The organism is Peribacillus sp. B65 (genome assembly GCF_058513295.1).
In genome coordinates this window covers 3,381,358-3,496,700 of sequence record NZ_CP195840.1, presented here as the reverse complement: position 1 = coordinate 3,496,700, position 115,343 = coordinate 3,381,358, and the positions used below count along the sequence as shown (strand labels likewise).

Sequence of the window (115,343 nt, the reverse complement as noted above, 5' to 3'; positions counted from 1 at the left end):
AAATGCTAAGTATTCACTAATAATGGCTTCTGCACTATTAAGCTCCCTGACAACATGCTCTATATATTGTTCTTTTACTCCCTGAGTAAGATCAGGAGTCTTCAGCAGTTGAACAAATCCTTTCACAACCGTTAAAGGATTTCTAACTTCATGTGAGATGCTAGCTGCAAGCTGACTGACTACCTCCATTTTTTCAAGCCTTATCATTTGCGTCCGGATTAAAATGGCATCTTTTAAAATTTCCATTATATATACAGCTAAACCGATAATGAAAGGAGGGAGGATGATAAAGTAAAATAAATACGCCTCCGTTATTCGAAAGTAATCAGACATAGCGAGTGAAATAAAGCTGGTTAGGATTCCTAGAAACAATATTAATAGTATGGAGCTATTTAGCTTATTTTTTCGATTGAAATTTTTGAATTTGGAAGAAAATAGAGCCGTTATAATATAGATAACGATATATACAATTAACGTAAGTAAATTGAAACCATAAAAAGCAAACCTAAAAGATAATATGATGACTAACAGGGCAGCGCCTACAGGCCAGCCACCATAAAGGGTTCCTATTATAAAAGGGATTTGCCGGAGATCATGGACACAATATTCATCAATATAAATAGGAAACTTCATACATAATATAATAGGAAAGCTCATGCATGCAGTGATAAGGGTCTTGCCATATTGACTTAACTTTTTGCCATGATCTAATAAAATGTAATAAATCAAAATGCTTACTAAGATATAAAAGAGATTATCTAATATGTTTTGATTAATATAAATAAAATTCATAGGATTCTCCTAAAAAAGTAACCGTTTGGTTTATTATACAAGAATAACACTAAAAAAGAGAGTCTTAATAAAGTAATTTTTTTACAGAACGTCATTTAAATTCAAAATTGATGTTGTTTAAAGTGCCTCTTTAAGAAAATTTATTTATTTAGAGAGTATAGTCGATTAGATGACTTATGGGGATTTGTGAAGTGGGTGATTAGACCTGGTATTAGCGGTATATGACGAAAATAATGATTATGGGGGAATCATGAAAGAACTCATGCGACAAGTAATGAGCGCTTTTTATTAGGAAGAAAAATTGCTAGAATTAAGGCCTTAAAATATAAAAATAGGAAAAAAGTTCTTGATTAGTTGAATATTGACTTCGAGAAAAAGTTTGTAAAAAAATGTCTACACCAATAAATTATAATATCGTCCATATTAAAATTCGCCAATAGTCTTTTAAACCTAAAGATATGCCTCCAAAGCAATCACTCGAAAAGATTTAAATAACTGGTTAGTTTCATATTAAGGTTTGAAGTCTCAAGGAACATCTTTATTCTAGGGGAGTTGATCCGTTGCTTTGCAAAAACATAAGAAAATACAAAAAAACAAATTTCGGTAGCTTTAGAAGAAATTAAAAGCAATAGGGGATGGGCTTATGACAAACCTAACTGATGATTTTGATAATAATTATAAGAAATTGCTCCATTTTTTGACTATCAAGATGTTAGAATATTTAATGAAATAAACATAAATCATTATGATTTTAATGAAATTTTAATTTTTTCGGGGATTTACTCGAATACCCAATTTGCGAATTAATAAATAATTCTAACTATAGAGAGACGGGTGAATTGTTCAGAAGTGTAATTAATCATTTTAAAATTTTTTCAAATTGGGAAGTATAAAAAAATCCATACTACTAAGTTTAGTAAAATTAAGGAGCATCAAAAGTAAAACTATCCCCCCAGATAACATATCGTTTTGGATGAATAAGAAATAAAGCCCGAAATTATATCAACCAAAGTTTACCCTTCTTTAAGAATGTGAAAATTTTTAACTTATACTATCAGTTTCATCCAGGAGAATAATACACTTTTTCTTTTCAGCGTTCTAGTTGCTTACGGGTAGGTTAATTGAATTAGAACTTTAGTGCAATAAATGAAGGTCAAGGGAGTCATTGCTGGAGTTAGTATAGATTCACAATGCATGATGCTTGCTCGTTATGCGTGGGATTAGACATCGAAAAACATGAAATAAAACGTAATAAATAATGTAAAATACCTTAGCCTAGTTTAAGCAGACTTTGGAATTATTGATCGTTATCCACTAAGTGGGGCAAAAAGGAACATGGTATCAATTAAATTGGTTGCGTGCACACTTCTCAAGATCTCGAATTTGATTTTCGAAGGTTAGAAATTAGTTGAGGTGAAAGTTGTTTGAGCCGCTGGTTTGATTATCTTCGTAGTAAGGAGTTGTATGTGTGACTTTATATATTCATTCTACAAAAAAAATAGAGCCGCTCGATTAAAATGAGCGGCTCTATTTTTATTGTTTATGCAAGGTGTTCTTCAAAGCTTCATATACTCCATTAATACCGGCACTAGTACCAGTAAATACAAATTTATTCTTTTCAGGAATGTAGCTACCCCCATAACCTTCCCATATAAAACTACTATGAGACCAATCGATCGTGCCTAATTTTTCAATTTCATTTTGCCAATCAACGTTATTTTGATTATAAATCACTTCGTTTAAGTATTTACCGATTCCTTGTAGCGTAGCCGCAGTACCGATAATGTACTTTTCACGATTAGAAGCATCTTCTGGTAATACTTCGAATAGTAAATTGAGGATTTCATCAAGTGTATGGTGGGTATCATTGTAATTTTCGATATTTAATTTACTATCTTTATCCTTATTAGCGCCTGTAATGATATAGCATAACATATTTCTTAATGTAGAAAGAACCATAATTTGATTGTTATTGCCACGAATTTGAGTTTTTTCAGTTTCGACTTTTAATCTTAATAATTGCTCGTTGTTTTTAGCTAAATCTTTAGCTAATGTACTGTACAGATCACTTGAATCAAAGTTTAATGCAATAGATTTGTTAGGTTTACCAGCTAATAGATTTAAATCGTGAAATAATTGTTGTTCTCCTTTTTGATCAATTTCAGTGAAAATCACCACTGGAATAGTCATGTTTTCTAAGATGTTAAGTTTATCTGTAAGGTTTTCTCTCTCGTTATAACTACTTGAGTTATTTTTAGCCTCTTTTAATGTCATAATGGCTAATTTAATAGCTTCAGACCGATGTTGTCCATCGTTGATAGAGAAAACAGTGCTAATATCGACATCAATAGTAGATTCTTCTTCATTATATTCAATTTCATTTTTACAAGTCACTGTAATAGCACTTAAAAATGTCATTCTTTTCTTATCGATACCATCTAAGATATACTTCGCGATTGATTTAACGCGTGGCTTACTTAGTTTGCGTTGAACTTCTGGAAAAACTTTAAAGAAACTTTCAAGTTTATTGAAAGGGATCATTGTTACGTATGTATCTCTTCCAAACTGATTTCCCTTTGAACCTTTAAATGAAATTTTAATTGAATTTGCTATAGTCATTTTACCACCCCAAAATTATTATACATTAAACTTATCACTATTACGGATTTATTTCAATTTATATTTTAACTTTTTTAGAAAAAATAATAAGCCGCTCAAAAAAATATTCTTGGATTTATTAGTTTAAATTTAACTTGAGCCGCTCTGTGTAGTTTGTTCGTTTAATCGGAATCAAATAAAAGCCGCTAAAAATAATTGTGATTTTTACTTCTTTTTTTAAAAAAAGTTTGACGAATCAACTAACATGTTGTTTAATTATCGGTATGAGCCGCTCGGGTAACAGAGGAGGGTGAATTAATGTAATTACTGTAAAGATATGAATCCTATATTAAATGAGGTAAAATTAGTTTGTTATTTTGAAAGAACTCAAGAAGTAATTTCCTTAAGGGCTATTGAAACGACGATAGGTATGGAGATATTAGGTGACACTGAAAATAATTACTCTAGTGTTGGAAATCTGCAAAGGCATCCGGGCTCTTCAATTGTCGAAAGGGGTTGTAAATGCATTTGATGCATAATTCTGGTAAAGAGATGCGAATTGATTTGTGCAATATTGTAGACCGAGCTAAGACTAAAGAAAATATAGTACATAAGTATTGAATTAAATTATTTGATTAAGAAATTGGCGTCTTGAAAGCGATATTAGTTTAAACACATATATGGAACAGGTCAACGTTTCCCTATGTACTGTAGTGGTAATATGCGTTGGGATGCCTTCTTATATATCTCCTTGACGAGAATCAGCAAAGTAGTTAAAAACCACTGCAAATACATTTTTAGTTACTTGTGTTCTAAATTCACGGAACTCAAAAAAATAACAAGCATCGTCTTTTACATAGTACAGGAGTAATTTTCTGTTTAAATGGCAAACGCATGCAATGCTTATAAGGATATTTATACACGTAAGGGACTTAATTTAATTGAAATAAAAGATAATGCATTAACAATTGTTAATTGCAGTCATTTAACCAATGCAGCAATTTAAAAAAGGTTCATGGACAGTCGTGATCGATTAGTGGATTCTCTATTGCCGTAAAGAAGGAACTGCCAGAATAAATACTATCGTCACCAGAAATATCAATTCCTAAATCTAACAAATGGTTTAATACTTTTGTATTCTTTACGACGATCTAATGCGAAATACTATTTATAATCATTTCTTCAATATGGGCAAATAAGGAAGGGGAAGGAAAAATCGAAATACTGGTGGAGTAGAAGACTGTTTAATAAAGAGCACGAACCTAAAAAATTTTAGTGAGAAAAAAGTAGAGGTGTTTTATATGGAATTAGTTGGCGAAATAGAAAGTAAGTGGAAATTTTCTCCGATACCGAATATCGAAGAATCTAATTTTAATAAAATATTAGAGCGTTTCTATGGATTAGGTGTAAAAGGTTTAACGAAAGAAAATATACAAAACTCGTTAGATGGGCGATTAGCTAATAGCACTACACCGGTTATTGTGAAAATAAATATCGGTACGATTAATAATAGTGACATACCAGGAATTGATGATGTCATTAATCGTATTAAGTGCCTAGAAGGTAGGAATAGTTACACGAAAGAAACGATTAGCCATATGCTCAAAAAAGTGGATCAGGAAGAAGTACGCTATATTTCCTTTGAAGATATAAATACTAGAGGTCTAACTGGAGCGAAAAATGGACAAAGCCATTCCAAGAAAGATACTTGGGGTATTTATGCATATAACAAAGGTGTACATTTTGAGGAAAGTGATCAATCTATTGAAACTACACGTGGTGGCTCGCATGGTGTAGGGAAAATTGCATCAAATGCCGCATCGGATCTTCATTTAATGTATTTCGCAAACTGTGATGAGCAAGGGGACCAGCATTTAGGAGGCACTGCTCAATTAATTGAGCATATGTTTAATCAACAATGCTACCGTTCAACTGGTTATTTTGCTGATCTAAAAGTAGAAAATGATACATCAAAGTTTTATCCTTATGAAAATGAATTTCATTCTGTTTTTGAAAAGAAAACTAGAGGTTTAAAAATTATAATTCCGTACTTACGTGCAGAGTTTGATAATGAAGATGAAATTATTAAAACGGTATGCGATAGCTTCTTTGTCTCTATTTTAGATGGTAGATTAGAAGTTCATGTGAACGATCATGTAATTAATACAGATACAATTGAACGTTATTTAAACGATAGCCAGTATTACATTCAAGAAATTTCAGATATGAAGAAAGTATTTACACCACTTTATGTAAAAACGTATAAAAATGAAAAACCAAGAGATATTGTAATTTCAAATGGTGATAAGTACTTTGATTTTAAGCTTTATTTTAAATATGATGAATCTATTTCAAAAGGCCGGGTAGCCATTGTTCGTACGATTGGTATGAAAATTGAAGATTTTTCAGTCAAATCGAATGCGACAAAACCTTATAACGCTGTTTTAATTGGTGGTTTAGAAGAAGATGGTTATTTGAAATCTCTAGAAAATGAATCCCATACAAAGATCTCATCAGAGGATATTAAAGATCCAAGGCTTAAATCACAAGCTAAACGCTTTATAAATAATCTTTCAAGTGTAATCGCAGGCATCATTGATGAGGAAATGATGAAAAATAATCCTACAGATGGTTTGATGGATACTAAAGATCTTTTATATATTATAGAATCCGAATTCAAGCAAGATTTATCAAATGCTTATGGAGCGGTGAAGATTAATAAAGGCAATCTAGTTGTAAAAGCAACAGATGGTACTCCAAATAAAAAGCCTAAGAAAAAAGGAACGAAAAAAGGTACCGTAGAGCCTAAAAATACAGGCATTAAACGTACTCGTAGTAACAATCCTACTGGTACTACAGATGAATTGCAGGAATCCAACACTGAAACATATAGTGTAAGTCCAAATATAGTAGAACGTTTAATTGTGAAAAATACTGAATTTATTCAATTCAATTTCAAAGATATTTCAGAAATGAAAAATACGACTTCTTGTAATCTCTCATTTAACATTATTGATGGAATGGGAGAAGAATATAAGAATGAGTTTAAATTAAAAGAGAACTACGCAACTGTAATTGATAACAGTAGAGGATCAAAATGTGAAATCGATAATGAATCTATTAAGAATGTTTCGATAAAAGATGGTATTGTAAAATTAAAACTGGACCTTAAGCCTAATTATAATCGAGCATTGAAATTTATATACTATGTAGAGGTGTAAAATGATCTATAAAAAAGATGCAAATTTTCCATATCCCGTTTTGACGAATACATCAACAAGCTATGAAAATAGTTCTTTTTTGTTAGACGTTAAATTAGAGGAAAATACGAATGATTATCGATTTGAAATAGAATACGAAATTAGTTCAGCCTTTATAAAAGAGCTAATTGCAAAAGGGGATGCAGTACCTATCTTAATTATCCAATCAAAGGATAATAAGTTTTATAGGCTTGAGCAAAATCAAAAAGCAATTGAAGTGCCTAAGAAAAGGGTTTCTTTAAGTAAACGTACCTCAATTCAATTGCATATTCAATCAACAAAAGAAATCAATTTTAGTGAAAATGGTGATTTAAGTTCATTTTATGACGCGTTCAAGGATGAAATTATTGTACCCAAAAATTCATTATTAGGTTTCTCTAAGATTGTTGTATTTGAAGGCAGTATTCAAAAACCATTGGTGCTATTTGAAAAGAAATTAGATGAAAACTTATCTTCAGATATTAAAGTTGAACTTGGACCTGAAACTATCATTATTCATTATCGAAAAGAGGAGTTCCAATTCAATGGAGTGGGGTCTAGTCAAGCATTTAATAATCCCTATATTTATACAGGTCTTCGTACGGCTCTGCAACGCTTTATTAGTCAGTATAGTGAGCAGGGGGAGGATTATGTTGATTTAACACAAATTACTCAGCCTGAAAACCTACTTGATTTTAAGCTGTATCAGTTAATGACTAAAAAAATGATTGATGAAATTTCAATTGATAATATTGATGAGGTTATCTCTTTAATATCTGATAAAATTATTGAAAAATATGCAGGGGCAGTTAAGGGGCTTATTAATCATGGAAATTAGACTATTAAAAAAGGGCTATAAAAGTAATGAGCAATTTTATCAAGATTTTTTAGATGATAAAATCAATAGTAATGAGGACTATTTTTCTAATAAATTTGTAACAATTGCAGATGCGCCAGATTTTCCAATATATATGGGACGTGGATCAGAGGAAGAGAAGAAGCAAGCCTTCCAGCGGGCATTTGAAATAATTGCTGCCTCTTATATCCATTCAGATCGTGATCTTCATTTAGAAGAGATATTTTGGCATTCATTACTAGTTACGAAAAAGCGTGAATTTATTCTTGAAAACTACCCGATCGTAAGTACAGGTATTAAAGATTTCGAAAGAGTTGTAATCAAACCGTTCGATTGGGAAAATTATATTTATAAATGTGTCCTTGCAGCTGAATATATTGAAGATTTAGATATAAATGTTGAAGAGAAGAAGCATTATTATAATTTAGTTTTGGAAAATTTAGACGTATATAACTATATTATTAAATATGCCATTTTTCGAAACTCAGAGTTTTTAATTAAAATATTAACAATTATTGATGAGCTACAAATTTCAAATATTATGAAGTCAAATATTAAGGATCGACCGGATCTAGGAAAGGACGAACGTTACGGCAGACGTGTCATTTTTGAATTGAATAAAAAATATCCAGTCGTTATGTCACCGTTATTAGATATCGAAACGTTAAAAAATGAAGTTATTCAAGCATTAAGCTATTATTATGATGTATCAGATATAAGTATGAGTACCCAATTAACAGGGGCTTTTGTTGAATAGGGATTCCACGGCGGCGGTCTCTTCAAAAGTAACAGTGTAGCATCTTTTAGACAATAAAAAATAGCCTCCTAAGTTGGAATAGCAGGAATAGCAATGATAATTTCTCTTCTAGTATGTTAGAGGTAAAGTTGATGTTTTCTTTGCCAAAATATCCAATGATAAATATTTACTAAATGGAAGTTTTCTTCTTCAACTAGCGATGGGTTGGTTGAAGAAGAAAAGGCCCCACTCATAGAGATGGGGTTTGTACATTATTTCATCTTAATTTGTTCTCTTTTGTCTCCGATGTTTTATATCGTATTTACTATATTTAAGTCATGCTTTTTAAAATAATTCCCCCTATCTCTTAACTGTTCATGATTTATCAGTTGAGAATTTGGTTTTACATAATAAAGGAAATATAATATAGGTAGAGGTAATTTTCATTGAAAAAATGGACAAGGGAAATAGAAATAAACGCCCCAATTGAACAGGTATGGAAGTTTCTTGATGGTTCTGTAGAAAATATGTAAAAAATCATGCCTCAAGTAGTTGAACAAAAGCCCGTTAAAATAACGGAAGAAGTGGTTGGAAGTGTATATCGCCAAAAATATAGAGAAGGAAAACGAACAGAAGAGTATGATATAGAAACATTGGAATATTTGAATGAGACTAATGAGAAAAAGCTTAAAGTAGGATTTATACTTGCTAAAATGTTTGAAATTACAGCTTTTTACGAACTAAATAAAATCAATGACAATAGAACTTCCTTTACATATACAGTCACCAGTCGCCCGTTAAAGTGGTTTTTAAAAATATTATTATTATTTGCTACCGATAAAGTGGTCGTTGAATTTTTAGACCGTGTCAAAGAGGTTGCTGAAGCCGAAACGGGTAACAATTAACTCCTCTTCGATAAAGCCAGAAAAATCTTCCCAGCCGTGCACGATTGTGGAGGAATACAGATAGAAAATGATCAATCTATTTTTGTGAAATTGTGACGTTCATTTCCACTCCAGGCACTCGCTTTCCGCGGGCGGTCCGGGAGCCTCCTCGGCGCTTTTGCGCCTGTGGGGTCTCCCCTTGGACGCGTATTTCCCGCAGGAGTCTCGTACCTTCCGTTTCAATCAACTCTGCGTGAAAACAACGTCGACACAGCAACACAGGTAGAAAAGAAGCCATCTTTTTTCAAGATGGATTTTTTTATTTGTCGTAAAATATAGGGTCTGAGGAGGAGTTTTTGACTGGTGCTTAATCCAAATAGGGAGTTGCTTGAGGTTATTTTTCTAAAGTTACGGTATCGGAGTAGGAGTAAAGGCAGGATTAGAAGATGATAAGTAATTCTAAAAAACAGTGGTTAAAACAAAATTAAAATTAGGTGGTGAATTTTGATATTGATGTCTACAAATAAAGAGAATTATAAAAAGGCTTTAAATTTCGGATTATTATTTTATGCGATATTCGTGGGGTTAAGTGGAACAATTTCCTTTGCAGTTCTATTATTTTGGGTTGTTCCAAAAGATCAAATATCAACAATATTAGTACCTTTACTTTTCTTAGCTTTATTTCTCTATGGTACTTGTGCTTTATCTATACTTATTCGTTCAAAAATCAATAAAAAATGAGTGATTATTAGTTGAAACTTTTACCAATATAAAAGGTAATTGATGGTGGCTAAATTTGATTATATAAAAAATAGTAATCATAGTTTTTTTCTTCAATGCATCTGATAACACATGAGTATTTGGTTTAATTAATATTATTAAATATTCCATATATGAAAATCCTGAATTCAATTTTGGGATCTTTTAATCTGAGATTTTGGTTATTATGCCATTATGATAGACCGTCTTATACCGCTGCTTATAAGAAATACTAACAGGAGGAGGAGGGGGAAAAAATGGGTAAGAAAAAAGTTCGGTTACTTGCTTCACTATTATTTATAGTTAGTCTTTCTTTGATAGTTTCAGCTTGTTCTAATTCCAAGAAAGATGTAAATTCGGAGGATAAAAAGAATCTAAAGGTAATTCAAATGGATGGTACTTTTGCTGTAGATGTGGATGATCCAAATGAAACTGTAGGTGATGCAGATTACGTTTTTATAGGCCGAGTCGATGAAGATGTTGACACTCTATACAAAGACCCTGTAACAATTGAAACTAGTGACAGTGCTAAAGAGGTTTCAACACCGTATACAAATTACCAAGTTACTGTCCTGCAAAATATAAAGGGTGATCTAGTTACAGATACTTCCATACCTATTCAAAAGGCTGGAGGGATAAATGAAGATGGCTCTTCTGTTGTTTTGTATGAAGATGATACATTACCGGAAGAAGGAAAATCATATGTGTTTTTAGCGTATGCACAAGATGATGGTTCATTATTAGTATCAGGTCCCAATTCGAATGAATACGTTGAAGGTATTAAGCAAGATGTGAATAGCGGACAAATGGGGAAAGGTAAAGCTTCTTTGAACGAGGAAGCCACAGAGGTAGTTTCTGAGTATTAAAATGCATATAAAAATGAAATACCTACAGATAGAGACCGTTCAGAATCTGAATTTGATGCTGAGCAATAAAAATTTAAATGCAGGTGCATTATGGGTAGCAGGTAAGGTAGCTAATGATAACACAAAAAATAAGAGGTATGTGCATTATGAAGCAATGAGAACTTCAAACTCTAAGGGGTTATGGGTTGGTCCAGGTAGATCTAAATCGAAAGCAATTTCAAGATTAAAAAGTGGATTAGATACTTGGAGTATTGGCTCATCAAATGCACTCAGTATAGCAAAAGGTGCTTCACCAACTGGACGATAAAGATTTGATTCAGCACATACTGCTGGTAAAGGAAAAGGTACATTTGCACATTATCATCCTCATGAATATGGTACTCACTCATTCTACGGAGGAGGTAAGCTCTGGTAATTTATCAAATTTATTTATAAAGGAAGTATTCTATGGAAAAAAAGCACGACTTCGCAAGGTTATTCCCTCCTAAAAGAATTGAGGAAGTAGCCTATATTTTAGGGCATGATTTAGAGGGAATAGAGATTCCTAAAGAAGATGAACGTATAAAATATATACTGGCTGATCCTTATGCTCCAGAAATGAAGCTGACTAAAGGAGTATATATAATCTATAATAAAACGATACTAGAATTACTCACAGGAAAAATTCATTCTATTAATAGCTATGAATTTAAATACCCTAAGAAAAAGAATAGAAAGATTTCAGATACAGACATAGAATATGCACTGGACATGGCAACAATTGTACTACTTGCAAGCACAAATAATAAAATACTCACGACCTATTTTATTAGTGGTTCTGCTGAAAAACTAAACAGTATATTAAACTTATGTATTGGCTACTCCAAAGATTTAGAATGCAATGAATATAAAGCTAGTTTACAAAATTTTAAAAATGATATTGAAATAGTTAGTCAGATGGGATTATTAGAGAAAATAATTGGAAATGATTCTGGCGTAAGTTAAGTAATTAAAGATTTCTGTATATTAAATAGTTAAACACATCTATTGCCTTACAATCCTAAACCAACTGTTGTTGGCAGGGGTACGGTTAAAGCTAAAACTAAAACATTTGGTAAGTATTCTACAGCAATTGATGAAGTAAAAGTGATTGAAAAAGTTAGCAGTGATGCTGTATGTAGCAATGGATGAAAATCATGCGTCTGTAGTGCCGACCGCCATGAGCATTCCGTACCATTCGCCGATAAATAAAGAAAAACAAGCCGCCGAGACTTGGTGAACATCACCATTCTTTGCGGCTATTTTAATGATTAACGATCCATCGTTTCTATTTTTTCAATGCCAAATAACCGACGAAGCGACTTAATGAAGTAGTTGAAAAGAATAGGTTTTCATGAGTTTCTTCTGGATTTAACTCAAATAATAGACCGCAGCTTCTGTTATACCTCAATCTCTATCCCGATGTTCCGTTCTTTCGATTGACAGTAAACACCTTTTGCGACAGCGAGGTCAAAGTAAGCAGCACCGACAGATTTAAAGAAGGTAATTTCCTCTTCATTTTCCCTGCCTGTTTTGGTCCGCATTACAAGTTCATAAAGCTCCCCATGGATATCATTAAACGACCAATCTCCCCGATCGGCTGCATGTATGAGTTCTCCTGCTTCATCCTTCACGCCCGCAAAATCGTCGACGATAATTTTAGCAGCGCGTGAAACCGTGGTATTATCCACTTCTTTCATATCCGGCAAATAAGAACCGACCCCGTTAATGTGTGTGCCCGGCTTTAAATCCAGCCCATTAAATACAGGCTCGTTCGAGCGGGTTGCACAGCAAATTATATCTGCTTGACGAACAGCTGCTGAAACATCTTCGAAAACTTCAAAAGGAACGGTTACTCCGAATGCCCGCAGCTTTTCACCGAACTTCTCCGCTTTCTCTCGTGTGCGATTTACTAATAATATACGCTCAATGTCCCTTACGGCTAACACACCAATTGCTTGTTCAAATCCCATAGCTCCTGTTCCAATAATCGTGAGAACCCTAGCGTCTTTACGAGCAAGAAAGTCTGTGGCAATGCCGCTCAATGCCCCCGTTCTGAGACGTGTTAAATAGGAGGCATTCAACAATGCTAAATGTTCACCATTTTCTGCATCTGACAGCAAGATGACTCCCTGTGTCGTTGCCATCCCCCTTGAAGGATTCTTTGGAAAAATGGTAACGACTTTGACCGCCGAAACTTCTTCAGATAAATCAGCGCTTGGCATGTAAAGTGCCGATGCCTCGTGTTGAGGGAAAGCAAGAACGGTGCGATGAGGGTTGTCTATTTTTCTAGCACCATGTGCACGTAATACGGCCTTTACATCCGATATTGCGTCCTTCATTCCATATGATTGTTGAATTTCCTTCTCATTTATTACCAACATTCAATTGTCCTCCTTGAAGTAAAAGAACCATGGATTACATGGCACTAGTATTATGCGTTTCGTCTAATTTCTGATTGCTGCGATCCTTAACTGCCCAAATCGCCGCTAGGGAAAGGACAGAGGCAAAAATAATATAGATGGCGACAGGAACATAGGAGTTATTAAACTTATTAAGTAAAGCAGTTGCAACTAGCGGCGCTGTACCTCCTGCCAGAGCTGCCCCGATTTGATATCCAAGCGTGATGCCGGTATAACGAATCCTTGCATCGAAAATTTCCGAGAACATCGTTCCAAGAACAGCTGTGATGGGAGCCCAAATTACCCCTAAACCTATCACTGTTGCAATGATTAATAGGAGTACCGACTTTTGCTGCAGCAACCAGAAGTATGGGAATGCAAACAGTGCCATCCCAATCGTTCCGCCTATAAACAGCTTTTTGCGGCCCATTTTATCAGAAAGCATCCCCATGAATGGTATTAATATTGTCGTTATAATTGTTGCAATCATGACTGCAGTCAATGTAGCTGTCCTTGAGAAACCGAGATTCGAAGTAGCATATGATACGACAAATGTGCTGAAAATATAAAATGGCGCTGTTTCTACCACCTTGGCTCCCACGGCGATAAGCACTTCACGCCAATAATTTTTAAGAGTTTCTACAATCGGTAGCTTTGGAACTTCTCCAGATTCCTTTACTTTTTTGAAAGACGGTGTTTCATCGATTCCTTTACGAATCCATAGGCCAAAAAATACAAGGAAAGCACTAAAAATAAATGGTAAACGCCATCCCCAAGTCATGAATGCGCTTTCAGGAAGCAGTGTCATAATAGATAAGGCAATGGTGCCAAGCAGCATTCCTATTGTAACACCCATCTGGGGAATAGCTCCGAACAAGCCCCGTTTTTCAGCGGGAGCATATTCAACGGCCAATAAAAGCGCGCCTCCCCATTCACCGCCAATTCCCAGACCTTGAACTAAGCGCAACGTGATTAATAAAATCGGCGCCCAAATACCAACGGCTTGATACGTAGGAAGAAGGCCCATCCCAAATGTTGCGACTCCCATTAAACTAAGTGTTATAACAAGTGTTTTCTTTCTCCCGATGCGATCGCCAATATGACTAAAGATCACTCCGCCAAAAGGGCGGATGAAGAATGCTAACGCAAAGGATGCATAGGAAAGCAACAGCCCTATTGTCGGATCCTCATTCACGAAGAATAGCTGGTTAAACACGAGAGCTGCAACGGTTCCATATAAAAAATAGTCAAACCACTCAATCGAACTTCCTACTAAACTCGCGATTAATATTCGCCGCATTTGTTTCTTTTCCATCATGAGTCACCCCTCCAAAATTGAAGTGTCACTTCAATTTATTATTTCCTTTATTGTAAATAATTTTAAATTTTCTGTCAATTATTTTATTAATGACGGAACATTCATCAAAATTTGTACTGTATAATGTAGCTAGATACTATGTAAAAAAAGGGGGCATCTCTATGCCTTTTGATTCAATCGGGGAAAAAATGAAGTCATTGAGGAAAGAACGAAAACTAACATTAAAGAGCCTTGCTGAACAAACAGGAGTTTCGATCAGCTTTTTATCACAAGTAGAACGGGGTAAATCAAGCGTCACATTAGAGTCATTAAAAAAAATCGCCGATACATTAGATGTCAGCCCAAGCTTCTTTTTTTCTGAGGACCGCTCCCAAGAAAATTCAGATTACAATCATGAACAATTTCATTATCAGAATTTATCCAGCGGCATTCGTGATGCTGTTTTTTCGCCTATTCTAGTCACGTTAAAGCCAGGGGAGAATAAAGGAAGCGCTTTTTCTCATAGCGGACATGAATTCTTATTCATTATCGAAGGGAAGTTAACAGTGGAAATAGAGGGGGAAAGAATAGAACTCCATGAACAGCAGTCGTTCATGTTCGATGCTAGAAAAGCCCATTACTGGTTTAACTTCTCGGATCAAATTGTCCGGTTTTTGGTGGTGTCGTCGAAATAACGTCACGGTATATAAATGGAAGGAAGGCGTATAATTCAGGCAGCGTAAATCGCATTTATCCTCTTGGTTTTTTAGAGGTAAGCACCCAGTTTGTTTAAAAAAAGAAGTATCAAAGAACAACTAATGTTCTTGATACTTCTTTCTCCATTTTATTTGAAGGATTAACTGTAATCTCGTTTATTATGCCATGAAATGATGAGGTTACAAAGGAAGCATACCAAAGTGTTCTTAGCTTTCTCTTATGCTGCTTTCTTTTGTTTTTGGTCTAAGCGATAACTTAGGAATGTTAGAAGACTTGCACAGATTGCAACCAGCCCACCGACCCATGTCACATTAAGCAAATTTCCCTGATGGTAAACAACTCCGCCCAGTGCGGAACCAAAGGCGATACCGACATTGCTTGCTACTGGCATCAGTGAAGCAGCTAGCCCTGTAGCTTTTGGTTGATAAATACCGGCAAGGTCTATCAAATAAAGCTGGGTGGATGTTGTTAAAAGGATGGCCATTAACGACATCAAGCCAATGTTAATCAATCCAAAGATAAAATGATTTGTCGTCCAATATAAACTGATCAGAACGATTGCCTGCACGAGGAAAACAAACCGGAGGCGTCCGATAGCATTGTAGCTGGCAATTTTACCAGCAAGTATGTTGCTGAAAATGGAAATGAATCCGTAGCCAAACAAGATCAAACTGATTGAACTGCCTGGTGCTTCCATTCCTTTCAGCATTGGAACAAGATACGTATAAACGGCATACGTCGCTCCAAACCCAAGAGATGGAATGAAAAAAGCCATTAAAATTCGCGGGTGTGTTAACAAAGAAAATTGATCACGCATCGAACTGCGAATTGTACTTTGCAAAGTAGGCAATACGAAGAAAGATGCCAAAAACGCAATAGCTCCGAGAAAAGTCGTTAACAGGAAGGATGCATTCCAGTCGTACCATTCAGCGATGACAGTGCCTATTGGTACTCCAATCACGTTTGCAAGCGTAAAGCCACCGAAAACGAATGAAATAGCAAGTCCGCGTTTAGCGATCGGCATGGTTTCACTTGCAACAACCATGGCAAGGGAAATTAAAACCCCTGTTACAATCGCAGTCAGCATCCGAAGTGCAAGGAGCATGATGTAGCTCGTCGAAATCACGCACAAAGCATTCAGGACGATGAACGAACCTATCAGAAACAACATCCATTTACGCTTTGGAAAATGACTCGTTGCCGACATCACGAGCGGTGTGGCAACGGCAAACGTAAGCGCAAACGCAGAAACGAGTGTGCCTGCTTTGGCATTTGTGATATGGAGACTCGAGGAAATATCGGTTAAGATCCCGACGATAACAAATTCGCTTGTCCCGAGAACAAATGTTAATAAAGTAAGTGTTAAGATGAGCAACCAATGTCGCTTGGTTAATTCTGTGGCGTGCATAAATACCTCTTTTCTTAGATGAATGTAAATGTGTCACAGGGTAGATAAACAATTTAACTATCATACCACAAAACATTTTTACGAGGAAAACCCTTGCTTGGTTATCGTTTGTTATTTCTTGCTAGAAAGCTTGTAGCTGAATCATTCACTAATTTTACCGTAACAGAACGAGCATGAGGTTACGCTGCATGCTGATTGCGATCATTGTATCGATCAAAGGCTTTTGATCACTGTTGGAAGTATGAAGGGTTTATGGTAGAGGATGCAAGGTTCTATATGCCATGCTGAATAGACTATCATTAAAGGAATTAGCAGTTGAGCTGTATGTTTCGCCAATAGATAAGGACCTTTGAAAAAGCAGTCCCCAAGACTGGAGGAAATTATCATTCTTGGGGGCTATTGTGATGCAATCGATAAGGCCAATTAACGATCCAACTTTTCGTTTTTAGTTTCTCTGCCATATAACCAACGAAGTGACTGAATGAAGTAGTTAGTAAAGAATAGGTCATCATGAGTTCCTTCTGGATCTGAGGCAAATAATAGATTAGATTCCAAATAGCCTTCCTTGATAAATTCTAGGTGGGCTTTCTTCGTGTAGTCAACCATATGCTTTTGTATCGTTTCTTTATAAATTCCCTCTAATTCCCCGACATATAAATAGAGCTGATGGCTTTGACGATTCACTGATGGTTTTAGATGGATATTTCCTTGTCGTTCAATCTTTTCTCCTTGAAGATAGCGAAGAACGTCCTCGTACCAACAGGAAGCAGATAATGAGATAAATTGATGGAATACCTCTGGATAATAATAGGAGGCGAAAATCGAAACAAGTCCTCCAAGTGAGCAGCCGGAAATAGCTGTATGTGAAGGCTCGGGATTGGTAGCATAATGGGCATCTATATATGGCTTTATTTCGGTTACGACAGTATGTAAATAAACCTGCGCTCGTCCTTCAAAGGTGGAAGCATGCGGTGCAAGTGATGGTGCTTCCCATGGCGTATAGTCATTTTTGCGATCAATGGGTTCAATTCCAATAACGATAAGTGGTTCAATTTGCCCTGAAAGAATTAAATGATCGATATAGTTTGCAGCTTGCTTGGCAGTTTCACCGCCATCATGCATATAGATCGTTCGGTATGTCTTGGTTTGATCGTAACCTGAGGGCAAGATGACACATACCTCATAGTTGGCAATTTTCTCATCAAGGTACTGAATCATGTATTTTCTCCCCGTCCTTTAAGAATAATCATATTTTGAAGATTAGAAAACAACATTTGATAATGATAACCATTATCAATTATAATGTACACTCTAATATTTTGAAAGGAATAATCCGATTAATAGAAAAATCTAGTCATAAGGATGATAATAGGGTTGGAAGTCTTTAACTGTTAATTTGTGTCTTTGCATTAGGTCCTCATTAGTTGATAAAATGATTTATCAGCTGTGTTTCTTTGAAGAAACGATAATGTGGAGCGGTATGCTTACCTTTCAACAAATAGAAAGTGGGATTTTATGATTAACCTGGATCAAGTGAGTAAAAAATTTTCACAGTTTCAGGCAATTAAGTCTGTTACTTTAACAATACCTAAAGGTGAAATCCATGGAATAATCGGAGCAAGCGGAGCAGGGAAATCAACGCTGCTGCGGCTAATGAATTTGTTGGAGACCCCAGATGCGGGCGAAGTGGAGGTAAACGGCCAAAGACTGACAACATTGAACAATAAAGCACTCCGAGGGGCACGGAAGTCGATTGGCATGATTTTTCAGCATTTTAATCTTGTGGCAAATAAAACGGTTTATGACAATGTGGCAGCCTCTTTAGAGCTGGCAAATTACCCAAAGAAAGAACGTCGGAGCCGTGTTGTAGAGTGTCTTCAATTTGTCGGATTGGAGGGTGAGATGGAGAGATATCCTGTACAATTAAGCGGGGGACAAAAGCAGCGTGTTGCCATTGCAAGGGCATTGGCAAATAACCCGCAAGTGTTGTTATGTGATGAACCGACTTCCTCCCTTGATCCAAATACAACGGCTGAAATATTAGACGTGCTAGAGAACATAAACAAACGCTTCGGTGTGACGATTGTCATTGTTAGTCATGAGCTGGATGTCATTAAAAGTATATGCAATCGTGTTACGATAATGGCAGATGGAGAGATTTATGACACGGTCTTAATCGAACCAACTGGGATTGAAAAAAGGGATAATCGTCCAGAATACTTTATCGAACAATTAGCAGAGAATGGTGGGCTAGGCCATGCCTGAGATTTTAGTTCAATATGAGGCAGAAATTTGGCAGTCAATTGGAGAAACCATTACCATGGTTGGTGTGTCCATTTTAGCTGCGATTTTGATTGGATTGCCTGTCGGGACCTTGCTATTTCTTTGTAGGAAGGGTCATTTGCTTGAAAATCCGTGGGCCTTCTCGATTTTGAATTTATTTGTCAATATTATTCGTTCTTTCCCATTTTTGTTATTGGTTGTTTTTTTAATCCCGTTTACAAGACTCATAATCGGCACAGCCATTGGGACAGCATCTGCTTGCGTTCCATTAGCGATCATTGCCATTGCCCATTATTCGCGATTAGTTGAGCAATCTTTATTGGACGTGCCAAAGGGTGTGATCGAGGCAGCCATTTCCATGGGGGCTTCCGTTAAGGATGTCATATTTAAATTCCTTTACGTGGAGGCTCGTTCAGGGCTTGTCCTCGGACTAACAACATCGATCATCAGCTTTATTTCCTATTCAACGATCATGGGAGTGGTCGGAGGCGGCGGTATCGGCGACTTTGCCATCAGGTATGGCTACCAGCAGTTTAAAACAGAGCTAATGATTTATATGATTATCATTATGATTATTCTAGTACAGCTTATCCAATTCATTGGCACGGCAGTAGCCAGAATGATTGATAAAAGATAAATAATGGAGGGAAACATCATGAAAAAAATACTCTTTCTCATGGCAGCAATTATGTTGTTTTTAGTAGGATGTGGAAAGACGAATGAAGTAAAAGAGAAAGAAAATGCGCAGAATCAGGAGAAGGAAGAGGTAACATTGAAAGTGGCCTCACTCATTCCCCCAATGACGGAAATTCTTGAGCTTGTTAAACCAAAGCTGGCAGAGGAGGGCATTAACCTGGAAATGGTTGTATTAGGTGATAATGTGCAGCCTAACACCGCACTAGCGGCAGGAGAAGTAGATGTGAACTTCTTCCAACACGTTCCATATATGGAGGAATTCAATCGAAACAAAAATGCCGAGCTTGTACCGGTGAAACCAATTTATTTTGCCAATTATGGGGTGTATTCCAAAGAATACGATTCAATGGATAAATTGCCAGAGGGCGCCGTCATTGCCATTGCAAATGATGTGTCCAATATCGATCGTTCATTGGCATTGCTGGCACAGCATAAAGTTATCACTTTAAAGGAAAAAAAGGGTCCATACTATACAATGTCTGATATCACTGAGAACCCTAAAAACTATAAGTTTAAAGAAGTCGATTTATTAATGCTAGCGAGAACGTATGATGAAGCAGATGCGATCGTGATAACACCTGCTTACGCTGCACCGCTTGGTTTGACACCAAAAAATGACGCTCTTCTCACAGAAGGTGTTGAAAATGACTTTGCGATTACATTAGTGGCACGCAAGGATAACGTGGATTCTGAGCCAGTCCAAAAGTTGGCCAAGGCCATGACAAGCCCAGAGGTACGCAAATTTTTAGAAGAGAAATATAGTGAAACGGCCATTCCGGCATTTTAATTTTGATACAAAGAAAGGGGCTATTCCTTTTGATTTTTCAACAGGAATAGCCCTTTTTTACGTATCAGTTTAACTTTGCCAATTTTGTGGCTCCTGGACAGCCCATTTTTGTACAATATTACAAAGCTTAAAGAAATATACTATTAGCCCCCATACCGTAATGACCGATACATCACGAGTAAAGCCACTTACTAACGTGGACAACTGAAGAACTCGCAATGAGGTCAGTAAAATTGTTTTTGAAAAACAAATGTTTAATGACCCTTCCATGGGAACGTGCCCATTATATGTAAGTATATTAATCTTCAACCCTTGGTACTTTTAGTGTCAGGGGTTTTTAATTTGTGAGGAAAAAGGTATCACAAAGAGGTGGTTTACAGCTTTTTTACCTATCTAATATGTGAGTGGACGGAAAGAAGGTAAATATTCCATTTGTGAAAATCCTAATTTCATTTTTGGAATCAATCAATCTTATTTTTTTGCTAATGTTAAATTATAGAAAAAATAAAAAAGGAGAAGAAAATGAAAAAACTAGTATTGGTTATAGGTAGTTTATGTGCTTTACTGAGTATGTTTAAATTGAATGCTGTATTTGCAGAGGCAAATATAAGTGAAGATGTAAAAGAAAGTATAGAAGTAAACGGAAATATGGATGATTTGCCTATAGATTTACTTAAGGATGTCGAAGTGGCTCCTTACGAAGAAAATAAGGATAGAATATTTACTAATGAAAAAGATTTTGCTGCTGAAATTAATTTAGAAGAAAATAAAATTAATTTTTCTGACTCAGAAGGAAATGAAATTACTGTTTTAGTAGATGATCCTGATTTGAAATTTGAAAACAATGAGGATGGAACAATTATATTTACAAACGCAGAAGAAGATTACAGTGTTGAGAATCAAATTTTAGATGGTGGCTTTAGACAAATATTTTCCATTGATTCTAAGGAAGCCCCAAAGGAATTTAAAATCGATATAGAAATGAAAGAAGACTATAGTTTAGTAGAGGAAGAAGGCATGTTCTACATAAAAGATTCTTATGGTAACAATATATATAATATAGGTAAAGCCTGGGCAGTAGACAGTTTAGGTAATTTTGTTGAAACAAAGTATGAGGTGAAAAATCAATCTCTATATCAAACAGTCAATTATTCTGGTGATAATTATCCAGTGAAAGCAGATCCTTTATTTTGTTCTGATACAATTGACAATACAAGCACTAAATGGGATAAGAATTATAGTAGTGGAAAAGGGACTTTTTCAGTATATACCAGAACCTGTACTAAAGCTTATATTACTGCTCATTGGGCTCTGGGTCCGTCTAGTATGACTGGTCTTTCTCAAGCAAAAATTATGTTGGATATGTGGAGTGAAGTGACGGCTGATGCTGATTTCAAGAAGTATATTAGTAGCTCAAAGGCAGGTAGAATTAAAGACCAGTTTATATGTCATGCAGCTAATCCTCTTACTATTTATAAAAGTTCTTGGAACTTAGAACCGTGGCGACCTGATAAAACTTTGGCTGGTACTTATATTAATATTTGTAATCCAGAATAAGTAATGGTTAGAAGGGGGTATAAGATGCTAATTGAAAGTATGAGTGACTATTTTTATGAGCCATTTTACATACCGATTTTATTGCTGCTGCTTGGATTGTTATATTTAGGTATTTTAATACATAGTTTTACAATAATTAAGTTTAATTTCATAGGCTATGGTTTAATAGGAATATCTATAATAACGTATCTTCTTGTTGGCTTGTATATGACCGGAAAAGGATATTATTCAGACGGACACGCTCCAGATCTATTTCTTTTTGGAAGTATGGGTTTTTTAGAGCTTACTTTATTAACTTATCCTTATATATTTCTTACTTTGGCGGTGGTACTCGGTAAAAAAGGCGAGTAATTCAAGGGAGAAATCAAAGCTTTATCTGGTGTTTAATAGAAAATAAACATCTAGAATTAACCATAATCTGGTCAGAGAAAAATTAATTTATTTTTGGATTGAGGGCGCTTATAAGCGCTCTTTTGTGTTTTTAGTGATTTTGGAACAAAAAAGCCACCTATCCGGTTATTTCTTGAATAAATATAGAAACTCTTCTAAAATATATTTAGTCCATAATTTTACAGTTAATAAAAATATTACTTAGAAATGAATAAGAAAAGAAGTTGAAAGGACTTTCCATTATGTCGATGATTTACGAATCTCAAACACTAGTTTCTGCCATGCAAACGCGTGTCGGACAATATAAGGACCTGAAAGAACAGCTAACGGAATTGAAAAAAGGATTTGAGAGTATCGTTCATTTGGATGATGAGCTGCAGGGGCAAGGCGCAGAGGCTATTAAAGGGTTTTACAAAGCACAGATCGATGTCGTGGATTCTTGGCTGCGTCTGATCAATCGGCATGTTGCCTTTTTAAGTGGTATTCAAGGAGATACAATCGAAGCGAACCTTAGTGAAACCATAGTTACGGTTCCTTTTTTAGAGGAAGAGCTGACAATTGCCACTCGAAATTCCAAGGAAATGGTCACAGCCCAAAAAGATGATCTGAAAAAAATATTTGCTGGAATTGATGATATCATTCAGTTAGAGCCCTTTTCTGACGATGCGTTCTTTGAAAATATCGAGAAAGCTGACAAGGAACGGACCCAAACGATAGACAAAGTAAACGAAATCGATCATAAGTGGACGACTGAATATGCCAAATCCGAAGCGGACCAAGCGGCAGTGACGGCACTCATGGAGCAATTGAAAGTATCCAGTACAAGGGGAGGAGTAGTATCCCCGCTCTATTTTAATGCAACAGCTTATAAAAATAGTGAAGCTTATAAAAACCTAGAAGTCAGGAAAAAAGAAACCGCGGAATATCTGAAGGTTAAGAAAGAAGAAGCGGAGAATCGCCGGATCAAAGACTTGAAGGCACAACTCGATCATGTCACAGATCCGAATGAGTTTCTCAAAATCGCCAAGCAGATCGGGTACGAAAACTTAGCGCCCACCCAGCAGCAATATGTCATGCAGCTAGAATCGGCTAAGCAAACAGCAGACATTGCAAAAGGAATCGGCGTAGGCTTATTTGATGTAGGTAAAGACTTCGTGACAGGAGTTTGGGACTTTGTCACAAATCCTGGGGAAACGGTTGAAGGTGTAGCCAATTCAATCATGCACCCGATAAAAACCTATAAATATATATCCAAATCTATCTCGGACTCATATGAACGGGATATGGTTAATGGTGATGCCTATTCGCGGTCTCATTGGGTAACTTATGCCCTCGGAACAGTCGTCACATCAGTAGTAGGAACAAAAGGAGCAGGAGCTGTAACGAAGACTGGGGTAGCGACCACAAAAGCGGCTGCAGTAAAAGGCGTTACGAAGGCAAAAGAACTAGTCTCTATCCCTAACCTATTGCCATACAATCCTAAAAACCAACTGTCGTTGGCAGGGGGAGTACCTTATAATGTGGTTAATGGTGTTGGGTTAAAGGACCAGTTGATGTCTATGGCGAGAGTGGAGTCTGAGATTAGTGGTAGGGGTAGGTTAAAAGTAGAAGATGTCACTAAAGAGATTTTGAAGACTAAACCAATGAACTCTCCTATACCTGAAAAGTGGTATAAAAAGGGTGGGAAAATCTCCATCGATGATAATGGCATTTGGACTTATACTAACAAGTCTGGAATATCAGTAAGTTATCCAAATGGTTATCCTGATTTTACACCCTATGTACATCCAAATGTTGAGCCGGTTAAAATCGAGGTACATTCGCCTAAGAATAATCCAAAAGACTTTGAAAATGCAAATATAGCGGCTAAACTTACAAAAGATACTGATCCTCCAATTTCCGACATAAGGAGACCTCCTTTAGGATACACTTGGCATCATCATCAAGATGGAGAAACAATGCTGCTTGTAGAAAAAGATATTCATGATGAATTTAAGCACATAGGTGGACAATCAAAAGTTAATGGTAAAAATAGTAAATGAGGAGTGAGAGTATGGTAAATATTGAAAAGATCCATGACAATCTATCTATCGGAAACTTAGAGAGCTTTGAGCAAAATCAAAATATAACCCTGCCAAAAGATTATAGAGATTTTTTATTAGAATATAATGGTGGATATCCCAATCCAGGTATTTATAAAATATCTGATGAGTTGGGAGAAAGTATATTAAATATTTTTTATGGAATTGGTAGTATGTATGATAATTTAGAGAAGAAGATTGATATTTTTGATGAAATATTAGAAATAGGATTTATTCCAATAGCAGATGACCCAAGTGGAAATCAAATATGCATTGGAATAAATAAAGAGTATTTTGGACAAATATTTCATTGGGCTCATGATGAGGAACATGATGAAATGGAAAATATGTACTTTTTATCAAACAACTTTAATGAATTTCTTGACAGGTTATACGAGGAACAATAATTTTTTAGCAAGCAAGAAAATAGTTTTTATTAGTAACTGAAAGGTAACTTTAATAAGTTGAGTCGTGGATTAAGAGGCAACAATTATACTCATACCTTGAATTGGCTATGGCCATTCAAGGTTTTTCTTTTGTATGAAGCTTCCTAGTGCCGAGTAACCAGCTTTTTATACAGAGAATAAGAATAAATCGCTTTAATCCCTATATGATGTTTTACCAAATAATATAGTACCTACAACAACTATAATGATTCTTCTTCTGATTTTTGGAAGAAAAGAGCGTTAACTTGGACCGAAAGGGACAATGAATACTTAATAAGAGGAGAGGTTCCTAGCAAGTTTATAATAATTTCTCCAAAGGAGTGAGGTTATGTTCTTATATTTCCGTTAAGAATGCTTGGGTGAAATACAGAATGATAATAAAGAAGGCGTGTGGTTTTATGGATCTATCATAGCCAATGAAAATATAATAAATATAAAGATTTTCTAGCGGCTCTTGTTAATGAGGAGAAAGAATTCAAGGAAGGTAGTTTTAATGAAGATTGGCTGAACGATGATTATTGATGAGCATCAAAATAAAAAGGGAATATATTTACCGGCAATACATGAAGATGGGGAGATAAATTGGCGGTATAGATAAGTTACAATCATGCCTTGAAAGCGTAGGTCTTTCAAGGCTTTTCTGATAATAATTTAAGGTAACTAAACAGCTATCAAATATCAAATATCAAATATAATGCACAGATTCTCAAATGACTAAATTCTAGAACAAAAGACCTGATTTATCTAATTTATACTATAATTGAATTAAATAATAATTTTGACTTTGCGTTTTTTTTTGATGATGGACACCATGTATTCGGTTTTATTGTTTGACTTATTTTATATATAAAACAATTGAAAGGCTGCCTTACAATAATAGTTTTTGATTTTAGTAAATGGAGCTATAATTAAGAAACCATTGATTGGAGTGATTCATCTCGTTTTTTATAGCAAATTATTCGAAAAAAAAGAATTTGTTTTTATATTAATATTAAAGTATAAATTTTATTTCTATTTTTGTTAAAAATAGTAAATTGACTATCCGGAATTATTACTTCTTAACAATAATCTATTATAATATATAGTAAATAAAATGATGGAGTGTTCACATGAAACATAAATATTTAATTGACCGAGTGAATATAGAGTGGATTTATCAAATTTTCACCTTACTATCTGGTAAAATGTCGGTGGAAGAGATTGTCGAGATGGCGAGAGAAGAAGGAGTAGAGTTTGGGGAACGCCGTGATGTCTTTAATCGGCTCGTTGATCTAGGTATTTTGAGCAAACAACGAGAAAAAAACGGTACATTTGTGGAATTCACTCCTTTTGGCGAGTCCGTACAGCTTCTTTATATCAAGAATCCTGACAAAATTCCATTCCTTTTACACATGCTACATATATTAAAATCATATGAAAACAATAGCCCTAGATATTTTATCACCTATCGTTTTGTCATTGATACGGTTTTAGAAGAAAAGAATGTGGCGTCCGATCAATACAATCGGGTTGTAAAAATGCTTGAAGAAACCTATAACGATGACGTATCTATTACAGGAATGGATTCGACAACCATTGGTAAAGGCGTTGTATTCATTCAAGAAATTGTCAATGGTAAATTTGATCTGCTTGAATTTGTCGATCCGAATTTATTTACATATGGACTGCAAAAGTATATTGATAAGAAAACAAGACAAGAAAATGGAAGCCTGCTAATTACAGATAAAGAAAAACAGGAGTTATCCATTTTATTTCTATTAGAAAAAGCGAAAATCGAAGAAATGGTGAATAAATCGATTCGATATAAAAAAGCGTTTACGATTCGCTATGCACCAAGAGGGATGGTTCTGCAAGCGATAAAAACTGTTCCATTACAATAGCACGAGGGGGAATCATGAATGTCTGCCATTTTCAATGAACTAGGGGAATTAGAGAAAATCCTAAAAAAAGATCCGATTATCAGTACGGCTACATGGGAAGAGTTGACGGCATCACCTGAAAGCGTTGAAAGAAACTATCGCAAGCATGCGATGACCCATATGTCTTTAGGGGATGCACAGGACTACGAAAGTAAAATGGTGAAACGTATTGTCGATCAGCATAAAGTGTTTTCCGGACTAGTTACGGGAGATTTTGGTCTGGGAAAAACGAGTATGCTTGTTTATCTCTGGCATAAAGCCGAGGAAAAAGGAATGATCGCGGTTCCTCCTTTTAGCTGGAGAAGCTTGGACGAGCTGTTTTCTGGAATCCAAGCATGGGTGTCATACATATTAGAGAAAAAAAATCTTTCTGAAAAAGAAGAATTTGAGGAAATTGTTTCCCAATTTCAGAAGCGTGGTATGAAGAGTGAAATCAAGTTTTTAATCTCCAGCGGGATGACGGAAGAAAAAGCCCAAGCCTTTATTGAGAAAAAAATCAAGGAAGGGAACTATCGTTTAGAACGTACTATCGCAGAGTTTCTTCAATATTGTGATAAGATCACGAATTTCTTAGTCAATGAATGCGGCTATTCTGGATTAATGGTTTTCACCGATGAGCTGCAAATTACGTTGAATGAACTAGCTCCGGAAAAAGTGTTCCAATATTTATTTGAACTTTCCAACAGTACATTGAATCGTGAAGGCCGTTACGGAATTATGATCGGTTTGCCGTTGAACTCGTTTGTCCAAATGCAACAAGTAAAATCAGACGCACTCGACCGTTTCCAAGCACAAAAAATGCTGATCGATTTATCAAAGATTTATACGTCTGAATTTGCGGTACAACTGTGGGATCGTTATGCCTCTTACTTTGGTTTTAAAGCGTATAAGGATCAAATTATCGATGCCTATGCAATCAAAGCACTTGGACAGCTGACCGACAGCTCACGGAAGGATATCGGAAACGGACCACGTTCTGTAATCTCTGCTTTCAATGCGATTGTGAAGCATTATCAAGAAACGAATCAAACTTACACAGTCCTTGATCTCGTCGAAGATTGTATGAACGAAGAGATCTTACTAGGAGAGCGTTCTCATTTTATTGCGACCGTTCAATCCCTGATCGAAAAGGTCGGAAGGGATGAGGACTATGTAAAGCTCATTTATGCACTAGCTGCCTTTCCGCAAGGATGTAAGCCGGAGGTATTGTCGGACTATCAATTGCTGAATGAAAAAGCGGAAACCCTGTTAAAAGAATGGATTGGCGTGGAAATCCGTCAAAGTTTGATTGAAGGGTATAAATTAGTCGCTCTAGATCAAGTGCAAACGGCTCCACAAAGCTTTCTTGATCAGGCTATCAAAGACTTTTTGCGTTATTATCAGGCGAATGACAAGGATTCGCAAGAAAATGCAGTTCAGTCTTTTAATCAGGTGATTGTACCTGAGTTATTAACCGATCGGAATGAACTAGACTGGATATGTATGTTTGATCAAATAACCGAAGACCCTATTGAGTTTAAACCATATGCAAGCGGTGTGTTTACCACGGATATTGGCGGTACGTACTATAAGGTGAAGAATCGTTTCCCAAATCGCCATCTGCAAATTGTAACGACGAGCCGCCTTTCTGAAAAAAAACTGCCAAAATCGTTGGAATACAAACCTGAATTTGTGTATACGGGTAAGTGGATTTTCCTTTTAGATATGGAAGATAAAAGTGGAAATAAAGTTGTAAGGCAGTCTAGTGATCCATTTGCTTACGCGTTTAATTTGAATCTTAAGACGATGATCAATGTTGAAATACCGCTACTGTCGGAGTTAATTCCATTTGAAAAAACAGATGTACAGCTGCTGTTAAATCTGCTTCACTATCTGAACAAAACGGGAAATATTCCAACAAGTGAACAGGAAGATTTGAACTTTGTCATGAGTGAAATCATCAATGAGACAATTGCTGCTTTATTTGATGTAGAAATGAAAAACGTACATGGATCTGAATGGGAATTACGGAATCATGGAAAAAGCATCCTCATTGAATTATTTGAAAAAATGTGTGAGGAACGTTTTCCAGAATATAAAACGATAATGGTCGGTCGTTGGAAGCCGAAAATGGCCTATTTTAAAGCTGTGTTGGAAAGTGAAAAAATACCGCTTTCACAAAAAAGAGGCATTGAGCCGTTAGCTAAACAGTATCCAAGATTGACGGGGAAACAAAAGAAAGACATTGCTGCGATGTTTACATTGGGCAGTGTGGCACCATTTGAAACCTTAATGACCGATTTTCCTAGCTTACTCAGTATTCACGATGATGATCACTTATATTTAAATACTCACCCAGCCGAACGAAAAGTGGTCGAACTGATTGAGGAAAGTGCGGAAGAGATTACCATCACGAGAAAGGAAGCAAAAGCAGTTGATTTTACGGTAGTATCTGAACAATTATTTGAACTAGGCTATGCAATACAAGAACGAGAGCAGCTGTTTGAATTTGCTGCCATACGAAAGCTCTTTTTCAGAAGTCCAAACAAAGAAAAATTCTATATGAAGCCCCTCACGATTGAAGAATGGCGTGCCAATTTGGAAGGACAAGTTCAATACATCGAAAGCTTGAAAACAGAACTTGAATTGCAAGGGCAAAAGGTGTCGATAACGACAGAGCCGATTATTGCTCAAATTGAAAGGCTTCAGGATGAAGAAACCTATGAAAAGCTTTCAGGCGTGTTAAAAGATGTCCTACATACGCTTCAAAAGGATATGAGTCTTTTTGTGAATAGGTCGATTGATGTAATTGAAGATAAGCTTAAAAAGTCAGGAAGGGTGCTTTCTACATTAGATCATACTCTTTCAGCAGTCGAAGCCGTGGAAGAACCTGAAAAAGCTCACTGGTTCCAATACAAGGAAAAGCTTGACAATGGGTTAAAAGAGCTACAGGATCAATACGCCGCGATTACAACGGAAAAGGCAGAACTGCAAAAAACATCGATTCAAAACTTTAGTGAAGTAAATGACGGGGTCAACTTTTTCATTGATATCACGTCTAATATCGAGAGTGTAGATCGCCAATGGGACGAGCTTAAGCCGAAACGAAAAGAATTAGAAGCAGAAGTGGCTGAATGGTCGACATGGGAAGCCTATTACAATGATAGAAAATCTCTAAGTGATTTATTAGACCGCTTGAAGACGATGGGTCTGACCCATCTCATTGAAAAAGTACAACAAGTGGATACTAATATTGAAAAGGAGTGGGAAGGCGAAGGGTTGCCGTCTTACAAGCACTGGATCAATCGCTTAAAAGAAGTTCGCGAAGAAATCATGCAAGAGCTTCAAAAGTCGCGTAAGCAATTTGAAGAAGAAAAGAAAAAGTATCAGCAGCTATTAAACGAACTTTCGATCCGCGGTCAGCTCCATACGCAATTCAAAGAAGACGAACAATCGAAGAGCTATCAGGAATTGCAAACGGAATTTGAATCCATGATTGTAAACCAAGTCGATCATTGGCTTGAGCTAACGGATACTTTAGACCAACGACTTCGTTATTATACCGATGTACTGGAGATGGATGTAGAGGAAATTGAAACGGAAGTCTTCGATATTTCCTCACAATTGTTTATGCTCAAAACAAAGTTTGAAGATCAAATCAAAGAAGAGGATGTAAAAGGCTTGAAGTCGATTCCAACTCGTATCTCAAAAGCTAGTAACCTCGTAGCCAATGCTGCAAAAAAAGGGGAATTGACGGAGAAGGAAGCAGAGGTCCTACTGGCGATAGAAGGTAAGTCCTGCACATTGGAAGATTTGATTTTAAAAATTGCGGACCAAACCGATAAATTTGAATTAGAAGAAGTCTTACGAGTAGCAACGAATTTGTTTAAGAAAAACCATATCAACATCCGAATCGAAAAAGGGGGAGAATAGTCTATGGCCATTGTCCACCGCGTTGGACAGCCTGCATCAGAAGGAGAGCGCCTATTAATTAGAGAGCTTCAATCGACGCTCTCTAATGATTTTATTATTTATCATAATTTTGAAATCCCTTCAGGTAATGGACAGTTTTTTGAATATGACATTGTCGTTGTAGCTCCTCACGCGATTTATGTGATTGAAGACAAGTACTGGCATGGGGAAATCAAAGGGAACGATAGTAGAATCGTCTTAAGCAATAAAACCGAGAGCAATCCTTTACAACAGGTGTCCCGACAAGCGAAAGTATTAAAGAATTATCTGCAAAGTAAAAATCCGCTCTTAAGACAAGTCTGGATTGAAGATGTCATTAACTTCAGCGGCCGCGATGTTCAAATCTCCGTTAAAGGAAACAGTCGCAGCAAAATGACAACGTTAAAAACGATTTCCCATTTTATTCAAGAAAATCGGGTTCATACCGATCAATCGAGAATGAGAATTTCGTTTGATCAATTAAAGCCTCTTGTACTGGAAGAAATGAAAACCTTTCAACCGATTCCAAAGAAAAATCGATGCTTTCATCATTATGAAGAAGTCTATTTGGAAAAACAGACCGAACTTTATAATGAATACATAGTGGTAAATAAAGATACAGGCAGTGATAAGCAGTATGTGTTAAAAGAATTCTTTATGGAGCCATATCTTTCACGAGAAGAGCAAAAGCAGCAAATGCACCTCTTACGTAATGATAATAAAAAGCTCGAAGGTATGAGTGATGTTAGAGGGGTTGTTAAGCCGATTACTGCTTTTATTCCAGATGGAGATGAAAGCCGCTTTTGCGTGGTATACCAAAAGGTTGACGGCAAATCTTTGATGGAATATTTCCTTGAAGAGAAGAAGCTATCTGAAGAAAAAATTAAGGATATCTTTTTGAAGACCGTCAAAATAATGAAAGAGGTTCATCATGAGGGAATTATTCATCGTAATTTAACACCAAGTAATATTCTGATTGATCAGAGGGAACAGGTGATTCTGCAAAATTTTGAGTTTTCAAGATTGGTAGACGCATCAAGTCAGACGACGATCATGACAGAGGCTTTATCAGAAGGGCTTGATACCCGCTATACACCAGGGAGAGTACTATCCTCTCATAACTTAGCATCACCTGCGAGCGACCTTTATTCAGTAGGGAGAATTTTTTACGACCTATTAGTGGGTAAAGATCAAAATAATCTGGAGCGTGAAAATGGAAAATTACCAGCCATTCAAGGGGTAGCGGATGAAGAATTGATGAATGTCATCATCAAGATGTCGCACCATCATTATAAAGAATGGTACCAGTCTGCAGACGAGATTTTGGAGATTTTCGAAGAAGAATCAGAAGAACAGGCTGCGGAAGAGAATCCGGTAGAAACGCCAGAAGTCTATGAAGAAGGTAGTGAAATTGATTCACGCTATAAGATCTTGAAACGCCTTGGTCAAGGTGGAACAAGCAACGTCTATAAGGCTTTTTATGTGCCGACGGAAGAAACCTTTGCGATTAAGGTGATGAAGAACAGTCAGATTAGTAATATTAATGTCGTTCGTAAAGAATACCATCGTCTTCGATCGATCAATCATCCATATATTGCAAAGGGATACGATGTAGATTCGGTTCATCAAGGGAATCAATACTTTCTGAAAATGGAATTTATTGAAGGGAAATCGATGCAGCAATTGTTAGATGAACAGAATAGCTTTTCGATTCTCCAAGTCATCAAATGGGCAAGAGAACTGCTGGATGCTCTTATTTACTTGCAGAGCCTAGAAGTACCAATTATTCATGCGGATATTAAACCTGCGAACATTATGGTTCGGGATGGGAAAACGCTTCTGATTGATTTTAATATTAGCCGCGATGCCGATCAAAGTACGATTATCGGAGGAACGAAGCGTTACCTGGCACCCGATGTACATGAGATCGGGGCGAAGCCGAGTCTCGATACATTTTCCTTAGGTATCGTTTTATACGAATTGTTAAGTAACGGCGAATATCCATTTGAAGATTATATGCCGGAATTGGGAGAGGAATCAAAGCCTTTAAAGACTTATCGCCCAACGGTATCTTCTGAATTAGCGAGCTGGGTTGAAAAAGCTTGTCATCCATACCATAACGAGCGTTTCCGAACACCGCAAGACATGTTGGAAGCACTGGATGACATTGCATCGTATTACAGTGAAATCAAAGTAAAGTTGCCTGAAAATGATTTTTCAGAAATAGAACCTTACCCAGAAACGATCAACAATCAATATGATAATTATTTAATCCCATATTTCCAAAGTCTATACAGTCAAAGTCCAATCAGTAATAAAGGTACTAGAGGCTTAGATCCATTTGCAAAGAGCAACTATGTCGAGACGAAACTCGAAAAAACGCTGCTGCAAAAGATCGCAGATGGAGCTTTTCAATTGGTTGTCATTACAGGAAATGCCGGTGACGGGAAAACGGCTTTTATTCAAAATCTCGAAAATCAGCTTCTTGATGTGGATGGAAAATTAGTAGAGGACGGAAGCAACGGAAAAGTGATTGACTTTAGAGGCATTCGCTTGATTACTAATTATGATGGTTCACAGGATGAAGGCGACAAGCTGAACGAAGACGTTTTGGATGAGTTTTTTAATGTCTTTGCAGGCGATGTTCCATTTTCTCACAAACCTGATGAACGTAAAGAAGTCCGCTTAATCGCTATAAATGAAGGGCGACTAATGGAATTTTTAAGCTCTCATGATGAAAAATATGGCAAGCTATTCCAACACGTCGAGTCCTATTTGCGTTTACGTGAGAACCGGGAAACCAAATTTTCTCTTGTGAATTTAAACTGGAGAAGCATTGTGGCACAAGATGAAAACACCCCTTCGATTCTTAAAAAGCTAATCGATAAATTTACGGATCCTCGAATCACAGAGCTTTGCGATAACTGCAAAGTGAAGGATGCTTGTCCGATTTATTATAATGTAACATCCATCCAGGATGAGGCCGTTGGACCACAAATTAAAGAAAATATCCGAAATGTCGTCGAAACGGTTCATTTACGGAAAAAGCTCCATATTACTATGAGGGATATTCGTTCTGCACTTTCTTATATTTTATATGGAACGAAGAACTGCCGCGAGATCGAAAGGCTGGCACGCTATTCTTCTTTAGCGAACAGCGAAGCCTTATTAACTGGTTTCTACTATAATTCGGTCTTCAACATGGGCCAAAGTGTGGACCGATTAATGCAGGAATTAGGCAAAGTCGATGTTTCCGAGGTGTCCGTGCCACATATTGAAAATACACTGGCCAGTCAGCCAAGTAGTGATCAGGAACTTTATGCGATCAAAGATTTGTCCTATAAACCAAAAGAAACAAAGTTGTTGGATCTATTTTACGAACATCGTCCAATCCATTCGAATGAATTGATGGAAGTGGAGAAAGTGGAAGCTTTTAAAACATTTGTTTCCATTAGTAAACGCAAGTATTATTTTGAAAGCTTGGATAATGATCCGTATATTCTCCTTCCATATCCTTCGTTAAAGCAGTTTAGCAGTATCCTAAACGGGGATAAGGATATACAACAAGAGCTGACTGAGGTCCTTAAAGCGATTTCGTATTCCGAAGGGGTCCATCATCCATTTACAAAAGATAAATTGGCGTTAAAAGAAAGCACGTGGAAGACAACGGAATTCGTTAGTCTACGCATTTTCCCAAGGGAAAATTTCGAACTGCTTGTCCAGGATTTGGGTCAAGAAACGCAATTTATTGAGTATTCACCAGATGCGATCCAGCTGCGATATCAGTCGGGTGACCAAGGGAAACGTATCATGCTTGATTTAACGCTTGATCTGTATGAATTGCTGCAAAAAGTGAAAAGTGGTTATGTGCCTTCGACCTATGAATTACGAGGCAGTTTTATGAATTTGACCATTTTTAAAACCCAGTTATTAAGTCAATCGTATAATCAACTGCTATTAATCGAAAAAAATAAGGATCTTTATATGGTAGAGAAAAAAGATGGGAAGTTAAGTCTATCTGTATTGGAAGAAGGAGAGTAAATTGGTAAATTCCGAGAAAAATCACAAAGAATATACGGTACGAAAAGCTCTCCGTGTCCAGGCAAAGACGATTGCAAAAGACCGTGTTCTGATTAACTTTTTACCCCTTATCAAATTCAATGGCCATCGGCCGCCGAAGCCGTCTGTTGATTGTTTAAAGGGAATCTGGGACATCGTGTTCCAGCATGAGAATCATTTTGAGGGCTTTGGTGATCATCAATCCCTTGTGAAAAAGTGGATTCAGAACGATTATATCGATATGCTTTATAAAAACAGTCCGAATAAGGTACCCAAGTTTGCTTCGCTCTTACCCTTATCATTGAATGCCTATAAAGCAAGTGAAAAAGATAATATCAATGATTATCAAGCTAGCGAGCAGATCTGGCATTTGCTTGTTAAAGCTGATGAAGCACGGATAAATGATGGGAAACCAGCAATCATTGATAAGTTAAGACGTTTTCTTGCCTATAATTATAATGAACAATTGGACACCGTCATTTATTCGGATGATTTGGAGCTGTCCACCTGGTTGGTCGCCAGTATCACGAACCATATTCCAAATGACCGTGATGAAAAGGGAAGTCAAGTCGATACGTCTGATCAGTTAGTGAGCGTTGATCAGGCCTTGCTGTTAGCGGATGATGTGGAGCGGATTCTTGCTTATGAGCATTACATGTCTCGCTCCTCGATTCTTGAAGCGCTCAGTCAAATTTTTATGCTTCATTTAGGATTGTATGTGTTACGGGTAGCCAAACTACTTCCTGAAATGATCAATCGAAAAACGATGGAGATCGATTATGAAGAGGATTCCAAACCCGTTTTTCAAATTGATTTAAAGCAAGGTTTTAGTGATCCTTTAGCAAAGCTTTCAGGACGAAATGTCTTATTGCATGAGCAACAGCTTTCGGTGCTGGTTGAATCCTTATATTATGTACGGAAGAAAATCGATTTCATGGTGGAAGAAGGCTTGTTAGATCGGAATAATTATACGTTGGAGCAGGTGATTACGTTTGATGAGAAAGATCCAAGCATCAAGCAAAAAGTCGATGATTATTTTACGGAAAAACTAAGTGAACTATCGGGTTATGTTCCTGTAAATGAGGACGAGATCGAAGAACCGTTTGAAGAATATATTGAGCTGTTGAACAAATCATACAACCAATTCATTTTGGATTTCTATAGGCGACTTCTTTCTTCTGCTTTTTCAAAAAATACGGAGACCGGCATCCTACAACAAGCGGCTCGCTATAAAAAGTATAGTCTTGGATCCAAGCTGTTAGATACGTTGATTCATTTAGCGATGCTAAAGCGAGGAAAGAACGGAAACTATGAAACCAAGGTTCTACGCCTCGATCAATTTATGGAATGGATGAGAGATCGGTATGGGTTTTATATCAATCAACTCATTCCAGGGTTTGATAATGATGATGCGTACCAAGCCTTTCGCAATAATGAACGATATTTCTCGAATAAACTGCAGGAAATTGGCTATTATCAGGCATTGAGTGATGCTTATAATACCCAGTGGTTAATTGCTAGATATGAAGTAAAGGGGGAGGAATGATGAAAATCATCGAACGGGATGATCTTGATCAGAAGGTGGGCTCCTATGTCGCCACGATATTGATTGAGAAACTGATTAATAAAGAGCCCGGACATTGCGCACAAGTAACCGATCTCTCTCCCCATGTCATGGAAAAAGCATGTAATGATATCTTGGTGAATGGGGCGGGGAAATTTGAAGCCTATGTTCTGACTTCAAATGATAATCGCCACCGTAAGCCATTTGAAATTCACGCGACGAAATTAGTAGAAAGACGAAACCTAGAACAAAAGGTCATCGTGTTATTTATTCCCCCAAATTTACGCACTGCTGCGGAAGATTCATTTGATATTGCAACCTTTGAGTGGATTTCGTTTGATCACGTGTATCAGGAAATGAAAGAGCGATTAAAGATTGAAGCCGAACAAGCCATCTTGAATCAGAATCAAATTTTGTCCATTGAAAATATGACGAAATTGATTGAGAAGAACTGGAAATTTCCAGGTGCGATTGATTGGTGCCTTTTCTATCTTTCGATTACTGAAAATGCTGGTATTGCGGAGAGTATTGGGAACAGACTTCCATACCTTTATCTTTTGCCGGATGAAGATGTCCTGACAGCTACGAATCAAAATATTCGGATCACAGAAAACATTAAAGCAATAGAAACGCTGCGTAATGTAACAAAGTCGATTCAAAACCGAGTCGATGAATTACATACAAAGGATAAAGCAATCAAGAAGAAACTGTTAAGTTTATTAAGAAGCTATTCTCACCGTGTTGATTTTGATCAATGGGTAAAAGAAACGTTAAAGGATGAATCCTTACGGAATACACTCGATTTTAAGCGATGGGGCGTTGAAAAGGTAATGGACAATCTCGAAGAATTAACCATTGATAAGATAAAAGGCTCTGCCCTTGTACGCGGACAAAATGGATTGGAGTTGTTACTGGACGGGAAAAAGGATTTTAAAATCCATTACCGAAGTGTCCCGACACCCCCATTATGTGAAGACTGGGAACGGGTCCATGTCCATCTTATTGATGCAGAAGCGGAAGAAAATTATACGATTGTCCAAACCATTTCGACTTCGAAAAAGAAGTCAGCCAATAAAGTAGCTCAAACGCAAAATGTTACGGCTACTCAACTATTTAGATTATCCGATATTGAACCCGGCCGTTATACAATTGGGATCCAAGCAATTTCTCATGATGACTTTATTTTGAAAGAATCAGTGGCTCTTGAAGTTTTTTACATTCAAGGAAAACCTGACAGTGAAGACGAACCCGAGGAGAAGAAAGAAATCGTTGGGTCAAGTCAGGAGGTCTTTCGTGCCGCTCGTATAGCAACGATGAAAGAGGACGAGTATTTTCAATTTGATCCAAACGAGTTTGAATTGACCTGGAGAGTGCAGGAAGAACAGCCTGTTCCGATCCATCAACAGCTTTCTCTGTATAGCAAACAGCAAAATACGATTTTTCATCTTTCAACGAATTATTTGCTCCATAGATGTCATGGCATGTGGCTCGAACATCCTGAATTTCTCGGTACGTTGCAGTTGAAAAATGCAGCGGATGTTTCACACGAAGAACTAAAGGACTGTCTTCAATTTGAACAGCAATATGATGAAATCAAATACGATTCATACACATATAAGCAATTTCTTCGTCAAAGGAAACGCTTCTTTAAGGCGATTACGGACCTTGGTCCCTATCATTGGGAACAGATTTTAAGCTTTGAAGAAAGCTTTTTAGTAGAAAAAGCGGAGAAATATCTGAATACGTACGAAGCGTTGCTGACAGAGCTGATGGAACAAAATACAGAAGAAACGCAGCTACTGATGAATCGCCTTCGTATGACCGATTTGATTGAAGTCCAAATAGCGGATGCTGTCTTTTATCTAATGACGCCCTCGCATCCATTAAAATTGGCTTGGTCTTTACAATATGAAGAGACCAGCGATAAGTGGATGAATGAGGTGGGCAGACTATCTGACAGAGATCGTCGTCTTCGCGGTATTTCAACGCTATTGTCAGAACAGACGAGTATTTATTATCCATTCATGGTGAAGGACCGCCATAATTCTTGGTATGTGAATGTAGATACGATTGGAAACAATTGGGGTATTTTTGTTCCCATCTCGAAGATGACCGACGATGCTTTTCTGGAAAGTATCAATGAGACTTTCCGGATCAATCGAAACTACAAGCGTAAAAGTAAATTTCCTTATCAACGAATGAAGGAAAAGGTTTTACAATATCTAGAAAAGCGTCCGTATATATCGGTTCTCACGATTAATGTGTTTGAACCGGACGATGGATCCGAGATACTGGCTCTCTTTAAGCAGTTATTTAAATCCTTCCAGGAGGATAAATATCGGATTTTCCAAAACCTGCGGATCAACTTGAGACTGTTCACCGAGCATGAAGAAATGCTCGATGGATTAGGAAACGCGATTGATGATTTGATGACTTCTGGAGAAGGGAAAATGGTGGATGATTTCCAAGCGAGAATTACGATGGAAACCGAAAATCCATTATTCCCGATGTTCTCTTATTCCAAGCATTTAACCAGAGACTTTAAAGAGGACCCGAATCAATTTGAGGCTAATCTTTCCATCCTAAGTCAACTGTTAAAAGCAGAGGTAGGATTTATCAATGAACAAGAAGCCAAACAATATCGCTCTTCCTATTTCAATGGCTTGAGCTATGAGTTAGTTTCTCATACAAGCGGGAAAAATGAGAACGATCAAATGTCATATTGGAAAAAGTTTGTCTCAACAAAAGGAAAACCATTTGGCAACCAAAAGGCTGAAGGAATGCTGTCACTGCTTGAAAACTATTCTTCCCTGATGATGTTTGATGAAACGGACGAGATCGATAATCTGCCAGGATTGATGATTAACATGGATGCCGATTTGAAAAAACATCTAGAAGGGATTCATCAGGCCTCCGACTGGTTGATCATCATTGATGAATACTTAGGGGTTGATTTCCTTGATCGTCCAGCATCAGGCAGGGATCGTTATCACTTGATCGACTTTGCGCCTGATGACAGCTTAGAGCGAAATCAAGTCTATGTATCGACCAATAAGGTGTCCGAGATTGAAAACATCGTGAAGCCGGTCGCTCAGTCGATTGGATTAAATCTAGGTGAACATGCAGAAAGTGCCGTGATAGACAGTTTAAATGCTATCTCTGGTCAGCTTGTGATGAAGCTTACGTCAAGTCCTTCGCAAGTAAAAGGTGCACTTGGTATGGCATTAGCTCGATTGTATTTTAGAGAATTCAATCAATCGAATGAAGAACTTCAGCTCATTGTGATTCCTTTAGATGCCCATAAAAATTGGTTTGTTAAAGAACGGAAATCTTTGGTGAGTCAAAAAATGACCGACATTTTAACCGTTGCCTGTAAACCATCGAAAAAGGAAATTGCGTTTAATCTTATTGAAGTGAAGTGGCGAAACACGCTTCCAGGTGGAAATATTGTCAGCGCGACTGATTTTCGTGAAAATATCGTCGAGCAGCTGGAAAACAGCGAGCAGCTTTTGAGGAAGAAATTTGTGAGTGAAGAACAAAGCGAGCCTGTTTTTCTGCAACAATCAAAGGAACTAGCCAATATTCTATTTTATTATCTTGATCGTTCGTATCGCTTTAAAAGTGTCACAAGCGATGCTTATTTTAAAACGAAATCGTTCCTTTTAAAAATGGATGATGTGAAGGAACCTTATAATCTGTCGTTTAAGAAACATGCCTTCATTTTCGCGATGGATCAAAAAGGCATTGATAGCCGAACCTTAGATGGAGTCGGTTATCATGTAGTCGGAAAAGACAAGGTAGAACAGTATTTCCGATCGGCAGAAGCAGAGTTTGATCAAGAAACCGAGTATTTTGGTGAATTGTCACGAGAAGAGTTGCAACGTCGTGCCTCATTCTTCTTTACAGATCTTGAGTTGGAGCGAATCACCGAAGAGAGAAGAAAAGCAAAAACGGATGAGCCTTCTTTGGGTTTAGATGAACAGGAAGAGATTCAGCAGCCTGAAGAGGAAAGTCCATATCGTGAAGAGGTGCAATCCGAAGCGGAAGAGGCAATGCCTTCCGACTTGGATTTAGATACAGATATTGTGGATGAGGAAGATTCCGAGACCCTTAAAGATGATGATCCAAATGGATTGCTCGATTTAGAGTTAGAGGATGGAGACGAGGAGGAAGAGCCCCATACCTCAGTCCCTGAAGAAGCGGAAAATTGTTCGCCCCCAACGATTTGCCTTGGTGATCACCATGTGAGCAATCAGTTTGGAATTCTAGGAAAACTGGCGACAAATGGGGACACCATTGGCATTGATTTAGACGGAACCTTAACGATTAGTTTATTTGGTGTTCAAGGCAGTGGAAAAAGCTACACCGTTGGGTCAATTCTAGAAATGGCAACAAAGCACTTTACCAATGCGAACAAACTCCCAGCACCGCTTGGCAGTGTGGTCTTCCATTATAGCCGTTCCGATGCCTATGAACCGGAATTCACTTCGATTCGAGAGCCGAACAGCAATGAACGAGAAGTGGAAAGACTTCGAGCGGAATACGGAATTGAACCAGAGGGCATTGAAGATGTCGTTATTATCACGCCTGTGGATCGCGTGGAAGAACGAATGCGCGACTATCCTTCGTTTGAAGTGTTACCACTGCAATTTAGTACAGATGAATTGAATGTGGAGGATTGGCAATTCCTTATGAACTCGGAAGGCAATTCTGCAATGTATCTGAGACAGTTGAAATCCGTTCTTCGTCTTTACCGAAGAAATTTAACGCTTGAGAATATTCGCCGCGGAATTGAAGAAGAGGACCTTGATGATCGTTCTAGAAAGCTGCTGGAGAGAAGACTTCGATTTGTAGAGGATTATATTAACGAAGGAGTCCGAATCGGAGAAACGTTAAAACCAGGCAGAGTCGTTATTGTTGATATTCGTGACGAATTTATTGAAGAGAATGAAGCGCTTGGATTGTTCATGGTTCTGCTTCGAGTGTTCTCCGATGTGAAGTACCATGACCGTCCATTCAACAAGATGATTGTATTTGATGAAGCGCACAAATACATGGACGATCCAGCCCTAATGAAAAATGTGGTTGAAGTAATTCGAGAAATGCGACATAAAGGCGTGTCGATGATCATCGCTTCGCAAAACCCTCCATCAGTTCCAAATGAAATTATCGAATTATCGAATCTAGTGGTGCTGCACAAATTCAATGCACCATTATGGTTAAAGCATATTCAAAAGACGTTAACGGCCACAGCTGAATTGATGCCTGCGAAACTGAATCAGTTAAAAGCAGGGGAAGCGTACATTTGGGCTAGTAAGTCGACGCATTCAATTTTTGAAAAAGAACCTCAAAAGGTATTGTTAAGGCCTCGGATTACATTGCATGGTGGGGCTACAAAGAGGGCGACAGATTGAGTAACAACCAATTATTTGGTGAAATAGACCTTGTAGGTTCTCTATGAGGTCTATTTTACTTTTCTTAATTAACGAACAAAGTTACAGGAGATGTGATGGATTTGAAGGTAGTAACATAAATATAATGTAGCCGTTTCTAATGAAGATGCTTGTGTAGTAAAGTAAGTGGATTTAGATTTCTTTTAGGAGTAAAAACCTCACTTTGATAAATCACAGTGAACAGTGCCATAAGTAAATGAGGTTTTCTAAGTTAAAAGAAAAATATAAAAATTATTATTACCATTCGACTTATCAGCATAACCCTAAAATTCCAATTCACAATAAATCGAACTTTTGTTGCTAGGGGGAAAAATTTAGAAATGCACCTCAAAATAGATTATTTGATATGACTATGTTTATTATGCACTTTGAAGGAATAATCTATTGATTATTTTTTCCTTATTATAACAGAGCTTTTAGGTGATATAGATATCACTGGTTCTATGTTAGAATAGAACATATAGTCTTATTTTAAATAAACTTAAAGAGGGCGAGATTATGAATGAAAAAAAATTAAATATTGTTGAATTATTCTCCGGTCCAGGTGGTTTAGGGTTAGGATTTCACCTGCAGGGATTTAATACAGTAGCTGCTTTTGAATATGAAGATGATTGCATAGATACTTATTCAGCTAATTTTCCTGAGGCGAAAGTTATCAAAAAGGATTTATCCAATTTTACTGACGAAGACATGGCTGAATTAAAAAAAACTGTTCTTGAAAAAACAGGCAGAGAAGATGTTGACATAGTAGTGGGGGGGCCACCATGTCGAAGTTTCTCTTCTGCTAATCCTAAGAAAAAGAAAGGGGACCCGAGAGATGTTCTCTATCGTCCTTTAATTAAAGTTGCCAGTGAATTAAATGCCAAGTACTTTGTAATGGAGAACGTTGCTGATATAAATAACAAGGCGTCTAATGATGTTCATGAGAAAAAAGTTTTTCATGTAATTTTAGAAGAGCTTGTTGAAGAGGGATTTAAGTATATTAATTGTAATTTACTGAATTCTGCGGATTATGGTACTCCTCAAACAAGAGAAAGGTTGATAGTAATAGCAACAAAAGATGAGAATCTACCTCTTACCTTTCCACAACCATTGTATTTTCAAAATCAAGAACCAACATGGGTAACCGTTGAGGAAGCATTTCAGGATTTACCGAAGGTGACGGCTCCTAAAGATACTATTTTTGGAGCACAGCAGGAGCTTGTTAAAAGAGATGGTAATATGTACATCAGTAATGAGTATGGTGATTCTCCTAAGAATGATTTCACAAAATTTTGTCGAGGAGAGCTCATTAATTACGGATATGTACAAAAGAAATTAGTGCAAGGTACTGTTAATAAACTTACTAACTTTATTATCCCTAATCATACAGATCGGATAATTGAAAGGTATAGTTTATTACAAGAGGATGAAAGCCAAGGGTTGTTAAGAGATAGGTTAGAAAGAGAATTAGCTGTGGAAGACTTACAACAGTTAATAACAAGAAAGGTTATTTCAGCAGGAACTTTTAGACAAAAAAACAGGAGACTTCCTCTCAAACGACCTTCTAGGACTGTTACTTCACACGTTAGAGAAGAGTTGGTCCATCCAGAGTTTAATCGTAACTTAACTGCAAGAGAAGCAGCGAGGTTACAAGGCTTCCCTGATTGGTATATTTTAAAAGGAATAAACCAAAAGCCTTACAAAGGCACTAGTGAAGATATCGGGAATGGTCGTGATTATTATCAGCAAGTAGGTGATGCAGTTCCTCCATTATTGTCTGCAGCGCTAGCATATGAATTAAAGAAAAACATATTACAAAAAAATCAACCCGCCATTTGTAAGAATGAAAGAGAGGTTTTAATTAAATGGATTATTAAAGAAGGAGTAACATTGCAAGAAATAAAGAAAAATCAGATATCTCCATTGACGACAATTGGAGAGGCATTATCAGGTACAGTCGAATTCGATTTGGAATTTATAACCCCACTAATGCCTGTATAAAAAATGGGGTAACCATAGTTTCCTTGGTTACCTCATTTTCTTAGTTATTCCTTGGTCTCCAAAGTGGATGAATACTTTGGGTATTCATGATAAGAGATTCAATTACTTGATTACAATGATTACTTATGGCTTGTTGAATTTTAAAAAGATTCCCATAAAAGATACTTCCATCTACTTCTTGTTTATTATCCAACACATAGAAACCATTCCAAGATGCTTTAGCTCCTCTATTGTATTGTCCACTTCTCGTAAAACCATCTGAATCCATCGCAATGACTATAGACCACAAATTTTTACTCATAGCTTCTTCACTTGATTTCATATTTATTTTTATTCTATCCCTTATGGAAGTTTTACATTGTATCAATCCAAAGAGCCTCCATTGCTTAGTGAAAGGAACGTAATAGACTAAAAATAAGTCAAAGTTTTTATCGTCCAAAATTTTCATAAGGAACTCTTCATACTCCAACTGTGATTTCTCGTCTTGAGTAGGTATTGCTAAACTGATAGACTTGCCATCATTATTTTTCAAGGGCGCACCTTGAAGAAGTAATTTCATTTCTACTGGGGTTAAAATTCTTATCTCAACATCTTCAGTGGAAAGAAATAAGTTAGATTTAATAAATTCTTCCCATGCTACACCTGATGCCCTTTTCCAGCTCTGTCCTGCACTATTAAATACAGAAAGTGTATCCCCATTCAACAAATAAGAGATTACCTCTGAAGCATCTAACGAAGTATTAGGAAGAGTAACACTACCACTAACATAATTAGTTACGTGAGCCTTCTCAATATTCTTCCAAATTAGAGAAGGCTCTATATCTGGATAGTCCTTCACTAACGTTCCCATTGTTTTTGATATAGTTTGGGTTCTATACCTACTAATAGTGGAAACTCGAGTAGCAGGGTTTTGCCGGTCAAAACCACAAAGGTTAAATAATTGGTTGTCATAAACTTCCTGTGTAATTTTTAATAAGTTCAATTGATACATCCTTGTCTGGTAATTTATAGATTAAAGTGTACCACTATTGTTAAAAATATGTCAATAATAACTGGTTATTTTTGGAAGTATATATATTTTAAGCTTCAAATATATATTATTTCGTTGAAAATTCAAACCTGGCTGAACGGCCTGATTTATTAAGCTGGCATGGCATTACCGGACCTGCCGCAATGATGGGAACTCCTTGGGAAGCGCGTTGGCCTGGGCAGTCATCATGGGCTTGGTCTGGGGCATCGTCATTGCAGTGAGTCCATGGCAAAGCAGCCGATACTTGATGGCAAGAAATGAACACGTAGCCATCCGGGCCGCGTATGGGCAACCATATCCATTTTGACCGTTTATTTGTTTCTCCATATCAGCATATCGACAATCACTACCATTAAAAGCGATATCGCCCCGACGGAAAAGGTATTCATTTGGGCAGCGATGAATATAGTTCCGACATGGCTTGGGGTCATCATCGTTAGCGGCATCATGGCTGCGGCATTATCCTCCCTGTTCGAGCTTCTTGCAAATAATAGGAAGCAGCATAACACGGGATATCATGGAACAATCACGGAAAAAGGAATACACAGATCACCATCTATTACGGGCCAGCCGCATTTCCATGGTTGTGATCAGCTTGATCATTCTATTGATTGGATTGTTCCAGCCGCCTGCTGTCATGTGGATCGGCTACTTTGCAGCTACATTATTTGCCGCATCATGGGGACCGATTGCCATATCAAGCGTATTTTCAAAGAAGGTAACGAAAGAAGGAGCCTTTTGGAGCATCGTATTCGGTTTTTTTGGCGTGATTCTCGGAGAAAGCCTCAGCATGTTCGGAATTAGCCTTCCTGTATACTTTAATCCTGTCATCATCGGTTTAATCTTAAGCATAGGCGCACTTATCATTGGCTCGAAGTATGGAACGATAACCATCGAAGAAAGGGAGTTTCAAGCAAATATCCTTCAAACCCCGATTGAAATAGACGAGCAAAAAGAAATGAACATCACCCGAAGATACCCAACCTATTTAATGATCAGCGGCGTCATGATCATCATGGTTACACTAGTGTTTTATTATTGGCCGATAAATATGAATTGATAGAAATGGCAGGGGAGATCCCTGCCTTTTTTATATAAAACAAAAAATATTGACTATTGGAAATATCCTGGTTAGAATAGGGGCAAGATTTTGAAAGGAGCGATAAACGTGGCATTTTTACAACTATACTGATATACACACATATTATGGAAAAAACCACTTTGCATAAGAGGTTATTTGCTGTGTGTATAGGATGGATATGTTGTAGGAGTTTTGTCGTTCTACCGGATATCTATGCCGATTTTTTTAGTACACAGAGCCTTCTGTGTACTTTTTGTTTTGGAGGAATTTTTACATGAAGATGTTATTTTTCTATTGATACGAGTTTGGAAGATAAGCTTATTTCGATTACTTGTCATTTATCGGTGACTTTGAAGATGGGAGGAATGAAAATTGCAATTCTTATTATTCTTTTGATGCGGGCTTGAAATAGAAGCTCGTATCGATCCAAGCTATCGATACGAAATCACAAATTTCGGAGGTAGCGAATATGGAACAAATATGCTTTGAATTAGAAAATGTCGAAGTGACTTATTTAGATAAAGAGATATTGAAGATTGATCGATTGGCTGTACATCAATTTGACCGCATCGGCATCGTCGGGAAAAATGGTACAGGGAAAAGTACGTTATTGAAGTTACTTGCTGGTGAAATTCAACCAACAAGCGGAAAGGTAAAGGGTTACGTTGATCGTGGCTATTTTGAGCAAGTTGAAGCGCCTGTTGTTGCAGAAGCTGATCCAGCGTTACTGGGAAAATTGGCAGTTCCGCGAAATTCTGCGTCACTAAGCGGCGGTGAGAAACGAGGCTGAAGCTTGCCCAATTGTTTACCCACTATAATGAAGCGTTGCTTATCGATGAGCCGGCAACCCACTTGGATCAAGACGGCCTTTCGTTTTTACTTGATGAATTACGCTATTACTATGGTGCGCTTGTCTTGATTAGTCATGACAGGGCTGTACTGGATGAACTCGTCACAACGATTTGGGAAGTGCATGAAGGCGAGGTACATGTATATTCAGGGAATTACAGCGAGTACATGGCACAGAAGCAGTTAAAACTTGAACAACAGACGCAGGCTCATGAACAATTCATTAAAGAAAAGAGCCGGCTTGAAAAAGCGGCGCAGGAAAAAATGAAAAAGGCTGAAAAAATCGCTCAGGCTGGAAGATTGTCAAAAAAAGAGGCGAATGCAAAGCCGAATAAGTCGTTTATGACGAAATCGAAAGGCACAAGCCAAAAATCCGCACAACGCGCAGCGAAGGCAATTGAGAATCGAGTGGAAAAACTTCAGGAAGTGGAAGCTGTACAAGAGGAAAGGCAAATCGTATTTCGCCAGTCAAAGCAATTGGAATTGCATAATAAGTTCCCGATAATGGCGGACCGATTGACTCTTCAAGTGAAGGAGAAAGTATTATTGGATGAGGTGAGTTTCCAGCTGCCGCTCGGTAAAAAAATAGCCATCACAGGCAGCAACGGCAGCGGTAAAAGTACTTTGCTTCACCATATTGCGAATAATGGAGCCGATTTAACGGTTTCTCCAAAAGCAAAAATTGGTTACTTCCGTCAAATGAGCTATAGATTTGCCAGGGATGAAACGGTTCTGCAATTCCTGGAGAATCGCTCAGAATATGATGAAGGATTTTTAAGAAGCGTCCTGCATTCGATGCAGTTTACTGGGACGGATATACTGAAAAGCGTTCAGTCCTTAAGTGGCGGAGAAGCAATTCGCCTCCAGCTTTGTCAGTTGTTCTTAGGAGAATACAACATTCTGTTATTGGATGAACCGACCAACTTTATGGATATTACTGCCATTGAAGCATTGGAACGATTCATAGCTGGATATGAAGGGACGATAATATTTGTATCCCATGATCAAGCGTTCATAAAGCATGTTGCCGATATTCAGTATCAATTTCAGGCGGAAAAATTGGTTCAAGTGTGATTTTTAAGATTATGGCAAAATAAGCCGATGGAATATTTCCGTCGGCTTATTTATATAAGAGTAAATAAACACATTAAGGATGAATCGTAACCGGTGTCCCGATTGGAACAATTCTTGATAATTCCTCCACGTCCCGATTATGCATGCGAATACAGCCTTTTGAGACGGCTTTACCAATCGAGCTGGGGTCATTCGTTCCATGAATGCCGTAGTGCTCCTTGGATAGACTCATCCACATTGTACCGAATGGGCCTCCGGGGTTGGGGGCTTTATTGATAATGATGAACTGTCCTACTGGTGTACCGAACAGCATTCTTCCAACGGCGATTGGATATTGTTTCTGCAATACTCCATTTTTTAGCAGTCTTAGCTTACGGTTGTTAACGGACACATCGATCTGAAATGGAATGGTATCAGCAGGAGGAAAACCAGGGATCATGATGGGTTGACCAGGATAAATGACATTTGGGTTTATTGTCGGGTTAGCAGCGATGATTGCCGATAGCGGTTTCCGGTAGTCCCTGGATATCTGTGTCAGTGTTTCACCTGGTTTAACTGTATGAATCAGTCTGAACACCTCCATAGGTTATAGTTGTCATGTTTCATTCTATGTGATTTTTCAAAAGTGTTTCGTAACTCGTCGTAAGCTGTTATCTATTTTTAATAAAACTTATATGTTAAGTAACTAAGCCGAAAAGAAACCGAAATGAACATTTGATAAAATAAATTTTTATGGAGATGGATTTTTGTTAGTTAAAGAGGGGGAATAAAGGTGGAGGAACATGTGAAAAAGGCTTTAGTAGAATGGAATGAAGAAATTAGTGATGTGTTAAATGGGATAGAAAAAGAGTATGATGAAGTTAAGCGTGAACTTCAGGTTTATTCCTATAAATTCAATATTACCAAACAGGTTGTACAATCCACTATTAATGATGAAATTATTCGAAGCATCCGCGAGCTCTATCATAAACCTTTTGAACAAAAATTGAACGAATTGAAAGAATCGATAAAAGAGCTGGAAGAAAAGAGAAAAGTTTTTCAAATGTTTGTCGATAAAATCGAAAAGGTTAGTGAAAGAGAAGAAGGAAAACCGCAAATATCAGTCATATAAGGCAGCGAGGAGCAGGATACTCTACCATTCTATACACAAAAACCATGGCAGCGAATATAACTGCTTTTTTTTGCTGGAATTGCCAAAAGCGCCCCCTTGTTTACCCTAACATCAACCCGGGTACACTATCCTATAAAAAGGAAATGGGGGAGTTCTATGTGGAATGCGGTCTTTTGGGGAGGGGTTTCGGGTTCTGCCGTCCTGCTTGGCGCACTTGCCGCAATCTTCATACCGATCAAGAAAAACATCATTGGCTATATCATGGCTTTTGGTACGGGTGTATTGATTGGTGCCGCGGCATATGAGCTGCTTGCTGATTCGGTGAGTGATGGTGGAATCTGGGCGACGGGGATCGGATTCATAGCAGGGGCCGGCGTGTTTACTGCCTTGGATTTTCTTATTTCCAAAAAAGGTGCGGATAAAAGGAAACGATCCAATAATAGCTCTTCGAAGGAAGCGGGCCTAGCCATTTTCATCGGAACCGTGATGGATGCCATACCGGAGTCGATAATGATCGGCGCAAGCTTAATAAGCGGTGGCTCGGTAAGCTGGCTATTGGTCATTGCCATCTTCATCAGTAATATTCCAGAGGGGCTCTCAAGTACAACAGGTTTGCTCAAAAGTGATTACTCCAAGAAGAAAATCATGCTGCTGTGGTTTTCCGTCCTGATTATTTCGGCATTATCCTCGATGTCGGGCTATCTATTCCTCGATCATGCCCCGGACTATGTCCTGGCAGCGATGGCAGCCTTTGCAGGCGGGGGAATCATCGCCATGATCGCCTCAACGATGATGCCTGAAGCATATGAAGACGGAGGGCCGATCACGGGCATATTCACCGCTGCTGGCCTGCTTATATCTTTGGTTCTGGATTCGATGTGAGATTGTCCCCTTGGAAGGAAGGGGGCAATTTTTTTTGTGAAAATTCTATCATAGAAGGAAATGCACAAGGAATCTATCTCGAAAAAAGAATTGTTGGTGTTAAAATATCATTTCAAATCATACACTCTTCATATAGATTTTTAGACATTGAGGAGCTGTTAGAAATGAACTTCGAGATGCAAATAGCGAATATGTTAGCTGATAATTTAAAAGGGTTCATTACATTTGTCCGGGAAAATCATGAAAATGAAAACAACTGCTTTTGTTTAAATAAAGATAAATTGTATCAATTGAAGCTTCTTGTTGACGAGTTTAAATTTCAAGTATTGGCAGATGAACTTAAACGAATCAATCGGTTTACCTGGGATGAAAACTACACGCATTTATTAGTTGATAGATTCAGAAAAGGGATGGGGATCATTGAAGAGTACGTTGAAAATAACTACAGCGATTTATTCATTTTCACCGCTAGACTTTACACATTGAATAGTCTCAGCTTAACCTTTTGCAAGGAGGAAGAATCAATAGTCTGCTAATTTGGGCATCCGCGAATAAAAGAAGAGCACATATTATCGTATATAATATGTGCTCTTCTTTTATTTTTTTATAGGGATAGGTGACCAAAAAGATTCTAATTCTTATATATGCTCCGAGCCCGCTCTTATTTGCTTGGCATCGTAGAGATATATTTTTTAACCACTTCATACACATATTCTTGATTGGCTGCTGCTGTATTAGGGTTATATTTACCGCCGTTCACTTTATTATTGGATAGCACTCGTATACCTAAGAAGGGCACATCGTAAGCTTTGGCGATTTGTGCTGCCGAAGCTCCTTCCATTTCTTCCACGGATGTACCATATTTCGTATGGAACCACTTAATCCGATCCACTTCATTATTCCAAACGTCTGCAGAACCGATAGTACCATCGACAATCTTACCTTTTGTGTAGGTATCCTTAACTGCATGAGCAGCTGCGAGTAAATCCTTATCTCCCTCGAAGAAGCGTGGTTTTTCAGCATTAGGATCTTCTCCTGCACTTCCTTCAGAAGCCATTAGGTCCATTGGTTTCCATATGGTTGGATCGATTCCTTCGTTTTCAGCTTTATCTGCCGTTTTTAATGAACCTAGGTTTACAGTTCTTTCTCCTAAAACAATATCAAAAACGTTTAAGCTTGGGTCATGTCCACCTGATGTCCCTTGATTGATGATGGCAATAGGGTTATTTCTTTCAATTGCCACTGCTGTAGCGGCAGCTGTATTTTCCATCCCTTTACCTGTTTTGGCAACGATTACAGGATAATTGTCTAAAGTTCCAATATAAAATACAAAATCTCCTGATTTTTCTTCTTTAACATTTTTTAACCTTTTCGCGAAATTTTCAGCTTCAATTGGCATTGGACCTTGAATCATGATAGGCCTTTGAGTCTTTTTTTCGACCGTTTCATTTTTGGAAGCAGAACTGCATGCTGCAATTACCGACACGAAAAGTAAAGCAATGATTGCTAATATAGTATACTTTTTTAACATGTTTTTTCTCTCCTTAAAAACAAATTATCCGATTGTTTGAAACACTCGCAAATATGGTCCAAAGAAAAAGGTCCAGAACGGCAGAATGATTACTGCCTTCTAGACCTACGATAGTCAAAGTATAGATAATCAAGCAAAAATGAAGCGAATGCTAAATCATTAGCTGCTCAAGAAAGCGGGCAGCTGAATATACTTTAACTCGTAGTCTAGTTCTTTCACTGGGAACCAGGTAGAAACGCTCAGACCATATTTCCGAGCATATACGAGTAAATTACGATTATTACTTTGCTAATATAACAAACAAATGATAGATAATCAATAAAAAAGTGAACATTAAAATATAAATATAATTTAATGTTCGTGTTTAGGGGGTGTAATTCGATAATAACATTGATTTCCACTCCAGGCACTCGCTTTCCGCGGGCGGTCGTGGAGCCTCCTCGGCGCTCGGGCTGAATGGCTTCTTAATAGTTTTTTTATGGCTCCCTTAATGGATGGAAGAAATTTGCGACACTCCTGCCGAATAACTGGCTGGCCGAGACCCCACAGACGCTTGCGTCGAGGAGGCTTGGCAGACAGTCGGCGGAAAGGGAGCGGATTTCTGAAATCAACTGGAACGTTTTTTAAATAAAAAAATATAGTCAAACTGACTTTTTCTCTAGTTTGACTATAGTCTGGAGAGGGGGGGGAATGGCCTCATCCCGAACCATATAGGGATGAGGCCAAAAAGCTTCTAATTCTTTATTAAAATAGTTAACCTTTGAAAGGTACTTTCCCTATGAAAGTATTCATTTGAATATCATAATGATTTTCAATATCCCTCCCAAGCCTGTTTGTAAGTTGGGTTAGCTTTTGTACTATATAGCTTAATTCAAAAACATTGTATAATTTATTCACTTCCCAAATGAATGCTAGTCTTGCGCTATTTCCAAAAGGAAGTAAAGAAATTATTGCTTCATCTTCATCAAATTCCAAAGAATAATATTTGAATTCTTGTACGTCTCTACCTTTTTTGTTTGTTTGTACCCATTTTAGTAAATAGAGATAAAATTCTAACAATGCAATATCCGCTTGGAAATATATATCATTATTTATTTTAATTGTAAGTATCCCCTCAACCCTTAATGCAACGGCAGGAGAATGCCTTAAATCAAAGGGAATAGAGTCTTTATCAGTTGTAAACTCATATTCAAATTCTACGCTATTGGATAACTTGTCCAAATTTTACCATCATGTCCTATCACCTTTTTATTTTTACATGGAAGCTAAGGTTATGCTTACCATGCTATATTAAAACAATTAAAAATAAAAGAGATTTATAGTTAATAATACCTAGAAAGTGTTAATTAATATTTAGGGTTAAATGCAAAAACTCCTACGGAAAAATCCATAGGAGTATGAGGTAAGGTTTTCCGATTATCGGAAAAATGAAACATTGGTTATAAAAAGTTCTTAAAAAGCGGCGGTGTACAAAGCGCTATCAGCGCTTATCATCATCAACCAAAGTTATCACGACATTTCCCTTTTTATGTCCTAGTTCTACGTATCTATGAGCCTCGGGTATCTGTTCCAGCGGGTAGCGTTTATCAATGACCGATTTTATCTTTTCAGTTTCGATTAGCTCCTTGAGAAATAGTAAATCTTCCGTAAGTACCTTTGCTATTCCTTGCCCTTCAACGGACACGTATCGCCCGTTCGGGGTTAGTGCTTTTTTGCATGTGGCTTTTGAGCTTTTCCCGACTGCATCAAAGATGATGTCATATCGCTCTTGTCTTTCCGTGAAATCCTCTTCTGTGTAATCAATCACTTTATCGGCTCCCAATGATCTCACCAAATCAAAATTAGCGGCACTGCATACTCCGGTAACTTCTGTTCCAAAGTATTTGGCAAGCTGTACCGCGGAAGTCCCTACAGAACCGGATGCACCGTATATGAGGACTTTATGTCCGTCCTGGATATTGGCTTTTCTAAAAAAATGCAGAGCTGTCGTTCCCCCAAAAGAAACGGCGGCGGCTTCCTCATAGGTCACATTGACGGGCTTTATTGCGATTGCCCCGTCTTCAGGTAAGCATGTGTATTCGGCATGAGCCCCAAAATTCATTCCAGTCATGGCAAAAATCCGGTCGCCTTTTTTGAATTTTTTCACATTGCTCCCTGTTTCCTCTATCTCCCCGGCTAGCTCCACTCCGAGTATCGGTTTTCGCGGTTTTCTAAGCCCCAGAAAGATCCGCATCGGCAGCCATAATAAGAAGGGGCTCTTGAAGCTCCGGACTCTTATGTCCCCTGAAGCGACTGTTGCCGCATGAACCTTCACCAGAACTTCGTTGTCCTTGGGAGTTGGTTTTGCTACCTCCTTGAGTTCCAGTACTTCGGGCGAACCGTATTTTGTGCATACCATTGCTTTCATCGCAAGTCTCCTTTAGTTTTTGATTCAGTCTTTTAATACTATGATTTAAGCTGAACTATAAAACTACATGTAAACGAAACTGAAGAAACTTCTGATGAAACGCTAAAAAGCAGTGAGATTTCACCTCCGAAATCCACTGCTTCAGTTTGTAGACAAAAGGGGTTCTGAATGCACGTATTCCTAACCCCCTATTGGATCTTTTTTAGCTCATAGTTTTTACCGAACTAGATAATTAGGGACTTTATCATAAAAACCATAACCAACGAAAGCTTGACGTATCGGGCGAATGCCAAATGTATATGTAATGTAGGGACGTTTTAACAAAATGACAGGTTTAAACTTTGGCGCCCAACATCGGAATACGCATCTTTGACCATATAAAAAAATGAAAGGGCAATCAATAACTACCGGACTAAATGATGTTAGGAACCAATTGCTCCAAAGGACCACTTTCATCATCTCAGGTATAATTTCTATCTAAATTTTAAAACAAAGTTGATTGGAACGGAAGGTGCGAGACTCCTGCGGGAAAAGCGGGTCCAGGGGAGACCCCGAGGGTGCAAGAGCGCCGAGGGCGGACCGCCCGCGGAAAGCGAGTGCCCTACGTTCCAATCAACGTTCAAATTATTTTACAAACCTAAAAAAAATGTAGGCAATCTTATTTTCATTTATTGATTTATGTCATTTTGCACTAGACCAACACCTTCATTCAGCATCTTCAATAATTCTTTCAGGGCGAAGGAATGGTAGGCGTCTTTTTTGGTGATGATCCCGAGTTTCCAGTGGAGGTTCGAGTTTTTTAACGGGATGATTTTAACATTTTCGTTGGTTTGTTTATGATAAATCGATCTGGGCAGGAGGGTGATGCCCAGTTTGGATGAGACGAGTTCGATGATCAGGTCCCATTGTGAGCTTTGGTATGAGATGTCAGGGGTGAATCCGTCTTTTACGCATGCCTGGATAATGTAATCATGTAAAGTGAAGTCTTCTGAAAAAAGGATGAATTTCTCGTCTTTCAATTCAGTTAAGGTGACGGCTGAATGGCTGGCTAGTCTGTGCTCTTCATGAAGAAATAAAACGAATTCGTCTTCAATGAAGCGGTAAATATTGAAATTAGCTTCGCTGGCAGGCAATACGACGATGCCGAGATCGATTTCGCCTTCTTCGACAAGCTTTTCAATCAGCTTTGCGCCCAGTTCGACCAACTCGAGGGAAACTTTCGGATAACGTTCCTGAAAGCTGCGGGCAATTTCCGGGAAAAACAGCGTGCCAATCAACGGAGGGATGCCGATTTTCACAACGCCTGTTGTTATGTCCCTGAGGTCATCCAAAAGTACGTTCAATTCGGATAATGCGGCGAAGGCCTTTTGGCCCTGCTGATACACGATTTGTCCGGCATCCGTCAGGCGCAGGTGCCTCGTTGAGCGGTCGAAGAGTTCCACACGCAGCTCTTCTTCGAGTTTTTTGACGGCTTTACTTAAGGAAGGCTGTGTTAAGTAAGAATTGGCGGCGGCATTCGTAAAACTTTTATGTTGGGCCACTTCCATGAATGATTTTAAATCTCGTAATTCCATATCTGTCTCCTATTTATTCGTAATTAGCATAAAGTGTATTCTTATTATTCATTTTACTTATAAATTAAGGAGATGTAAACTATATGAGGATTAAAAAGCAAGTATATATAACCCTATTTTAATAAAATATTCTTTACTGTAAAAGTATAAGGAGAAGGGCTTTAGTAGGAGCTGTATTTATGATGTTTATATTAATGAATATATTTCCATCCTATCAATCAGCTTATTCACCTTTCTCGGAAATGCGGACAAGGTAGGTTTATGAAGTTATTTTAAGATAACAAAAAAGAGGATGTTCTCGTATCCGCTTTTTTAGGGGTGAAGCTGTAAGACAAGGATTTTGAAATCTGCAGCATAACGGATTTACACATCAAGGGGGAAGCGTGATGGAAAGCAAAACTATTTACATCACCTTGGAAAGAGGTGATTTCGAGTGTTAAGTATAATTGTAGGCTTAGTATTGCTGATGGCTTTGGCCTATTTGGGATGGTCCATCATTTGGGTGGCCCCGCTGGTGGCTGGAGTAGTAGCATTGATGAGCGGATTGGATGTATTTGATACGTATACCGGAACGTATATGACCGGATTGGTCGGGTTCGTTCAGAAGTGGTTCCCAATCTTCCTGCTAGGAGCGATTTTCGGAAAGCTGATGGAAGAAACGGGTGCAGCGAAATCCGTTGCCAAGAAGGTAACGCAGATCATTGGTAAAAAGAGGGCGATTCTAGGGGTACTGATCGCTTCCGCTTTATTGACATATGGCGGAGTCAGTTTATTTGTGGTCGTGTTTGCGGTTTATCCGATCGCGCTTGCGTTATTTAAAGAAGCAAACGTTACGAGAAGGCTGCTTGTTCCCACTTTTGCGCTTGGGGCATTCACTTTCACGATGACGGCCATACCGGGTACACCGCAAATCCAAAACCTGATACCGATGGAGTATTTCCATACGACACCCACTTCAGGCATGATCATCGGTATCGTCACTTCATTGATAATGGCAGTTGGCGGGTATTTCTGGTTATCCTACAGAGAAAGATCTCTTTCTGCTAAAGGAGAAGGATTCATCGAATCGGATGATGCGGTTACCGGTTCTGAGCAAGATGAAAAAGTACCGAATTGGTTATTGTCATTAGTTCCGCTTCTTATTGTTGTCCTATTGCTTAACGTTGTGAAATTAGAACCTATCTATGCATTATTATTAGGGGTTCTGAGCATTATGGTCATCAATATCAAGGATTACAAAAAGTTCATTTTCTCTGTTAATGAGGGAGCGAAAGGATCAGTGATGGCCATCCTGAATACTAGTGCCGCTGTTGGATTCGGAGCTGTCATTGCGGTTATACCTGCATTTGATAACATCACTTCTTGGCTGCTTAATATTTCGAGCAATCCGCTCGTTGCTGAATCTCTTGCCGTACAAATCATGGCAATCATCACTGGTTCCGCTTCAGGCGGTATGGGTATTGCGCTTAATGCACTTGGCGATACCTTTTACAGCTTGTCACAATCGACGGGAATCAGCCCGGATGTATTCCACAGAATGGCGGCAGTCGCTTCAGGTGCATCCATTTTCCCTAATAATGGTGCTCTATTAACACTATTGGCGGTTACAGGATTGACTCATAAAGAAACATATAAAGATGTTTTCGTGGTTGCGTTCATCATCCCGACCATTGCCATGATCGTCGGCATCATAATGGGTGCCATCGGTATCGTTTAATAAATATCTATACATTAATTAATCTACTCTAGGAGGAATTCATAATGGTTGAAAATAAAGTCGTTATTATTACAGGTTCTGCTCGCGGTATTGGATTTGAAATTGGTAAGCATTTCGCTGAAAGTGGAGCCAAAGTGGTTCTTTCCGACATTAATGAAGAATCGGTGAAGGATGCTGCGGAATCATTGAAAAAACTTGGTTTCGATTCAATTGGAATCAAAGCCGATGTTACAAAAGAAGAAGATATCGTAAATATGGTGAAGGAAGCTAAAGAAACATACGGTTCGGTTGACATCGTGATTAACAATGCCGGGCTGCAGCATGTATCACCAATCGAGGATTTCCCGACTGCTAAATACGAATTGATGATAAAAATCATGCTGACAGCGCCGTTCATTCTAACTAAAGCCGTGTTCCCAATCATGAAAGAACAAGGTTTCGGCCGCATCATTAACGTCTCTTCCATTAACGGTGTTATCGGATTCGCAGGTAAAGCGGCTTACAACAGCGCAAAACACGGAGTGATCGGTTTAACGAAAGTTGCTGCTTTGGAAGGTGCAGAACACGGTATTACTGTTAATGCTTTATGCCCTGGATATGTCGATACTCCGCTTGTTCGCGGACAAATGGCAGACTTGGCGAAAACACGTAATGTTCCGATTGAAGATGTATTGGCAGAAGTCCTTCTTCCATTAGTGCCTCAAAAACGTTTATTGGATGTTAGTGAAATTGCTGATTATGCATTGTTCCTGGCAAGCGATAAAGCGAAAAGCGTAACAGGTCAAGCTGTTGTCATTGACGGTGGCTATACAGCTCAATAATCAATAACTATAAAAAAAATAAAGGTGAACCTTTCTGACAAATTTAATTTGTCAGAGAGGTTCACTTTTGGCGTATTTTTAACTAGTTTGGGGAAATTATTCAAACTTGGAATATATGTTTAAGGGGGACTTTCATGGACTTAATGATTATATTGCTGGCGCTGGGGCTATTGATGTTTGCAGCCTACCGCGGCTATTCTGTCATTTTATTTGCACCTATCTTTGCACTTTTACCGGTCTTCTTCATCGATCCGGGTAATGTTTTGCCATTCTATTCCGGCGTATTCATGGAAAAGATGGTCATTTTCATTAAAAACTATTTTCCCGTCTTTTTATTAGGGGCCATTTTCGGGAAGATCATCGAAATGTCGGGAATCGCCGAATCGATTGCAAAGACGATAGTCCGCTTGATCGGTGCCAAACAAGCGATGCTGACGATTGTCCTTTTGGGTGCGATTTTAACCTATAGCGGCGTGAGTTTATTTGTTGCGGTTTTCGCCATTTATCCTTTTGCCGTTCAATTGTTCAAGCAAGCCGACATACCTAAAAGGCTTATGCCGGCTACCATCGCACTTGGGGCATTCACGTTCACGATGGATGCTTTGCCGGGAACTCCCCAAATTCAAAATGTCATTCCTACGTCCTTCTTTGGTACAAACATTTATGCGGCTCCAATCCTTGGAATCATAGGCGCCATCTTTGTCTTATCGGTTGGATTGGCCTACTTGGAAAGCAGAAAAAGGCGAGCCAAAAAAGCAGGGGAAGGATATTATGGGCTTGCTGCGGAAAATGCCGCTGGTCCTGAACAGGAAAAAGGGGAGCCAGTCCCTGATTTACACTCAAACCAATCTGTATTACGGCAGATATTAGCATTCGTTCCGCTTGGATTGGTTGCGATCATGAATAATTATCTGTCTAAAGCCATACCAAACTGGTATCCTGATGGATTTGATTTTTCCGCAATGGGATTAGAAGATTATTCTGTTGATGTAGCGGCAAATGCTGCAATCTGGTCGGTGGAGATTGCACTGATCGTCGGGATCATCACAGCACTTGCCTATGATTGGAAACGAGTGACGAAAAACATGAAAGAAGGGCTGAATAACAGTATTGGCGGCTCCCTGCTTGCCGTCATGAACACTGGTTCGGAATATGGTTTCGGCGGAGTCATCGCTGCCCTTCCAGGATTTGCGAAGATCAGTGACGGGATATCCGGTGTGTTCTCGAATCCGCTTGTCAACGGTGCTGTCACCACTAGTGCATTGGCAGGCATAACAGGGTCTGCCTCCGGGGGGATGGGAATTGCATTAAGCGCAATGGCTGATAAATACAATCAAGCAATCGCCGCAGCCAATATCTCACCTGAAGTGATGCACCGTGTAGTCGCAATGGCATCAGGCGGCATGGATACACTTCCTCATAACGGAGCCGTCATCACCCTGCTTGCCGTCACAGGATTAACGCATAGACAATCGTATGGAAGCATATTCATGATCACCATCATAAAATCATTGGCTGTATTTGTCATCATTGCCCTCTATACTTGGTTTGGCATTATATAAAATGGTGAATTCACGATATCGACGAAAACAACAGGTTTATCTCCGAATATAGAGATATATCGACGTTACTTGCAGGTATATCTCCGAAAATGTAGATATATCGACGAAAACTACAGGTTTATCTCCGAAAAAGTAGATATATCGACGAAAACTGCAGGTATATCTCCGAAAAAGTAGATATATCGACGAAAATTGCAGGTATATCTCCGAAAATGGAGATATACGAGTAAATCCCCAAAACTTTAGAGTAAAACCCTAAATAAGGTTATTGAGGTATCCAAACTTGATGTTTGGATATCTTTTTTTATACATATTGCAATTTATAAAATATAAAATGTAATATATATGTTGCAAAAAGTTAAATAAATCATATAATAAGGGAAAGCGATGGAATTATTGGAGGTCGATCAGAGATGAATCTATTCAAACGAACGAAAAAGATCACGGATGAGCGGGTTGAGAATGTTAGAAATAAAATTTATAAAGAAATGTATTACGTCATTTTGGCCATTTGCCTGGTGAGTGGACTTTTCAAACTATATAAATATGGTGCAGGCAGCGGGGAGTTATATCTGGAGTTCGCGATCCTTGTTGCAGGAGGGCTGTATTACTTAGCTCGTTCCATTTTCTTAGGTGTATTCTGGGATGAGGTGGAGATGCATGACCGCACAAGCAAAACACCGATGAGCAGGAAGACGATTCTTGGGACGGTTGCTTTAGCACTCATCATCGCTATATTCATGGGAGTGAATAGTGCTGTATCCTATGCCGATAGCAGTTCCCAGGGCGTATGGTATTTTGTATTGGTATCGTTTGTATCCGTTATGATCTATTTGCCGATTTTACTTCTGTTTTTTGGTGGTATATACTTGCTGGCGAAGAAAATCGGAATGAAGAATAGATAAGATAATAAGAAATAGTAGGTGCTTTCCCTTGAAAAATATAAAACTGAAGCTTGCGAGAGTAGAAAAGGACTTGTCACAAGAAGAACTGGCCAAGATTGTCGGGGTATCCAGGCAAACGATAGGATTGATTGAATCCGGAAAGTATAATCCCTCATTAAGTTTATGTGTCGGAATTTGTAAAGCATTATCCCGCACATTGGATGATTTATTTTGGGAGGAAGACTGATTAGGGTATCCATTGACTTGGATATCTTTTTTTTAGGAATTTATCATCAAAAAATGGGGGAAGGTATAGCATGTAAGCAAAAATCTAACATTCGAGAGGGATGGTTTGATGGATCGTACGATTGGCTACTTACGTGAGATATTGTCTAACTATACGGACCAATATCCTGAAGCGCAGGAAATTTATAATAAAATCAAAAGCGGACATTTTCATTCTGAAGAAGAACTCGTCAATAAACTATCCGGTAAAGAAGCCAGTCTCCTTAACCATATTCTTCCTCAGGAAATTAAACATGCGAAGGAAGCTAGTGATACGGAACGGGTCACGCAATTATCAGAGGTATATGAACTGATTATTATATGATAAAACCTTGTCCATGATGATCATGGACAAGGTTTTATTGGTTTTATTCCATTTCACTAAGTGAATCCATATGACTGGCTATCATGGCGATGATCGTGCTTGCTTCTTCTTTGCTGAAAATGAAATTCGTTTCATCCTTTATCAGGTCATCATCAGCTGTCCGAATCCGATTGATCCGTTTCAGTACACCATCACCTGTTTCCTGGACGATACCGAATTGATAGGTGACCTCGACTTCATTATCCTGGATATAGGCAGTCACTTCAGGCGTTTCCCAATCTACATCGATTTCGTATATTTCGGAATCGTTGCCGTCTGGATCATACAAATCATCATTATCATCATCCATATCATATTCGTAATCATCATCTTCCTCTTCCAAATAGTTATGGAAGCTCTCATGGACAGCATCGACGATATCTTCAATGTCCGAAAGGATGACCTTGCTGATCTGCCCTAAATCAGGCTCGAACGATTCCATATAAAATTCTTCATTGTACGGATCAAAAAACAGCGTGGCAAAATAATCCCGCTCATTGTCATCCAGCTCTGTATAAAACTCGATGCGTGGATGCTTAGACCCGCGCTCCACGATCAAACTGCCATTGCGGTCGTATTTTTCACAAATTGATTTAAGATGATCCTGCAATTCCCCGCTTACTCTGTCAAACCATTCTAATGACATCAACATCCACTTCCTTTCGTGATTATTATTTCCCAGAAAAGGTGAATTTGACGTGCCATTTAAAGCCAACTGCTATTTATCTTCGCATCAAAAAGGTCAGTTATAAAAAATAATTTAAAGGGAAAATTAGATGAAAAGCAAGAGCGATATCCAGGATTTATGAAACAAGCAACCAGGGCAGGATAAGGCTAGGATCTCTGCAGGAACAGAGTTAAGAGTTTATTATTTAGTAAAGCAAAAGTTCAAAGGTAAAACGTTAGGAACTCTCTTCATCATTTTAGAAGGGAATTTTTATTAAGCTTCCGATACCTTTCAATAATAAAGTCAATAAAATACCTGCTTGCTATTGGCAATACCCTTTTATCCTTGTATGCCAAAGTAATTGTTCGGATAATAGAAGGAGAGATGGCTTTCGTTACAATATTATAGGGACATTTATTTAAGAGCAGCTTCGGTAAAATCGAAATGCCAAGCTTTTGTTCAATCATGGACATAATCGCATAAGGATCATATACCCGGTATTGTGTATCAGGTTCAAAATTGTACTGTTTAAAAATTATTAATGGTTCATGTATAACTCCCTCATCCAACAGGATATAAGGATCTTTTAGCAAGAGACTTCTGTGGATGATGCTAAAGGGTGATCTACTGGCATTACAGCCACCATTTCATCTTCTTGCAAGGGAATCGTAGTTAAATCCGTAACATTTGAATTCACAAAGCCAAAGTCTACGCTGCCTTCTTTAATCCAGTTTGAGATTTCCGAATAATTTCCTTGATGTAATTCAAAATGAACAGTCGGGTAAAGTTCCTTGAAATCCTTGATCAATCCCGGTATCCAATGACATGTAACACTGGAAAAGGTGCCAATTCGAATAAGGCCGCTTTGCAGTCCTTCCATCTCTTTATGCTTTTCAGTCAGTTCCCTATGTGAATTACAAATCTTCCGGATATATGGCAAAAATTCCTTGCCATCTGGTGTCAGAGTAATACCCTTTCGAGAACGTAAAATAAGAGTGGTGGAAAGCTCTTCCTCTAATGAATGCACCATTTGGCTAATGGCGGACTGCGTATAGCCAAGTTCTTCAGCAGCTTTTGTAAAACTGCCTGTTTCTATGGTTTTGATAAATGCATAATAAGAATTCAATCTGACTAACCCCTTTGCATTAGTAATTCTAATAGACCTATTATAAAAATTGGTTTTACTAATGTAAATGGAAGAAATAAAATATAGTTGGGAACAGAACAACAGAAAATTAAAAATATCAAGGAACCTAAAATTAGATCAGGAGTTGAAGTAGAAAAATAATGAATATTAACGTTAAATACAGAAATATTATTTATGCATTTTTAATGGCATTTAGTATGTCCTTTTTTATTTCATTTATATTAGTCTCAATAAATAGGGGTTATGATCATCTATTCCTAGCTACTTGGTTAAAAACTTGGTCACAGGCTTTTATCTGTGCTTTCTTTGGAGCTTACTTTTTCCCGAGAGTAATACAACAAATAATGAGAAGAATTGATTTTGTAGAAAAACCGTTAATAATTGAGAAAGATTTTTTAGTGAGAGAAGAAGACAAATGATAATTGCCAGTAGATAATTAAAATGTGGTTTTAAAGGATTTCCTTAAAAACAGTAAAGAATATGGATTTTAAAAAATACTGATATAGAGCTGCCCAAATGATGGGGAGCTTTTTATGCGTTTTCCTGAAAAAGTTCCAAGACCAGGCTACTTTCATCCTGTAAAAGTTTATATAGAGTGTGAAAGGGGGTGAGTGATATGGCAAGTCAAATTCCAGTATCAAGTACGTTGCGGATCGATTTTGAGACGGGGTTAAATGAAAAAGGGGCCCTCGTTTTCAAGCGGAGGACATTTTCAAACATCAAGTTCGAGGCGACGGCGGACCAGTTGTTTTCGACGGCAGTTGCAATCGCAAGTGTACAGGATTATCCAATGGGTGAAGTGACCCGGGTGGATACGTATTCTTTGATTGGCTAATCGGTTTTCGAAAGATGTCGGAAGAGGGGGAGGTGATTTGAAATGGCTAAAGTATTGGAATTGATTTTCGTTACAGCGGAAGGAAAGTCAGCGACGATTTCCGTTGATAATCCGAAGGATCCGGTCGGAGTAAACACGGTTAAACAGGCAATGGAAAAAATCATTGCGGGGAATGTGTTCGTTACATCCTCCGGGAATTTCGTCGATTTGAAGGCGGCGCGCCTTGTCGAGCGGAATGTGGAGGAAGTGGAACTTATTTAACGAACGGGAGGTTACACACTTGAAGTGAGGTGAATAAAAAGTGGATCAAATTCTGCCATTTGTCAGTGATATTGGGTTCCCGATCATTGTTACCCTCTATTTGCTTCATAGAATTGAAACGAAATTGGATACTTTGAATGAAACCCTTGTAGAGCTGCCAAATCGCTTGCGAGAAGGGATTCCGAAGTAGGTTAGGAAGCATCATGAGTGATATCATTCATGATGCTTTTCCTTTTGAAATTTTAATAGATTCTAGTTTTATATCAAAACTATCGGGTATACATAAAACTGTAGCTAGTTCTTAAAAAATCCAAATAATAAGGAGGAGTTTTAATGACTAACAACAATGAAAAAATGAGCAGGGAAGAAGCTGGCCGCAAAGGCGGGGAAGCGACAGCAAAAAATCATGATAAGGAATTTTTCCAAGAGATTGGTCAAAAAGGTGGAGAGGCCACTTCCGAAAATCATGATAAGGACTTCTATCAGGAAATTGGCAAAAAAGGCGGAGAGGCTAGAGCCAATCAACGTGATGGTTCCGATGATTGAAAAATGAGCAGGGAAAAGCAGAACTTAATGGCGAGGGAAAAAGTCGCCGCTAAAAAAAACGACCTGAAGTTATTAGCTTAATCCAGTTTTATAGCTGTTCAAGCGGGTACATGCCATATGTAGCTAGTACATGAAAAATCCAAATAATAAGGAGGAATTTTTAATGGCTAACAACAATGAGAAAATGAGTCGTGAAGAAGCAGGACGTAAAGGTGGAGAAACAACAGCAAAAAATCATGATAAGGAATTCTATCAAGAGATTGGCCAAAAAGGCGGAGAAGCAACATCCGAAAATCATGATAAGGAATTCTATCAGGAGATTGGCCAAAAGGGCGGAGAAGCGACATCCGAAAATCATGATAAGGAATTCTATCAAGAGATTGGCCAAAAGGGCGGAGAAGCGACATCCGAAAATCATGATAAGGACTTCTATCAGGAGATTGGTAAAAAAGGCGGAGAAGCGACATCCGACAGTCATGGCAAGGAATTCTATCAGGAAATCGGCGAAAAAGGCGGAGAGGCACGGGCCAATCAACGTGATGATTCCGATGATGGAAAAATGAGCCGTGAAGAAGCAGGACGCAAAGGCGGGGAAAAAAGCCGCCGTTAAAATATAATCCAGTGAAACTTATAAATGACCGAGGGAGTAACCATTCCCTCGGTTTTGTTATGCCCAGCACAGCACATTGCAAAGTGTGCTTGGAGATTAAAGTGGGTAAAGAATAACACCTAGAAAAGGAAGAGGTGATGAAGAAGTTGATTGCTCATTATTCATTTCCCCGTTTAAAAGTAGGCGGAGTTACATTCACTGCACGGCATTCATTGCTTGCTCTTGGTCTTGCGGGATTCGCTTATCTGGTCTCCAATAAGAGGAAGCATCAAGCGGTATTCAAAACGGCTTCATTGATGTGCAAGATCGAACGGAAAGAAGATTCCATAAAACTTATTTGGCCGGATGAAGGCGGTTTCTATCGGGTATTCAGGGGGAAAGAGCTGATTTACAGCGGCTCGGAGCCAAAGATTGCAGATCGGGGTCTGACTCCAGGAACCATCTATACGTACACGATAGATAGTTTGAATGAAAAAGAACAGGCAGTAAACAGGATGAAAATACAGACATCAACGACCGCCGAGAATAAAAAAGAAGATAATATCCTTTTGGATTTGGTATTCACCACGATTGTCGCAAAAGGCCAAGCCACCCTGGAATGGGAGCCCATCAAAGGAATAAAAGAGTATACGATTTACCGAAACGGCGTGGCTATTGGGAAAGTGGATGGATGTTCCTTCAGTGATCGAAGTATTAGTGAAGATCAGGAATACACATATACCATTAAAGCAAAGCGGCCCCTTCCGCGTTCGGAGCAGGAGTCCTATGCCGTGAAATCCCTTCTAGCGAGTATTGTCGGAGCCGTAAAAAAAGGTTCATCCCAAGCAAAGGCAGCGATCGAGGAAATAACGAATACGAAAAAGATTGGGCCTATAAAAAAGCTTTTACAGCCAGTTGAAAACGATGTGGACGGTAAAAAGAAAAGAAATTGGCAGCTGCGCTATACCACCTTTTTACCGGAAGAGTGGCTGAAAAACCCCAATCTTGCATCGAAGGTTCCCATTTTTAAAGGTGACAATCGCGGGTTTGATCCTGAATCACCCCGTTTCCGGACTAGAGTCGATGTGTATATTCACGAAAAGGAACGAAAGGCCGAGATTGAATTTTCCAAAGCGGTCGGGAAAAGTGAAGCCTACAATCATGATGGCGATTTCCTTGAGGAAGGAGTGGCCTCGGATGAAGACATTGTAGTGAAGCGCGTATTATCCAATCATGAAAAAGCGACAATTCAGCTGACACACTCTGTAGGCAACCCAATCATCATTTCTCCTGCCGTGGATTATAAAGTGATTGGGACCTTTTACCGAAATGGCGAAATCAATATAGCAGGCTATCATGATCAGGCACCGCATCACGAAGTCTACCTCAAGGAGGCAGATGACCCAGACTGGGCACCCCTGCACCTGGCGGAAAACAAAGGGCTCGAAATGATGGCGCATCCTACGGCCAATCATTTATGGAGATACTCCACATTTACACAATGAAAAGGACGAAAAGCCGTGAGCGCTGATCGTCCTTTTTTTGTTGATACTAGAAAGTTGACCATTTCCAATCCAAACAAATACATTTTCTTTATAAAAATCGCTTTCGAACACTTGGCGACGGCAGCATACAGCTTGCTTCTTTCTTTCCGAACCATTTGTAACGGTTTCTGGCAATGAAATCATAAACGAAGTTCCGGATGAAGCTTGGAACGATGATGAAGCCGTAAAGCAGTTTCCATGCCCCTTGTAAGCGACGGCAAATCCTCAAGGCTGCAGACGATTTATAGTAGGCCTTATCCCTTTCAATCAGGACCATGCTATCTATATCTGCTGGAACATCATACTTCTTCAGCAACTCTTGTCCCGCCTCACTTTGAAGCGAAGCGTAATGAAAAAGCCCCTGCGGATCCCGCTTTATAATGAACTGGACACTCGAATCGCAAAAGTTGCATTCACCATCAAATAATATGATTGGATTCATGAACATTCCTCCTATAGAGAGACGTTATCATCCTCATGCTTATATAATACACTACCCGTTCTGCTAAGGCGAAAACGTCTGGAACTGCTTGGGATTTGATTTTGAAAGTGATTGTCCGTTCCGGCAAGTCATTAACGGGTGCGATAGCGCCGTAAGCCAATTGGCAGGTGGAGTTTTTTGTTTAAGTCTCTGTTATCAAACTGTTATTTTCCATTAACTATACTGTAAACAAGCTATGATATGGTAGATACTCCAATGAATTTTCCTTAAGTAAAAAGCCGGCAATCCTATATTAGGGGAACGCCGGCTTTTTCATTCAAACCATAATTGAGGATCAGAAGATATAACTAGCAGTTTCTTTATAGGGGGTAAGATTTCATGAAGCGTGATCCGTATTTTGATAATGCGAAAGCTGTTTTAATCGTACTAGTTGTTTTGGGACACACATTAGCTAGAATGGTGGAAGAAAACGAATGGATTTTAACAATTTATTTGTTTATTTTTTCATTCCATATGCCAGCTTTTATTTTAGTATCCGGCTATTTTTCAAGAAAGATAAAAAGTAAAAAGGACCTCTGGGGGCTAATTAAGAAAATATTAATTCCCTATGTAATATTCCAGGTGATTTATACCTTCTATTATCAGAAGTTATTTGATGAGCCAATTGAATTCACAATTTTGACTCCAAGATGGGCATTATGGTTCTTAATAAGCTTATTCTGCTGGAATATATTATTGTTTATATTTTCCTCGAGGAAATATGGAATCGTTTTTTCAATAATTGTCTCGCTAATAATCGGTTACTTTGGTGAAGTGAATGAATGGTTAAGTTTGTCGAGAACGTTCTTTTTCTTTCCTTTCTTTTTAATTGGTCATTTTTTAGAAAAAAATCATTTTGAATGGGTTAAAAAGAAAAGTAATGCCCTAATAGGCTGGGCTGTACTAGGTTTAATCTTTATCGGTATTTATTTCTATGGGGAAATGACTTGGAGGGAATGGTTTTATGGCCGTTTAGGTTATAAGGAATTAATGGAAGGCCCCATTGCCCTCGGTTTTATATATAAGTTTCTCGTTTATTTAATTATGGGAGCAGCAACTTATTGTTTTTTATGTATTGTTCCTAAAAAACATACTTTTTTTACTGAAATAGGATCAATTACATTAGGTATTTATCTTTTTCATATGTTTTTTCTGGAATATGTTTATAACTCATTTATATATGATTGGATCAAAGAAAGTGGCCAGTACTATGTTTTATTAGTCATACCTGTAACCATTATATTTATATTATCAAGAAAACCGATAGTAAAAGTGGAATGTGTGTTAATAGGAATGAAAATGAAAACATAACAGAATTTTAACTCATATAAAGTAACTAGCCCATTTGTTTGAAGGGCTCAGGCTGTAGACAATCTCGATGAAGAACAAGTTAGTCTCAATTTTCATTTAGGTTTATTAAACCTGGAACGTCGATTTCCACTTCAGGCACTCGCTTTCCGCGGTCGGTCGGGGAGCCTCCTCGGCGCTTTTGCGCCTGTTGGGTCTCCCCTCGACGCGCTTTTCCCGCAGGAGTCTCGCACCTTTCGTTCCAATCAACTCTGTTTTGAAATTTAGATAAAGCCCCTTTTGTTTACAGTTTTTATGAGGGTTTATTAAACCTGGAACGTCGATTTCCACTCCAGGTACTCGCTTTCCGCGGGCGGTCGGGAACGGTCTCATCTCGAACTATGATTTTAATACAAGACTAGATTATCCTTCATGTTTTTTTACTGTAATCCTTATTGGATTGAAGAAATTTGCGACACTCCTGCCGAATTACTGGCTAGCCGAGACACCGCAGCCGCTTGCTTTGATGCGGCTTGGCAGACAGTCGGCGGAAAGGGAGCGGATTTCTGAAATCATCTGGAACGTTTTTTAAATAAAAAAACTGCAGTCAAGCTGGCTTTTCTTAGATTTTATCTACAGACAGAATCCCTTCAGTTTGAAGGGTTTTTTTCATGAAAAGAAATTGCCAGATATTTAGTGATCTACAAAAAAATCTATTTAATGGAGATTAAATGGAGGCTCCACTAAAAGGGTTACAACCCTTATAAAGTTATTTCAGGAAAGAAAATGAAGTTCATTACCCGAAATGTTTCCAAAATTATTAAGGGGTAATTACTTTTGTATTTCACTTTCAATAAATCAACTCTAAACATTCAGATTTATTTTATTATGACTATATAGGATTTTAATATCATCAAAGGAGCGGCATATGAAAAAGTTTTTCTTCATCTTCATTTTGGCTTTAATCCCCTTCGCCTCTACAACTGTAAGTGCAGAATCTGACTTACCCCTCAATAGTGAAGCCGGTATCATTATTGATGCGAAAAGTGGAAAAGTATTATACGAAAAAAACATGAATAAAAGTATGTATCCAGCCAGTCTAACGAAAGTTGCCACTGCTATTTATGCTATAGAACACGGCGATATGAACGAACTTGTGACTGTCAGCAAAAAAGCAGCGGCGGCAGACGGGTCTTCGGTATTTATTGAACCTGGGGAGGAAATAGAGCTTTCCAAATTAATTGCAGGAATGCTAATCAACTCCGGAAATGATGCAGCCATCGCAATTGCCGAGCATATGTCTGGCAGTGAAAAACTGTTTATGGAAGATTTGAATGAGTTTTTAAGAAAAGAAGTAAACGTCACCGATACTCATTTTACGAACCCCCATGGATTGTTTGACAAAGACCATGTAACTACAGCCAGTGACCTTGCGAAAATTACCCAATATGCAATGAAAAATGAAACTTTCCGTGATTATTTTGGGAAGAAGGATTTACCATGGGAAGTGGAAACATGGGACACGACTCTAATTACCCATCATAAAATGTTAAAAGGCGAACTTCCCTATAAGGGAATAACCGGCGGGAAAACCGGTTTCGTCAGTCAATCCGGCTACACCCTGATTTCCACTGCCACCAGAGGAGAACAGGAAATGATTGCTGTCACTCTAAAAGCTCCTTCAGACAAGGTTGCCTACGCTGATACGAAGCTTTTATTCAACTATGGCTTTGATAACTTTATATCAGGCAAAATTGATAAAAAAAGCAAACTTTATTCAGCGGACTACTCTCATTCCTACACGCTGAACGAAGACTTATACTATACTCATTCAAGCAGTGATCAACCTAGTCTAAAAACGGGTAATGATGGAATTCTCTCAATCATGAACCAAGAGGGGGAAGCAATAGAATCCTTTGACCTTAAAACGGTCGCTGATGTTAGGAACACAGTATTGCCTGCCCCGATTAAAAAAGAAACAACCAATGATAAGCTAATTAAATTATCTGTCCCATCCCTAGGATTGGGAGGGTTTTAGAACTCGTTACTATACATACCCCAGTTTATAAATAATAAAAACAATAAAAGAGTGCCCTTATCATGTATCACTGATAGGTGTACTCTTTTATTTTTATTGATGATTCGAACACAGGAATATTCTTATCTACTGCAAAACGATCTTGTTTTTAGATAGGACAACTTTATTATGTGAAATAAGATCATATTCCTGAATTCGGTATATTCCCTAAAATAATCAACCGAATTGGAAATGGAGTATATGACCATAATAGTATTAAAAAAACTATTAGGGATGATTTCATGATGTATATCTATAATGATTATGGGGGTACACATACCACGTCTATGGCTGCCGCATATCATTTAAAACAATTACCTCAATCGGAAAGAAAACTAACAAAGGAAGAAATATTAAATGTAAAATATTTCAATAAATTAACGAAAAAAGAGTTTGGAAAGCTGATTTTTCGCGGGACCGATGAAGATGGCAACTCGGTTTATACAATTGGACATAAAAGAGAAAAGCTTGTGGTTCCAGCATTAAAAGAATTGACATTACTGCTAGAAGAGAAATTTCATTTTAACGAAAAAATAGTATTCTCCAATACATCACCAACGGTACCTATTGCTATGTCTATAGGGGGTTACCTATCAAGAGCATTAAAAATTGATTTTATAGGTGTCCCATTATTAGTTATAGGTGCAAAACAATGCTGTGATAATATTTTTCGGTTGGTTGAAAATACGAAACAAATAGGAAAAGCAGCGAATGGGGAAAAAGTGATTATATTAGAGAATGAAATATATAAGTAATATTAATTATTGTAAAAGATTGCTTAGCCCATCGAAATTCGTTTTTGAAAGTGCAGTTTGTAACTTTATTAGGAATTAAAGTCAACGATTGATGTTGGCTTTTTTTTAGCTTCTGGGAGAATATACGTCTATATAGACGTGGTGCTTGTTCAATGAACTTAATCGAACAATAAACCACCACCCGAAAGTGGAGGTCTATTATTGAATCGAGGAAATTACTGCTCCTTTAAGCTGGTTACAGAAACACTTTGTTTTTTATTTGGATCATCAAGGGGATGGATTGTAGCTGTTCCATTTTGTTCATCGACGTGCTCGATATAGATGCTTTCCTCATTATAGGTTACATTAACCATATTTGGTGAAGAAGCAATTTCTTCTGCTCGTTGTGCTTTCATTTTAGCCACCTCCTTTGATTTTGCAACATGTATAATATTTGTTTCGGGTTACTTAGTTATACTTGTTGTATTAAAATTCTTCCAAGAATTCCTTAAACCTTACTTAAGATCGAGTTATATTTAAGGCAGCTTTTAACATTTCGGCAGGTTAGTTCAGAAGATTAAAATCAGTGATTTGGTATAATTACAGAAAATTAAAAAAGGTCAGGGGGATGTAAAATGAATATTAAAGGGTTTTCGATTTCCACTAATAAAAAGCATTTAGATGTGGATTTAATACATAATTTTTTGAATCAGGAAGCTTACTGGTCAAAGGGAATACCCAAGGAAACAGTAATAAAGTCAATTGAAAATACGACCTTATGTTTTGGGGTTTATAAAGGTGAAATAGGAAATGAAGATATTGAACAAGTTGGATTTGCAAGGGTAATAACCGATTTAGCAACCCATGCGTACCTTTGCGATGTGTTTATATTACCTGACTATCGTAAATTAGGATTATCAAAATTGTTAATGGAGGTTATCACCAACCATTCCGAACTAGAAGGGGTTCGCAGGTTTATGTTAGCTACTAATGATGCACATTCATTATATAAAAAATATGGTTTTAACCAGATTGATAATCCAGAGCTATTTATGCAAAAAGTCCGTAAATCCCCATCTTAACAATAAGAGTATTTTCATTAACAGGTGCGAAAGTTCTCTAAGGGGCAGTGACGAATTGCTCTTTTCTTATAGAGCAAAAGGGGCATTAGCTGAAGTAGGAATTCTGACTTATATGCAGGAATAGAGTAAATTTACGAAAAGATATGAGGAATTAAAATGGAAAAATTTAATTTGATCAAGCAAAATCATAATGTAGTTCCAAATTATAAAGTAAATGATAAGGAAGTTTCTTTTGAAATATACATTAGTCCCAAACAAGAGGTCTGCATTATTGGGAAATTAGATAATAACTATATATGCTGGTGTTCTATAACTCCTATTTCTGACTATGAAAATAATTCTGCTATTTTTCAATATGTATCGAATCTCCAAACCAAAACGATATCAAATGATTATAAAGCTTTGGGAGATCGGTATAAAGAAGTGAAAAATTGGCATAGAATGCAGATTAGTAAGAGACCTTATCAAGATCAGTATCTTTATTATTCTCCAGTAACTTCTTCCTTCTTTACGGAAGGTAAATTTTTCGGAAGAGAAATCTATACATTTTATAAACAAGAGAGAGCCAAATGTGATTACAGGTTAATTGACGATGCTTATATAACTATTTTAAAAAGATATAAAAGCATTTTAAATAAAGAAAATCAAGAAGATAGTTATTATCATGAAATGAACCCACTAATTAAGATAATAAAAGATGAAAGTTACATAAAACTATGTCCAATATCAGAAATCAGACAATTATATTTAGAATGCCTTGAAAAATGTGATGATTTATATAACCGATATATGACAGAGGTTCGTTAAAAAATATTTTGCGGATTGGTTTTGAGGGTAGTCCTTTATAAAAATTAGAAATAATAAAATGACTTACAGAGTGTTAGTTTTCATTACTTTTGTAAAAGGAAGTAATTGCATTTTCATTGAAAGTCTATAAGAAATCGTGAAGGTTTGTAATTAAACTAACGGAAAAGTTTATATCCTGCATAATCGTGCACAGAATGTCGGATGATTAGTTTCAACTCCTGCTATTCTGTTGATATAAGGGAGGTCATTGAATGGATTTGCTCAAAAATATGAATGGTGCCATTAAATTCATTGAAGAAAATCTTACGAACGAAATTGACTTTAAAGAGGTTGCAAGGATAGCTTATTGCTCGGAATATCATTTTAAAAGGATGTTTTCCTTCCTTGCAGGTATTTCACTATCCGAGTATATCCGCCGAAGACGGCTTACACTTGCAGCGTTTGAGCTTAAAGATAACAACATGAAGGTCATTGATATAGCGATAAAGTACGGGTACAGCTCACCGGACTCTTTTGCGAGAGCGTTTCAACATTTGCATGGCATCACACCATCTGAAGCGAGAAGTAATGGCCATTCACTTAAAGCCTATCCACCGATGTCCTTCCAATTATCCATTAAAGGAGGCAGTGAAATGAACTATCGAATTGAAGAAAAAGAGGCGTTTCACATAATTGGAATTAAAAAAAGAGTTCCAATCATTTTTAACGGGGTTAATCCAGAGATTGCATCGATGTGGAAAAGTTTAGACGAGAAAACGATAAATGAACTTAAACACCTATCGAATGTCGAGCCATTAGGACTGCTTAGTGCATCTGCGAACTTTTCCGAAGGCAGGTTGGAGGAAAAAGGGGAGCTTGATCATTATATCGGCGCAGCAACAACGAGGGAATGTCCAGAAAACTTAACACAGCTGAAAGTGGATGCATCTACATGGGCGGTATTCGAAGCAGTCGGACCCTTTCCTGAAACACTGCAAAATGTATGGGGCAGGATTTATTCCGAATGGTTTCCATCCTCTAACTATGAACAAAGAGAAGGGCCGGAAATCCTTTGGAACGAAAATAAAGATATAACCTCACCAACATTTAGAAGTGAAATATGGATCCCCGTTATGAAAAAGTAAATATAGGCAAAAGATTTATTCGAAGAGCTGTCTTAAGGCAGCTTTTTTTCTCGTGGAAAAAAAAGGAAGGTTAATGAGGGAGAGCTAGGTAATATTTGCTTTAACGAGCTATAATGATAGAAAGTGCTTATATAAGGAGATTGAAAAATGCCTGTTATTGAGTATCAACAATTTATTAAAGCACCAGTTGAATTATGTTTTGACCTAGCGAGGAGTGTGGATATCCATACTAAAACGACAGCGAAAACAAAGGAAATTGTTGTTGATGGTGTGACAGAAGGGCTTTTAGAAAAGGGAGATACTGTTACTTGGGAAGCCATTCACTTTGGTATTAAACAAAGGCTGAAAGCCAAAGTGACATTAATGGAAAAACCAAATAAGTTTGTAGATATTATGGTGAAGGGTGCCTTCCATTCATTCATACACACACATCAGTTTATAGAAGAACAGGGCGGAACTATAATGATGGATAAATTTCAATATAAGTCACCGTTCGGTCCGATTGGAGTTTTAGCTGATAAGTTGTTTTTAGAGAAGTATATGAGAGCATTTATCGTTTCTCGTGCAAAGGCACTGAAAAAGATTGCCGAGAATATGAACTAGGTTAGTGGCAGGTCAGTTCATAAAGAAAGCAGGTAGAAGCAAGAAATGTTGAATTTGACCAAACTATCACACTTAATAATTATGACATTTGTGACATTGAACTACATGAGAAAACACTACTGGTAAGTAGTTATAGAACTAATGGGTGCTTTAGCTGAAGTTCGTAGCTGTCTCTTTATCACCGGCACCCTGAACATTAGCAATTGGCTCGGCTCAGCGGTACAACCGTGTTAGGCCCGCGGATACAACCGGCCTTTATTTATAATTACGGATCAAATCGTTTGGCTGCGATTTGATCTTTTTATTTGTTTTTATAAGAATAACACAGGTAGAACAAATGTTCCAGTATAAAAGTGTAAAATTATTACTTTTTTTGAAAAATCAGCTCTGATAAAAAGTATTGTTGATTTTCTTAAAGACTAAAGGGGCAGGTTAGCTAGGGAGCCGTAGTGTTTTCCAACTTTGTAAGAGTCATATGATATAATTATCCAAAAAAGGATAATTTTATTTGAGCGCACTAATTATCTCTATATATTTAACTATTACACTTGTATCGCTTACTTTCGCTGGACCTTATTCTCCATTGGTGGGACTTGCAGTTGGATTGCCATTACATATTCTAATATTACTTACACAAATATATAAAGAATTAAAAGTGATATCTAAAAAACTATACGAATAATTTTGTCAACTCTACGTTCTGTGCAGTAGACATGAGTTATGGTTAAACCAAAAAAGGAAAGGGGTGAAGTTCTTTGAGTTACAATATCGGTGATATGGTATATCAACTTATTATGTTTGTTTTGTTGATTGGGGTGATTTTCGCTGTTTACTTTTTTGTTCGTTCTCTTCTTACAAGGTCAAAACAAACCAATAAAATAGAACAAAAACTTGATAGAGTAATTGAGATGCTTGAAAAGGATAAAAGAGATTAATTTCTTTTAATCCTTTTCTTTTTTTGTTCCACACAGGCCACTCTATCGGCGCAGGTTAGTCCAATAAGAAGCCGAATATACTCTAGTTATTTCATCTAATGCAAAAAAGATTATTGAGCAAATAACCGCAAAGATAAAGAAACCTCCTGGGTCAATAAAGTATGTAGCCAATCCAAAACTAATATGTATTACTCCAGATAACCAGAAACGAATATTGAAATACTTCATTGAAATAAATTCAGCAATGAGTGAGACTGGTAAGCCATAAAAGAAATTTCCCATTAAACTATAAAAAAGTACAATAAGAATAATCTGAAAGAAATCTCCATCTAATTTAAAGGATGGTTCTTCAAAAATCGAGACAAGAAATAAACCAATAGTAAAGGTTAATGATGAGTAGAATGCCACTTTAATTTTTCTGAAATGGTCTTTAAACAGAAGCTTTCTAATCACAGGTAATAAAAACGCAATCGTTATTAAGGCAAGTAAAGTTTTAATTATGATCGGTGTAGTTGAAACTAGTACTATTGTCAACAGAACAAGCATGGAGAAAACAAGAATATAAGAATTTCCTTTTATCATAAATACCTCGAACCTTTTTACCTTCATTGTACAATAAGCTGAAGTTAGTAGGATATTACAAACCAATTATCATCTTAACAGAGATAAATCCTTTTTGAATGTTCGTATTATTAGTGATAAGTGTCCGGCAGTTCGACGCTGTGTCAGGTGAAGGTGTATGAAATTTCAAAACAGTAAAAATACGCTGTTAAACTGTTTTATTTCGGATCAACAGGGTGGTTAAAAAAGTTTTCGGTGATTTTGTGTCAATATCCTAATTAGAACATATGTTGAATTAACCCATTTAATTTTTTCCTCCTAAAACAAATAAGGAGATGTTTCTATTGTCAAATTGTGGTCATGAATCAAATTGCGGTTGCGGTAACGATGTTGGTGGATTTGGTGGCGGTTTCGCTTTTATAGTCGTTTTGTTTATCCTTTTAATCATCGTTGGAGCTGCTTGTTTCGGCGGCGGCGATGGAGGTAACGGTGGCTGTTATCCCGTTCAAGGATATGGCGGTTTCTGCTAACAAATGTATAAAGAAAAGCCGACCTTTATTGGTCGGCTTCTTTATTGCTGATTTTATACTATCGCGAAGTAAGCTTTATGACTGAGTCGATAATTTCATCCCAGTCTTCACTATGAATCTCATGCCCTGATCCATCAAGAGTCACTAATTCAGCATGAGGGATGGCTTTCGCAAGAGCAAGTCCGTGCTCGTATGGCAGGGCTGGATCTTCTGTGCCGTGAATGATGAGGACAGGTACGGAAATCTCACCCATTCGATCGAAATATTCGTCTCCGCCAGCAAGCATGGCATGATTGAATCTGCTCGGTAGCTGTTTGGCACGGTCAGCCTCTCTTTTTGCCAGTTTATGCATTCTTTCCTGCTCATAAGGTTTGGAACCGGCTAAAGTTTTCCATCCATCCGCAAGATAAGCGATGACCGTCTCCCGATTTGACCAATCAATGGAAGCACTTTTTGCATGATGATCCAATATGCTCTGATCCATTGGAGGCAGTTTTTCCATTACTGTCCCGAACACGCTTGATGCAATTAGCGTAAGCGTATTTACGCGTTCCGGATATCTTAAGGCAAGAATCTGGCCGACCATACCGCCTAGGGACATTCCAACGATAGAAGCCCGCCCTATGGAATAAGCGTCCAGGACACCAGCGGCATCGTCAGCCAAATCCGTTATTGTATAGTTGGAGGTACCGGGTTCATATACGGTAGACCGGCCCAGATCCCGATGATCGTAGCGAATGACAAATCTCCCCGAATCGGCAAGGCGGAGACAGAAGTCATCATCCCACCAGTCTAATGAAGACATCGCTCCCATGATCAAAAGCACGGCAGGGTCCTTATGGTTTCCAAAACTTTCAGTACATATATCCACTTTATTTATTTTCAGTATCTGTTCACTCATGTTTTTTACCTCCGTATTAAATATTATCCAATAGCCGTTACCATGGCGCAGATCAATATATACTTTCCGGAGCATGATGATTGGCCTGCGCTTTTAATTATCGCAGTCTAACCCACTTAATAATCATGACGCGGCCTCCTTTTAATAGTTGTAAAAATGGGAGGTATCCCTATATTACTTTAACATGGGGGATTTCTTTGTGCCACCAAATTTTCCCACGTTTCCATGCAGACAGAAAACCCCGAATACAGAGCACCTTTTTTGGTGTCCTTTATTCGGGGTTTTTTAAAATGCATTTTCGTTTTATTGAGCTGTATATCCGCCATCTAACACGACTGCCTGGCCTGTGACGCCCCTTGCTTTGTCGCTTGCGAGGAAAATGGCGTAGTCGGCAATTTCACTTACATCGAGTAAGCGGTTTTGTGGGACAAGTGGATAGATGACCTCTTCCAAAACGCTTTCCAGTGGAACTTGTCTTGTTTTCGCCAGGTCCTCCAGTTGACCGCGGACGAGAGGTGTGTCCACGTATCCTGGGCAAAGGGCATTGACGGTTATGCCAAAAGAGGCGCTTTCCAAGGCGGCGACTTTCGTCAATCCGATTACACCGTGTTTGGCACTGTTGTACGCTGCTTTGTTGGCGAATCCAATCAGACCGTTAATGGAAGAGATGTTGATTATCCTGCCGAAGCCCTGTTCTTTCATGATAGGCAAAACGTTCTTAATTGAAATGAACGGCGCGGTCAGCATGATTTTGATCATCAGTTCGAATTTTTCAGTTGGAAACTCTTCAATTGGTGCAACATGCTGAAGGCCGGCGTTATTGATGAAAATATCTATTCGTCCGTATTTGTCTTTAGCTTGTTTGATTAGTTGGATAATATCATCTTCACTTGTTACGTCAGCTTTTAAGCCGATAACCTCCAAGCCGTTGTTCCTAAGGTCTTGAGCAGCTTTTTCAACTGTGTTTTGATCAAGGTCGGACAAAACGACCTTTGCACCATTTTCAGCAAATATCTTTCCAATCTCAAAGCCGATCCCTCTAGCGGATCCGGTAATTATCGCCACTTTATCTTTAACCATATTACATTCCTCCAATAAAAAATGTAATGGTCCAGGTCTGTCATTTTATGTCGTAAACAGGGAATATTTCACAGAGTAAGCTCCATTGGAAATATAAAGGGAAGGTTATTAAAAATATGATTTAGGTTAATGAGTAAGAGTCTATCATGATTTTCTTGATAACAAAAGAATTTTATTTCCCCTTATCGTTGGCATGGATATTGCATATATAAAAAGGCGAGTAAATAAAGGTAATTGAAACGGAAAGGGGAAGCTGGATGATTAAAAAAATAGCCATTATCGGTTCTGGTGTAATGGGGAGTGGAATCGCTCAGTCTTTTGCAGTTAGCGGGTATTTCGTCACCATTAACGATATTAAGGATGAGTTGCTACACCGTGCCCAAAATCGAATTTCTGAGAATCTATCATTGCTCATCGAGGAAGGGGTTTTGACTGATCAGGAAAAGCAAGTAGCTTTAGCCCATATTACATATAGCGTGGATTTGGAAGGGGCAGTAAGAGATGCTGATTTTATCATTGAGGCCATTCCGGAAGTCATCGAGCTGAAGTTGAATCTATATGAGCAAATGGAGGAAATAATCAAACCGGATGCCATTGTTGCCTCCAATACATCGACCTTTCCAATTTCTCAATTGATGGAGAAGGCATCGTTTGCGGACCGAATGATCATCACGCATTTCTTTAATCCTGGCCATTTGGTTCCATTGGTTGAAATTGTTAAGCATGACGAAACAAAGCCGGAAATCGTAAAGACAACAATGGATTTGATGCGTAAAATCGGCAAGTCTCCGATTCTCTTGAAAAAAGAAATAGCAGGATTCATTGCCAATCGGCTCCAGACTGCCTTGATGCGGGAAGCCTTTTATCTATTAAAAGAGGGCGTTGCCAATGCTGAGGATATCGATACAGCGATAACGGCTGGACCAGGTTTTCGATGGGCATTCACCGGACCGATCGAGATTGCTGACTTTGGCGGTCTGGACACTTGGCAGCGTGTTTTCGATAATGTTTCACCGGCATTGGATCAGAGTAAGGAAGCCCCTGATTTGATTCGTGATTTGGTGGCCGAGGGAAAGCTTGGGACGAAGTCGGGAGAAGGGATTTTTACGTATGAAGAATCTACCGTTTCCCAGAAAATCAATGAGCGGGACCGTAATTTTATTAAACTGGGAAAATTAAAAATGGAGAAGGAGGAAGTGTTATGAGAGAAGTAGTGATTGTAGGGGCAGCAAGAACACCAGTTGGTGCGTTTGGAGGCAGTCTTGCCAATGTTTCAGCGGTCGACTTGGGAGTCGTGGCAGCTAAGGAAGCGATTAAGCGGGCAAATATCTCGGCTGATTTGATCGATGAAGTATTGGTTGGGAATATTCTCTCTGCTGGATTAGGGCAAAATGTGGCACGTCAGGTTGCGATTCATGCAGGGATTCCGGAAACAACGCCGGCCATGGCCATTAATAAACTTTGCGGATCTGGCCTTCGTACAGTCATAATGGGAGCGCAATTCATTGCCCTTGGAGATGCTGATGTGATTCTTGCCGGGGGTATCGAAAGCATGAGCAATGCTCCGTATTTACTTCCAAATTATCGTTTTGGGCAGAAAATGGGTAATGCCGAAGCGGTGGATTCAATGACTTATGACGCCTTAACGGATGTATTTAATCAATATCATATGGGTGTGACTGCAGAGAATATTGCCGAGCAATGGGAAATCAGCCGTGAAAAGCAGGATGAATTTGCTTTAGATAGTCAAATGAAGGCTGAAAAGGCGCAGCTTGAAGGACGATTTGCAGATGAAATCGTACCTGTTGAATATAAACGCAGAGGAAAGACGATCTTGGTGGACCAAGATGAACACCCGCGTCATGGGCTGACGATAGACCAACTTACGAAGCTGCGTCCTGCTTTTAAGGAAAATGGAACGGTTACGGCAGGAAATGCATCCGGAATCAATGATGGGGGTGCGATGTTGGTCCTGATGTCTAGAGAAAAAGCAGACGAGCTGGGATTGGAGGCATTAGCAACCATCAAGTCATATGCAAACGCCGCGCTTGATCCGAAAATCATGGGATACGGTCCAGTTCCTGCGACAAGGAAAGCTTTGGCAAAAGCGGGATTGACAATAGAAGATATTGATTTGATGGAAGTGAATGAAGCCTTTGCGGCACAGTCACTCGCCGTGCTTAAGGACCTTGAACTGAAGCCGGAGAAAGTGAATGTGAATGGAGGGGCGATTGCCCTGGGTCATCCGGTAGGCGCTTCCGGTGCCCGCATCTTAGTGACTTTATTGTATGAAATGAAGCGCAGGGATGCAAAAACCGGCCTTGCCACCTTATGTATCGGTGGCGGGCAAGGAACTGCGCTGATTGTGGAGCGGTAATGACTTGGCCTCATTTTCCTATGATATAATGGAGGAAACTTCAGACGGGTTAAGGAGAATAGGAATGGTCAGCGATAATAAAACTATTCAATTGGAATTAGTGAAAGCGATATTGGAAGAATTGCCTTTTGGTGTTTTGGTGACGAAAAACGAAAAAGAAATCGTTCTAAGCAATCGCGTATTATCTGAGGCTTTTGCTGAGAATCAATTTGAGATGCAAATAAAATTGATTTTAGAAAAAAACCTTGTACCAGCTGTAAATACTCCGATCCGCTTGAATGATAATAATGGGATTGTCAGAAAAGCCATCATTCAAATGGGTGATGAGGAGTATCAGATTTACCTCCTATTGTTTACAAATAATAAAAGTGATTTTCTTAATATCGATAATCATGAAGAACTTCTGTTTAAGGATATTATCGAGTTTGCTTATGACGGCTTGGTGATGGTTGATACGGAAGGGTATGTCCAAATGCTGAGCCACGCTTATGCGGATTTTCTTGGGGTCGATCAGGAAAGCTCGATAGGGAAACATGTAACGGAGGTCATTGAAAACACCCGTATGCATGTGGTCGCCAAAACTGGCAAGCAAGAGGTCGCTGAATTACAAAAAATTAAAGATAATTATATTATTGCGACCCGCTCCCCGATACGGAAACAAGATAAATTAATAGGAGCGGTCGGAAAGATCCTTTTTAAGAATGTCGGGCAATTTACCGCTCTTTCCAAGCGGATAAATTCACTTGAAGTAGAGCTGAAAAAGTACAAAGGCGATTTTCGCGAGAGAAATAAGGCCTCATATACGTTTGATCATTTGATGGGAAGAAGTCCTGCTTTCATGGAAGTGAAAGGTCAAGCCAAAATTGCAGCTAAAAGCGACTCGAATGTGTTGATTTTGGGCGAAAGCGGAACAGGTAAGGAGCTGTTTGCCCATTCCATTCATAATGATAGCAGACGGGCCATGGGCGTGTTTGTCAAAGTGAACTGTGCCGCCATCCCGGCAGAGCTGCTGGAGTCAGAGCTTTTTGGTTATGAAGAGGGTTCTTTCACTGGTGCAAAAAAAGGCGGAAAAGCAGGTAAGTTCGAAGCGGCTGAAGGCGGAACGATTTTTCTCGATGAAATCGGTGAGCTCCCACTGCATATGCAGGTGAAGCTGCTCCGTGTTTTACAAGAAAAAGAGATTGAGAGAGTAGGTTCTACGGGAAGTATTCCGATTGATGTACGGGTAATCGCTGCAACGAACCGTAATCTGGAGGAAATGGTCTCGAAAGGGGAATTCCGGCTTGATATGTATTACCGGTTGAAGGTCTTGCAAATCCAGGTTCCTTCCTTAAGGGAGCGACCGGAGGACATTGAAATACTGGGAAATCATTTTGTTGAAAAGTATCAGAACCTTATGAAAAAACGCGTAATGGGAATGAGTGATCAAGCATTACGGCTGCTTCGTCTTTATAAATGGCCGGGGAATATTCGTGAGTTGGAGAATATCATTGAACGCGCAATGAATATTGTTGAAGAAGGGGAAATGATACGTTCCAAGCATCTCCCTAAAGAAATAACGGGTCATAAAGAATCAGTATCGATCCGTACCTTAGCTGAAGTAATGGATGAAACGGAACGGGCTGCAATCGTTTCATGCTTGGAAATGACCTCAGGCAATAAATCAGAAACGGCAAAGAGACTCGGAGTTAGTCGAACAACGCTGTATGAAAAAATGAATAAATATGGTTTATGACTGCAGAAAGTGCCCTTTAGCCCAAGGGCACTTTTTTATACTTTTTAACCCCCTCTTAAGAATAGATACACATTTGTGCATATTTTTCACTAGCAAATATTTGCGTGTGTTAGGAAATCCGTACATAAAACGAAAGGAAATTTGAAAGTTGTAAGAAAAGTCTTACACTTTTTTAAAGTTTATACTTAGGTGTACTGAAACCTTGACAGTTTTAAGGGACTTTAGCTCTTAAAAGGGAAATAAACTGTTGGAAAAGGCTTTAAAGATGAGATTTTTCATTGCATTAAAGTTGGCACAATAATTGCATAATTACTTAGTGAATGGCCTATCTGTCATTTTATACTGTTTTTTCACGTAAAATGAAAAGGGATTTCGTAATTCAGCAAATTGTTGAAAGCGTTCTCAAAAATTGGAAGATCATTCAGCCTGACTTGGGGAAGGCAGGCTTGGATGGTAAAAGCGGAAAGATTAAAAATGTGGAATTTAGGAGATTAATAGTTCTATTTAAATGCTGCCGAAATAATTTTGGGGCAAGGGGAGAAAAGGGGGAATTGAGTTGGTGATTCAAATTTTAGCCATTGTTGTGGCGCTGGGACTTTTAATCTTTTTAGCCTACCGGGGCTATCCGGTCATTATCATAGCGCCGGTTGTTACTTTACTGGCGGTCATCTTATCCGGTGGACACTTGCTGCCGAGTTACACAGAGACATATATGACGTTTGCGGCTAACTATATAAAAGCGTTTTTCCCGATATTTTTATTAGGGGCCGTATTTGGAAAAGTCATGGAGATGAGCGGTGCAGCTGCATCCATCGCCAAGACCATCGTAAAATCACTAGGCTCAAAGCAGGCCATTCTTGCTGTAGTGCTGGCGTGTTCGGCGCTGACATATGGCGGGGTTTCATTGTTTGTAGTGGCATTCGCCGTTTATCCATTCGCAGCGGCAATTTTTAAAGAAGCAGACATTCCAAAAAGATTATTGCCGGGAACGATTGCATTAGGCGCTTTCACTTATACGATGGATGCCCTTCCTGGAACACCTCAGATTCAAAATATCATTCCAACGAATTATTTCGGAACAGATACGTATGCAGCTCCAGTAATGGGGATTATTGGCGCGATCATGGTATTTACAGGAGGAATGATCTGGTTAGAGCGTCGCCGTAAACAAGCGTTGGCAAATGGTGAAGGATACGGGGAAGGACATATTAATGAGCCAGAAAGTGCAGAACAGCAAAACCTGCCTAACTTTTGGCTGTCCATCGTACCGCTCATCCTTGTCGTAGCATTTAATTTTGCTTTCAGCCGCAGTGCCATTTCGGTTAAGCACTGGTATGATGCATCGATGTTGAAGGAAACTTTCAACATTGCAGATGTAAGCACTGTCACTTCATCCTGGTCTTTGATTGTGGCACTGACAATCGGTATCATTGCAGCGATGCTTCTGAATGTTGGACGCATCAAGGTCAAATTGGCAAGTGGATTAACAGCTGCGGCAATGGGATCATTGCTTGCGATATTCAATACCGCTTCTGAAGTTGGTTTTGGGAATGTTGTGAAAACGCTACCTGGATTCTCGGTCATTCAAAACTGGGTGTTCAATGCAAGCGGTAATCCACTTGTATCCGAAGCTATTGCCGTCAATGTGCTGGCAGGGATTACCGGATCTGCATCTGGTGGACTTTCGATTGCGTTGGAAGTAATGGGAGGTCACTATTTGCAGGTGGCCCAAAGTGTCGGAATCACCCCGGAAATGCTTCATCGAATTGCATCCATGGCATCTGGCGGAATGGATACACTGCCGCATAATGGTGCCGTCATTACCTTACTTGCCATTACTGGACTGACACATCGTCAATCTTACAAGGATATTTTTGCGATTACGATTTTAAAAACAGTGACCGTGTTCATCATTGCTTTTGCAACTTCACTGTTTATTTAATAGAATAGTATTAAGAATGGAGATGATGGAAAATGAGTAAATTATTAACATCTTTTGATAGCGCTATTCAACAAATCGAGGATGGAGCAACCATTATCGTAGGCGGGTTCGGATTAAGCGGAATACCAGAAAAACTGATCATTGCTTTGCGTAACAAAGGTGTAAAGGATTTGACGATTGTCAGCAACAATTGCGGTGTCGATGACTGGGGTCTGGGTCTATTGCTTGAAAATAAACAAATCAAAAAAATGATCGCTTCTTATGTTGGGGAAAATAAGTTATTTGAACAGCAATTTTTAAGCGGCGAGCTGGAGGTCGAACTAGTTCCCCAAGGAACGCTGGCCGAGCGTTTAAGAGCGGGCGGAGCGGGAATTCCTGCCTTTTATACAGCTACAGGAGTAGGAACGGAAGTGGCAAAAGGTAAAGAACATAAAGAGTTTGATGGCCGCACATACATTATGGAAAAAGGAATAGTCGGAGATTTTGCCTTTGTAAAAGCCTGGAAAGCAGATCATTTCGGTAATCTTGTATATCGGAAAACGGCAAGGAATTTTAACCCTGTCGTTGCCACCGCAGGGAAAGTCACGCTTGTCGAAGTGGAGGAGCTTGTGGGCACAGGGGAGCTCGATCCGGATGAAATTCATACTTCAGGAGTTTATGTACAGAAAGTGCTTGTAGGGAATGACTATGAAAAACGAATTGAAAGACTTACAACTGCTAACGCATAAAAAAGGAGGAGTATCGAATGACTAGACAACTAATCTTAGAACGGGCCGTTAAAGAAATCCAAGACGGTATGTGTGTAAATTTAGGGATTGGAATGCCGACCTTGATTGCCAACATGATCCCGAATGACTTTAATGTCATGCTTCAATCGGAAAATGGCTTACTGGGAATCGGCCCTTATCCACAAAAGGATGAAGTCGATCCGGATTTGATCAATGCAGGAAAAGAAACAGTAACCGCAAAAGCAGGGGCATCATTTTTTGATAGCGCTGAATCGTTTGCAATGATTCGCGGCGGCCACATCGATCTAGCCATTTTAGGCGGGATGGAAGTTTCCGAAAATGGGGACTTGGCAAACTGGATGATTCCAGGGAAGATGGTAAAAGGAATGGGAGGAGCGATGGACCTCGTCCAAGGCGCAAAACGTATTGTTGTCATCATGGACCATGTGAACAAGCATGGGGAATCCAAAGTGAAAAAAAGCTGTACATTGCCATTGACGGGAGAAAAAGTCGTCCATTGCCTGATTACCGAACTGGCTGTTTTTCAATTTACAGAAGCTGGCATGGAATTGATTGAACTGCAAAATGGCGTAACACTTGATGAAGTGAAAAGCAAAACAGAGGCCGACTTTACAGTTAGCCCCTCTATTGAAATTAAAGCGTAAGTTAAAGAGAATAATAAAATAATACATTATTAGACTGCTTTCATTCGCAAACGGGCGAACGGAAGCAGTCTAATTTTTTTTGTGGAATTCCCTATCAATAATGAAGGAACGAAAGGCCTTTTAACCTCAGTTATCAATACTTGGCAGACAGTCGGCGGAAAGGGAGGGGATTTCTGAAAGAGGGTATGTGTAATGGATTTCCACTCCAGGCACTCGCTTTCAGCGGGCGGTCCGGGAGCCTCCTCGACGCTTCGCGCCTGTGGGGTCTCCCTTGGACGCGCTTTTCCCGCAGGAGTCTCGTACCTTCCGTTCCAATCAACTGGACTTCTTTTTTAAGAAATATTGTAGGGAAACTGGTACTTCTCTCCATTCGTCTACAGTCTGGCGGTTCCATCAATTTTTCGTCAAAAGGAGTTTCGAATTGCACTCGCCCCGAACCAAGATTTTAAAAGTAAACTTGATGTTTTTTACTAGTCTATACCGATGCAACCCTCAATAGATAAAAGAAAATTGCGACACTCCTGCCGAAAAACTGGCTAGCCGAAACCCCGCAGCCGTTTACCGGCGAGGAGGCTTGGCAATCGGCGGAAAGAGAGCGGATTTCTGAAATCAGCTGGAACGTTTTTTACATATTACTTCTATTCTCTAATAAATGAGATATTTTCCTAACTCTGCTACTTTTCCGTCAAAAAGGCTTATATAGAGTCTGATGGGAATTTAAAAGGAGGGATGACAGTGAAAGTAGCATTACGGACATTATTGGAGCGATCAGTGAAAAAGATGGGCAAAGGGATGAATCCTGTTGTGAAGGCATCAGCATTGGAAATGGTCGAACGTGCTTATAATGAAGGAATCACGGTACAGATAAGTGCAGGTTATCGCTCTTTGGAAGAACAAGCCAACCTTTATGGTCAAGGACGAGTTTACAGCTACAAAGGAAAAAACTATAGTAATCTAGCTAAACCGATTGTGACGAAGGCTAAGCCTGGGCAATCCTATCATAATTATGGACTGGCTATTGACTTCTTCATAGTGAGTGATGATGGCAGGAGAGCGATATGGACAGTTAATTCAAAATGGCAGCGAGTGGCTGCCATAGGTAAGGGTTTAGGATTTAAATGGGGCGGCGATTGGAGTTCATTCAAGGATTACCCCCACTTGGAGATGACAGGCGGGTTATCATATACACAGTTACAAGCAGGAAAAGATCCGCGCCTTACCTTCAAATTAGAAAAAAGGGAAATGCAGAAAACCGGCAAAGGAGATAATCATATCATTTCGATTCAACAAACGTTAAATGGCCGATATGAAACGGCTATTGAGGGTGACGGCTTTTATGGCCCCAAAACTCGATCGGCCCTTATAAAAGGTTTACAAACGGAAATGAATAAGCAGTTCAATAAAAAGCTTGTTGTCGATGGGAAATGGGGACCTAAAACCAAAAATGCGATCGTCACCATAAAAAAAGGCGCTAGCTGCAATATCACATGGATCCTGCAAGCAACGCTCTATATGAAAGGATATAACCCTGGGCCCCTTGATGGAGAATTCGGAAAAAATACCGAGACGGCATTATACAAATACCAAAGAGCAAGCGGGATATCCGCAGATAAGCTTGCAGGTAAAGAAACATGGAATGATTTGTTTGCTTGATATAGAATCCATACTGTTAGCAGAAAGTTAAAGCTGTGGCAAGAGTGCACCAACTACCTTTTTTCATTACTTATACTAAATATTAATTATGGATTGCAAAGTTCTTAATATTCCTTTAGAGTACGTACCTGTCGCTATTTTAGTATGAGCTTCCTTGGCTTCTTGAGTTGCATTCCCTACAAGGTAGCCATGTTTAACACTTTTTAACATGAGCAAATCATTTCCGCTATCCCCGAAAGCAAAGGCATGCTCCCGACTCAGCCCGAATTTATCTAGCATAAATCGTACAATCTCATTTTTACCAGTACCTAATGGGATAAAGTCTATATCATAACTATCTTCAGGATCGCCGGCAAGGGGATTACAACGATTGATATTTACCCCTATCCCATACTCTTTGGCCACCATCTGGATAGTGGATAAGTTCTTCTTGTCGACAGATTCATGTTGTATTTGATAATAATAATTTCTTTTATAGCGTGAACTTCCCATTTGAGTCTGAGGAATCAATGGTATATTGCCGTTGAGTAGAACATTATAAATTTCATCGACTTTCCGTTTATTAAATTCTTCGATATTAATCTGTGAATGCCAATCTGGATCATTTTCCAAAAAGTTATTTTCTGAGAAATAGGTGATTTCGGTACCTAAGTCACTTGCAATAAAATGGGGAAAAAAGCTGAATCCACCATGTTCCATTTTATGTAATATTGATTCGATACTACTCCCTGTGACCCAGCCAAAGACAAGTTCTTCATCATTACTTTTTGCTTCTAAGTAATTTTCAAGTTCATATAAATCTTTCTGTCTCTCGTGACTCATGGAGTGAGGATAATAGGTTTCATCAAAATCACAGAATACAATGTATTTTGGGTCATCAACCTTTGGCAATAACTGAAACCCGCCCTTTTTATTCAATAACATAACAATCCCTCCATTAGCTAAAAATATAACTTTTTAAAAATACAACTCAGCAGTAAAATTTTGTTAATATATTAGGAACGGTTTAATAATAACTTCTGAAATCGATAACATGTCAACCACTTTTTACAAGGATGGGATTAAATGACGAGAATTAGCGAGATAGCCAAGATATGTAATGTCTCTAAAACAACGGTATCCAGAGTCTTTAATAATCATCCATATGTATCGAAAGATAAAAGGGAACAAATCTTAAAGGTCATGGAAGAGCTTGATTATGCACCAAGTTCACTAGCCCGGAATTTTAGGACAAATAAAACCCAGACCATTGCAATATCAGTTCCAAGTTTCGATCATCCATTCTTTGCCCAATTGGTTAAAGGAGTATCTCTAGCAGCCTTGGAAAATGATTATAAAGTTCTTATTTTTCAAACCTTTTATGATGCGAAAAATGAATTAGATGTTATGGGAAAATTAAAGAATAGAGAAGTAGATGGGGTTATTTTAGGAGCGTTAGAAAATGAATGGAATGTAATCAAGCCTTATTTGAAATACGGCCCAATTTTACTGTGTAATGAATACCATCATTCCGCCTCTATACCAATTATTGGTTATGATGAATTCGAAGCGACATACAAAGCTGTTAATCATTTAATAAAAAAAGGCCATAGGAAGATAGGTTTTTGCTACGATACTTCTTATAGTCAGGCTCAGATTCAAAGAAAAGAGGGGTTTTTAAAAGCTTTAGCAGATAATAATTTACTACATAATGAAGACTGGATATTTGGGCATGGATTTAATATTGAAGATGGATTCCGTATTTGTGATGAAATATTAAAATTAAAAGAAAAACCTACTGCTTTATTTACTGGAAATGATCAGGTCGCAGCAGGAATTATTAAAAAGGCAGCTATGTTGGGCTATAAAATACCGGAATACCTAGCTATAGTTGGTTATGATAATCAATCTATTTGCCAAGTCACAACCCCCACCATAACCACAATCGATATACCAATTATGGAATTAGGACAACGCACTGTAATAGAATTGATAAAATATTTAAGTAATGATTTGAAATTAAAGCGAGACGTTATTAAATTGCCTACCAAACTTAAAATCAGAGAATCAACCTAACCATCATTAAGATATAAAACTTCATTTTCAGGTTTTATCCTTTGAGCAGTATATGAATGGTTAGCGGATGGGATGTAATCCGACCTATCTCAGGAAAAATCCGACCTATCTCAGGAAAAATCCGACCTACCCCGGGAATAATTTGATCCACGCGGAAATAATTCGACATACTTCAAGCTTATCCGACCTACCCGGGAATAATTCGACTTTCCCGGGAAATAATTCACCTAAACCCAGCATAATTCGACTTCCCCTGGCAAGAATTCATTCAAGTTCGAGGCACCAATCATTGCATCGCATAAAGCTCCCCAGCGGGTATTCGAATTCACATTCGGAGATGAGGTTGAATCCGAGCTTGCGGCAAATCGCGTTTGATGCAGGATTATTGATGGAAGGGAAAGCGTGAATGTATTTGTATTTTCGTTCGGCTATGATTTTCTCTATCAGTGCCTTCACGGCATGAGATGCGATTCCTTTTCCTTGGAAGGAAGGGAGGACGCTCCAACCGATTTCATACACATTTTCATCGTTCCACACTTTTTGCCAGTAGCCAACGGAACCGGCCGCCTCTGCCTCTGGAAATGAGTTGATGCTAAACATGCATCCTTTATCTCCAATCTGTAGATACCGTTGATGGCGTTTCAGGACTTGTTCATTACTTTCTGGTCCGCCAAGATGTTCCATCATTTCTGGGGCATTTAGTTGAAATAGTAATTCAAGGTCTTTATCTTCCCACGGTTTAATTTCTATTTTCGTTTCTTTGCTTCGTTCTGTAATCCGACTCACCCCTAGAATTTTATATTTTCTTATATAATCTTCTTGGCTTAATGCGAGATTCCTTTATTTGACCTTAGTATTCTATTGCTTTTGTGTTGAAGTTTGATTTTAATAAGATTAAAGAGATGAATGTTTCCCATTAAATGCTATAATTTACAGGTGATTCTATCAAATGACAGAGAACGGAGATGAAGAAATGAAATCTTCAGTAAATCAGTTTTCCACTCAATTTGAATGGATATTGAATGTGATCAATGTGGGTGTCCATATTGTGAATAAAGATGGGGATACGGTTTTTTACAATGAAATGATGGCACATATCGACGGGCTTGATCGTGAGCAGGTGCTGGGGGAGAATATTTTTCAGCTTTATCCTTCATTGACTGATGAATCCAGTACGCTGCATGTAGCATTGGAAAAAGGCAATGAAACGATTGAGTCCATTCAAACATATGTCAACTTAAAGGAGAAAAAGATAACGTCCATCAATAGTACGTATCCTTTGTATGAGGATGGTGAAATCATTGGTGCAGTGGAAATCGCAAAGGATATTACGAAGGTCATGAACATGTATGACCAAATTGTCGATTTGCGTTCCCAGCTGGCCGAGACCCATAGGAAAAATAAGTTCTCTGAAGGGACGGCGACCTATCATTTTAGTGATTTGATTGGTAATAGCCCTGCTTTTCAGCAAGCGATTTCCTTGGCGAAAAAAGCGGCCCGTACACATTCCCCAGTCATGATTTATGGACCAACAGGGACAGGGAAGGAACTTGTCGCTCAAAGTATACATAATGTAAGTGCTCAGCGAAATCAGCCATTCATCGCGCAAAACTGTGCGGCTGTTCCCAAGGAATTGATGGAGGGGCTGCTGTTCGGTACGACGAAAGGGGCTTTTACCGGAGCGATGGATCGCATGGGCATTTTTGAACAGGCAAATGGCGGTACCCTTTTCCTTGATGAGCTGAATAGCCTCGACCTCGGCCTGCAGGCAAAATTGCTGCGAGTGCTACAGGAAGGTGAGGTGCGCCGTGTTGGAGGTTCGAAAGAGCAAAAGATTAGTGTGAAAATCATTGCTGCGATGAACATTTCTCCAGAAGAGGCGTTGGAGCGGGGAATCATTCGCTCGGATTTATTCTTTCGCCTCAATGTCGTGACGATCCAGATGCCTTCTCTTTCGGAGCGTAAAACGGATATTCCGGAAATCGTCAATCACTTTATTCTAAAATTCAACAAATCATTTTTTACGGAAGTGCGCGGGATCAGTCATAAGGCGATGCAGCGGCTTCTTCAATATCCATGGCCAGGGAACATTCGTGAGCTGGGACATGCCATCGAGTTAACCTTTAACGTCATGGACGCTGGGGAAGATATGATTGATGAACATCATCTTCCTGCTTATCTTTTCCCGTCAGGAAATTATGCTGCAGCAAATGCGCAGAGCCAGCCTTCCCCATTGAAAAACAGGATTGATTTACCTGTCGTTCTTGAAGAAATGGAAAGGGAAATGATCATCAATATGTTCGAGAAATATAACGGGAATATCAGCAAAACGGCAGAAGCCCTGAATATTAAAAGGCAGGGATTGCAATATAAGTTAAACAAGTACGGCATTGAAAAAGTTTATACGGCAGGGTCGAAGGAAACCAAGTGAATTCAGGTTTTTTGGAAACGCTGTCACTTTCTTGATCATGATGTAACGTGAAGAGGGCTCTTGTGTAAAGAGAGCCTTCTTTTTTTATTGCCTGGCGCAAAGAATCTGGCTGCAAAAAATTATGCATAATGAAAAATATCTTGCGATTTTCAGCTAGGTTTCCCCCCATTTGCTTATGATTTCCTTGTTATCAATGTTGGCATCATTCTTGCGAGAGTATATATATAAGTTCTTAGAATAAGGGGGCATTTTAAATGAATTTGATGGGAATGGATGTAAAAAATAAAGAATACCTAGGTGGACGCAGGCATTATAATGATATCGAATTATGGAAGGATGTAACGGAAGAGCAGTGGAATGATTGGATCTGGCAATTGACCAATACGATTAAAACACTGGATGATCTGAAAAAGGTCGTCAACTTGACACCGGATGAAGAGGAAGGAGTCCGGATTTCGACTCAAACGATTCCGTTGAACATTACGCCTTATTATGCTTCATTGATGAATCCCGATGATCCTCGCTGTCCGATTCGTTTACAGTCGGTACCGCTTTCGGCAGAAATGAACAAGACTAGATATGATTTGGAGGATCCGCTGCATGAGGATGAGGATTCCCCTGTTCCTGGATTGACGCATCGTTATCCGGATCGGGTTCTATTCCTTGTAACGAACCAATGCTCCATGTACTGCAGATATTGTACGCGACGCCGTTTTTCAGGTCAGGTAGGCATGGGTGTTCCCAAGAAGCAGCTTGACGGGGCGATTGAATATATCCGGAACACTCCGGAAGTGAGGGACGTGCTGATCTCTGGAGGAGACGGCCTGTTGATCAATGATAAGATCCTTGAATACGTATTGAGTAACTTACGTGCCATACCGCATGTGGAAATCATTCGGATCGGCACACGTGCACCGGTCGTTTTCCCGCAGAGGATCACGGAAAATTTATGTAATATTCTGAAAAAATACCATCCAATTTGGTTGAATACGCATTTCAATCATTCACTTGAACTGACGGATGAAGCGAAAAAAGCATGTGATATGCTGTCGATGGCAGGGGTGCCGCTTGGTAATCAGGCAGTCATCCTGGCTGGTATCAACGATAGTGTACATATCATGAAAAAGCTTATGCATGACTGTGTTAAAGCGAGGGTTAGACCTTATTACATTTATCAATGTGATCTATCTGAAGGGATTGGCCATTTCCGGGCGCCGGTTTCAAAAGGACTGGAAATCATTGAAGCGCTGCGCGGCCATACATCAGGATATGCGGTGCCAACTTTTGTGGTGGATGCTCCTGGCGGAGGCGGAAAGATTGCCTTGACTCCGAATTACCTTCTTTCGCAAAGTCCGGATAAAGTCGTTTTACGGAACTTTGAAGGAGTGATCACAAGTTATCCGGAGCCGAAGAATTATGTTGCCGGCAGTGCGGATGCTTACTTTGATGAAGTGTATGGTACTGCGGATAGGAAAGAAGCCGTCGGGATTTCCGCACTCATGACGGATGAGAAATTCAACTTGGTACCAGAGGGCCTTCGTCGTCTTGACAAGAGAAAATCGTATGAAAGCACTGACGAACATGCTTCCTTGAAGGATCGCCGTGATAAACGGGATGAAATGAAGGAAAAATTAAGGTTAGCCCAAGAAAAAAAGAACGCCATGGCCGCTAGTGGCTCGGTGAAATCTGACGGCAAGGAGGAATGAAGATGGACTGCTTGTGGTGCAATGCCCCAAACGTAGAAGAAAGCGAAAAGAAGGATTGTTACTGGATCATGCCTGACGGGAAACGCTCAATAAAAGTCCTTCAAGTTCCAGCCTTGAACTGTCCTGAATGTGGAATCTATGTGTCTGATTCGATGAATCAAAAGGTGGATGAAGCCTTATCCATCTATGATGTGAGTGAATATCCTGATGAGTTTACGTATGATCAGCTTCTTCAGGCACCTATCAAAAAATTATTTAATTGGAAATAGAATGCCGGGAGAAGCGGATGATATGCATCTCTTCTCCCGAATTCTTTAAATAAGGGGGGTACATAATGCCTGTTCAAAAGCTGCCTTTTTTTACCCAAATGGAGACCGGGGATTGTTATACGATGGAGCTCTATCATGATCATGCCAATCAGCGCTTGCGTATGGATGATTATCGGGGAAATATCAAAAAAGCAATCGATCGGGCCCTTGCCATTGCAAAGGAGCAGGGCTTTACAAAAGTGATACTTAAAGCGAGGAATGAAGATTTATCAGCGGCGTTGGGTAAAGGATTCATGCTGGAAGGAAGATTGAGCAAGTATTTCAAAGGGAATGATGCTTATTGCATGGCCTTCTATTTAACGGATGAAAGGCGAACAAGCGACTTTTGGGTCAAGGAAGATAAAGTAATCCAAGATGTAAGTGAGATTTCTAGACTGATTGAATCTCAGCAAATACCTAAGGATTATATCCTCCGGTTTGCTACGGTTGAAGATGCAAAAGAGCTGGCGAATTTATATGGTGCCATCTTTGAAACCTATCCTACACCGATGAATGATGAGCGATATATCAAGAAAGTGATGGAGGAAGGCACGATCTTTAGTGTTATCGAATATGAAGGAACCATCGTGAGTGCTGCATCCGCTGAAGTGAATGAGATGTATCACAATGCTGAATTAACGGACTGTGCAACAATTCCCCAACATCGGAAGCATGGTTTCATGAAGGTGCTCATCTCCGCCTTGGAACAAGAATTGTTCAGGAAAAACATTTATTGCTCTTATTCGTTAGCGCGTTCATTGTCAATGGGCATGAACGCCGTCTTTCATCAGCTGGGATATGAATATGGCGGCAGATTAACGAAGAATTGCAATATTTGGGATAAGTATGAGGACATGAATATTTGGGGTAAAGATTTATCCCTCAAGTAGGAGGATTATTTTTATGGCTAAATACACTTGGGTCGATAAAGAAACCTGTATTGCGTGCGGGGCATGCGGTTCAACAGGTCCTGAGATTTATGACTATGACGATCAAGGGATCGCTTTCGTCATCTTGGACGATAATCAAGGGATTGCCGAGGTTCCTGAGATTCTGCATGATGACATGCAAGATGCTATGGAAGGCTGCCCTACAGAATCCATCCTGATTCAGGATGAGCCTTTTAGGATAGGTTCCTTTTAAAAACTTAATATATTGATAGATAATGTGTACGAACGTTAAAAAGGAGAGATGACATGACACGCAATTATTTGATTAAGCCTACTTTAGATCATGACTATCCCACTATCTCTCATGGGAATGGAATTTATCTTTATGATACAGATGGAAAGCAGTATATAGACGGATCATCAGGTGCTGTTACGGCAAGTATTGGCCATGGTGTAATGGACGTTGTCGATGCAATGACGGAGCAGGCCCGCAAAGTTTCTTTTGCATACAGGTCTCATTTTACGAGTGAAGCCGCAGAAGCATTAGCCAAAAAGCTAAGTGATTTGGCTCCAGGGGATTTGAATTGGTCATTTTTCGTGAATAGCGGATCCGAAGCGACCGAAACGGCGATGAAGATAGCGATTCAGCATTGGCAAGAAAAAGGATATGAGCGTAAAAATCGTATCGTCTCCAGATGGACGAGTTATCATGGGATTACGATGGGCGCTTTATCGATGTCAGGTCATGTACCGAGGAGAAAGCGTTTTGTTCCGCTATTGGAAGATTTCCCTAGCATTTCCGCTCCCTACTGTTATCGATGTCCTTATAATAATGAATTTTCCGGCTGCAAGCTTCAGTGTGCAAATGAACTGGAAACAGCCATTCAAAGGGTCGGCTCCGAGAATATCGCAGCTTTCATCGCAGAACCGATCATCGGGGCATCCGCTGGTGCTGTAACACCGCAGGATGGTTACTATCAAAGGATTAAGGAAATCTGCGAAAACTATGACATTCTCTTTATCGCCGATGAGGTAATGACGGGAATCGGACGGACAGGAAAAATGTTCGCTATGGAACATTGGGGAGTCGACCCGGATATCATCGCATTGGGTAAAGGAATGAGCGCCGGTTATACTCCAATGGCAGCCACAATGGTTAGTGACCGTGTCATGGAGCCCATTTTAAAAGGCTCGAATTCAATCATGGCTGGACACACATATAGTGCAAATCCTCTATCTGCAGCCGTTTCATTGGAAGTGCTTTCCTACATTGAGGGAAATGACCTGGTTCAGGCGGCTGAAGAAAAAGGTCAATATCTGTTTAAGAAGCTGCAAGGGTTGGCTGGGAAATTCGACATCATTGGTGATGTACGGGGGAAAGGGCTTCTCCTCGGACTTGAGTTTGTCTCCAATCGGATTTCAAAAACGCCATTCGACTTGCAAATCGGCCTGACCACTAGGCTTGTCAATAAGGCGTTTGCGAAGGGATTGTTGATCTATCCTGCTGCAGGTGCGATTGAAGGAATCGCTGGTGATGCGGTTATCCTATCTCCGCCATTAATCATTACGAATGAAGAAATCGATCGCCTCGTCAAGATACTGGAAGCTTCCCTTGAAGAGTTGCAGCGTGAATTGCACTCGGAAGGTTTGATTGAGGACATGCAGGCTATTTAGGAGGAACGGTATGAAGCAGGTCATTACGAAGAAAAACAAAATTGTGACCATGGAAGAAGCATTGGAGCATATTTCCGATGGATGCACACTCATGTATGGCGGATTTGGCGGGGTGGGGACCCCCCCGACGCTCGTACAGGGTATTCTTGCCAAGGGCGTCAAGGAATTGACCTTGATTGGCAATGATACTGGATTCCCTGACATCGGCATTGGCCGGCTTGTGACTGCTGAAAGGGCAAAGAAAGTGATCGCCTCGCATATCGGATCCAATCCTAATGCCGGCAGGCTCATGACTGAAGGAAAGCTGCAAGTCGAATTTTCACCGCAAGGGACATTAGCCGAACGGATTCGTGCTGGCGGTGTAGGCTTAGGCGGGATTTTTGTCGATGTCGGGATTGGTACGATAGCCGAAGAAGGCAAGGACAAGATCATGATAGAAGGAAAAGAATATTTGGTGGAAACCGCTTTGACGGCTGAAGTCAGCATTGTCCATGCCAAAAAGGCAGATTCGCTGGGGAATTTAGTGTACGACAAGACTGCATGTAATTTCAATCCGCTGGTCGCGATGGCTGGAGCCTTCACGATTGCTGAAGTGGAGGAAATCGTTCCTGCAGGCGAATTGGATCCGGAATGTATTGCCACACCAGGCATTTATGTAGATATGGTGATTCCGACAAAAGGGGTGAATTGGAAATGGGCATGGCAGTAGATGTACGAAATCGCATCGCGAAACGCGCCGCCAAGGAAATTCATGACGGATTGATCGTCAACTTAGGCATCGGCATCCCTACCTTGGTGGCCGACCATATACCTCAAGATATCTCTGTGCTGTTTCATGCGGAAAACGGAGTTCTCGGTACAGGTCCAAGTCCTGATCCCGGGAAAGAAGATCCTGCCCTCTGTAATGCGGGAGGTTTCCCGATCACCACTGTACCGGGAGCTTCTTACTTTGACAGTGCAACGGCATTTGGAATGATCAGGAAAGGATACATCGACATCACCATACTTGGAGCCCTGGAAGTGAGTGAAAAAGGGGATTTGGCGAATTGGATCGTCCCAGGAAAGCGGGTGCCGGGGATGGGCGGTGCAATGGAACTTGCCCAGAAAGCCAAAAAGGTGATCGTACTGATGAATCACGTGAATAAGCAGGGTGAATCGAAGATATTGAAGACATGTACGCTTCCATTGACGGCAAGGCAGAGTGTGGATTTAATCATCACGGATATGGCAGTCATGGAAGTTACAGAAGAGGGATTGGTGCTGAAGGAAGTCATGGCTCCATATACAGTGGATGATGTGATAAGGAATACGGAGGCAACGTTGAAAATCCATGCTGCTGTCAACACCATTGAATAGGTAAGAGGAGGAAAAAAGCATGAATGAGGTTGTCATCGTTGCTGGAGCGCGAACTGCAGTTGGATCCTTTGGCAAATCACTACGGAATGTTAAAGCTACCGAATTGGGCCGTCAAGTATTGGAAGGTTTAATGGATAATTCTGGGTTAGATAAAGAGAAGGTAAATGAAGTGATTTTCGGACATGGCTATGTCCACGGAGGCGGACTAAACTCGGCCCGAATTTCGTCGCAGATGGCATGTTTCCCACACAGTGTCCCAGGCCACGTTGTAATCAAAGCATGTGGATCAGGTTTAAAGGCCATTACCAACGCCGCTGTAACTATCGCTGCTGGTCAAGAAGACGTAATCATTGCCGGCGGAGTGGAGAGCATGAGCAATGTGCCTTATATCGTGAAAAATAGATGGGGCGGTAAATTTGGAAACGTAACGATGGAGGATGCTCTGCTGGCAGATGGATTAATATGTTCCTTGGGAAATGAGCATATGGGAATAACTGCCGAGCGCTTGGCTGAAAAATACGGTATCCGTCGTGAAGAACAGGATCAATTTGCTTATCAAAGCCACAAGAAGGCTTGTAAAGCTATAGTAGAGGGTCGCTTTGATAGAGAAATTATTTCGCTTAAAATCAAGGATCGAAAAGGACTTCAAATCTTCAACCATGACGAAGGGGTACGCGAGGACATTCATCTAGATCAACTAGCCAGTCTTCCAGCAGTATTCAAAAATGAAGGAACCATTACGGCAGGAAATGCCTGTCCTATGAATGATGGAGCTGCAGCTGTACTATTAATGTCCAAGCAGCAAGCAGAAGAAAAGGGATTAAAACCGCTCTTGAAAATAAAAGCTTTCGCCAGTGCAGGAGTTGAACCTGGAGTTATGGGGATTGGACCCGTACCAGCGACTCGAAAGGCATTGGCAAAAGCAGGTCTATCGTTAGAGGATATCGGACTGATTGAACTTAATGAAGCCTTTGCTGCCCAAGCACTTGCAGTGATCAAGGAGTTAGATTTGAATCAGGATATTGTCAATGTCAATGGAGGGGCAATTGCACTTGGTCACCCTGTAGGAGCAACAGGTGCAAAATTGACAGTCACACTGATGCATGAAATGTTGCGTTCACAAGTTAAGTACGGAATGGTAACGTTGTGTATGGCAGGTGGAATGGGACTTTCAGTAATCTATGAGAATATGTGTATTTAAGGAGGATAAATGTGCCGGATATAAAAAAACGGATAAACCAATGGATAGAGGATCATCGGGAAGAAGGAACAAACCTTTTGCAAAAAATGGTACAAGCCCCGAGTACGCAAGGAAATGAAGCAGGGGCACAGGCCATCGTCGCACAAAAGCTGCAGGAAATGGGTTTGCAGATCGATAGTTGGGAACCTGACGGCGGAGAGCTGAAAAAGCATTCTTATTTCTATTCTCCACGCAGTGAATTTTCCAACAGCCCCAATGTGGTAGGTATCATGAAAGGGACTGGAGGCGGACGTTCCATCATTTTGAACGGACACATCGATGTGGTTCCAGATGGAGACCGGGATCAGTGGGACGACGACCCATATAGCGGAGCGATTAAGAATGGAAGAATGTTTGGACGCGGAGTAACCGATATGAAGGGTGGAAATGTATCGCTTATCCTTGCGATGCAGGCATTGAAGGAAAATGGCATCCAATTAAAGGGAGATGTCATTTTTCAAAGTGTGATTGAAGAAGAAAGCGGCGGAGCCGGAACATTAGCGGCCGTCCTGAGGGGATATAAAGCCGATGCCGCCCTGATCCCTGAACCGACGAATATGAGGATCTTCCCGAAACAGCAGGGTTCGATGTGGTTCCGAATCTCTGTTAAAGGACGGTCAGCCCATGGCGGAACAAGGTATGAAGGCGTTAGTGCGATTGAAAAAAGCATGACCGTCATCAATCATATTCGTGCCTTGGAAGACAAGCGAAATGCACGTATCAGTGATCCGCTTTATCAGAACACGCCTATTCCGATTCCAATCAATCTAGGTGTCATTGAAGGTGGTAATTGGCCGTCATCCGTTCCCGACCTTGTGAAAATCGAAGGAAGGATGGGCGTTGCACCGGAGGAAACGATGGTGCAGGCGAAAGACGAAATGGCTGCCTGGTTATTGCAGCTGGGGGAAGTGGACCAATGGTTCAAGGAAAACCCGCCCGTATTGGAATGGTTCGGGGCACGCTGGGTTCCAGGAGCAATTGATGTAGAGCATGAACTGATGAATGCGCTTGTTCATCAATATCGGCAAGTGGCCGGACAGGACCCTGTCATAGAAGCATCCCCTTGGGGAACGGATGGGGGATTGCTGACACATGTCGGTGAAACGCCTGCAATCGTTTTCGGGCCAGGAGTAACCGAGGTTGCCCACTATCCAAATGAATACATCCTGCTCGACAACGTATTCTCCACAGCGGAGATCATTGCCCTTACTTTAATTCAATGGTGCGGAATGGAGACTGAGCAGGATGGGGTCACCCAGGCCGGGAATAGGGAGACGATACCAGGCAATGGCAATTAAACTGGATAGCATCCCAGCAGGTAAAGCGAAATATTTCAGTCTTTCACAAAGCGGTTGTTAAAAACTCTTATATTTCTTGAACTTTTAACTATAAAAGAAAATGAGGTAGGAACCATATGGATATGAATCTCATTGATAATCAAGAACCGACAGTTAAAAGGCATCCCGATAATCAAGAACCGACAGTTAAAAGGCAACTGAAAGCAAGGCATATGACCATGATTGCCATTGGCGGTTCAATAGGAACCGGATTATTCCTGGCAAGCGGGGCAACCATCCAGAGCGCAGGGCCTGGTGGTGCCCTTGCTGCATATGCCTGCATTGGAATCATGGTTTATTTCCTTATGACGAGCTTAGGGGAAATGGCGACATATATGCCTGTGTCGGGATCATTTTCCACCTATGCCACACGCTTTGTTGATCCCGCATTCGGCTTTGCACTTGGCTGGAATTATTGGTTTAACTGGGCAGTCACCCTTGCCGTGGAAATAGCCGCTGCAGCCATCATCATGAAATTCTGGCTCCCTGATGTACCCAGCCTTATATGGAGTGCATTATTTCTTGGAATCGTCTTCACCCTCAACGCCCTATCTATTAAAAGCTATGGTGAATCTGAATATTGGTTTGCCTTAATAAAAGTCATTGCCATCATTTGCTTCATCATTATTGGTTTATTGACCATATTGGGGGTTTTTGGCGGAAAGGTGATCGGATTTGAAAACTTCACCATGGATGAGGCACCATTCAAGGGAGGATTTTTATCGATCATCTCAATCTTTCTAATCGCGGGATTTTCTTTTCAAGGCACGGAACTGGTTGGTATTGCTGCCGGAGAAAGCGAAGAACCCGAAAAAAATGTTCCGAATGCGATCCGTCAAGTATTTTGGCGCATCCTATTATTTTACATCGGGGCCATCCTGATACTCGGCCTCTTAATACCGTATACAAGTCCAAGTTTGTTGAACGGAGATGTCGATAATATTTCTGTAAGCCCTTTCACACTTGTCTTTGAACGGGCAGGACTGGCATTCGCGGCATCCGTCATGAATGCAGTCGTGTTAACCTCCTTACTATCCGCAGGGAACTCGGGGCTATATGCATCAACACGGATGTTATGGTCGATGGCAAAAGATCATCAAGCTCCCAAATTCCTGGCCAAAGTCAACCGCAGGGGGATCCCGATGAATGCTTTGATTCTAACGGCATTAATTGGCGGGCTCGCCTTCTTGACATCCATTTTTGGGGACCATGTATTTACATGGCTATTGAATGCATCCGGGCTAACCGGCTTCATCGCCTGGATTGGAATCGCCATAAGCCATTATCGCTTTAGACGGGCCTACGTCGCACAGGGCGGTGATTTGAACGAATTGAAATATAAAGCAAAATGGTTTCCACTCGGTCCGATCCTATCATTCGTCCTTTGCATGGGTGTCATTGCAGGGCAGAACTATCAAGCATTCCTAAGCGGCAGCATCGACTGGTATGGGGTCGCCGTCTCCTATATCGGATTACCGATATTCCTGGCTATCTGGTTAGGATACAAGATTTATCACAAGACCAAATTAATATCATTAAAAGATTGTCAATTCGATAAATCAGATGTGGCCTGATACCAATGGAAAAAACCTGAGATCCCTTTGGGGACTCAGGTTTTTTTGTATGAAATTCCAGTTATATCTCCGAAAATAGGAATATATCGACGAAGATCCAGTTATATCTCCGAAAATAGGAATATATCTGCGAAACCCAGTTATATATCCGAAAATCGAAATATATCTCCGAAAATCGAAATATATCTCCGAAAATCCAGTTATATCTCCGAAAATCGAAATATATCTCCGAAAATCGAAATATATCTCCGAAAATCCAGTTATATCTCCGAAAGCGGAAATTATCTATTAAAGTTCGCGATATGGTAATTTTTTCAATAAAATCTTTTTTTGCAGCTGAATAATCGGGGAGGGTGCGTAATACTATTATTCTATGTATGATAAAACTTTGCATGAAAGGAAACTGATGATGAAAGAGGCGTTTCGCGGTTCTGGAATTGGAGTCATTTTCATGGCGGTCTTCGGAACTCTGTGGGCGGGTACCGGTGTAATGGGATTGCAGGGGTGGGGGTTTCCCTACGTGGAACTCGCAGCCATATTGGTCGGAATCATAATGGTTATCGGAGGCATATCATTAATTCATGCATCACAAAAAATGTCCAATCAAGTTTCAGAAAATGGGGCTAGGCGTCTGAAGCGTATTGGATTTTTGTTTAATATGGTTTTCATTGCCGAAGGTTTGCTGATTGGAATTGCCATTGCCATCTGTAACTTGATAGATCAGATTGATCTTATACCAGGCATCATCGCCATTATTGTAGGGATTCATTTTTTACCTTTGGCGTCACTTTTCCAAATCAAGGTTTACTATGCAACAGGAGTGCTTCTCTGTTTATTGGCGCTTATCACATTGCTTATTGTGCCAGACACCGTCATGTTTGGGGAGCATCAAATCCTTGCACCGTTATCATTGCTCGGCTTCGGATGTACGCTAATTCTCTGGACCACTGGACTTACGCTATGGCTTGGAATAAAGAATTCAAGTCGAACGATAGCCGATGAAGATTGAACTCATCAAAAAACCCGTCATGAAGAACGGGTTTTTCATTTCGATTAATTTTTCATCCAGGTCAAGAGCCTGACAATTTGAAATGGCTCATTCCAAACGAGAATGAAACTTAAAAGAAAGAATGCAGCCACAGCCAAAAACTTCAACTTTCCTTTTTCATTGGTAAACATGGCCCCTAAACTGCAAAACATACCAATAAGCAACGCACCGAATCCTGAAATCATAAGCAGCTCGGAGGCTTTTGCTAAAGCAAGGGAACAGCAAAATGATAGTGTACCAATCACTGCAAATACGATAGACCAATTGCTTAAACTTTTCATAGAGACTCCTTTTTTACTAATTATACCAATTTAGTGTTTGTAATGAAATTAATAAATTTGAGGTTGTCACTTATGGGAATATATTGTAATATATATAACAATATAAAAATCCATTTACATTTTTAGAAGCATTGATAAGGACATGAATCATTTTTACGGTCTGCAGAGAGGGAAGGGCAGCTGCGAACTTCCTGGCTTAGGAAACTGATTTACCGCCTTTGAGTTATATCGGTGAACAAGAGTAACTGATATCGTCTAAGCTGCGTTACAAGCTCCAGAGCCATGAGTGTTTTTTGCTTATGGGAAATTGGGTGGAATCACGGGTAACGCACTCGTCCCTTACTTAGGGATGGGTGCGTTTTTTATTATTATAATTTTTGCCATGATAAGGACATGAATCATTTTTACGGTCTGCAGAGAGGGGAGGGCAGCTGCGAACTTCCTGGCTTAGAAAACTGATTTACCGCCTTTGAGCTATATCGGTGAACTAGAGTAACCGATATCGTCTAAGCTGCGTTACAAGCTCCAGAGCCATGAGTGTTTTTTGCTTATGGGAAATTGGGTGGAACCACGGGTAAACGCACTCGTCCCTTACTTAGGGATGGGTGCGTTTTTATATTATTATAATTATTGCCATGATAAGGACATGAATCATTTTTACGGTCTGCAGAGAGGGAAGGGCAGCTGCGAACTTCCTGGCTTAGGAAACTGATTTACCGCCTTTGAGCTATATCGGTGAACAAGAGTAACTGATATCGTCTAAGCTGCGTTACAAGCTCCAGAGCCATGAGTGTTTTTTGCTTATGGGAAATTGGGTGGAACCACGGGTAAACGCACTCGTCCCTCGCATAGGGATGAGTGCGTTTTTTTATTATTAAAAAAGGGGTGTTTATGTGATGAGTGAAAAAATGATTAAAGTTCAATTCCCGGATGGGCAGCAAAGGGAATATCCGCAAGGGGTGACGGTGGAAAGTGTGGCAGGGTCCATCAGCTCAAGTTTAAGGAAAAAGGCAGTAGCAGGAAAACTGGGTAAGCAACTGGTTGATCTAAGTCACAAGCTTAATAAGGATGCCGAACTGTCGATCTTGACTCTGGATTCTGATGAAGGATTACAAGTGTTACGACATACATCGGCACATGTTTTGGCGCAGGCGGTGAAAAGATTATACCAAAACGTGGAATTAGGGATGGGGCCAGTAGTGGAAGATGGTTTTTACTATGATTTTAAGTTAGACCATCCTTTGAGTTCAGAAGATCTACAAGCCATTGAAAAAGAGATGGAGCATATCATAAGTGAAAATCTGGAAATTAAAAGGATCGAAGCGACTTATGATGAAGCTGTAAAGTTATTCGTGGGTAGAGGGGAGTCATTCAAGTTGGATATAGCAAAGAACATCCCTAATGGTGAAAAATTAACGCTTTATCAACAAGGGGAATTCGTCGATCTTTGCAGAGGGCCGCACCTTCCATCCACTTCATTTGTAAAATCGTTCAAATTGACACGTGTATCTGGTGCCTACTGGCGGGGAGACAATCAAAATGAAGTGCTTCAAAGGGTGTATGGCGTTGCTTTCCAAAAGAAAAAAGATTTACAGGAGCATTTTGAATTTCTGGAAGAAGCGGCTAAACGCGATCACCGTAAATTAGGGAAGCAGTTGGAGTTATTCATGTTTTCGGAGGAAGCCCCTGGAATGCCGTTTTATTTACCGAAAGGACAAATTGTTAGAAATGAATTGGAGAAGTTCTCACGGGAGCTTCAAATTGAAGCTGACTACGACGAAGTTCGCACTCCTTTCATGATGAACCAGCGGTTATGGGAACAATCGGGTCACTGGGATCATTACCATGAGAATATGTACTTCACTGAGGTGGATCAAACAAAATTCGCGATGAAGCCAATGAACTGTCCGGGTCATATGCTTATATTCAAAAACAGTCTTTATTCTTACAGGGATTTACCCATCCGGATGGCCGAATTCGGTCAAGTCCACCGTCATGAATATAGCGGTGCATTGAACGGGATGCTGCGTGTCCGTACATTTTGCCAGGATGATGCCCACATTTATGTTCGGAAGGATCAAATCGAAAGTGAAATTAAACAAGTGTTTCATCTGATTGATAAAGTGTATCGCACTTTTGGATTCGAGTATTCCGTGGAGCTCTCGACTCGTCCAGAGGATTCAATGGGCGATGATTCCCTTTGGGAAGCTTCTGAAACAGCCCTGAAAAATGTTCTGGAAAGCATCGGGATACATTATCAAGTAAATGAAGGGGACGGGGCATTTTATGGACCAAAAATTGATTTTCATATTAAAGATGCATTAAAAAGAAGCCATCAATGTGCAACAATCCAGCTTGATTTTCAAATGCCCGATAAATTTGATCTGACTTACATTGATGAAAATAATGAAAAAGTCCGTCCGGTCGTCATTCATCGTGCCATTTTTGGATCGATCGATCGTTTTTTTGGAATTCTGATAGAACATTTTGCCGGTGCATTTCCCGTCTGGCTCGCTCCGGTGCAAGTACAGATCATCCCTGTCTCACAGGTTCATTTGAACTATTGTTTAAAGGTTCATAAAGAACTGAAGAATAAAGGCATAAGAGTGAAAATTGATGATCGGAATGAAAAGCTGGGGTATAAAGTCAGGGAAGCACAGATGGGGAAAATCCCATATATGCTGGTTCTTGGAGATAAAGAAGAGAAAGCAAATGAAGTGAATGTCCGGAAATACGGGGAACAAGAATTTGAAAATGTCGCAATAGAAATGTTCATTAAGAAAATGGTACAGCAAATAAAAGAACGCGGCAACTAACAAAAAAGCAGCTTAATCCGGAACTCACCAGTAAATGTGCGAAATTCACGAGTAAATACGCGGAACTCACGAGTAAATGTGTGAAACTCACGAGTAAATGTGTGAAACTCACGAGTAAATGTGTGAAACTCACGAGTAAATGCCCATTGGATTAGGTTTGGATAAAAAAAGACAGCCGGAATATTTCGGCTGTCTTTTTTCTATCTACAAATCCATACCCAGCCAACGCCCTGAACGAACTGCTGGAAACAGTTACCGCCCGGTCCGCCTTGACCGCCACCTTGACCGCCGCCGCCTTGACCGCCGCCTTGTCCGCCACCTTGTCCGCCGCCTTGACCGCCACCTTGACCGCCACCTTGACCGCCGCCATGACCGCCGCCTTGACCGCCACCTTGACCGCCGCCTTGACCGCCACCTTGACCGCCGCCATGACCGCCGCCTTGACCGCCACCTTGTCCGCCGCCACCGACAGGGCAGGTTAATCCTAGATATTGTAATCCGACTATATCTGTATGATGAATCTCATTCGGGATGCCACCTTCGAGTATCTGTACCATACCAGTAGCAGCATTGAACCCCATCAAAATAAAGGTGTGCTCGGTGTTACCCCAAAAACCTCTGAAACAATGACCTTGTCGGCCTGCGTTTAAATGACTCTGAATAGTAGCTAATGGAACCAGTGTTTGTACTGGCATTCTGTAATCATAATAAGGCAAATTGGCATAAGAATTATCATAATAATATGGATCATAATAATATGGAACATTATAAGGGTAATAATTATTATACATTTAAGAAGTCCTCCCTTTGTGTTTACCCTTTCAAGCTATGAACAAAGAGGGATAAGTGTCCGACATGGACAAAGATGGACATTAAAATGGGTTGCCTATTTTATATATTTAATGAATGTAAGAGTAAACTCTTTATGTAAATAAAGCCTTGGCTGCTTGGATGGCAAAGTAAATGCCAATCCCTATAAGGGATATTCCTGAAATGATCGAGATGCCCATTAGAATGGGTTTGGATAAAATGCGTCTGAAGGTGCTGGCGATGATGGCCATTGCGAAATCCCAGGTTAAGAGGCCGACAAGGATTCCTGAACTGTATAAAAGCAATTGATCCATATCATATTTTGAAGCGGAGTTTGCCAGAATGGATCCGTAAATTCCAAGCCAAAACAAAATGGATAAAGGATTCGAAAGGGACATGATGAATCCTGTCAGGAATGAAGAAATAAGGGAATCTTTCGCTTTTCGTGCATTCACTTCAATCTTACCTGCACTTAACAGACTTTCGATTCCGGTATAGGTCAGGACGAAAAATCCAAACAGCCATAAAAATGTCTTCATGAAGGAGTTGTCCAAAAAGTGGACGACACCGAAAAAGACGAGGGCTATAAATACAAAATCAGCTAAAATGGCACCCCAGCCAAAAACCCAGGCATGCCAAAAACCCTTCTTGATTCCTTTGTCCAATTGAGCAGCATTTATGGGACCGATAGGAGCCGCCAGTGATAAGCCTAATAATACATAGCTGAAAAAAACACCCAATTCATCACCTCATCGTTTGTTACATCTTCACTTATTTGAATGTATTCAGATAATTGGACTTGTACCACATTTTTGACCCTTTTTTTGAGTGGATATGGTGAATCATTGTCCGGTTTGCTGCTTATGGATGTACCTAGTCGTGACATGGTGTTTTTGTAACAACACAGAAAACTCCTTCATAATGTAATTTAGTCAAATGGAAAGACGCCAATTTTAATGCATGCGCTATTCAAAGCGGAATTGGAGGATAATTATGCCTGAATTATCGATGCCGAATAAATACAAAACAATTCTTGATATCATGCATACGGATATTGCAATAAATGAAATTAAGAATCGTTTTGAAGAAGGAATTTCAAATGCGTTAAACCTGATTAAAGTATCAGCACCTATTATTTTAAATGAAGGTAATGGCATAAATGACAATTTAAATGGTGTGGATCGGATTCTTACCTTTGAAGCTCTGGATATTAAGAATAAACAAATCGAAGTGGTTCAATCTTTGGCGAAGTGGAAAAGAATCACTCTATCTAGGTATGGTTTGGCGTGTGGTGAAGGCATTTACACAAATATGAATGCGATAAGACGTGATGAAAAACTGGATCATTTACACTCTTTATTTGTGGATCAATGGGACTGGGAGAAAGTCATAACGAAGGAACAGCGTAACGTAGATACATTAAAATCTGAAGTAAAAAAAATATATAGAGCCATTAAATCGACCGAACGTTATATGTTTGAATTCCATCATCTGCTTAAGCCTGTGTTACCTGATGACATTCACTTCATTACGACCCAGGAGTTGGAGGATTTATACCCGAATCTGACTTCGAAGGAAAGGGAGAATGTGGCAGCGAATAAATATGGTGCAATTTTCATCATGAAAATTGGCGGAGAGTTACAATCGGGGGAAAAGCATGATGGACGTTCACCGGATTATGATGATTGGGACCTAAATGGAGATATCGTTTTATGGAATCCACTCTTGGAATGTGCTTTTGAAGTTTCTTCAATGGGAATTCGAGTAGATGAAAAGTCACTGTTAAAACAATTAAGATTATCCAAAAACGAAAATCGTAAGGTGCTCGATTATCATAAGGCCGTATTGGAAGGAAAGCTTCCGTATTCAATAGGTGGAGGAATAGGGCAATCCAGATTATGCATGTTTCTGCTGAAGAAAGCACATATTGGCGAGGTTCAGGTTTCGGTATGGAATGACCAAATATTAAAGGATTGTGAAAAAAGGAATATTATTCTTTTATAAAGACGAAAGGATGAAACCCATTATTAAACAGAATGGGGTGAGTTTGTAGACAAAAGGGGCTCCAATTGAAATCAACGTTCATATTTTACACTCTCTAAAATGTAGGCAATCTAAATTAATATCGAGTTGTCAACAGTCTGACCCATTCTTAAACAGAATGGTTTTTTTTGTTTTAAAGGTAATAGGGGTAATTTTGGGTAAAGCGCTACTGAATAAATCTTTCTGCGCTATAACATAATAATTGAAGACATCTATAATGATGCAAAACAAATTAGTTTCACAATGTTACCTTTTATGCAATAAGTTGCTTTTATAATGGATGAGGAGTGTAAGTATGGAAGGTCATGAGAAGCAAAATAAAGATGTAAGCGTATGGTGCCTGATCAGTATGGCATCGATTCCATTGGTAATGACACTTGGAAATTCAATGCTTATCCCGGTTTTGCCCATTTTCGAGGAAAAGGTGGGAATATCTTCATTTCAATCAAGTATGGTTATAACAAGCTATTCCGTAGCATCCATTTTTTTAATTCCTATAGCGGGTTATTTATCAGATAGATTTGGACGGAAAATGGTGATTCTGCCAAGCTTGATCCTTGCCCTCATCGGCGGCTTGATCGCAGGTTATGCATCATGGAAAATGGAGAATCCATACACATGGATCATCATTGGGAGGGTATTGCAAGGGATTGGGGCGTCTGGGGCCTCGCCCATCATTTTGCCTCTGGTGGGGGATCTATACAAGGATGATGATGAAAAAACCAGTTCTTGTTTAGGAATCATAGAAACCTCGAATACATTTGGGAAAGTACTGAGTCCAATACTGGGTTCCCTGTTTGCTGCATTTATCTGGTTTTTACCATTCTTCTCAATTTCATTCTTCAGTTTAATATCTATTGTCTTGGTCTTTTTCTTTATAAAGGTACCAAAGGAGAAGGATGATCCGAAGAAATTCAAAGAATTCTGGCATGATACGAAAAAAATATTCAAGCAGGAAGGGAAATGGTTATATACAGTTTTCCTGATTGGTGTATTTGTCATGTTGGTTTTGTTTGGTGTTCTTTTCTTTTTGTCTGATAATCTGGAAAAAATCCATGATTTGCATGGAGTTAAAAAAGGTTTAGTAATAGCGATCCCGCTGTTTTTCCTTTGTGTATCTTCTTATGTTGCCGGGAAAAAAATCAAGGGTGAATTACCAATCATGAAAAAAATCATCATGATCAGTATAGCTGTTCTTTCAATCAGCCTTGTATTTGTCGGTTTTACAAAAAACAAGGTTTTCCTTTTATTACTCGTAACGAGTTTGGTGGGCATAGCGATTGGTGCGTTATTGCCGACACTCGACGCAATCATCACTCAAAATATAAAAAAGGAACAGCGGGGTACGATAACTTCCTTCTATATGTCATCAAGGTTCATTGGAGTTGCGGCAGGGCCTCCGGTCATGTCCCTTGTCATGAAAAATCATATCAATTTGACCTATATCATTTCAGGGATCATTGGTATAGGCATCGTTTTGATTGTTATGAAATTCATTAGCTCAGATAAAAAAGAAGCTGCTGCCTAATAGGTTTCTATAGAAGTTCTCCGAAAAAGCCGGGCTTTCCCACGGCTTTTTTTGTTTGTAAATCGGGAAATTTTTTTTGGCAAGTGGTTATAGGCCGAGGGTTGTCACATAAAATGTACAAGTCATGAACTAGCTCGAAGGAGTGATGCTTTTTGAGTGTACATTTACTGCTGAGTTACTTTTTCTTGGGACTTACCCTTGCAGCACCGATCGGTCCGGTGAACTCTGCTCGTATCGATAAAGGAATCAAGAACGGGTTTTGGCATGCCTGGATCGTTGGGGCAGGGTCGATGATTGCAGATGCCTTGTTCATGATTTTAGTGTATATAGGTATGGTAAGGTTTTTAGAAATTCCGATTGTCCAGATTTTTCTATGGCTTTTTGGGGGATTCGTGCTTATTTATTCTGGGGTCGAAAGTGTTTTACGGGTCAATACGATATTATTAAATGAATATAGGAATAAAGATTCTTTAATTTCCTGTTTTTTGACAGGGTTCATCATGTCTGTGACCAGTCCATTATCCATTTTATTTTGGTTGGGGATATATGGATCTGTTTTAGCTAAAACAGCTTCAAGTTACGGGACATCCCAACTTTTCATTTATAGCGGGATGATCTTCCTTGGGCTTACCTGTTGGGATTTTTTTGTAGCGGCATTAACGAATGGATTTCGCAGGTTCTTAAATGAAAAAAGCTTAATGGCCATTTCGATCATCTCTGGATTATCATTGGTAGGCTTTGGGGTTTATTTTGCATATCAAGGTATTTCTGCATTCATATCATAAAGCACCATGCTTTAGTTTATTACATAAGGTAGGGTATTTGAAAACTTCTTCCTTGCATAATTCATTGTGGCAATATCAACACTATGAATGATGGAAGGAGGAGGTAATGTCATGACGACAAAAGCCAATTGCAGTTCAGCGAAAGGGAAGGCTGTCCAAGATTCTAATGCATCGGGTGAACAACAAGGCGATATGAAATGGTGGCAGCTATCATTGGTCGGTGTAGGCTGTACGATCGGGACAGGGTATTTCCTTGGATCGACTATAGGGATTAAAACGACGGGGCCATCCATTGTATTTTCATTTGTATTGGCTGCACTAGGTACCTACATCGTTTATAATCTGCTTGCCAAGATGACTGCGGCCGATCCTCAAGAGGGTTCTTTTTGTTATTATGCCAATAAAGCATTTGGACGATGGGCTGGCTTTAGCTGTGGCTGGAATTATTGGTCCTCCAATATATTGATCATGGGAAGCCAGCTTACTGCGCTTTCGCTATTATCTCAATTTTGGTTCCCGAAAGTACCGCTGTGGCTATTTGCATCCGGATTCGCAATTGTTTCAATCGTGGTGGTATTGTTGGGAACAAAAGGGTTCGACAGGGTGGAAAACATCCTTGCGGTAATTAAGACAGCAGCAATCGTAATGTTTATCATTATAGCAATATGTGCCGTTTTCGGCTGGTTTGGTCTTGATGGAGGGAAACCGCCATCCTTTCCGAATAAGTTCAATGAATTATTCCCAAAAGGGTTAAAAGGGTTTTGGACATCACTAATCTATGCTTTTTATGCGTTTGGCGGCATTGAGGTCATTGGACTGATGGCGATGCAGCTTAAAAAGAAAGAAGATGCGCCAAAGGCAGGGACGATCATGCTCTTGGTTCTAACCATCATATATGTGGTTTCATTGGGGTTAGCCGTAACCATGATATCGTTAGGGGCATTCAGTGAAAAAGAAAGTCCATTCGTTTCGGCATTGGACAGCTATCATCTGGCATTTTTCCCGCACGTATTTAATGGTGCAATTATAATAGCTGGTTTCTCGACGATGACCGCTTCACTTTTTGGTGTAACCAATCTTTTGGTAACACTCTCCAATGACGGGAACGCACCCTCATTATTCATGCAAAAGATCAAGAAATTCAAGGACCTTCCACTGCCTTCACTTGGTCTTGGAGCCTTAGGACTTTTAGGGTCAATCATCACTGCCTTGCTCCTGCCAGGCAAGATTTATGAATACATCACAACATCTGCTGGAATATTACTTTTGTATAACTGGGCATTCATCATTCTTTCTTCATTTAAAATCTTGGAAAATAAGATTTGGAGTAAGATCACGGCCGTTTTCGGACTTCTTTTAATTTTAGCGGCGGTCAGTGGCACTCTGCTTGAAAAAGAAATACGTCCAGGTTTTTTCATCAGCCTTTTATTCATCGTGATCATCGGTCTTGCCGCCGTTTTCATGAAATTCAAGGTTTGGAATAAGAACAAGGCGATGGCCGCAAAAGCCAGTAAATCAGAACTTGATTGAAAAAAAGGAACTCGACTAACGAAGTCTAGTTCCTTTTTGTGTGCTTTCGATTTGGTGCTAAATTTCAATGATGATCGGAAGGATCATTGGCTTTTTCTTAGTTTGAGTAAAGAGATAGTGCCCCAATTCCTTCTTTATGGTTTGTTTGATGATGTTCCAACGGTATATCTTTTCACTTTGTAAGTCGTTGACCGTTTTCGTGACAAGACGATTCACATGTTTAAGGAGGTCCTCGGAATTTTGAACATATACAAATCCACGGGAAATTGTATCGGGTCCTGATACTATTTTTCGTTCCGACTTGCTTAATGTTATGACGATTACGAGCATGCCATCTTCGGAAAGCTGCTTACGGTCCCGCAGAACGATTTCTCCAACATCACCAACGCCGACACCGTCAACAAAGGTATTGCCGGCAGCCACCTTTCTCGTTTGACGGGCAACGGAGTTTTCAATATCCACCACATCGCCATTACTGATAATGAAAGTATTGCCCTTCTCTACCCCGACAGACTCAGCCAGTAATCGATGTTGGTGCAACATCCGATATTCACCGTGAATTGGAATGAAATACTTCGGTTTCATAAGGGTAAGCATGAGCTTCAACTCTTCCTGATAGGCATGTCCGGATACATGCATGCCTGTTACAGTCCCAGAACCGTAAATGACTTTGGCACCAAGTTGAAATAGGTTGTCGATGATTCGTGAAACATCCCGTTCATTTCCGGGTATTGGAGTGGAGGCAAGAATCACTGTATCATCAGGCAGTATACTCATATCCCGATAATTTGAACTGGAAAGGCGGGAAAGGGCAGCAAACGGCTCCCCTTGACTTCCTGTACATAAAACCGCGATCCTTTCAGGAGCATAATTATCGACTTCATGTGGTTGGATAAGCATCCCATCAGGTACCTCGAGGTAGCCGCGTTCAATGGCAACGGATACGACGTTCACCATGCTTCGTCCAATTAGGGCAAGTTTCCGGTTTGTCTTCTGTGCAGCGTTCACAACTTGTTGAACTCGATTGACATTTGAAGCGAAGGTCGAAAGAAAGACTTTCTGTTTTGCCTGCATGAAGGCCTCTTCGATATGGCTGCCAACGAGATGCTCCGAGGGACTGGAGCCGGGACGTTCAGCGTTCGTGCTTTCCGATAATAAAACCAAAACACCTTCACTCCCGATCTTGGCCATTTTATGAATATCGGGATACTGATCATTCATGGGAGTCAAGTCAAACTTAAAGTCCCCTGTATGAACGACCGTGCCTTCTGGCGTTCGCATGGTGACACCAAGGCAATCGGGTATACTATGATTCGTTTTGAAAAAGTCGAGAACCATCTCTCCGAATTCCAATCTTGAATCCGAGTCGATCTGGATTAACTTCGTATCACCCAAAAGGTTATGTTCTTTTAATTTCAATTCAATCAAACCTAGTGTTAAACGTGTGGCATAAATGGGTACATTCAATTTTTTTAAGAAATAGGGGATACCGCCAATATGATCTTCATGCCCATGAGTAACAATCAAAGCCCGGATCTTCTCCTTATTCTCCTGGAGAAAGGAAATATCAGGAATGATTAAATCGACTCCTAATAAACTTTCATCAGGAAACTTGGCACCACAGTCAATAATGACGATATCGTTTGCATATTGAACCACATACATGTTTTTACCGATTTCATTCACTCCGCCCAGAGCCAGTATGGACAAAGCATTCTCTTTCACACTCAAGTGGGTAGACCTCCCTTTATTATGATAAGGATAGTGTTTCCTTAGGCACCTTTAATAAAACCACTCTTTTTATAAAATCGGGGCAATGCAAGAAGCCATAAAAAAACACCTGCCGATTTCGGTAGGTGCGTGTGTCTTCAATCTTCAACGGCTCAAGCAAGAGTTGATGCTTTCTTCAAAAGAATCAATGTATGCTTGGACCTGAGAAGCATATCTAGTCTTCAAAGTGGCCAGCAAACTTTCTATCAAGAATTCTCGCGGTTTGTCAGACTGCATTAGCTCATCTTGGATGAAGTCGACCAATTCAATGGCTCTTGTTCGATTTTCATCGCAAGGAAAAGCTTTGTTTATCGCTTTTTTCAATTCCGTGGTGGAATGAAGCAAATCATTATGGCAAGGTTCAAGGTGGTTTGTAAA

Annotated in this window: 101 protein-coding genes, 3 pseudogenes, 1 riboswitch and 3 other annotated features (2 of these 108 only partly in view); of the genes and pseudogenes, 76 read left to right on the top strand and 28 right to left on the bottom strand. The window is 39.3% G+C overall.

Annotated elements, in window-relative coordinates; translation table 11 throughout:
- On the bottom strand, nt 1-792 hold the 5' portion of the coding sequence (locus tag ACSR9O_RS17065; protein WP_491724783.1) for an ATP-binding protein. Its footprint begins 477 nt before the window's first position; 792 of the gene's 1,269 nt are visible here — the first part of the coding sequence; it begins with the start codon at nt 790-792; its stop codon lies off the left edge, out of view.
- 1,533 nt (nt 793-2,325) lie between these two features.
- On the bottom strand, nt 2,326-3,411 hold the full coding sequence (locus ACSR9O_RS17060) for a DNA sulfur modification protein DndB (RefSeq protein ID WP_491724782.1): 1,086 nt from the start codon (nt 3,409-3,411) through the stop codon (nt 2,326-2,328).
- A gap of 1,280 nt (nt 3,412-4,691) precedes the next feature.
- Between ACSR9O_RS17060 and ACSR9O_RS17055 the strand changes: the two genes are divergently transcribed.
- The 8 genes from ACSR9O_RS17055 (at nt 4,692) to ACSR9O_RS17020 (ending at nt 11,714) form a co-directional block, all read left to right on the top strand.
- A complete protein-coding gene (locus ACSR9O_RS17055) occupies nt 4,692-6,611 on the top strand; it encodes a hypothetical protein (protein WP_491724781.1) in 1,920 nt (639 codons plus the stop codon).
- 1 nt (nt 6,612) lies between these two features.
- Nucleotides 6,613-7,467: a hypothetical protein gene (locus ACSR9O_RS17050; RefSeq protein ID WP_402939592.1), complete on the top strand. Its 855-nt coding sequence runs from the start codon at nt 6,613-6,615 to the stop codon at nt 7,465-7,467.
- The gene (locus ACSR9O_RS17045) at nt 7,457-8,242 is read left to right on the top strand and encodes a hypothetical protein (RefSeq protein WP_402939590.1); all 786 of its coding nucleotides are present in this window, start codon (nt 7,457-7,459) and stop codon (nt 8,240-8,242) included. The genes ACSR9O_RS17050 and ACSR9O_RS17045 overlap by 11 nt, the downstream gene beginning before the upstream one ends.
- 518 nt (nt 8,243-8,760) lie before the next feature.
- A complete protein-coding gene (locus tag ACSR9O_RS17040; RefSeq protein ID WP_491724780.1) occupies nt 8,761-9,126 on the top strand; it encodes an SRPBCC family protein in 366 nt (121 codons plus the stop codon).
- A 483-nt stretch (nt 9,127-9,609) separates the two neighbouring features.
- Complete coding sequence (locus ACSR9O_RS17035; protein WP_491724779.1) at nt 9,610-9,846, top strand: hypothetical protein; 237 nt, start codon at nt 9,610-9,612, stop codon at nt 9,844-9,846.
- Between the two features lie 275 nt (nt 9,847-10,121).
- Entirely contained in the window at nt 10,122-10,730 is a 609-nt protein-coding gene (locus ACSR9O_RS17030; RefSeq protein WP_491724778.1) for a hypothetical protein, read from the top strand.
- Between the two features lie 13 nt (nt 10,731-10,743).
- Nucleotides 10,744-11,037 (top strand): hypothetical protein, encoded by a 294-nt coding sequence (locus ACSR9O_RS17025; RefSeq protein WP_491724777.1) that lies wholly within the window; start codon nt 10,744-10,746, stop codon nt 11,035-11,037.
- Between the two features lie 140 nt (nt 11,038-11,177).
- Complete coding sequence (locus tag ACSR9O_RS17020; protein ID WP_491724776.1) at nt 11,178-11,714, top strand: hypothetical protein; 537 nt, start codon at nt 11,178-11,180, stop codon at nt 11,712-11,714.
- Between the two features lie 47 nt (nt 11,715-11,761).
- On the opposite strand, the gene ACSR9O_RS17015 is transcribed toward ACSR9O_RS17020, so the two are convergent.
- The 3 genes from ACSR9O_RS17015 to ACSR9O_RS17005 all read right to left on the bottom strand — a co-directional run bounded on the left by ACSR9O_RS17015 (nt 11,762) and on the right by ACSR9O_RS17005 (nt 14,465).
- On the bottom strand, nt 11,762-11,992 hold the full coding sequence (locus tag ACSR9O_RS17015; protein ID WP_491724775.1) for a hypothetical protein: 231 nt from the start codon (nt 11,990-11,992) through the stop codon (nt 11,762-11,764).
- Nucleotides 11,993-12,148: 156 nt separating this feature from the next.
- The gene (locus ACSR9O_RS17010; protein WP_491724774.1) at nt 12,149-13,132 is read right to left on the bottom strand and encodes an ornithine cyclodeaminase family protein; all 984 of its coding nucleotides are present in this window, start codon (nt 13,130-13,132) and stop codon (nt 12,149-12,151) included.
- Between the two features lie 34 nt (nt 13,133-13,166).
- Complete coding sequence (locus ACSR9O_RS17005) at nt 13,167-14,465, bottom strand: MFS transporter (RefSeq protein WP_491724773.1); 1,299 nt, start codon at nt 14,463-14,465, stop codon at nt 13,167-13,169.
- Nucleotides 14,466-14,629: 164 nt separating this feature from the next.
- Here ACSR9O_RS17005 and ACSR9O_RS17000 point away from each other — a divergent pair, with 164 nt between their 5' ends.
- A complete protein-coding gene (locus ACSR9O_RS17000; protein ID WP_427571472.1) occupies nt 14,630-15,142 on the top strand; it encodes a helix-turn-helix domain-containing protein in 513 nt (170 codons plus the stop codon).
- A gap of 239 nt (nt 15,143-15,381) precedes the next feature.
- Here ACSR9O_RS17000 and ACSR9O_RS16995 read toward each other — a convergent pair whose 3' ends face one another.
- Both ACSR9O_RS16995 and ACSR9O_RS16990 read right to left on the bottom strand, forming a co-directional pair.
- Entirely contained in the window at nt 15,382-16,572 is a 1,191-nt protein-coding gene (locus ACSR9O_RS16995; protein ID WP_491724772.1) for an MFS transporter, read from the bottom strand.
- 423 nt (nt 16,573-16,995) lie between these two features.
- Entirely contained in the window at nt 16,996-17,790 is a 795-nt protein-coding gene (locus ACSR9O_RS16990) for an alpha/beta hydrolase (RefSeq protein ID WP_491724771.1), read from the bottom strand.
- A gap of 297 nt (nt 17,791-18,087) precedes the next feature.
- Here ACSR9O_RS16990 and ACSR9O_RS16985 point away from each other — a divergent pair, with 297 nt between their 5' ends.
- The 13 genes from ACSR9O_RS16985 (at nt 18,088) to ACSR9O_RS16925 (ending at nt 43,720) form a co-directional block, all read left to right on the top strand.
- On the top strand, nt 18,088-18,837 hold the full coding sequence (locus ACSR9O_RS16985; protein ID WP_491724770.1) for a methionine ABC transporter ATP-binding protein: 750 nt from the start codon (nt 18,088-18,090) through the stop codon (nt 18,835-18,837).
- Nucleotides 18,830-19,492, top strand: coding sequence for a methionine ABC transporter permease (locus ACSR9O_RS16980; protein ID WP_347940363.1), 663 nt, complete (start codon nt 18,830-18,832; stop codon nt 19,490-19,492). The genes ACSR9O_RS16985 and ACSR9O_RS16980 overlap by 8 nt, the downstream gene beginning before the upstream one ends.
- An 18-nt stretch (nt 19,493-19,510) precedes the next feature.
- Nucleotides 19,511-20,338 carry a MetQ/NlpA family ABC transporter substrate-binding protein gene (locus ACSR9O_RS16975; RefSeq protein ID WP_491724769.1) on the top strand — a complete coding sequence of 276 codons (828 nt, stop codon included), beginning with the start codon at nt 19,511-19,513 and terminating at the stop codon, nt 20,336-20,338.
- A 522-nt stretch (nt 20,339-20,860) separates the two neighbouring features.
- A complete protein-coding gene (locus ACSR9O_RS16970; protein WP_491724768.1) occupies nt 20,861-21,895 on the top strand; it encodes a DUF2599 domain-containing protein in 1,035 nt (344 codons plus the stop codon).
- 24 nt (nt 21,896-21,919) lie between these two features.
- Nucleotides 21,920-22,246 (top strand): hypothetical protein, encoded by a 327-nt coding sequence (locus tag ACSR9O_RS16965; protein WP_491724767.1) that lies wholly within the window; start codon nt 21,920-21,922, stop codon nt 22,244-22,246.
- A 287-nt stretch (nt 22,247-22,533) separates the two neighbouring features.
- The gene (locus tag ACSR9O_RS16960) at nt 22,534-24,327 is read left to right on the top strand and encodes a T7SS effector LXG polymorphic toxin (protein WP_491724766.1); all 1,794 of its coding nucleotides are present in this window, start codon (nt 22,534-22,536) and stop codon (nt 24,325-24,327) included.
- 11 nt (nt 24,328-24,338) lie between these two features.
- Nucleotides 24,339-24,773 (top strand): SMI1/KNR4 family protein, encoded by a 435-nt coding sequence (locus ACSR9O_RS16955; RefSeq protein WP_491724765.1) that lies wholly within the window; start codon nt 24,339-24,341, stop codon nt 24,771-24,773.
- A 1,148-nt stretch (nt 24,774-25,921) separates the two neighbouring features.
- A complete protein-coding gene (locus ACSR9O_RS16950; RefSeq protein WP_491724764.1) occupies nt 25,922-26,692 on the top strand; it encodes a hypothetical protein in 771 nt (256 codons plus the stop codon).
- Between the two features lie 18 nt (nt 26,693-26,710).
- Complete coding sequence (locus ACSR9O_RS16945; RefSeq protein WP_491724763.1) at nt 26,711-30,643, top strand: hypothetical protein; 3,933 nt, start codon at nt 26,711-26,713, stop codon at nt 30,641-30,643.
- Nucleotides 30,644-30,646: 3 nt separating this feature from the next.
- Entirely contained in the window at nt 30,647-34,702 is a 4,056-nt protein-coding gene (locus ACSR9O_RS16940; RefSeq protein ID WP_491724762.1) for a protein kinase domain-containing protein, read from the top strand.
- 1 nt (nt 34,703) lies between these two features.
- Complete coding sequence (locus ACSR9O_RS16935) at nt 34,704-36,266, top strand: methylation-associated defense system protein MAD7 family protein (RefSeq protein WP_491724761.1); 1,563 nt, start codon at nt 34,704-34,706, stop codon at nt 36,264-36,266.
- Nucleotides 36,266-41,698: an ATP-binding protein gene (locus ACSR9O_RS16930; RefSeq protein WP_491724760.1), complete on the top strand. Its 5,433-nt coding sequence runs from the start codon at nt 36,266-36,268 to the stop codon at nt 41,696-41,698. Before ACSR9O_RS16935 ends, ACSR9O_RS16930 begins: the two co-directional genes overlap by 1 nt.
- A 537-nt stretch (nt 41,699-42,235) precedes the next feature.
- Nucleotides 42,236-43,720 (top strand): DNA cytosine methyltransferase, encoded by a 1,485-nt coding sequence (locus tag ACSR9O_RS16925; RefSeq protein WP_491724759.1) that lies wholly within the window; start codon nt 42,236-42,238, stop codon nt 43,718-43,720.
- Between the two features lie 40 nt (nt 43,721-43,760).
- Here the strand turns inward: ACSR9O_RS16925 and ACSR9O_RS16920 are convergent, their stop codons facing one another.
- Nucleotides 43,761-44,702 (bottom strand): BsaWI family type II restriction enzyme, encoded by a 942-nt coding sequence (locus ACSR9O_RS16920; protein ID WP_491724758.1) that lies wholly within the window; start codon nt 44,700-44,702, stop codon nt 43,761-43,763.
- Nucleotides 44,703-44,907: 205 nt separating this feature from the next.
- Between ACSR9O_RS16920 and ACSR9O_RS16915 the strand changes: the two genes are divergently transcribed.
- Nucleotides 44,908-45,057, top strand: a complete 150-nt coding sequence (locus tag ACSR9O_RS16915) for a hypothetical protein (RefSeq protein WP_491724757.1) — start codon at nt 44,908-44,910, stop codon at nt 45,055-45,057.
- Nucleotides 45,058-45,061: 4 nt separating this feature from the next.
- On the opposite strand, the gene ACSR9O_RS16910 is transcribed toward ACSR9O_RS16915, so the two are convergent.
- On the bottom strand, nt 45,062-45,259 hold the full coding sequence (locus ACSR9O_RS16910; protein WP_491724756.1) for a hypothetical protein: 198 nt from the start codon (nt 45,257-45,259) through the stop codon (nt 45,062-45,064).
- 8 nt (nt 45,260-45,267) lie between these two features.
- On the opposite strand from ACSR9O_RS16910, the gene ACSR9O_RS16905 reads away from it, so the two are divergent.
- Both ACSR9O_RS16905 and ACSR9O_RS16900 read left to right on the top strand, forming a co-directional pair.
- Nucleotides 45,268-45,810, top strand: coding sequence for a sodium:solute symporter family transporter (locus ACSR9O_RS16905; RefSeq protein ID WP_491724755.1), 543 nt, complete (start codon nt 45,268-45,270; stop codon nt 45,808-45,810).
- A gap of 490 nt (nt 45,811-46,300) precedes the next feature.
- Nucleotides 46,301-47,754, top strand: a pseudogene (locus ACSR9O_RS16900) (Msr family ABC-F type ribosomal protection protein).
- Nucleotides 47,755-47,827: 73 nt separating this feature from the next.
- Here the strand turns inward: ACSR9O_RS16900 and ACSR9O_RS16895 are convergent.
- Nucleotides 47,828-48,322: a L,D-transpeptidase family protein gene (locus ACSR9O_RS16895; RefSeq protein WP_101223517.1), complete on the bottom strand. Its 495-nt coding sequence runs from the start codon at nt 48,320-48,322 to the stop codon at nt 47,828-47,830.
- 204 nt (nt 48,323-48,526) lie between these two features.
- Between ACSR9O_RS16895 and ACSR9O_RS16890 the strand changes: the two genes are divergently transcribed.
- The 3 genes from ACSR9O_RS16890 to ACSR9O_RS16880 all read left to right on the top strand — a co-directional run bounded on the left by ACSR9O_RS16890 (nt 48,527) and on the right by ACSR9O_RS16880 (nt 50,283).
- A complete protein-coding gene (locus ACSR9O_RS16890; RefSeq protein ID WP_101223228.1) occupies nt 48,527-48,865 on the top strand; it encodes a hypothetical protein in 339 nt (112 codons plus the stop codon).
- A 156-nt stretch (nt 48,866-49,021) separates the two neighbouring features.
- On the top strand, nt 49,022-49,747 hold the full coding sequence (locus tag ACSR9O_RS16885) for a ZIP family metal transporter (protein WP_402939514.1): 726 nt from the start codon (nt 49,022-49,024) through the stop codon (nt 49,745-49,747).
- A gap of 164 nt (nt 49,748-49,911) precedes the next feature.
- Entirely contained in the window at nt 49,912-50,283 is a 372-nt protein-coding gene (locus tag ACSR9O_RS16880; RefSeq protein WP_491724754.1) for a hypothetical protein, read from the top strand.
- A gap of 125 nt (nt 50,284-50,408) precedes the next feature.
- Here ACSR9O_RS16880 and ACSR9O_RS16875 read toward each other — a convergent pair whose 3' ends face one another.
- The 4 genes from ACSR9O_RS16875 to ACSR9O_RS16860 form a co-directional block, all read right to left on the bottom strand.
- On the bottom strand, nt 50,409-51,278 hold the full coding sequence (locus ACSR9O_RS16875; RefSeq protein ID WP_491724753.1) for a 5'-methylthioadenosine/S-adenosylhomocysteine nucleosidase: 870 nt from the start codon (nt 51,276-51,278) through the stop codon (nt 50,409-50,411).
- Nucleotides 51,279-51,460: 182 nt separating this feature from the next.
- A riboswitch (purine riboswitch) is annotated at nt 51,461-51,564 on the bottom strand.
- Nucleotides 51,565-52,031: 467 nt separating this feature from the next.
- The gene (locus ACSR9O_RS16870) at nt 52,032-52,499 is read right to left on the bottom strand and encodes a DUF7878 domain-containing protein (protein ID WP_491724752.1); all 468 of its coding nucleotides are present in this window, start codon (nt 52,497-52,499) and stop codon (nt 52,032-52,034) included.
- 259 nt (nt 52,500-52,758) lie between these two features.
- Nucleotides 52,759-53,685 (bottom strand): NAD(P)-dependent alcohol dehydrogenase, encoded by a 927-nt coding sequence (locus ACSR9O_RS16865; protein ID WP_491724751.1) that lies wholly within the window; start codon nt 53,683-53,685, stop codon nt 52,759-52,761.
- 668 nt (nt 53,686-54,353) lie between these two features.
- Nucleotides 54,354-55,259 (bottom strand): LysR family transcriptional regulator, encoded by a 906-nt coding sequence (locus ACSR9O_RS16860; protein WP_260358512.1) that lies wholly within the window; start codon nt 55,257-55,259, stop codon nt 54,354-54,356.
- Between the two features lie 433 nt (nt 55,260-55,692).
- Here ACSR9O_RS16860 and ACSR9O_RS16855 point away from each other — a divergent pair, with 433 nt between their 5' ends.
- The 6 genes from ACSR9O_RS16855 (at nt 55,693) to ACSR9O_RS16830 (ending at nt 60,853) form a co-directional block, all read left to right on the top strand.
- Nucleotides 55,693-56,976 (top strand): GntP family permease, encoded by a 1,284-nt coding sequence (locus tag ACSR9O_RS16855; RefSeq protein WP_434167727.1) that lies wholly within the window; start codon nt 55,693-55,695, stop codon nt 56,974-56,976.
- A 44-nt stretch (nt 56,977-57,020) separates the two neighbouring features.
- Entirely contained in the window at nt 57,021-57,797 is a 777-nt protein-coding gene (locus ACSR9O_RS16850) for a 3-hydroxybutyrate dehydrogenase (protein WP_101223220.1), read from the top strand.
- A 134-nt stretch (nt 57,798-57,931) separates the two neighbouring features.
- Complete coding sequence (locus ACSR9O_RS16845; RefSeq protein WP_491724750.1) at nt 57,932-59,359, top strand: GntP family permease; 1,428 nt, start codon at nt 57,932-57,934, stop codon at nt 59,357-59,359.
- Nucleotides 59,360-59,772: 413 nt separating this feature from the next.
- Nucleotides 59,773-60,264, top strand: a complete 492-nt coding sequence (locus tag ACSR9O_RS16840) for a DUF6773 family protein (protein ID WP_491724749.1) — start codon at nt 59,773-59,775, stop codon at nt 60,262-60,264.
- 28 nt (nt 60,265-60,292) lie between these two features.
- Complete coding sequence (locus ACSR9O_RS16835; protein WP_034309784.1) at nt 60,293-60,490, top strand: helix-turn-helix transcriptional regulator; 198 nt, start codon at nt 60,293-60,295, stop codon at nt 60,488-60,490.
- A 108-nt stretch (nt 60,491-60,598) separates the two neighbouring features.
- A complete protein-coding gene (locus ACSR9O_RS16830; RefSeq protein WP_101223217.1) occupies nt 60,599-60,853 on the top strand; it encodes a sigma-G-dependent sporulation-specific acid-soluble spore protein CsgA in 255 nt (84 codons plus the stop codon).
- A gap of 43 nt (nt 60,854-60,896) precedes the next feature.
- Here the strand turns inward: ACSR9O_RS16830 and ACSR9O_RS16825 are convergent, their stop codons facing one another.
- Both ACSR9O_RS16825 and ACSR9O_RS16820 read right to left on the bottom strand, forming a co-directional pair.
- Nucleotides 60,897-61,538: a hypothetical protein gene (locus ACSR9O_RS16825; RefSeq protein ID WP_101223216.1), complete on the bottom strand. Its 642-nt coding sequence runs from the start codon at nt 61,536-61,538 to the stop codon at nt 60,897-60,899.
- A 272-nt stretch (nt 61,539-61,810) separates the two neighbouring features.
- Nucleotides 61,811-62,685 (bottom strand): annotated as a pseudogene (locus tag ACSR9O_RS16820) (LysR family transcriptional regulator).
- A 161-nt stretch (nt 62,686-62,846) separates the two neighbouring features.
- Between ACSR9O_RS16820 and ACSR9O_RS16815 the strand changes: the two are divergent.
- The 7 genes and pseudogenes from ACSR9O_RS16815 to ACSR9O_RS16785 all read left to right on the top strand — a co-directional run bounded on the left by ACSR9O_RS16815 (nt 62,847) and on the right by ACSR9O_RS16785 (nt 66,442).
- The gene (locus tag ACSR9O_RS16815; RefSeq protein ID WP_260358506.1) at nt 62,847-63,125 is read left to right on the top strand and encodes a DUF2798 domain-containing protein; all 279 of its coding nucleotides are present in this window, start codon (nt 62,847-62,849) and stop codon (nt 63,123-63,125) included.
- A 197-nt stretch (nt 63,126-63,322) separates the two neighbouring features.
- Entirely contained in the window at nt 63,323-63,541 is a 219-nt protein-coding gene (locus ACSR9O_RS16810) for a DUF1659 domain-containing protein (RefSeq protein ID WP_491724748.1), read from the top strand.
- 42 nt (nt 63,542-63,583) lie between these two features.
- Complete coding sequence (locus tag ACSR9O_RS16805; protein ID WP_230178192.1) at nt 63,584-63,802, top strand: DUF2922 domain-containing protein; 219 nt, start codon at nt 63,584-63,586, stop codon at nt 63,800-63,802.
- Nucleotides 63,803-63,842: 40 nt separating this feature from the next.
- Nucleotides 63,843-63,992: a YvrJ family protein gene (locus ACSR9O_RS16800; protein ID WP_101223211.1), complete on the top strand. Its 150-nt coding sequence runs from the start codon at nt 63,843-63,845 to the stop codon at nt 63,990-63,992.
- Between the two features lie 143 nt (nt 63,993-64,135).
- Nucleotides 64,136-64,333: pseudogene (locus ACSR9O_RS16795) on the top strand (KGG domain-containing protein); the annotation flags it as partial.
- A 178-nt stretch (nt 64,334-64,511) separates the two neighbouring features.
- Complete coding sequence (gene gsiB, locus ACSR9O_RS16790) at nt 64,512-64,958, top strand: glucose starvation-inducible protein GsiB (protein ID WP_402939495.1); 447 nt, start codon at nt 64,512-64,514, stop codon at nt 64,956-64,958.
- A 137-nt stretch (nt 64,959-65,095) separates the two neighbouring features.
- Complete coding sequence (locus ACSR9O_RS16785) at nt 65,096-66,442, top strand: DUF3238 domain-containing protein (RefSeq protein WP_491724747.1); 1,347 nt, start codon at nt 65,096-65,098, stop codon at nt 66,440-66,442.
- An 88-nt stretch (nt 66,443-66,530) separates the two neighbouring features.
- Here ACSR9O_RS16785 and ACSR9O_RS16780 read toward each other — a convergent pair whose 3' ends face one another.
- Entirely contained in the window at nt 66,531-66,923 is a 393-nt protein-coding gene (locus ACSR9O_RS16780) for a thiol-disulfide oxidoreductase DCC family protein (RefSeq protein ID WP_260358500.1), read from the bottom strand.
- A gap of 378 nt (nt 66,924-67,301) precedes the next feature.
- On the opposite strand from ACSR9O_RS16780, the gene ACSR9O_RS16775 reads away from it, so the two are divergent.
- The 4 genes from ACSR9O_RS16775 (at nt 67,302) to ACSR9O_RS16760 (ending at nt 71,081) form a co-directional block, all read left to right on the top strand.
- Nucleotides 67,302-68,273, top strand: coding sequence for an acyltransferase family protein (locus ACSR9O_RS16775; RefSeq protein ID WP_459735083.1), 972 nt, complete (start codon nt 67,302-67,304; stop codon nt 68,271-68,273).
- A gap of 408 nt (nt 68,274-68,681) precedes the next feature.
- Nucleotides 68,682-68,819 (top strand): hypothetical protein, encoded by a 138-nt coding sequence (locus ACSR9O_RS16770; protein ID WP_491724746.1) that lies wholly within the window; start codon nt 68,682-68,684, stop codon nt 68,817-68,819.
- A 358-nt stretch (nt 68,820-69,177) separates the two neighbouring features.
- Entirely contained in the window at nt 69,178-70,287 is a 1,110-nt protein-coding gene (locus tag ACSR9O_RS16765) for a D-alanyl-D-alanine carboxypeptidase family protein (protein ID WP_491724745.1), read from the top strand.
- A 281-nt stretch (nt 70,288-70,568) separates the two neighbouring features.
- Nucleotides 70,569-71,081, top strand: coding sequence for a DUF3189 family protein (locus ACSR9O_RS16760; protein ID WP_101223204.1), 513 nt, complete (start codon nt 70,569-70,571; stop codon nt 71,079-71,081).
- A 215-nt stretch (nt 71,082-71,296) separates the two neighbouring features.
- On the opposite strand, the gene ACSR9O_RS16755 is transcribed toward ACSR9O_RS16760, so the two are convergent.
- Nucleotides 71,297-71,476 carry a small acid-soluble spore protein H gene (locus ACSR9O_RS16755; RefSeq protein ID WP_101223203.1) on the bottom strand — a complete coding sequence of 60 codons (180 nt, stop codon included), beginning with the start codon at nt 71,474-71,476 and terminating at the stop codon, nt 71,297-71,299.
- A gap of 219 nt (nt 71,477-71,695) precedes the next feature.
- Here ACSR9O_RS16755 and ACSR9O_RS16750 point away from each other — a divergent pair, with 219 nt between their 5' ends.
- The 5 genes from ACSR9O_RS16750 (at nt 71,696) to ACSR9O_RS16730 (ending at nt 75,611) form a co-directional block, all read left to right on the top strand.
- Nucleotides 71,696-72,142, top strand: coding sequence for a GNAT family N-acetyltransferase (locus ACSR9O_RS16750; RefSeq protein WP_230178199.1), 447 nt, complete (start codon nt 71,696-71,698; stop codon nt 72,140-72,142).
- Between the two features lie 156 nt (nt 72,143-72,298).
- Nucleotides 72,299-72,949, top strand: coding sequence for a hypothetical protein (locus ACSR9O_RS16745; protein ID WP_491724744.1), 651 nt, complete (start codon nt 72,299-72,301; stop codon nt 72,947-72,949).
- A gap of 251 nt (nt 72,950-73,200) precedes the next feature.
- Nucleotides 73,201-74,073: an AraC family transcriptional regulator gene (locus ACSR9O_RS16740; RefSeq protein ID WP_427571529.1), complete on the top strand. Its 873-nt coding sequence runs from the start codon at nt 73,201-73,203 to the stop codon at nt 74,071-74,073.
- 147 nt (nt 74,074-74,220) lie between these two features.
- A complete protein-coding gene (locus ACSR9O_RS16735) occupies nt 74,221-74,676 on the top strand; it encodes an SRPBCC family protein (RefSeq protein ID WP_491724743.1) in 456 nt (151 codons plus the stop codon).
- 755 nt (nt 74,677-75,431) lie between these two features.
- Nucleotides 75,432-75,611: a DUF4083 domain-containing protein gene (locus ACSR9O_RS16730; protein ID WP_491724742.1), complete on the top strand. Its 180-nt coding sequence runs from the start codon at nt 75,432-75,434 to the stop codon at nt 75,609-75,611.
- Nucleotides 75,612-75,653: 42 nt separating this feature from the next.
- Here ACSR9O_RS16730 and ACSR9O_RS16725 read toward each other — a convergent pair whose 3' ends face one another.
- Entirely contained in the window at nt 75,654-76,145 is a 492-nt protein-coding gene (locus tag ACSR9O_RS16725; protein ID WP_491724741.1) for a hypothetical protein, read from the bottom strand.
- Between the two features lie 371 nt (nt 76,146-76,516).
- On the opposite strand from ACSR9O_RS16725, the gene ACSR9O_RS16720 reads away from it, so the two are divergent.
- Nucleotides 76,517-76,702, top strand: coding sequence for a YjcZ family sporulation protein (locus ACSR9O_RS16720; protein ID WP_286141416.1), 186 nt, complete (start codon nt 76,517-76,519; stop codon nt 76,700-76,702).
- A gap of 58 nt (nt 76,703-76,760) precedes the next feature.
- Here ACSR9O_RS16720 and mleCBF read toward each other — a convergent pair whose 3' ends face one another.
- Together mleCBF and ACSR9O_RS16710 are read right to left on the bottom strand one after the other, a co-directional pair.
- Nucleotides 76,761-77,603 (bottom strand): CBF family alpha/beta fold macrolide esterase, encoded by an 843-nt coding sequence (gene mleCBF, locus ACSR9O_RS16715; protein WP_101223196.1) that lies wholly within the window; start codon nt 77,601-77,603, stop codon nt 76,761-76,763.
- Nucleotides 77,604-77,906: 303 nt separating this feature from the next.
- On the bottom strand, nt 77,907-78,683 hold the full coding sequence (locus ACSR9O_RS16710; protein WP_101223195.1) for a 3-hydroxybutyrate dehydrogenase: 777 nt from the start codon (nt 78,681-78,683) through the stop codon (nt 77,907-77,909).
- A gap of 257 nt (nt 78,684-78,940) precedes the next feature.
- On the opposite strand from ACSR9O_RS16710, the gene ACSR9O_RS16705 reads away from it, so the two are divergent.
- The 7 genes from ACSR9O_RS16705 to ACSR9O_RS16675 all read left to right on the top strand — a co-directional run bounded on the left by ACSR9O_RS16705 (nt 78,941) and on the right by ACSR9O_RS16675 (nt 87,783).
- Nucleotides 78,941-79,888, top strand: a complete 948-nt coding sequence (locus ACSR9O_RS16705; protein WP_491724740.1) for a 3-hydroxyacyl-CoA dehydrogenase family protein — start codon at nt 78,941-78,943, stop codon at nt 79,886-79,888.
- Nucleotides 79,885-81,060: an acetyl-CoA C-acetyltransferase gene (locus ACSR9O_RS16700; RefSeq protein WP_260358490.1), complete on the top strand. Its 1,176-nt coding sequence runs from the start codon at nt 79,885-79,887 to the stop codon at nt 81,058-81,060. Before ACSR9O_RS16705 ends, ACSR9O_RS16700 begins: the two co-directional genes overlap by 4 nt.
- A 64-nt stretch (nt 81,061-81,124) precedes the next feature.
- Complete coding sequence (locus ACSR9O_RS16695; RefSeq protein ID WP_230178211.1) at nt 81,125-82,795, top strand: sigma-54 interaction domain-containing protein; 1,671 nt, start codon at nt 81,125-81,127, stop codon at nt 82,793-82,795.
- A gap of 556 nt (nt 82,796-83,351) precedes the next feature.
- Entirely contained in the window at nt 83,352-84,737 is a 1,386-nt protein-coding gene (locus ACSR9O_RS16690) for a GntP family permease (protein WP_434167710.1), read from the top strand.
- Between the two features lie 32 nt (nt 84,738-84,769).
- Nucleotides 84,770-85,465: a CoA transferase subunit A gene (locus tag ACSR9O_RS16685; RefSeq protein ID WP_034309718.1), complete on the top strand. Its 696-nt coding sequence runs from the start codon at nt 84,770-84,772 to the stop codon at nt 85,463-85,465.
- 17 nt (nt 85,466-85,482) lie between these two features.
- On the top strand, nt 85,483-86,130 hold the full coding sequence (locus ACSR9O_RS16680; RefSeq protein ID WP_101223188.1) for a 3-oxoacid CoA-transferase subunit B: 648 nt from the start codon (nt 85,483-85,485) through the stop codon (nt 86,128-86,130).
- A 735-nt stretch (nt 86,131-86,865) separates the two neighbouring features.
- Nucleotides 86,866-87,783, top strand: coding sequence for a peptidoglycan-binding protein (locus ACSR9O_RS16675; protein WP_491724739.1), 918 nt, complete (start codon nt 86,866-86,868; stop codon nt 87,781-87,783).
- Nucleotides 87,784-87,858: 75 nt separating this feature from the next.
- On the opposite strand, the gene ACSR9O_RS16670 is transcribed toward ACSR9O_RS16675, so the two are convergent.
- Nucleotides 87,859-88,707, bottom strand: a complete 849-nt coding sequence (locus tag ACSR9O_RS16670) for an HAD-IIB family hydrolase (RefSeq protein ID WP_491724738.1) — start codon at nt 88,705-88,707, stop codon at nt 87,859-87,861.
- Between the two features lie 141 nt (nt 88,708-88,848).
- Here ACSR9O_RS16670 and ACSR9O_RS16665 point away from each other — a divergent pair, with 141 nt between their 5' ends.
- Nucleotides 88,849-89,838: a LacI family DNA-binding transcriptional regulator gene (locus ACSR9O_RS16665; RefSeq protein ID WP_491724737.1), complete on the top strand. Its 990-nt coding sequence runs from the start codon at nt 88,849-88,851 to the stop codon at nt 89,836-89,838.
- A 264-nt stretch (nt 89,839-90,102) separates the two neighbouring features.
- Here the strand turns inward: ACSR9O_RS16665 and ACSR9O_RS16660 are convergent, their stop codons facing one another.
- Nucleotides 90,103-90,615 (bottom strand): GNAT family N-acetyltransferase, encoded by a 513-nt coding sequence (locus tag ACSR9O_RS16660; RefSeq protein WP_202190599.1) that lies wholly within the window; start codon nt 90,613-90,615, stop codon nt 90,103-90,105.
- A gap of 172 nt (nt 90,616-90,787) precedes the next feature.
- Here ACSR9O_RS16660 and ACSR9O_RS16655 point away from each other — a divergent pair, with 172 nt between their 5' ends.
- The 12 genes from ACSR9O_RS16655 (at nt 90,788) to ACSR9O_RS16600 (ending at nt 103,363) form a co-directional block, all read left to right on the top strand.
- The gene (locus ACSR9O_RS16655) at nt 90,788-92,269 is read left to right on the top strand and encodes a sigma-54 interaction domain-containing protein (RefSeq protein WP_260358487.1); all 1,482 of its coding nucleotides are present in this window, start codon (nt 90,788-90,790) and stop codon (nt 92,267-92,269) included.
- 269 nt (nt 92,270-92,538) lie between these two features.
- Nucleotides 92,539-93,975 carry a lysine 2,3-aminomutase gene (gene kamA, locus ACSR9O_RS16650; protein ID WP_148357910.1) on the top strand — a complete coding sequence of 479 codons (1,437 nt, stop codon included), beginning with the start codon at nt 92,539-92,541 and terminating at the stop codon, nt 93,973-93,975.
- A gap of 2 nt (nt 93,976-93,977) precedes the next feature.
- Nucleotides 93,978-94,244: a YokU family protein gene (locus ACSR9O_RS16645; protein ID WP_157831034.1), complete on the top strand. Its 267-nt coding sequence runs from the start codon at nt 93,978-93,980 to the stop codon at nt 94,242-94,244.
- Nucleotides 94,245-94,309: 65 nt separating this feature from the next.
- Nucleotides 94,310-95,173: a putative beta-lysine N-acetyltransferase gene (gene ablB / locus ACSR9O_RS16640; RefSeq protein WP_491724736.1), complete on the top strand. Its 864-nt coding sequence runs from the start codon at nt 94,310-94,312 to the stop codon at nt 95,171-95,173.
- 13 nt (nt 95,174-95,186) lie between these two features.
- On the top strand, nt 95,187-95,426 hold the full coding sequence (locus ACSR9O_RS16635) for a ferredoxin (RefSeq protein ID WP_328177501.1): 240 nt from the start codon (nt 95,187-95,189) through the stop codon (nt 95,424-95,426).
- 53 nt (nt 95,427-95,479) lie between these two features.
- Complete coding sequence (locus ACSR9O_RS16630; RefSeq protein WP_491724735.1) at nt 95,480-96,847, top strand: aspartate aminotransferase family protein; 1,368 nt, start codon at nt 95,480-95,482, stop codon at nt 96,845-96,847.
- A gap of 10 nt (nt 96,848-96,857) precedes the next feature.
- Entirely contained in the window at nt 96,858-97,556 is a 699-nt protein-coding gene (locus ACSR9O_RS16625) for a CoA transferase subunit A (protein ID WP_491724734.1), read from the top strand.
- Nucleotides 97,541-98,203 (top strand): 3-oxoacid CoA-transferase subunit B, encoded by a 663-nt coding sequence (locus ACSR9O_RS16620; RefSeq protein WP_491724733.1) that lies wholly within the window; start codon nt 97,541-97,543, stop codon nt 98,201-98,203. The genes ACSR9O_RS16625 and ACSR9O_RS16620 overlap by 16 nt, the downstream gene beginning before the upstream one ends.
- Before the next feature lie 19 nt (nt 98,204-98,222).
- Nucleotides 98,223-99,404: a thiolase family protein gene (locus ACSR9O_RS16615; protein WP_230176598.1), complete on the top strand. Its 1,182-nt coding sequence runs from the start codon at nt 98,223-98,225 to the stop codon at nt 99,402-99,404.
- 11 nt (nt 99,405-99,415) lie between these two features.
- Nucleotides 99,416-100,741, top strand: a complete 1,326-nt coding sequence (locus ACSR9O_RS16610) for a peptidase (RefSeq protein WP_101223176.1) — start codon at nt 99,416-99,418, stop codon at nt 100,739-100,741.
- 122 nt (nt 100,742-100,863) lie between these two features.
- Nucleotides 100,864-102,354 carry an amino acid permease gene (locus ACSR9O_RS16605; RefSeq protein WP_148357909.1) on the top strand — a complete coding sequence of 497 codons (1,491 nt, stop codon included), beginning with the start codon at nt 100,864-100,866 and terminating at the stop codon, nt 102,352-102,354.
- A 373-nt stretch (nt 102,355-102,727) separates the two neighbouring features.
- Entirely contained in the window at nt 102,728-103,363 is a 636-nt protein-coding gene (locus ACSR9O_RS16600; protein ID WP_491724732.1) for a DUF7010 family protein, read from the top strand.
- A 44-nt stretch (nt 103,364-103,407) separates the two neighbouring features.
- Here the strand turns inward: ACSR9O_RS16600 and ACSR9O_RS16595 are convergent, their stop codons facing one another.
- Nucleotides 103,408-103,683: a hypothetical protein gene (locus ACSR9O_RS16595; RefSeq protein ID WP_101223175.1), complete on the bottom strand. Its 276-nt coding sequence runs from the start codon at nt 103,681-103,683 to the stop codon at nt 103,408-103,410.
- A 122-nt stretch (nt 103,684-103,805) separates the two neighbouring features.
- Nucleotides 103,806-104,026, top strand: a binding site (T-box leader).
- 30 nt (nt 104,027-104,056) lie between these two features.
- Nucleotides 104,057-104,278 (top strand) — a binding site (T-box leader).
- A 31-nt stretch (nt 104,279-104,309) separates the two neighbouring features.
- Nucleotides 104,310-104,531: a binding site (T-box leader), on the top strand.
- Between the two features lie 60 nt (nt 104,532-104,591).
- Between ACSR9O_RS16595 and thrS the strand changes: the two genes are divergently transcribed.
- Complete coding sequence (thrS, locus tag ACSR9O_RS16590) at nt 104,592-106,499, top strand: threonine--tRNA ligase (RefSeq protein WP_491725485.1); 1,908 nt, start codon at nt 104,592-104,594, stop codon at nt 106,497-106,499.
- Between the two features lie 200 nt (nt 106,500-106,699).
- Here the strand turns inward: thrS and ACSR9O_RS16585 are convergent, their stop codons facing one another.
- A complete protein-coding gene (locus ACSR9O_RS16585) occupies nt 106,700-107,290 on the bottom strand; it encodes a hypothetical protein (protein ID WP_491724731.1) in 591 nt (196 codons plus the stop codon).
- Nucleotides 107,291-107,422: 132 nt separating this feature from the next.
- Nucleotides 107,423-108,049 (bottom strand): LysE family transporter, encoded by a 627-nt coding sequence (locus ACSR9O_RS16580; RefSeq protein WP_101223172.1) that lies wholly within the window; start codon nt 108,047-108,049, stop codon nt 107,423-107,425.
- A gap of 268 nt (nt 108,050-108,317) precedes the next feature.
- Between ACSR9O_RS16580 and asnA the strand changes: the two genes are divergently transcribed.
- The 4 genes from asnA (at nt 108,318) to ACSR9O_RS16560 (ending at nt 113,195) form a co-directional block, all read left to right on the top strand.
- The gene (asnA, locus tag ACSR9O_RS16575) at nt 108,318-109,313 is read left to right on the top strand and encodes an aspartate--ammonia ligase (protein ID WP_491725484.1); all 996 of its coding nucleotides are present in this window, start codon (nt 108,318-108,320) and stop codon (nt 109,311-109,313) included.
- Between the two features lie 334 nt (nt 109,314-109,647).
- Nucleotides 109,648-110,880, top strand: a complete 1,233-nt coding sequence (locus tag ACSR9O_RS16570) for an MFS transporter (RefSeq protein WP_230176604.1) — start codon at nt 109,648-109,650, stop codon at nt 110,878-110,880.
- Between the two features lie 152 nt (nt 110,881-111,032).
- The gene (locus ACSR9O_RS16565) at nt 111,033-111,665 is read left to right on the top strand and encodes a LysE family transporter (RefSeq protein ID WP_230176605.1); all 633 of its coding nucleotides are present in this window, start codon (nt 111,033-111,035) and stop codon (nt 111,663-111,665) included.
- Nucleotides 111,666-111,857: 192 nt separating this feature from the next.
- The gene (locus ACSR9O_RS16560; RefSeq protein WP_230176838.1) at nt 111,858-113,195 is read left to right on the top strand and encodes an amino acid permease; all 1,338 of its coding nucleotides are present in this window, start codon (nt 111,858-111,860) and stop codon (nt 113,193-113,195) included.
- A 57-nt stretch (nt 113,196-113,252) separates the two neighbouring features.
- On the opposite strand, the gene ACSR9O_RS16555 is transcribed toward ACSR9O_RS16560, so the two are convergent.
- Nucleotides 113,253-114,926 carry a ribonuclease J gene (locus tag ACSR9O_RS16555; RefSeq protein ID WP_101223168.1) on the bottom strand — a complete coding sequence of 558 codons (1,674 nt, stop codon included), beginning with the start codon at nt 114,924-114,926 and terminating at the stop codon, nt 113,253-113,255.
- Between the two features lie 144 nt (nt 114,927-115,070).
- Nucleotides 115,071-115,343 carry the end of a TetR/AcrR family transcriptional regulator gene (locus ACSR9O_RS16550; protein WP_230176606.1) on the bottom strand. 627 nt of this gene lie beyond the right edge of the window, so 273 of the gene's 900 nt are visible here — the last part of the coding sequence; the start codon falls outside the window, past its right edge — the gene reads right to left on this strand; it ends in the stop codon at nt 115,071-115,073.

Coding starts and splice junctions, on each gene's coding strand:
- ACSR9O_RS17050 (WP_402939592.1), top strand. CDS start 6,613: ATGATCTATAAAAAAGATGCAAATTTTCCATATCCCGTTTTGACGAAT.
- ACSR9O_RS16840 (WP_491724749.1), top strand. CDS start 59,773: ATGAATCTATTCAAACGAACGAAAAAGATCACGGATGAGCGGGTTGAG.
- ACSR9O_RS16635 (WP_328177501.1), top strand. CDS start 95,187: ATGGCTAAATACACTTGGGTCGATAAAGAAACCTGTATTGCGTGCGGG.
- ACSR9O_RS16815 (WP_260358506.1), top strand. CDS start 62,847: ATGAATATTAACGTTAAATACAGAAATATTATTTATGCATTTTTAATG.
- ACSR9O_RS16775 (WP_459735083.1), top strand. CDS start 67,302: ATGAAGCGTGATCCGTATTTTGATAATGCGAAAGCTGTTTTAATCGTA.
- ACSR9O_RS17010 (WP_491724774.1), bottom strand. CDS start 13,132: ATGTTGGTAATAAATGAGAAGGAAATTCAACAATCATATGGAATGAAG.
- ACSR9O_RS16805 (WP_230178192.1), top strand. CDS start 63,584: ATGGCTAAAGTATTGGAATTGATTTTCGTTACAGCGGAAGGAAAGTCA.
- ACSR9O_RS16970 (WP_491724768.1), top strand. CDS start 20,861: ATGAAAAAACTAGTATTGGTTATAGGTAGTTTATGTGCTTTACTGAGT.
- ACSR9O_RS16765 (WP_491724745.1), top strand. CDS start 69,178: ATGAAAAAGTTTTTCTTCATCTTCATTTTGGCTTTAATCCCCTTCGCC.
- ACSR9O_RS17020 (WP_491724776.1), top strand. CDS start 11,178: ATGGAAAAAAAGCACGACTTCGCAAGGTTATTCCCTCCTAAAAGAATT.
- thrS (WP_491725485.1), top strand. CDS start 104,592: ATGATTAAAGTTCAATTCCCGGATGGGCAGCAAAGGGAATATCCGCAA.
- ACSR9O_RS16685 (WP_034309718.1), top strand. CDS start 84,770: ATGAGTAAATTATTAACATCTTTTGATAGCGCTATTCAACAAATCGAG.
- ACSR9O_RS16990 (WP_491724771.1), bottom strand. CDS start 17,790: ATGATTCAGTACCTTGATGAGAAAATTGCCAACTATGAGGTATGTGTC.
- ACSR9O_RS16905 (WP_491724755.1), top strand. CDS start 45,268: ATGGAACAATCACGGAAAAAGGAATACACAGATCACCATCTATTACGG.
- ACSR9O_RS16655 (WP_260358487.1), top strand. CDS start 90,788: ATGACAGAGAACGGAGATGAAGAAATGAAATCTTCAGTAAATCAGTTT.
- ACSR9O_RS16755 (WP_101223203.1), bottom strand. CDS start 71,476: ATGAAAGCACAACGAGCAGAAGAAATTGCTTCTTCACCAAATATGGTT.
- ACSR9O_RS16930 (WP_491724760.1), top strand. CDS start 36,266: ATGAAAATCATCGAACGGGATGATCTTGATCAGAAGGTGGGCTCCTAT.
- ACSR9O_RS16875 (WP_491724753.1), bottom strand. CDS start 51,278: ATGTTAAAAAAGTATACTATATTAGCAATCATTGCTTTACTTTTCGTG.
- ACSR9O_RS16880 (WP_491724754.1), top strand. CDS start 49,912: ATGAACTTCGAGATGCAAATAGCGAATATGTTAGCTGATAATTTAAAA.
- ACSR9O_RS16620 (WP_491724733.1), top strand. CDS start 97,541: ATGGGCATGGCAGTAGATGTACGAAATCGCATCGCGAAACGCGCCGCC.
- ACSR9O_RS16945 (WP_491724763.1), top strand. CDS start 26,711: ATGTCTGCCATTTTCAATGAACTAGGGGAATTAGAGAAAATCCTAAAA.
- ACSR9O_RS16560 (WP_230176838.1), top strand. CDS start 111,858: ATGAAATGGTGGCAGCTATCATTGGTCGGTGTAGGCTGTACGATCGGG.
- ACSR9O_RS16785 (WP_491724747.1), top strand. CDS start 65,096: ATGAAGAAGTTGATTGCTCATTATTCATTTCCCCGTTTAAAAGTAGGC.
- ACSR9O_RS16760 (WP_101223204.1), top strand. CDS start 70,569: ATGATGTATATCTATAATGATTATGGGGGTACACATACCACGTCTATG.
- ACSR9O_RS16695 (WP_230178211.1), top strand. CDS start 81,125: ATGGTCAGCGATAATAAAACTATTCAATTGGAATTAGTGAAAGCGATA.
- ACSR9O_RS16750 (WP_230178199.1), top strand. CDS start 71,696: ATGAATATTAAAGGGTTTTCGATTTCCACTAATAAAAAGCATTTAGAT.
- ACSR9O_RS17045 (WP_402939590.1), top strand. CDS start 7,457: ATGGAAATTAGACTATTAAAAAAGGGCTATAAAAGTAATGAGCAATTT.
- ACSR9O_RS16665 (WP_491724737.1), top strand. CDS start 88,849: ATGACGAGAATTAGCGAGATAGCCAAGATATGTAATGTCTCTAAAACA.
- kamA (WP_148357910.1), top strand. CDS start 92,539: ATGGATGTAAAAAATAAAGAATACCTAGGTGGACGCAGGCATTATAAT.
- mleCBF (WP_101223196.1), bottom strand. CDS start 77,603: ATGAGTGAACAGATACTGAAAATAAATAAAGTGGATATATGTACTGAA.
- ACSR9O_RS16960 (WP_491724766.1), top strand. CDS start 22,534: ATGATTTACGAATCTCAAACACTAGTTTCTGCCATGCAAACGCGTGTC.
- ACSR9O_RS16965 (WP_491724767.1), top strand. CDS start 21,920: ATGCTAATTGAAAGTATGAGTGACTATTTTTATGAGCCATTTTACATA.
- ACSR9O_RS16595 (WP_101223175.1), bottom strand. CDS start 103,683: ATGAAAAGTTTAAGCAATTGGTCTATCGTATTTGCAGTGATTGGTACA.
- ACSR9O_RS16780 (WP_260358500.1), bottom strand. CDS start 66,923: ATGAATCCAATCATATTATTTGATGGTGAATGCAACTTTTGCGATTCG.
- ACSR9O_RS17055 (WP_491724781.1), top strand. CDS start 4,692: ATGGAATTAGTTGGCGAAATAGAAAGTAAGTGGAAATTTTCTCCGATA.
- ACSR9O_RS16615 (WP_230176598.1), top strand. CDS start 98,223: ATGAATGAGGTTGTCATCGTTGCTGGAGCGCGAACTGCAGTTGGATCC.
- ACSR9O_RS16680 (WP_101223188.1), top strand. CDS start 85,483: ATGACTAGACAACTAATCTTAGAACGGGCCGTTAAAGAAATCCAAGAC.
- ACSR9O_RS17030 (WP_491724778.1), top strand. CDS start 10,122: ATGGGTAAGAAAAAAGTTCGGTTACTTGCTTCACTATTATTTATAGTT.
- asnA (WP_491725484.1), top strand. CDS start 108,318: ATGCCGAATAAATACAAAACAATTCTTGATATCATGCATACGGATATT.
- ACSR9O_RS16745 (WP_491724744.1), top strand. CDS start 72,299: ATGGAAAAATTTAATTTGATCAAGCAAAATCATAATGTAGTTCCAAAT.
- ACSR9O_RS16605 (WP_148357909.1), top strand. CDS start 100,864: ATGAATCTCATTGATAATCAAGAACCGACAGTTAAAAGGCATCCCGAT.
- ACSR9O_RS16995 (WP_491724772.1), bottom strand. CDS start 16,572: ATGCACGCCACAGAATTAACCAAGCGACATTGGTTGCTCATCTTAACA.
- ACSR9O_RS17025 (WP_491724777.1), top strand. CDS start 10,744: ATGAAATACCTACAGATAGAGACCGTTCAGAATCTGAATTTGATGCTG.
- gsiB (WP_402939495.1), top strand. CDS start 64,512: ATGGCTAACAACAATGAGAAAATGAGTCGTGAAGAAGCAGGACGTAAA.
- ACSR9O_RS16830 (WP_101223217.1), top strand. CDS start 60,599: ATGGATCGTACGATTGGCTACTTACGTGAGATATTGTCTAACTATACG.
- ACSR9O_RS16825 (WP_101223216.1), bottom strand. CDS start 61,538: ATGTCATTAGAATGGTTTGACAGAGTAAGCGGGGAATTGCAGGATCAT.
- ACSR9O_RS17000 (WP_427571472.1), top strand. CDS start 14,630: ATGCCTTTTGATTCAATCGGGGAAAAAATGAAGTCATTGAGGAAAGAA.
- ACSR9O_RS16585 (WP_491724731.1), bottom strand. CDS start 107,290: ATGTATAATAATTATTACCCTTATAATGTTCCATATTATTATGATCCA.
- ACSR9O_RS16735 (WP_491724743.1), top strand. CDS start 74,221: ATGCCTGTTATTGAGTATCAACAATTTATTAAAGCACCAGTTGAATTA.
- ACSR9O_RS17015 (WP_491724775.1), bottom strand. CDS start 11,992: ATGTTCACCAAGTCTCGGCGGCTTGTTTTTCTTTATTTATCGGCGAAT.
- ACSR9O_RS16570 (WP_230176604.1), top strand. CDS start 109,648: ATGGAAGGTCATGAGAAGCAAAATAAAGATGTAAGCGTATGGTGCCTG.
- ACSR9O_RS16955 (WP_491724765.1), top strand. CDS start 24,339: ATGGTAAATATTGAAAAGATCCATGACAATCTATCTATCGGAAACTTA.
- ACSR9O_RS16710 (WP_101223195.1), bottom strand. CDS start 78,683: ATGGTTAAAGATAAAGTGGCGATAATTACCGGATCCGCTAGAGGGATC.
- ACSR9O_RS16645 (WP_157831034.1), top strand. CDS start 93,978: ATGGACTGCTTGTGGTGCAATGCCCCAAACGTAGAAGAAAGCGAAAAG.
- ACSR9O_RS16865 (WP_491724751.1), bottom strand. CDS start 53,685: ATGAAAGCAATGGTATGCACAAAATACGGTTCGCCCGAAGTACTGGAA.
- ACSR9O_RS16770 (WP_491724746.1), top strand. CDS start 68,682: ATGTTTTTTTACTGTAATCCTTATTGGATTGAAGAAATTTGCGACACT.
- ACSR9O_RS16600 (WP_491724732.1), top strand. CDS start 102,728: ATGTATGATAAAACTTTGCATGAAAGGAAACTGATGATGAAAGAGGCG.
- ACSR9O_RS16810 (WP_491724748.1), top strand. CDS start 63,323: ATGGCAAGTCAAATTCCAGTATCAAGTACGTTGCGGATCGATTTTGAG.
- ACSR9O_RS17060 (WP_491724782.1), bottom strand. CDS start 3,411: ATGACTATAGCAAATTCAATTAAAATTTCATTTAAAGGTTCAAAGGGA.
- ACSR9O_RS16950 (WP_491724764.1), top strand. CDS start 25,922: ATGAAACATAAATATTTAATTGACCGAGTGAATATAGAGTGGATTTAT.
- ACSR9O_RS16985 (WP_491724770.1), top strand. CDS start 18,088: ATGATTAACCTGGATCAAGTGAGTAAAAAATTTTCACAGTTTCAGGCA.
- ACSR9O_RS16980 (WP_347940363.1), top strand. CDS start 18,830: ATGCCTGAGATTTTAGTTCAATATGAGGCAGAAATTTGGCAGTCAATT.
- ACSR9O_RS16860 (WP_260358512.1), bottom strand. CDS start 55,259: ATGGAATTACGAGATTTAAAATCATTCATGGAAGTGGCCCAACATAAA.
- ACSR9O_RS16885 (WP_402939514.1), top strand. CDS start 49,022: ATGTGGAATGCGGTCTTTTGGGGAGGGGTTTCGGGTTCTGCCGTCCTG.
- ACSR9O_RS16700 (WP_260358490.1), top strand. CDS start 79,885: ATGAGAGAAGTAGTGATTGTAGGGGCAGCAAGAACACCAGTTGGTGCG.
- ACSR9O_RS16670 (WP_491724738.1), bottom strand. CDS start 88,707: ATGTTATTGAATAAAAAGGGCGGGTTTCAGTTATTGCCAAAGGTTGAT.
- ACSR9O_RS17005 (WP_491724773.1), bottom strand. CDS start 14,465: ATGGAAAAGAAACAAATGCGGCGAATATTAATCGCGAGTTTAGTAGGA.
- ACSR9O_RS16925 (WP_491724759.1), top strand. CDS start 42,236: ATGAATGAAAAAAAATTAAATATTGTTGAATTATTCTCCGGTCCAGGT.
- ACSR9O_RS16630 (WP_491724735.1), top strand. CDS start 95,480: ATGACACGCAATTATTTGATTAAGCCTACTTTAGATCATGACTATCCC.
- ablB (WP_491724736.1), top strand. CDS start 94,310: ATGCCTGTTCAAAAGCTGCCTTTTTTTACCCAAATGGAGACCGGGGAT.
- ACSR9O_RS16705 (WP_491724740.1), top strand. CDS start 78,941: ATGATTAAAAAAATAGCCATTATCGGTTCTGGTGTAATGGGGAGTGGA.
- ACSR9O_RS16975 (WP_491724769.1), top strand. CDS start 19,511: ATGAAAAAAATACTCTTTCTCATGGCAGCAATTATGTTGTTTTTAGTA.
- ACSR9O_RS16740 (WP_427571529.1), top strand. CDS start 73,201: ATGGATTTGCTCAAAAATATGAATGGTGCCATTAAATTCATTGAAGAA.
- ACSR9O_RS16845 (WP_491724750.1), top strand. CDS start 57,932: ATGGACTTAATGATTATATTGCTGGCGCTGGGGCTATTGATGTTTGCA.
- ACSR9O_RS16625 (WP_491724734.1), top strand. CDS start 96,858: ATGAAGCAGGTCATTACGAAGAAAAACAAAATTGTGACCATGGAAGAA.
- ACSR9O_RS17040 (WP_491724780.1), top strand. CDS start 8,761: ATGCCTCAAGTAGTTGAACAAAAGCCCGTTAAAATAACGGAAGAAGTG.
- ACSR9O_RS16850 (WP_101223220.1), top strand. CDS start 57,021: ATGGTTGAAAATAAAGTCGTTATTATTACAGGTTCTGCTCGCGGTATT.
- ACSR9O_RS16940 (WP_491724762.1), top strand. CDS start 30,647: ATGGCCATTGTCCACCGCGTTGGACAGCCTGCATCAGAAGGAGAGCGC.